Below are 94,672 nucleotides of genomic sequence, written 5' to 3'. Positions count from 1 at the left end.
TGGCGAAACTACTCCTCGCTTAACCAAACGTCTCAGCAAAATCCTAGCGACTTGGTCTGGCTTCATACCTCCAAGAGTGGTGAACTCGACCTCTGGCTTATGAGGGTCACCTAGATCACCATAAACCCGAACCACACCACCAACTTCATGGTACTCAGACTCATAGAGCTTCCCTTCGACCTCAACAGAAACAAAACCAGACATAACAAACTCCAAACTAACTATAGGTAATTAATGATCTATTTAAGCTGCTTTATATAAGAAGTAAATGCAGAAGATTCATCATAACTGCCACCTAAACGATCAAGTGGTTTTAAGTTCTCTCTAGTGAGAAACACTCTGGCAAAGAGAATGATTTGTGTGGCTTTACTGACTAAAGAGTCAACCTCTCTAACCCACTTCGCCCATTTCTCTAAATCTTGATAACTGAGCTGATTTATATCGGCATCTCTCAATTGATTGAGATTGCTTTCAAGCTGAATAACCACCAACTCTCTGATGTCGTTCTCATCATACAAAGCCTCTAAGCCAGCAATTTCAGCAACAGGACGTTCAACATAATGAGGCCTTTCAAGGGTTACATTTTGAGCAGCCTCAATAGCTTCAACCTCTTGCACAGTAGCTTTCACGGTAATTATAAGTTGATTACTCCGTGTCTTGATCATGCTAGACAAGGCTTTAGATATGGTAGGAAATTTATTCTGTTTAAACGGGCTAAGTTTAGAATTAGCCCAATTGGCACCTTTTTCCTGAGCCTTTAGTTCCGAAACCTGTTGTTGAACAGAATCAATATCAAACTCTCTTAATGTGGCACGGTTTTCAGATTCAGTAACAAAACGGTCGAAGCGTTTCGATAGAGTGTTGAATTCAACACCGAAGTAACTGGCACCACATAACTGGCCGATGTTAGTGGTATAGCCATCTTCAGTTGAGACAATATAGCCTTTGTTATGAGGCGAATGACAAGTTGATAAACCACAACGAATTTTTTCAGTAAAAGTATAATTACCTAGAATCTCCTTTAATTTATGGTCTGATGGATCGAGGTTTTCCTCAAAACCAGCTAAGTCTTGAATATCTCCCCATGAATCAACACGGATTAAGCCTTTCTCGGTATTTAGTGTAATCATCGCTTAAGAATGTGACTCCATTTGTTAATTATCACCAATTCCATATTAGCAGCTCACGGGATGCTTTTTTATTGTGATTTCCACCTACCGTGTAATTGATATTTAAAGGCTTATTTGAGAGGCCTTTAAAGACCTTTTTAATAGTGTCGTGGTCGTTGATGCTGATGAGCATTTTGCCTTGGATAGTTTGGGCCAGTTCTGCCATGGTTTCGTATTGTTCTAAACCAAAGTCTTGACCGTAACCTGCGGTTTCATAGTACGGTGGATCCAGATAGAACAGTGTGCCTGGTCGATCATATTTCTGAATGCAGCGCTGCCAGTCTAGGTTCTCGACGTTGGTTCTGGCCAGGCGAAGGTGAGCGGCGCTCAGATCCTCCTCGATGCGGAGTAGATTGAGCCGTGGCGGACTGGTAGTGGCGGTGCCATAGCTCTGGCCGTCGACCTTGCCACCGAAGGCAAGCTTTTGCAGATAGTAGAACCTGGCTGCACGCTGGATATCGGTGAGCGTTTCGGGTGTTTTGGCTTTTTCCCATTCAAACAGTTGTCTGCTGGATAAGGCCCACTTGAACTGCCGGACGAATTCTTCAAGGTGGTGCTGAACAACCCGGTAAAGGTTGGTCAGCTCACCATTGATGTCATTAAGCACTTCGACTTTGGATGGTTCCTTTTTGTAAAAGAGCGCTGCGCCACCAGCAAAGACTTCGACGTAGCATTGATGTTCCGGAAACAGGGGCAGGATGTCTTTTGCGAGTCGGGTTTTACCGCCCATCCACGGGATAATTGGTTTGGCCATGTTTTTCCTCTATTGGTCTGGCACTCGCTGGTGCTGGATTAAGAGGCTCAATGGCCTTCAGGTTGTTGAGTGTCTTACATCGCGGACACTTGATTTCGATTTGTACGTATTCAGCTTTAGCCAGTAACCGGCTGCAGCCACCACATCTAACTTCTTTCATGTGAGCCTCTATCTGTTTGTGCTAGGCTGGCCCGGCTGCGTCGACGCGGCGGGATGGCCTTGGTTGGCTCACAGGGTATGTGCCTGTGGGTTGACGGCTCGGCAGTGTTGGCGCACTGCCGAGTCGCTGTCTCTTCCTTTACTTCAGTATTTGGTCTAGCGATTTGTATTGGCCATCTTCAAAATGAAAACGGCCAAAGAAGCGAACCAGACCATAGAACCCAACAGCTTCTATAGCTGCTGGCAATTGTAATGACCAATGCAGCCGCTTGACATCTCGCAGCATGGCTTTAAAAAAGCCTCGGTCAGCTGAGAGACGATCCTTATCACCACCACCACGTTGGTAGTTAAAATCGTGATGACGGCAACTCGCCTCGAAGAACCAGCCAAATAACAGCTTAGCAACTGGTTCGGGTAGCCAGTCAGGGCCACAGCCATTTCCAAAACTGATTTTTTGTTCCGGTGTCAGGTCTGACCAGGATATTTTTGATTGCTTAGGCATTAGCTGTAATCCACAACAATCGCGTCAATATCAGCTTGAATCACATCCGGCTGCTGCTCATCTTCGTGCTGTGTTTGAAGTGCATAGAGCAAGTCTTCATAGTCCTGCTTTTTTCCAATAGCTGGGCCAGCCACACTTTTATAATTGGACGCATTGCTAATGATTCGTCCGACTAGGGTTGCTTTATCAACGCTGGCTCTCTCTGCAACAATGAAGTCAATCAGTGGCGTCGGCGCGGCATTGTCCGACTGCCAAGCTATTGCTTCTGGCTCTTGCGTTGGGAAGCTAGCAATTTCTTCAGCCGTATAAAGACTCGTGACTGGAGCCATGGCTAGTTTGAATTTCTGAACAATCTCAGAATGCTTATTAGCAAGCCGATCATCGATTATTAGTTTTGAATCTATGACAGATTGAATTTCTGACTCATCAATTTCAGTCATGCCAGACTTAATTAAATGATCTTGTGAGCCATCGGATTCAAATGCAAAGACATTATTATTTTCGTCTTTAAAATATTTCATTATCTAAGCTCCCACCAAACATCAAATCCCGAAAGAACTCCAGCTCCGGCTTGATATGTGCTACCGTTCGGAATAATCAAATTAACGTATTGTTCATCAGAATCACCTGCGATAGTGCAGATAACTTCACCGTCAACAAGGAAATTACGAGGCCCACTGCCAGCGCTTAGAACTATCGCCAGTTGAATAGATCTACCAGTAGTGTTTGTATAAGTAACACCCTCTGAACGACTGACAAAAACGTCTTGCCAGACCTGCCCCTCGCCAATAGCCATCGTTTTGATTTTGGCATCAAGCTTGTCGGGGCTGATAATACTCTCAGTCGTATCGGTTCCCGTATTCCATGTCGTCTGATCCTGAATAGGCGTACCGGCAATCGGGTCAATATCAACAAACATCACGGTGGCTGATTTAGCCAGACCGACGACCACCTTTTCGGATGGCGCAGTTGCAGTAATTTCCCCCTCCGTACTGCCAGACAGATAATACTTGTCACCCACCGTCAGGCCGGAGAACAGCGCCGAACGACCAAACGCTTCGACCAGGCTGTTGGTGACATCCGCAAAGCCGACCATCTTCTGTTTGTCGGTACCGTCGGCAATGGCACGGTCATAGCGGCTGTTGGCAGTGTCCCAGTACACGGCATCGCCATCGGCTACTGATGGACCAAAGGTGACATCTTCCAGCCGTACAACGTGGTTGGTGGCTGAGACCAGCTTGACGATGGCTTTCTGCAGCAGGTTTAAATCACCATCATCAGGTGTGAGGCCTGCATTAGTGATGACGTTGCGTAGTGACTCGCCCATTTTGTAGAACCAATGCGCGCCGGGCCATGTCGCTGGTGTACCGGATGTAGGATCACCATTTGTTGGATAACCAACTGACGGTACTGCTGGGGCATCAGGAGGTGATGCTGAAGCATCCGCTTCATAATTACGTGGTTCCATTATTATCCTCCGTAGGAAAAAATGAGTGTGGTGTGATCGGGTTTTAATCTATGGAGTGTGCATTCGAGGCGCTTATTGCCCCATGATGCTAATGGCTCATCGACGCGGCCATTCACTCTCCAATAGCTAATCGTTTCTTCAGGCGCATTGACCTGCCATGCAAACTGCCAAGACTGCCCATAAAGCGGTTTATTGACTCGGTCTGCGACTGTCCAGCGCGAAAACTCGGTGATAGTGACTTGATAGCCAATCGATTCTGCAATGGCTATAAAATACGGGATGCTTTGCCCCCCTTTATTGGTCACTTTGGCGTATAGGCTAGCCAGTCGCTGCTGAAGGGTTTGCACGTCATCTACGCACGGATCGGGCAGCGCGTAAGCGGCTTCCCACTCATTAAGCATTTCATAGGTGGTACGCGGGTCTGCTTCGTCTAACAGGTCATCTTCACGGGCGTGAAGGATGGCAAGCTCTTCAGCGGTTGATTCGAACAAGCCGATAAAGTCAGGATCGTGTTGCAGATCGTCCCAAAGCAGGCCGCGAGGCATTAAGGCCATCAGCATAGTGAGGTATTGCTGGGTTTTTATTGCCATGTGATATCACCTGGCACGAGAATTTGGCCTAGCGTTAGCGTGACGTCTTCTGTCGGGCTAACTAAAACATGATCGGTCTCACCAGCAGCGATACTAATCGCTTCTCGGATATGGCTGACTTTGATAGTGCCTTTGCCATTACCATCTTCTGGAATCGCTTCTCGCGAAAGTAAGTCGGCTATTTCGGATTCAACGGCTGCTTTGACAACCGTGGTATTCGGTGTCAACGCGATAGTTAAATCTAAAGCGACAGGGATGGGGGCAACAACATAGATCCCGGCTGTAACAGGGTGCTGTTCAAAAATATAGTCATACACCGCTTCCACTTCAGTCGCATCAGGGATGATGCTGTCATCGTTATCTCTCACGAAACGAACGGTGACAGTGCCTTCACCCATCTCACCCGGATATTGCCATGCACGGGTAACACCTGGCACTTGTTTTGACCATCTAATGTAGTCATGTGCCGCGCCACCTTGAGCCGGTTGCTGGATGTTTTCGATATGACGTTGACGCCAACTTTCAAGCTGCTCGATGTCGGTACCATTGTTAATACCGTCTGCGTCAACGATGGCTTGGCCATTAATACCGGCAAGGGTATCGACAAAGGTTAAGGCAACGCCAGCGATGGCATTGGCTTCAGCGCCTGGCAAAACGGCTGTGACTGAAATAACGGCTTCACCACCGACAATAGTGACTTCATCATCGACTGTGTATTCAACCGCATCAGCACGTTTTAGAGTTTTACCGGCTTCGATAACAGCGCCATTGGTGCCGGTGACTTCACATTGGCCGATCGCGTATTCGAATGGGTTTCGCTCGGTGCCTTCAATTGATGCGAGACGACCAAAGTGCGCTTCATCGGCGCTATCAGGCAATAACTGCTTCGCTTTATAGGCTTGATAGCCATACATCTCATGCATGCCACCCGCCATGACCGTGGCAAAGATATTAAACGGTGAACGGCGCAGACGTGGCTGACCATCGGTTCTGCTATCAATATTCGCCGTTAAACGGGCATGTAATTCTGCCAATGAAGGACGTTTAAACGCCATTGAAAGCCTCCCAGGCATAATTGAAATTTAAAAGCTGGCCGTCTGCTGTTTCGATGTCGATATCTAAGGCTAACCATTCAGCGCGTGGGTAACTGGCTGTGACTTGCACGGAATCAACCACTTCATCATCAATGAGATGCTGCAAGGCTTCATCGGCATAGTCTTCAGCGGCTTTTCGCACAGGCTCGGTTTGCTTTTCACGTTGTAACAACCAAAGCCGTGAGCCGATCAAGTCACCAGAAACAGACGCCAAGGCATCGCCCCACCAGCCACGTTTATCATTGGTGCCATCGGGGATGACGTCATCTGAGTCGGCTTGTCTGTCAGTGAAAAGCGCCACGATGACGGCTGTTTCCAGTATCGCGACGTAGGTAATTTTTAATGGATCGGTTTCCAGCACAAAGCGTGGACGACCATTTTTATTCACCATTTTGATAACAAAATCCATCATGGTGTCATACTCTGATTAGGGTTACTGGTGGTGCCGCCACTATCGCCATTATGATTGTGGCCGTTATAAGTAGAACGCATGCTCGCCATGGTCAGACCATCGCTATCGACGTGATCGATAATGTCGCCGGTGACGTTCAGTTGGCCTTCGATACGAAAAACCGGCACTTTGGCCGTGATTTGTGTGTTGGCAATCAACTCCATCAGGCCACCCTGCTTGAGGTGAACGAGTTGTCCTTGACTATCGTAGAGTGCAACTTCGCCCGGCTTGAGACTGACTTGACGATAGCGCTTATCATCCATCTTGATGCAAACATAGCCATTGGTTTTACCGCCAATAGCCGCGACGACACCTTTTGCTCCGGGTAGTGGCACGGATGTTATGCCGTAATCTTGAATGCGAGGCACCTCAATCACCTCACCAGATAAGGTTTCGATCTGCACCATTTGAATCGGTGGTGCGTCATTGACTTTAAGCAAGGCACCGACACGTAGCATTTGTTGCAGGCCACGTTTTAATGGTGACAGTAATTTCTGTAAGCGACGCATTACCAGACACCGCCTTCATCGTTTGGCTCTGGCAGGGCTTGTAGTTCAAACGCTTCAGGCAAACCAAGGATCAGCTCAGCGCGCAGCCCTTTATCATCAACTATATAGGTGATGCCTACGATCAATAGGTCACGATTGACATTCAGGTAGTGGTCTTTCACTGCGATAAGGCAATTGGGTTCGATCAATTCATCGTCTAAATACCAGCTCAGCATCGTGTAATTAAATGTCTGAGCTTTCGCTGCAGAAATATTTCTATGCCATGTGGCTCTGGCTTTGCAGCCAGCGGCATCTAAGGCATCTTCAGCTAGAATAATTTTAGGTCGATGACGAGTAACGGCTTTATCTGCCACGGTAGCTGACACCGATACCGTATCTATCCAGGCACTGCTGGTTTGGCCTTTAACCGTGTAGTGACTAAAGCGTTCGCGTGATGAGCGTTTACGACTACCGGCTTTAATGTTGACACCGGTTTCTAAACTGCCTTTCAGGCGTCGGGTTCCGGAACGTGTGATTTTTAGGCCACCCAAACCATCAGACACTAGCAGTACTGCTCTGATTTTAGCGACGGTATCGAGCACTTCAAAGGTGCTTTCACCTTCATCTGATTTCATTGTGGCAAACGGTTTGCTGGTATCAACCGTTGAGGACACCGGAATACCGTATGGCTCACAGAGTACTGACGCACCCTCTAATTGGTTACGACCAGCCCACTGAAACGATGGCGCGCTACAATCAACCAGGTCACCGGTTGCATCACGCCCTGCTACTTGAATGCCATTAGTGCTGTCATCATAGCTATGATCAACTTCATCAATATAGCCAGTGATGACCGTGTGATCATCAATCGTCACCTTGCAGGAATCGCCATCGTTAATAGGGCGTGGCGCGCTGTTTTCAGACCATTTATCAGTCAGCTTGAGATTAAACTCATTCGCAATTTGAACAATTGAACGATTGATCCGAACCTCTTCCCAGCCATACCAGTCCAGACCATTCACTTTCAAGGCGACATCATGCATCCAACACCTCCAAAGTCTGACCACCGGGTACAAATCCGGGGTGACCGATGTTATTGCGAGAGACGATATCGGTTGCACGATCAGCGTCTTGGTAGAGCTGATGCGCAATCACTAATGAGGGCAATGTCGCTTGTGGTGTATAGCGACGAACTTGCTTGAGGTTGGCGGCACGTTCTGTCAGGTCTTGAACCATGGAAGCCCGTAAATCTTGCAGTGCGATATAGGTCTCATCGTCTGCCGCTTGCATTTGCTCATCTAATACCTCAGACAGTTCATCACGTGCGGCAATCGCATCTTGAGCCGAGTCATAATCACGGGTACTAGCCACTCTGGCCGCTTCAATTTGTGATGATTGTTGTACCAGGTTAATGATTGCCTGCTGATTTGAGGCTTGCTGAACACGACTTGGCGTGGTGGTTGGCACGGCGGCTGATTCGCTACCAAAGCTGAACAGTTTACGAAACTGAGTCATGGCAGAAAGACTGCCGACACTGCCAATCACCTGCCCCGCTAAGGCATCGGGCAAACCAACAAAATCGGCAATGGTGGCATCGATAACACCTAATCCGGAAAAGCGTGACTCGATATCGGATAAGACGGTTTTCGCCTGTTCTTTCACCCAACCTGGAAAGCCGGTAACGCTGTATGCCGATGTAAATTGTTGCTTCACTACAGCTTGTGCGTTTTTGGCCGCTGCATTGACGCGTTGTTGCGTGTCAACTTTTGATGTTGGCTTGGCGCGTGACTCAGCTTTGTAAAAAGTCAGAGTAAATCGGGCAATACCACCTTCTTTATTGGTTTCACGCAAACTGCTGGGGCCAGCCTGCACACGGACACGTCCGAGGTAACGATGAACTAAGGTGCCAGAGCCTTTTTTGTTTAAAGCCTCAATCAGTTTGTCACGCTGCTGCCTGTAATCTTCACCCACTACAAAAGCAGGAAAGGAGTACACAGCATCTTTGCCGCCTAAGTCTTCGGCATAGGCATCATCTTTAAAGGGATAATCATGCAACTGGACACGGCGACCAAATTCGAGCGTATGGTCATCAACATAAAACTCAACGCCACGGAATGAGGATTGTTGAAGTTGCTCGCGCCATGTCAATACTTGTTCGGCCATTACAGATTCCCCACTGTAGGGCCAGTATCGACATTAATATCCATGTCATCGCTTTGGATATTTTTGACCTGGACACGCTTATCGGTGACTTCAATTTGCAGTTGGCTGCGTTTTTCCGCACTTAATGCGGCCTGAGCATTATCATTACCAAACAAAGCCAAGGCTTTAGCAATCGAACGGCCTAATGCGTCAGCAAACTCAGTGCCTTCTAATGCATTATCATAAATAACCTTACCGGCTCCGTAACCTGCCAAACCAGCAGCGCCAACTGCTAAACCAGCAGTACCCATCGCTCCGGCACCCATCGCTGCTATTGTTTTCATATTTGGCGCTGCTCTAAGCATTTGCCTACGATTAGGTTTTTTTACTTTTGGTTTCTTTTTTGGATCCATACCCGTTGGATCCATGCCGCCGCGCATATTGACAACATAAACAGGCGTTACCCCATCCATCCCGCCTAGTGCACCACCCATGGCGGATTTAGCTTTGCTGCCTTTAACAAAGTCGGAGATACCCTTGCCACCTTTATAGAGTTTCCTCGCTAGGATAGCTGTGCCACCGACTGCAACCAGACCTGCTGCACCTTTGATGAGCATATCCAGTGTTTCTTTATCAATGTCATTGATCGTGTCCGCCAATGATTGAATGTAGGTAGTCAGGTTTGAGTCAGCAAATTGTTGCCAGGCAGTGTAGAGGTTTCGCATAGCGCCTGCGGCATCATTTGCTGCTCTGGTCGAGTCTTCTAATGTGGTGGTGCCATCAGCGTGGACATTCATGAATTTATCTAAGCTTTCCAGCCCACCAGTGCGCTGGAACTCGGCAGTGGAAGAATTGAATGCACGCATGGCTTCTGCATCAAACACGGTGCTTAACAGTGTTTTTTTGCCTTGTGTTTTTTTGATAATGTCGACCATGATTTCATTGATTGGTCGCAACACTTCTTCGCCACGACTTAAAGCTTCAGCATCAAATATTTTGATGCCGCCGCTTTTGAGCATGTCTATTTTCTTAGCATCACTCAGTGTCCGCATTAAGGCTTCAAAAGCCGTCGCTGCCATCTCTGATGAGCCGGTACCCTGACGGATAACCTGCAATGCCGCACCCATCTCACGAATAGCAGGAATACCTTGCCGCCCCATCGAGGTGTAAGCGGTGACAACACGAGGGCCTAATGCCGCAATATTTTGCAAGGTGAACGCGCCTTCTTTACCTTGCACATTGAGTGTGTCGAGTGCCGTAAGCACGTCTTTTTCCAAGACGATGCCCATTTTCTGGAACTCACCTAGCACTTCACCAATCGATGTGCCTTCTGCACCGGTTGCCTGGATGGCTAAACCAATGTTGCGGATATTGGCTTCAGCAAAGTCCAGGTCACCGGTTTTCTCGACAATAGATTCAATCGCGCTGGTGATTTGACTTGGGTCAACTCTGATGTCGGGTGATTGTGCCGTTTCATAGATTTTCTTTTTCAGTTCATCGATTGCTTCAGCACCGATATTGGCTTGAATGCCTAGCCGAGTGAAGCGACGCTCAAGCGAGACTAAAAACTTGGCTGTTCCGGCACCAGCGGCACCGGTCAATAGTGCGGTGTAACGATTGCCTAACTTATCAAGCCCGTTACCAAAGCTGCTGACACTTCTACGCAACACGCCCATTTGACGTTGGCCTGTTTTGCTAAAGCGTTTCCAACGGTCTTCATTAACACGCATCTGGCGGCCGAAGTTACCTCCGGCGTTGATGTTGATGCTGGTTGTTAAGTCGTTTTGGCTCATCGTTTCATTAGCTGCGTATAAAAGAGTCTTAAAGGTCTATTTAATGTGTAGTTAAGAGGCGTCTGGCTGTACTGGCTGAACTTAATCGTCTGCCAGTTCAGGTTCTCCGCCAGACGCATCATGCTTCCCCCGCTGCATGACAGACTCCAGCACTGCCTGGTCTAATCGTTCTGCATGAAACTGAAGCAGCTCAAAATCTTCACGGTGAAATTTACGCAGGTCATCAATATCAACAATGCCGTCATAATCACCAATAGATTCAATCTGCTTCGCCAAGGTATGAAGCCCCATCAATGTCGGACTGACAGCAAACACATAGCCATCATCTGATGCCGTGACACGTTCAGACGCTAGCCCCGCATCAATGATGTCTCCAGGGGTTAACTCTCGCAGCAAGACTGTAGTGTGGGTTTTATCGCCCATTTTGACGCCGTGTTCGAGTGAAATTGTTATCGTGGCCATGCGTTTATACCTTCTCCGCCATATCGCCTGACATCTCGACATCCGCACTGGTCATGCCATGCTCAATCACATTCACAGTGAAGGCGTTACGCATTAAATAACGTTGGCCGGTATCAGTGATAAACGTGACGGTTTTGTTTTTCCACTTATTCACCTCTGTCACGTCAACCGTTGACGTGAGCAGGATTTTAAACTTCAGGTTCGGTGGTGAATCTGATTCGGTGAAATAGGTTTTGCCACCATGGCTCGACGGTTCTCTTGAAACACCACCCGGATCTAACGTGGCTTCGTTTTCTGACTCAATAACACCGCCGTCAATTCTGACTTTTACTTTTCCTGTGACTTGTTCGCTCATTGCTTACTCCTAAATTTAACGACGATATTCAGTGTGCACAGCCGTGACACGTAGGTTATTGATGAGTTTTGGTGAGTCATACATATCCAGACGGTCTGGATCGTCATCATGAATTTCAGCGATGATTGTGGCTTTATAACCTTCATAATCCTGGCACCAGCCGCGATCCATAAAGACGGTATACAAGGCTAAAAACTCATCTTCCATGGCATTAGGCGTCACCACCGCCTGACCGGCTGGAATATCAAAATCATCATCCGCCAGCTTGTGACGCGGGAATTTTTGAGACACCATTGCCCGTTGCTCAAAGCGGATGCGTTCTAATGTTTCTGCCGTGTTGATGTTGAGATAACTGTCATCAGCAAAGCCGGACGCATTGGTTTGATACATACTGATTTGACGTTCAATTCGTACCAATCCACCACGATCAACACTGTAAGTAGCAATACCATCGAACAGCAGCTGATTACGCTCGGTACCATCCCAACGCAGTTCTTTTTTCGGTGGCTTAATACCAGGCAATGCCAGCGTTCTTAGCTGACGTGCCGGGTCAATTTGCAAGGAAGCGGCAGCGACAACACAATTGACGCCAGCCCATAGATAAGGCGGAGTCGGTGAGTCATTGGTACCCATGCAGGTGACGTGTGGGCCATTTCGTCCACTGCCAAAAGTCCCGGTTTCTGAGTGGGTGCCTTTAAACGCAGTAAATGCCCGAAAGCCGATGGCACGCATTGGCCCCCAGCGACTTTCTGCTTCGGCTTCTAGCACCACTAAGTTGGCTGTATCGGTATAAGGCACTGCAAGCCAGTTGTACCATTCATCACCAATAGCAGTGAACACATCAGTAAGATCAGGATTACCGGTACCGCCAGACATGGCCACAAAGGTGAGGCCGACACCATCAGGCAAGGCTTCATCGTAGAAATTGAGTCGCATATCAATATCGTTGCCGGTTTCACCTTTCCACTTACAAGTGATATCGACCTCAGTCGACTCTGCACCATTAACTTCGGCTGTTACCGGTAAGGTCGTCTCTGCCGTAATGGCTGCAACGATAGCGCTGGCAATATCTTCATCCGTGTCAGCAGCGTCAACACCAATGAGTAAGCGATAGCCTGCGATGTAAAGAAAGACTGTGCCTCCTCGCGTGGCCGGGCCAGTAACGGTGATTGACCCGGTTGCTTGTTCACCGCCTGATGCATCATCTAAAGCCAAGAACCACTTTTCAGTAAACTGATCGGCATTGATTTGTGCCTTGCCCATTTCAGCCAACATAGAGCCTCGACCAAAATACGCTTCCAATTCTTCAGGGCTATTGGCACGAACTGCTTGCCCCGCTGGAATCGTGCCGGTTGACAGTCGCTGACCGATAACCAGCATTTTAAAATCAATATTGGCATTACCTGCCAACCGATTACTGAACTCAATGGCTGTAAACGGTAGACGTAATTTTTCAGGAATCGTATCAAAAGAAATAGCCATGCTTATGCATCCTTATCAGTTGAATCTGTGGGTTTGGCAGCAACGGCTTTTTTGGCATCCGTTTTAGCCTTGGCCAACGCTTTTTTAATGTCGGCGTCACTGGTTAGCTCAATCGCATCACCGTCTTTTATCCGCTTCAGGTAATACACTTCACGTGGCACGTATTCACCGTGCTGATTTAACAGACCGCCGCGTAGCTTTCGCACATTGACAGCCTGCTTGGCGGGTTTGATAAAAATTCGGTCTGGCATGGTTTATTGCTCCAATGTTATGTGGTCAATAGCGTCGGGTTCGTCGTCGCCGTCGACCAATGAATGTTCAGCATGAAAGGTGACAAAATCAGCCAACGTTGATGGGTCAAAGTCATTAGGAAATGGCATATTTGGCAACTCAAAAGTGACGGCATACATCGTGGCTTTGAAGCTTTGCTCCAGCTGCATTGAAAACAGATTCCTGACATTCTTCAGCGCCAGTGAACCGACCCCTGCAATCGTCGATTCATGCAGCTTAGGAATCAGTGCCGCTAAAATGTCATAAGCACCAATGGTGGTTGTGTCACCTCGACGCCGGGCGCTGTGGTTACCAACGTGACGGGTGATGACATACACATCAAAACGGCCATTGAGGCTACCGCGTGAGTTGCCTTGACCACCGAGAAACGTGGTGTAAACGCCCGGCGTTCTGTTTGAGGCAACCAACTGTTTCAGTACTGCCAAGTTCAACGCGCTGGGTAACACTTCAGCAGCGCTTAATGTATTGCCAAATAACGCCTGTGCTTTTTCAATGATGTGATCTTCAACGGTGCTAATGCTGTTCATATAAAGCTCTTATCTTTACGGTTAAAGACATTGCCACCGGTGTTGATTTTCACTGTGTTTTGGCTGAGAGGTTTGGCACCTTCTGTACTGATACCAATGCTCAATTCGCCACGGGCGATGCTTTTGAGTGACTTGACTGCTTCGTTGTACCGGTCTTTTACTTCATCGGGCGCTAGATTTTCGTACAAGTAATAGCGTGTAATTTCGCAAGCAATACGCACCAATGACCTTGGCAGCGGGTCAATCGGCAGGCTGTAACGGCCACCCAGATAACCATCAATCATGCTGTCTGAGTCGGCAATGGCTAAATTAATGACGTCCGTGTCCAGCTGACCCGTGTTTTGCTTATCCGTAAGCTGGATCAGTTCATCCTCTCCATATCGGGTGACCAGGTCTTGTTGTGTGCAGTAAGGCATCGTTGAGATATCCGCTTATAGCTCGACAACGCTGAACATCGGATCGGCTTCCAGGATGGCGACCTCTTCTTCGCTCAGCTCGACATCATCACTGCCTGACCAGGCACGACCTAAACGACGAAACCCATCCCGCATCACGGTCACACGGTAGTGTGGTAAAGCGTTCTGTTTGGTGCTTGGTTTAGAATCAGGGTCACTGTCGGTTGTAGTGGTTGTTGTGGTTGTGCTGTTTTTGTCTGAGTCACCGCCACCCCCATTATCATCAGCTTCTGAATTCGTTTTAGACTGAGCCTGCTTTTCGTCCTGAATGACTTTCCAGGCTTCATCACGCTCTTTGGCTGTAATGCTGTCCAGACCATCAAACTTTTTCAGTTCTTCGACGGTAGGCTTTTTGTCGAATGCCTTCTCACGTAGCAGTTGTAGTAAGTTTTCCATCATGCGTTCCTTATCTTGGTTATCAGGGCGGAAAACCGCCCTGATAAAGTTGTCTTAAAGGCTGATTAACTACGCGCCGCCGGTGGAACCGACAGACAGTTGCCAGAAGCCATACACGCCAGTCGCTCGCGCTTCGGCACCAAACTTGTATTCACGCTTATTGAATACATCATCGTTTTCCATATCCGTCTGGCTGACGAAGACAGGCTTCTTACGCATCTGGATAATGAAAGGCTTCACAGCGTTGCGGGTGTGGTGGAGGAACCAGACAGTATCAGACGTTAACCCCGGATTGACTTCAATTTTGGCTGTGCCTTTGTAGGGGTTCGGGCTGTCATCGTCGAGCTTGTCGGCTTCGACCAATTTACGTGCGACAGCTTCCAAAGCCGGTGGCACTTCGAGCAAGTCGGGTACCAGACGCAATGGCATGCCTTCGTCATCGGTGAACTTCATCATTGCAGTACGTGCCGCACCGTAAGACGCCGCTGCAGCCGCTGATGTTGCCGCGCTCAATGCCACTGTCAGTTTGTTCGATACCGAATCTTCATTCACTTCATGATCGGTGTCATAGAAGTACTGACCATCAAGACCTTCATTAATAAAGGCGTTGTTTTTCAGATCGTCCAAGATGATGTCGTGCAGTTCACCCGCTGAGTCACCCGCCATATTGGCTTGGGTGTTGTAGATACCCAAGGTGTCATCTTCGATATCGTTACGATCAACCGCGATGGTCGTTTCCCAATCTTCATTGGTGGCAGTGTATTTACCGGCTTTCAAGGCTTTGACATGCTTTTCACCCACCCATTTACGCATTTTCGGGAAACGTTCTAACCAGGCGTAGTCTTCGGTCTTGGTGCTAGACATGACCTCCATCGCAGTCAGTTGCCAGTTACTGGTTCGGGCTTTGAGTGCGTTATGGAAGACGGTTTTCAGGCCAATAAAAATATCTTGAATAGCCTGTTTGTTAATGATGATGCCGCCAAACGCCAGCATTGGCATTGCATCACCCATCATGGCCGTATTCAATGAGGCAGGGCCGGTCATTAGGCTGGCTGGCAATGACCAGTCAGCCGCCATCGCGGAGGTCATCATTACGAGAGCGCCGACGATGGCCATCGGCAAGAGAATCAGTTTTTTCATGGTGTCATCCTTATTAATTAGCTAAACCAGTGAAGTCTTAGTCGAATTTGACCCAGACGCCGTCAACATCAACGTCGACAATCTTGCCTGCAGCACTACGGGAGCCGGTGTCGTCAGTGTTAGCCACTGTCTGGTCATCGACGATGTAAGCGGTGGCTTCGATATCGGTGCGGTCAATCGAGCCATCGTTTGCAAACAAGAACGTGCCTTTGCGTACATCAATGGCTTTATCACCGGCAGAGCCAGCACCGTTATCAACGTGCTGGTCTGCACGGCCTACGGCTTTCAAACCGGTTGCCGTTGAACCAGCCTCAGCATTGCCAGATGAATCAAGCACAACAATAGAGCCAGCAAAGATGACACTTGATGCCGCCACTGGATGGTTGTGAACTTCACCTAACCGTTGCGGGGTATTACGGTCTTTGGTTAATGCGGCCATTACTTATCTCCTTTGAGTGATTTGGCGTATTCGGCTGGCTCGACACCCAATTGCGTACAAACCGCCAACTGCGCATCAGACAGAACGGGGTTGCCGTCGTCATCGACTTGCTGTGTGGTGGTTTGTTTACCTGTCAGGGCGGCAATGGGGGCGGCTGATTTAAGGTAGGACTTCAGCACATCAACCGGCTGGTCTTTAGCCCACAGCTCCATGGCGGGAGTGAGCTTGCCATCTGCTTTGGCTGCGGCAATCATGGCGTCCTTGTCATTGCCATCCAGGCGCGCTGTCAGAGCAGCAATTTCTTCGCCTTGCTCTTTAATAACAGCCATAGCGGTGTCGGGGGTAGCCGCAGTGGCAGCAGCAACAGCTTCATCAGCGCTATCGGCTTTTTTCTTTAGCTCACCGAGAGCATTGCTAACCGCTGTCAGCGCAGCAAGCCCTGAAGTGTCTTTCAGCTCCAATGTGGTTGCCATGTTGGTAACCTGCTTATTCATAGCAGTCAGAGCTGCAGTCACCGCTGATTCATCGGCATCAGCTGCAAGGCCAAATAATTGGCGTAACAGCTTTAAAGTCTCCTCGTTCATAGAAGCGTCCTCTTGTTTTGGTTGCGGGAGAAGGGAAGCCGCTGCCAATACATCATCCATTCCATCAATGGCTGGGTTATTGGTTAACGCGACATGAAGTAAATCCAAGACATGACCTGTTTTGGGGTCATAGGTGAAAACGGGTGAAATATATTTATATTCTTTGTTGGTGATGAAGCCGTTGGCTTTTGGTGTCCATTCAGGACTAGACAACATGAGACCTTTATCAGGCACCCAACTCAACGCGGCAGGCTTACCCCAACCGGCAGCGGGTGCAGGCTGACCATTTTTAGCAGCCAACAAAGTTTGGTGTTCGTAATCGAAAACGATGTCGTTCTTGCGTGATTGAACGCGATTAATAAGTGCAGCTGCAGAAACATCATCAAGATACCAAGGGCCACTCCCTGCCATCGCACCGCGAGGGGCATCGAACTTGCCAGCAGGAAATAACTGGACGGCACCATCAGTGCCGACCAGTAGTGAGCAGATTGCAAGCGCTACGTTATGCATAGCGACCTTGAGGGAATGATGTCATGGCGAGTCTCCTGTTCGTCGTTTATTTCAAGAACAGGTGCCACTCTACGAATGCGGGGCAAAAAAAATGCCCTGAAACAGTTCAGGGCATTAAATATTTGTTGTTATTGAAGATACCGTCTACGCATAAAAACGGCAACAATCAGAAGTTAAGATGCAACCGCTTGACCTATGCAATTAGCTTCAGCATCCAGCATTGTCCATTTACTACGTACACTTTTTGACGTGACAGCATTATCAATCTTGCGATTTTTTAGAATTAGGAGCAATGCCGTCATATATAGTACCGCCCTTAAAAAGAGTGAACCTCTGACAATGTGATAAAAGACAGTAAGGTGCATTTCTTTTTGGGCTTTTAATATCAGTTTCTTTTGATGCTCTGACTCTGTTTTTAAGAAAGCATCCTCCCAACGCTCTTGATAACGTTTTAACTGAGGACTATTTTTAATATCATTCCGGCCCAAAAATAACGTCAGGATAAAATGCATCGCACTTAACTGATGGGTGTATCTAATCACCCCATTCAAAGTCGTGCGTGTAATGCAATACAATTCATTATCAAAATCAATTTCTCCCGCTTCAGCGGCATTGAATAATTGATCACGTATATCAAAAAGGCGCTGACGAGTAGAGTCGTTCAAATAGCTTCTATACTCAACAAACCAGGCGTACCAAATCCCAATAAATAACGCGATCAGTAATATTGAATCATTCAATTGTGAATCCATCACACATCCTCCGGTCTTGTTTCGCCTCTTGGCGTTAAGTCACTAGATGTTCTCTTACTGTCCACTTCTTTTTCATACATCTCTTTATATGGTTGATAGCGTTCAACCACATTTTTTCTATGTCTTGACTGACCTCTACCATATAAAATCCCGAACACACCAAAGAGACCACCGAGCAAGCCAACTAGATAACTACTCTCTTCAGCTGACTTTTCATCCTTGTTAATTTCAGCGTGGATTTTCGCGTTAATGCCAATATCAGCTTTTGTTGTTTTACCAGCCCATGAAATTGCAACTGGCGATAAAAGATATAGCCCTAAAACCAATGCTGACCCAGCAATAAACCACCTTATAGTTTTTGACCACTCAGCAGCTCGCATTGTTGCGATACTTCCCCGAAGCGATGCATTTTCAACGAGTAAGTCTGTTCTTGATTGATATTTGTCTGCCATCAGGCACAAAAAAACCCGACACCAATCAAACCATCAGCATCAGGGTTACTCCCTATTAGTAGTTATCCATAATAAGGCATATTGTCACAGTTTTACATATCCAAGCAATAGCAACACTATTAAAGACCGCTTAACCCCGTTTAAATTCCCGCACAATCGTTTAATACTTTTATATTCCAATACTGACCGCACATCAACAGTTAAAACAGCTTAGAACGGCACACAGAGATTCAACGTAGTGCATCTTGAAAGTGTTCGTAAAGGGTATCAATTATCATTTGTTCATCGTCTTCTGACACACCCAAGTAGGGCCTGGCGGGAATACCTCGGTCTTCATCACCGAACTGATGGGTCGCGCCCTGGATAAGGTTGGTACCCATTTCCATACTCTGGCTGCTGGTGTTATAGGCTAGCGTGTCACGCATGAATCCTTCTAGCACCAGCACCTTGTCGGCGTTTTTCTTTTTACGTGCCTGATATTTCGGATCGAGTGGCTCCCATGGGTTACTTTCAGGATCGACTTGCTGATCCCATCGATCATGGGTGCTGTTAAGTAAACCTTCACCGATATCGATAAAGGCGGGTTCCAAGTCTTCACCGGCATCGACCAGGGCGCGTAGCCGGGCGGCGATGGCTTTATCCGGGAAGCTATAGTCGATACTGATTGATGCGCCTGCCATTATTCACCTATACTATGTTTATCGGTTGCGATGCTGGCGCGTACGCCCATAGCATCAAAAACCCGCCAACCTGGTGCGTCAGGAAAAGTGGCCCCATCATTCTTCATCCCCATACACCAGATACCCCTTACGCTGACTGTTCAGGTAATTACGGCGTGATGTCGGGATAAACGTCCAGCTTTCCAGTAACCCCTTTCTCACATTGGCCACCGCGACCAGGTACCGGCCTTTACCGATATCGTAGGCTTTGACAATGCGAGAGCGCAGCACCACTTTGCCAGTGCCGTTGTGTTGCTGGAACGATAACCAGACTTCATAAGGATTGGTCAGCAAGTCGTCCAGTAACGGCAGGAACTCAGCACGGGCGGGATCAATATGTTCTGATAATGCCTTGCTGTTGAGCAGAAACGGTAAGCCTCCGGGGGTGTAGAGTTTCTCTTCACCCACTTGTTTTTGCAGCTGCTCATATACTTCTGCTTTTTTATTTAAGCGTGATCCCAACTTCACCGGCGACTTGGTGAAAGGTATCTGTTGTTCTCTGCCAGCTTCAGCCCAGCCTTGTGGTGTGAGCGTTGTCCACTGAGTGCGTGTTTTTGTGTATTGCGCCATCACATCATCAGCCAGCTGCTCACCAAAAGCGGCTCTGCCTGGATTATAGGCGAAGCCCGGATCAACACCTTTGGGTACGCTTACGGTACGAGGCGACGGGCCTCGGACACCGACCACTTTATCTTCCAGTTCTACTGCAGGAGCGTTATCCGGGCCAGTTTTACCGAGCTTATCCATATCGCGTTTGCTGAGTGTTCTGACCCGACACTTGCAACCCCAGCCGTTCTGGGGGTAATGGGTCTGCCAGAATGGGTCGTCGGCATCAAGGATTAATCCGTCCCAGGCTACATGCTCTGGCCGTGGATGCTCGACAGCATCATTGTGTATGTACTGCCAGAATGGTCGAGTGTGTTTGACTTGCTGCATCTGGGCATATCGACCAGCGTTATGGCTTTGATACAGATTGGTCTCGTAGATAACCCGGCTGCGCCAGTTGCGACCACCGTTATAGCCCCAGCCGTGCTTGCTGACTATCTGATCAAAGTCTTTGCGAAAGTCCTTCAGGCTCATGCCTTCAGTAATCACTTTGTCCATTGATGAACGAAAATCGTTAAGCAGGTCTTCTTTCATCGCCCCGGCAATGACAAAGGCACGGGCATGCTGGCCCTCATAGATATCTGTCCAGGATGCCGTCGGCAGGTTCAGCTTGTCACGAAACGCATCAACCGCTTTATTGAAAGGCATGGAGCCGTAATTGATGTTCATTTAGCCAGCTTCATGCAATTTTTGCTTCAGCAGATAACCTTCCAGTTGCCAGATTTTATTTTTGGCATTCTCATAGGCTATCTTCTCACCTATTTCAGCGTCGAAGTTTTCTGGACTAGCGCAAGCTGATTCACCTGTTACAGTAAAGCCATTTTGTAAAGTTAAGCAGCAGACAGTTAATTGGCTTCCTTCAAATACGTGATACTGCTCTGACTTGATTACAGCCTGAAGCATATCTGGAGTTAACCTTGGAGCGTTAAGTTCTTTCTTTTGAATTTCATTTTCTATTTCAGTCATTTTCAGACACCTCATAACGCCCAGCCAGCTCAGCGGTGGCCAGCGCCATTTGAATCACGTCAGCAAGTTCTTCCGGGTCAAGAAAACCGAATGCTTCGACCAGGCGATCCTGAAAGTCTTCTAGCGTGCCACCGTTATCATCCACTTCCTCTAATAAGGATTTAATACGGTTATAAAGGTCGTCTAACGGTGACTGTGCTTGTGTTGCCAGTTGATTCACAACACCATCTAACTCTGTTTCATTATCACCGGCTTTGGCTGCAGCGGTAGCGGCGGCATTCGGGCGTGCAGCATCATTTTGTTCAGGGGTGTTAGTTGGAACCGGTTCATAGCCTTCACCATAGATCTCCGTCAGTTTTTCTTGGTTAAGCCGGTAGCCCATATCGAACAAAAGCTTATCGCGTTCGGCGCGTTCGTTAAGTTCTTCACCTTCCTCAGAGATGAACTTGATACGTGGGCCACGGCGTGGATCGGCACCGGGAATATTGAGTGCAACCATTGGCCAAAGTAGGTCACGGTTTAAGGTGCCAGCAATTTGCCGCACGTCACTGACCAGCAGATCATGACGCACTTCATTATGGATATCACCCAGGTTAGAACCCAGACCGGTATTTTGTGCCGTACTGGTTAAGGTGCCACCGAGAATCGCTTTAGACTGAACCGACTCGCACCAGTTGATCATAAACTGGTATGGGTCGCTGGCTCCCTTGGCGGCCTCTTTAAAATCGACATCCATACCATCGGGCATGATGCCTGCAGCACTGTGGCCGATACCAATGACGGCGCGAAGCAAGGTATTTTTTTCTTCATCACTGGCACCGCTGGGGTAAGTGCCGAGTCGCATTGGTATGCCATAGACTTCCAGAAACTCGGCCAGATCCCGAATGCTGTAGTTTTTAAACAGGTATGGCCATGCGAGGATACGATGCAAACCGCCACGGGCAATGCTGCCAGACTTGGCTTTATGAACATGCGTTACCCAGCCAAACGGCCACAATTCATCACCTCTGCCACCACTGTTACGCAGCAGAATCTTTTTGCGATCATTTTCATCGATGGTAAATAGGCGTGCTGATTGATGCTCTAGCGTTGGTAACAGCGTTTTACCCAGCTTATGCCAACCGAGTTCCAGCATCGAATAGCCTTTGCCAATCGCATCACCGATATCGAAAAGGTGATCTTCGAAGTCTTCCATGTCAAGCAGCCACTCTTTGACCTCTTCGGCAAGCGCTTCTTCTTTTTTATCGGCATTACGCGGTGCGACCACATCCCAATCGACACCCATCAACGCCCGTTTTCGCTTACTCATTTCCGCAAAGACATGGGCATCTTTTTCTTCCATATCTTCAAACAGGTCGGCCTGTTCGACCAGATTGCCTTGTTCAGCTGCTTGCAGAATGCTGGCTAACTTGCGTGGTGTTAAACCACCTGAAGGATGGTTCTCAAACTCTTTACTGATAAAGCCGAGCTTGGATGTTTGCTCTTCACTCAGTGCTTCTCGCACCTGTACTGGCTTACCAGCGGCATCTACGATTTGACTTGTTCTTACTTGTTCCATTGTTACCATCCACCGCCTTTTTGCATCAGGCTGCTGTAGTCGTTGTCGGGGTTGTCGCGTTCGGTTTTGCTGGGGGCTGCTGTCCACTCAATCGGTGAAGCCAAATCAAAGCTGGCAGCATGCGCCATGACCAAACTAATCGCTGCGTCACCGTGTCGGCTTTTGGCAGCATCGGTTTTACCATCGGGCAATTTCGGTACACCTTTAATCACTTGCAGCGCACCGATATCGTCTGCGACATCGGCATCACGCGGGATAAGAATGGTGTCGTCCTCAAACGCAGCTTTGAACTTGGGCATATTATCCAGGTACCAGCTTTGGCTAAGCATCACTTCTTCGACCACATTGACGCCATAGCGGTACTTGGCTTGCTCTGCCAGATACTGACCATTACCACGGGCATCCAGCTTGGCCGCACTGAATCGAGGCAAACGATCACAGATATAAAACAGCACCTGCTCTTGCTGCTTGAACGGCACGTTGTGCAGTTCAACCATAAATGGCACTACGCGCCTGAGCTGCTGACTGATGGTCATCGGTGTCAGCACGGTTAAGTCACCGGAGCGACCAAAATCTTCGCCTAAAACGTGGCGTAAATTGGGATTTAACTGGTCTAAAAGCGGCTTTAAATTAACCTCACACCAGGCCAGCATTTCTGCCTGGCGAAGATGCTCTGGCCACAGGTTGAACTCGGCGGTACCGGAATAGCGCAGCACCGGCACATCATGCATGCGGGACTCACGTAGGGCGCGGCTGATATAGGTGCCACCGCCTTGTTTGGGGACGCAGTCATATTCTTCTTCGGCATCTTCGGTACTGGCAGTATTTTTACGAAGCCCAGCTTTCCATTCGTCTTCGCCTTCTTGTGTCCATTGAATTTTCTGAATTTGGCAGATGCGTTTATAGAGACCCATTTCACACGCATCATCCAGTGTGATTCGATGAACGCTGTAATCTTTTTTTCCAGATCGACTGTCTTCGATGAGTTCATTGAACAGGTTTTCTACGCCATTATGCGTAGAGATGATTCGAATTTTGCTGCCCCACATCGTCAGAGCTAACGCAGCTTTTAAAAGCTCATCAAGTGCATCATGGAATGCCGCCTCATCAATGCAGACATTACCCTGACGACCACGCATATTGCTGGGTCGTGAGCTGAGTGCCTGAATCTTAAAGCCGCTGGCAAAGCGAATAGTGAAGGTGAGAATATCTTTGTCTTCATCTTCAAAGATTTCCTCTTCAATGGCTGAGGCAGCCTTATTGAATGACTTAGCCCACATCGAACAAGCATCAATAAACTCTACGGCCATCTCTTTATTAGAACCAACGTAGTAGCAGTTGGTACCGCCCGCAGCCTTTGACGATGAGGCGGCTAATACTTGATCGGCTGCTTCAGCCCAAGTTAAACCTGTACGTCGTGACTTTTCAGCAAGCTTAAGAATACTGTCATCTGCCATCCAGTTCTTTTGATATGGCAGCAGGACATCATTCGGATCGTAATCTTTGTATATGGCTAAAGCAGCGCCCATCGCTTAACCCAGCCCCAGTATTTCTGTCTTGATTGAATCAATTGCTTTTTGGCTCATGCCTTGGCTGACCATAGACTTTTCAGCTGTCGCTGCAGCTTCGTTAGCGGCTTCGGCTCTGATGGCTTTCTCTCGCTCTTCATTCATATTGGCCGCTGACTCCAGTCGCTGAACAGCGAGTGCCAATTGAGCCAGCATTTTTGGCTCTACAGGGGTATCACCTTCAGCCATATGCATTGCTGAATCAAACGCCATCGTGCGGATGATTTCATTGACTAACTTACCAACCTGGCCTTGCGGTGCAGCGCCCAGCTTGCCGATCCACATGCTGGCCAGTTCGCGTGATTGCTGTAGTTTGGCTCCGACATCTTTCATCTTGACGGCATATCGATTGACCGCAGACTTGCTGACGCGATCATCAGTGCCGAGCTGTTCAAGGATGGCATTGATTTGTGCTGTGGCATCCAGTTGTGAGACTCGCGGATCTCGCAACAGGGTTTGCAGCTGCTCCAGAATATCGGCTGGCAATTGCTCAATGGATGAGGCGCGAGCCATTATTCAGTCGTCTCTACGCTGATGGTGATGGGTGAATAAGAATGTGACATCCCAACACCAAAGAAATAACCAGCGGCAATGATGTAGCAAAAAATAACCACACTCTTTAACACTTCTTTGCCGAAGCTCTTTATATCTTGCTGTAACAGCCAGTTCTTTAATTTTCTAATCATGGTCGCGCTCTCCCAATACCATCAATTCGGCTCCGCCCCAGCGCAACATCGACGCCACGCTGAGTCACCTTGGCAATCAACAATTCACCAACCGTTGTAATCGCCAGCAGACCTTGCTCTTCCAGCCAGCGCAATTCGGTACGAACACGATCAGCAGACACATCATGACCAACACTGGCCAAAATCATTTGCAAGATGTTTTCGTTATGCGAGTAGCCAGGGTCTTGCTCCAATGCCTGCAATAAGGCAAGACGAATAGATTCTGTGAGTATTTGATTAAAGCTCACCGCTTATCTCCTCGTAACAGATAGTCATTGATTAGCGTTAGCTGGGTTGTCATGGCTTTCAAAGAGCCAGTCATTTCGCTGATGTTTTCACTCATTCCATTCATGCGATTGTAGATATTGCTAAGGTCGGTATGCGTTGGTGCACCATTCATTCGCTCTTCAACGATATCCATTCGGCTAACTACTTTAACTATCTGCTGGCTCACTTCTTTAATCTCTGTTTTATTCACGCGATGGCGATTGATTAGCCAGGTGTAAACCCAATTACCTGCAAACAAAAAAGCCAGAAACACATCAAACCAAAACCTGTATGCGGTGTAATCTAATTCCATTTATCGCTCCCGCTTAGCCTTAATGTTTTGACAGTCCACACAGCGCACCGCGTCTGGTCTTGCTTCCAGTCTTTTATTTGGAATCGGCTCACCACAATCCAAGCAATAGCGAATACCGTTTTCTTCATCAGGTTGTTCTGTTTCTCTGCTACTTCGAAGCACCGTCTGAATCGCGATATCCCTGTCTTTTTGTTCGCGCTCCTGGGCGCGGTCGAACACGTCCACCATGCTTATTTACTTTCCTTGTTACGGCTTAAAAGAGTAGATAGATTCTGAAATACGCCCGGAGGTGGCGTTTGTCCGGCTGACACTTGTTTATCATCAGAACGCTTTTTCACTGAGACACCCAGCACAGCAAGCGCGATTGCCCACATACCAGATAGGTTGACCATGGCATTGATAACAGCAGGAGCGTCATTCGGTGAAATAACGATCACAATGCCCAAAGCAGACATTTGTACAAACCATGTCACGGCAATGGTGTAACCGAAGAAAGGTCTCCAGCGACGGACGAATGAATCGCCAGAGGTGTACTCGGTTCGCATGGTGGCGTTGATGGTGGCCAACTGCTTGTTCTCGGCTTCTAGTTCGGCGAGAACGATAACGTTCATTTCTTTTTGCAGTTTTAGTTGAAGCTCTGGATCATGCTTTATTTTGGCTAAGGCTTCATCAGCGTTACCTGCGCCCGTTACTGCATTGGCTGCTTTAACAACCTTATCAGCGACGTTACCAGCCCTATCCCCCATTAAAAGCCGGGTTAGCCCCGGCACGAATTGCGCTAATCCTAAAGCAATGCTAATCGGCTCCATGAGTCACCTCTGTATTGATAAATTGCTGCAACACAAACAGACGGCGCATCCAGCCCATAATGAAGCGTTCTTGTGATGGGTTTTCAACGGCGAGGTCATGATAGAAGTCAGCCCGATAGGCAAGGCTGAGAGTGAGCTTGTTAGTAAGGTAGTCTTCGTTATTAGCGAAACGTCTGATAGCGCCAAGCGTTTCATCACCGATCACACCATCTACTTCCACGCGATAAGCGCATTGAAGGAATTTGATTGCTGTTTTGGGCCGGTGGTTTACTACCGAGTCAAACAAGAAACAACCAATGACTGGTGGCAAATCGCCACAGCCATAGGCTTGCCAGTAGTCACGGAAATAGAGTGCAATGGCATCATCTAATGTCAGCAGTCTGATATTAAGATGGGGGTATTGACGCTTGCTGATGCCGTAGTTGGTTTCGCCACCGGCATCGTTTGGATCATCCACATAGCCGCCTTCAATCTTCAAGACATGATTGACTGCTTTGAGGAAAAGTTCTGGGTAGGTTTTGTTTGTGTCCATGGGTTGCATGATGCTTTCTGGCACAAACAAAAACGCCCTGAATGAGTTCAGGGCGCTGGGGTGTTACTACAATTTAGTTAAGCAGGTTTTAGAAGTCTGGGCAATCTTGAGTTATTTTTTTCAGACTGGCTGGAAGTTATAACCAAGCTGGAAATTTACCTATAAGATTCATTGGACTTGGTCTTTCAGCTGACACCGTTGAACCCAACCGTTTGACATTGCATCCATATCTACTTTTTCAAAACTCTGCCCGGAACGGGCTGCAAATCTCTCAGCTGCCATTCGGTAGCTATTATTTACCCAGTTACTACGCGACTCATACTGCTCATCATTCAATGTACTGGGGCTGCCATAAATGCGATTCGCTGCCAAACTCACCATACCCTGAGCAGTGAAAGCATCACACCATGGCTGGAAGAGTGAGTCATCGGCTGCAAAAACTGATGAAGAAAGTAGTAGCGCATAGATACAAAAAGCGAGTTTTTTCATTTTTAAGTTCCTTTTATCAACAACCGATACAACCGCTACAACTTAGCAGATAGGTTGTTCGCGTTGTAGTGGTTGTTAAACCAAACTATAGGTGTAAGCACCTTTTATTTTCTCAGATTGCCAGTGAATACGGTCAAAGCGATCTAGTCTATCACGGGCGGTTTTATCATCTTTTTTGTGACCGCAGGCGTCCAGTAGCTTGGTTTTATTCAAACTACCTTGCTCCTTCAGCACGGTTTTTACCTTGTCGATAAACGCTCTTTCTTCATCGTTGAGTGTGACTTCGTCGAGATCCAGTTCGGTTAAAAACAGATCTGCCACTTCTATTCTTAGTGCGATATTGGCAATGGCAGCACGTTCTTTTTTAACTTCGAGCAGCCAGCGAATTTCACCTTCGGGCGAGTCCGCTTTGATAAGACGGTACATATTATCGACGCTGTTACGTAGGTTGTTTGATCCTTGATAGTTGCTGCCGTTCTTGGTGGAGTGATGCAACACAATAATGGTGGCACCGGCGTCACGTATCTTTTTCAGCTTGTTGCCGATCCGCATGGCTGTCAGGTCATTATTGATATCACCAAAGTCTCTGAGACTGTCCAGCATCAGCAGCATGTTTTTAAACGCGTTGCCATAGGCTCTGTTTTCAAGCTCATCCAGCAGTTCGAGTGGCTCACCATTGAACTTACTGCGGTGCGAGTAGGTTAGATTCGGGCAGGCTTCGATCAGTTTATGTTCGATGCCACGCTCTTTCAGCACACTGATGGGGTTATCGACATCGATGTACAGCACATTCATCGCGCCTTGCTCACTACCACTGTTGTGTTCAGTGGCATATTTTGCCAGCCCGAAAAGCAACCAGCTTTTACCCATGCCGCCATCGGCATAGATCATAGTGATTTGTTTTTTAGGCAAAAAATTAGGGTATAAAAACTCAACACTATCGTTGAAGTCATCAGTTGTGAGTGGATTGATAAAATCGAACATTAAAAGAGATCCTGTTGTTTGTCATTTTCAAGTTGACGCTGTTTAGCCTGGCGTTTGTAGACAGCGCGTTCAGTAATTTTTTGTGTCCGGGCGACTTCTGCTTTGGTAAAGCCTTGATCAAGCAGACGGCTTGTCTCTGCCAGATCCACTTGGTATAGCCTTGCTTGAAGCTTGGGGATGGCGATTTTCTCATTACGGAAGGTATGCACGAACTGTTTGTATTGATCTGGACTAAGCACTTGCTTTAGGTCACCTTGCCCCGGCACTCGAATAGTGACACCACCGAACTGTTTCACCAGACGCAACAGTCCATCAAGACCGATCACATCGGCTATCTCTCTGGCTACAGGTGGTAAATAATCAGGTAAATTCACTGGCTCGGTACCTTGCTTATGGCAGCGCTACTTGAGTGGCACGTTCAAACGCGACTTTGTCATTAAGGTGATCGACGATGGCATTGAGTAGCGGCACATTACGACGCCACTTGCTGGCATTCGCACGGCCTGCTACCAGCTTCTCGACATAGCTTTCGCTCAGGTTCATGGCATCCAGTAGGTACTCAACGGTTTGCAGCAGGCTGCGTTTTTTCTGTTCCTGATATAACGCGGCAATGATCGCTTCAAACTGCTGACGCTTGTGCACCCACTCCAGACGTTCAATACCAGGACGGCCTGTTGTTGCATGGCCTTTACCACCGGTGACGTGCCAGGCTATGGTTTCAGCGTATTCCCAACTGAGTTGCATATCGGTCAGTAAGGCTTCAATTTTTGCCATATACGGGCTGCGATTGAATGGCTTTCTGCCTGCGCGTTTAGGTGGTTTAATCGCTTTGGCATCACGTAGCAAATTGACTAAATGTTTCAATTCTTTGTCCGTCATCTTGCTGCACGAACGTTCACCGGTATGGTCTCCTTGCCATGTGCGACGAGCTTCTTCGTCCTTAAACAAGCGGCTAGCGCCGATATGAACAAGCTGGATTAGCTTTTGTCTTGAACTCATAGCTGCCCCACGATTTGTAGATAACGGCCAACAAACATTAAAAACGCTGTGCTGGGAGACACTGGTTCAATGGCTTTTTTTAATGGCTCAATATCTTTAATTAACGGCCATTCATCATCGTGTGGTGCCATCAAGTCACGCTGCTCTGTGGCTAACAAGACCAAGTCTGCGTGCTTCACTTCTGCAGGCATCTCAGCGTCTAACCCAAAACGGCCTAACACGGCTTTTTCAACACGCTTCTCTATTTCACGATAATCGGGCAAGAGGTTTTTCAGTGGTCTGGCCACATCACCAACAAACGCCTCTGCGGCATCATGCAGCAGTCCGTGCAAAGCCATTTCAGGCGGTACAATTTCAGACACATAAACCGAATGTTGGGCTACGCTGTAGAACTTATTAGTGTGGCCAGCGAAGCGGCAAATGTTTGATAGGCCATGAGCGGCAACGTAAATGTCGAACTCAGACTCTTCAGGACACATAAAGTTAAAGTATTCACCACTGATAGTGAGTATGTCTGGTCGCATCTCGCTTGCTTCTTTCATGTTCATTATTTGGATTCCTCTAACGATCCCCAGCTCCATGCAATGGAGTTATGGCCACAATGTTTACAGCGGAGGATATGAATGTTTTCCGGTGTAACCTCTTTTGCTGTTTTGTACTTGTGACCAGATATATACCGACCACGACTAAGCGACCGCCAGATGCAACGTGCAAAACAGATTGGGTTCCTTAATTCATCCATATCATCTCCCGGATTTTTCACTGCCTTAACCCCAACGAAGGGGCTAAGTAATCCGTCTCGTGGATCAGTCGGCGTTGCCCGGCGGGGAGAAAGGTTATAAAACCCACCGTCTCAGCTGCAGTCTGTTAGTTTTTTGCTGGCACCACCTGTCTGCTGACGCGCCGTTGGTTAAGCGGATTTAGGCTGAATATCGATGACGCGATACTTCAACTGTCGTTGAACCCCATCACGGGGACTGGTGACGGTTGGTCGCTCACCAACTTTTATGTCTGATACAAACGTGCCACTCCAGATACCAGCCTGAAATGGTCTTGAATCAACAACGACGCCATCTTCATCGATGTCCCACTCCAGAAAGTCCTGGCCCCTGTCTTCGAATACAATCATTTCCATAGAAGACCTCACAGAGCAGCCATATCGAGAGCCAGATTCTGAAACTTGCTCTCGGTGGTCGGGCGGTAATAGAAACGCACATAGGCGCTGGAGCCAGTGATTTGCATCGAATCTTTCAGCGCCTCCATGGCTTGCTTCCATTTGTGATCGTCAATCTCCAGCCGCAGCAGTCCGAGGATTCGGGCAGCACTAAGCTGGCCTTCAGTGTTGGTTTTGAAGGCGTGATCGACCAGGGCTTTGATATTGTCGTTGCTGCCTTCTGACCATTCTTGAATGCATTCATCAATCAGGGATTTAGCTGCTTCAGCACGCTCATCGAAGTGCAACAGCTCGGCCATTTGAATGCGAATCTGGCGTTTACCGTCATAGCTGGTGAGGCTGATATTGCCTTTTTTGCCACCGAGCTTGGCATCGTATTTTTCTGCAACAAGCTCGACGAAGGCATAAACGTCATTCATCGCCTGAGCTTTGAAGGCGACCATCTGCTCTCGCAGCAACTCGGCCTTACCAAACAGTTCTTCGATAAGATCATCACGATCCAGATCGATTTGTTTGATTTTGCTAATGGGTACAAGGTGACCTTGTGCGTTCACCTTGTGTTGCTCTGTATTGATAGCTGTATTCATGGGTTACTCCTGTTTAAGCCACAACTTTCCACTGCACCTGGCAGCCGCTGACTTCTGTGGCGTAGGTTTCGAGACGACGTAGGCCGGTTTTAATGCGGGTTTTTGTGCCGCCCTTAAGTCCACCTGGACTGTCGTTGTAGCCGACGATGGTGATGGTCGGCTTTCTGGCTTCACCGATGTTGATATCGGTAATGGTGAGGCCACGTCGTGCTAGTTCTGCTAAGCAGTGGCGAACGTCTTCTACTTTTTTGCTGATGATGTCGTTACCCAAATTCTTGTTCATGATTAGGCTCCAATTTTGCTGTGTTCACAGCCGCCACGGCAGGCTCTATAAAGTTGAATGCGTGTCGGGTTTGTTGCTGCATACGGGCGGCTTTGGTATTCAATGCATTGGTCGCTGGGGATAGCACCAACCACCGGGCATTGCACACTGCCGGACATAAACTTGCCTTCAATGAGTGCTTGCAGTCGGTCAGTTCTGCCGGGGTATTTACTCTTGATGACCTGGTTAATCACGGTTGGTGAAGGAAAGCCATCATTCTGTCTGAGAACAGCGGCCACCTTGGCTTGTGATGTTTTCTCACATTCGGTTTTGAGTACTTGTTTCCAGTCGCTCATTTGTTGTCATCCTTTTCTTTCTGAATGCGGTTATAAATTTCTTCACGATGAACAGAGACATCTTTTGGGGCTTCAACCCCGATCCGGACTTGATTACCTTTGGTACCAAGCACATTCACGACAACGTCATCACCGATAATCAGGGCTTCGCCCACACGTCTTGTTAAAATCAGCATTACTCACCTTCCTTTAATGAAATGGGTAACTTGCCAAGCAGTGACAAACTAATCTTCACGCCTAAATGAACGCCTTTGAGCACCTCCGGATCGGTTATTTCAATCTCTTCACCGATTTTGATAGAGGCACCTTTTTGATCCACTATCAGCTGCAATTCATCAACTCGTTTCTGGTGCCATGCCATTAATTGTTGAATTACGTCTACTGTCGCTTCATCCATTACTCACCATCCTTTGGCCATACGACCTTGTTTAAATTGGGATCAAAGACTTGTTTAATGCGTTGAATCATCGGCGGCTTTGGACCGGTATTCATCGCGGGTAATAGTTTGTATCGCGCCAGACCACCACCATGGTTGGCTGGGATTATCTCTTTGAGATAATTCGCCTTAGCCAGAAAGGTGATGTAATCCTTGGCAGTGTTCGGTTCGATAGGTGTTTCTTCCGTAGAGGCTGATGCCACCAAATCACGCCAACTGAAATCACTCAGAATTCGCATGGTTCGCCACATCTGTTCACGGCTCTCGCCACCAGTGACGTGGTCACCTTTGCGGTTGACGCGAGGTGCATTCACACCGACATCACGAGTCAGCCTCCAGACAATGGCACCGCCCATGCGCTTGGTGGTGCGTTCCAGATAGCCAGCACCTTCCAGCCCTATCACGTAGGTTCTGGCTGTTCGGCGATTCACTTCATTCAGCTGTTTGTGATCACTGGTGTGTGCTTCCAGGTCAAGTAAAGAAAACACTTTCAATTCACGTATGGCTTGCCAGCAGGCATCTCTACCTGACAGCTTGCCGTTTGCTCTTGTGATATGAACAGGCTGTGTCATTTAACCTTCCTCCTGGGTGCGTCGCCGGTATAGAGGGGACGGTTACCCCAGAGTTTGACGTCGATTTGGTCGGTACCAGCTGAGTAGGCGGCTTGCTGAACTTGGTTGAGATTGACGCAGATTCGACGGGCGACGCCCATGCTTTCACGCTGGATGCGTTCGAGCAGGTCATCAGCAATGGTGATGTCCGGGCAGTAAAGTTGGGACAGTTGTCGTGTGTCTTCCAGATCGGCAGGTTGAGCGCCTTGCCAAGCCAGCATTCGATTGTGGAACCGTTCCCACTTGAGCAGCTTGGTCGGGAGCTTCTCTTCACCGATCAGCAGGATGGCAGCGTTTGATCCTTCATAAATGTCACGCACTACTTCGACGGCTTTCTTTTCGACGATGTGATCCATCTCATCGATGATGAGCGGCAGACCACTCAGCGCCAGCTGCTGACTGATTTGCTCGACCATGTCATAGTTGGTCTTATCTGGCTGGATGCCCATTTCTTTGAGAATGGAAAGGAGCAGCGCTTTTTTTGTCCAGGTGCTTTTGCATTCAACGTAGTAAGCGCGGTATTTATTCGCTGCATAAGCTGCAGCAAACGATTTACCCCAGCCACTCGGGCCAAAGAAAGTGACCATACCTGGTAGATGTGCTGGGCGATTCATCGCTTGTTCCAGCAATCGTGTACAGAGCATGACGTTTTTCAGTGGTGCCGTGGTGACAGAGGCTTCGACTCTGTCTCCCAAGTTGACCACGTTTTGATTTGTTGTCATTATTTACCTCATCACGTTTTACTTACCCGCCTGCCAGCGGGTTTGTTTTTTTATGCCTCGACAGTTTCGTCGAAGCTCTCAAAGTCAGCGCTGAACTCGCTCATAAAGCGGAACTCATCGCCTTTCTGGTACATCGCCCAGAATTTCTGATCAGCTGCTGAGAGTTGACTCCCTTCTCGCAACCGACGGTCTAAATTGACCCAACGCTTGTAGCGCGCTCTGGGGTCATCATTTCTTATGATTTGTGCTGCAGGCTCTTGTGGCTGTTGGAACTCGGCTTGGAATGTAGCCAGATCCTGTTTTTGTTCGTCAGTTAGTTGTGGCTGCGGTATGTGTCGGCCTAGTTCTGGCGCTGGGCGAAGTGGTCTGACCACTTTCGGGTTGGCGACTTCAGGCTGTGGCTGCAAAGGCAGGCGACTTGCCACTTCCATTGCATCCATCGCGACTTCGGCTTTCGCTGCCAGCTTGGTGGCCTTGATAAAGCGAGTGCGATGCTTGTTGAAGCTTCGAGCCGCTTCAGTATCACCAAACCCAGTAGCTTCAATACATTGCGCCTCACCGATATAGCGATTATCTAAGGTGTAGGCATAGACGATTTCATGCAGCGCTTGAGGGTCAAAACGAACGGTAATCTTCTGGCCTGCAAAGTCGAGCAACGCTGGCGCGTGGTAGCGGTTTTTGCCTTGTCCTGTGGCTGATCCGGCATCAAGATTAAATGATCCATCTTTCTGCACTTTGATGGCTTCAGCCATCAGCAGCCACATGCGACGTTGTTCTTGGTTAGCTGTTTTGATAACGGCGGTTTGATAGCTTTCGGTGAAAGCTTGATCAAAACTTTTTGTGCCGTTGCAGATTTCAGTGCGTCGAGCCGGTTTGGCATTCCAAGCAATGATTTCTTGTTCCAGTACTGCTAGGAACGTTTCAATGGGTACCGCTTTTTTGGCGTAGTTTTCTGGCTTGGCCATTGGGTTTGGGCCGGTATAGGCACCTTCAAACTTAGGATGCTTGTCCAGATATTCACCAAGACCACCAACACCAAAGGCACGTTCGACAGGTTTAGCCTGACCGTGTCCTTTGCCGCCAATCACTGATGTCCAGTGCACTTTGATACCGAGCGTAGGGAATAGGCCGAGTGGATCATCTTCTTTTACGGTGAAGCGATAGCGGTTTTTAACGCCACCGGTCATCCATTTATTGGCTGCAGCGCGGGTGTTATCAATAGTGACGTGTTCGGGTATGCCGAACTGATCCACAACATCGCCAAAACTGGCTCGGATTGAGTCGGTGTTTTCTGATTCATCGACGCGGTAAGCCAGTATTTTGCGGCTGTAGACGTCCTGCCAGAACCACGTTTTCATGCGCGTTACATCGCCATTTGGCAATAGAACAAACACGTTGTGTTGGTAGCCATCACCATTGATCCACTCAAGCGCATGTAGCTCTTGGACTGTTCGCTGTTGGGCAGGAAACAGTTTGATCAAACCGGCTTCACCTTCACGTAGATAAACGCGGGTTGCCAGCGGTATGGCTTTGATGCGACGTTCCAGTGTTTTTTTGCTGGGGATTTTCCAGCCTTGTTCGGCTGCAGTACGTTGTAGTCGGTAGTAACAGGCTTCGAACTCTGGCTGCTCCAGGCGAAGGTAATCGGCTTTGTAAAATTCCCAAGCCTCAGTATCCATATCTGCTGTGACCGTTCGGCCAACAAAGCCGGGTACCAGCGCGGCTAACCAGTCTTGACGAGCATAGAATTTCACCCCTTTCTTGCTCTTGGTACCGTGATACCAGCCTTGCATGGTGCGTTCACTAATGTCGTTTTGATCAGCCACCAGTAAGAAGGCATTCTTAAGTGTGGCGCCACCGTTTTCTGTCAGAGCCATGACCTGCAAAAGCAGGTTGAGTTTGTTCTGAGCTGCGTCCTTTTGTTTTTGTGGCTTGTTGTCATAGTGCTGCCATAATGCTTGAGGATCGTAGCTAAATTCAGTGCTTTCCGAGCTGCTCTTAACTGGGGTCGGCAGGTGTTGTTTTATCAACGCGGCCTGAGTTTCTACTGGCAGGCTGGAAAGGTGGTATTCATTTGCTGATCCACCTCTTACTTTTACTTGCCTTGTATTCCAGCCTTGTTTTGAGGCCTGCTGATTAACGCCACGCTTGTACTTTGGAAGACCTGGTTTGTTTGCTAATTCAGTTGCTGTGAACCATTCCCTGTTTTGTTCAGTCATCTTCACCGCCCTCAAAATCTAGACCTGGCTGACTCTGAGAGATAACATTTTCTCTGTGGTATGCCACGCCAGCTAACAGTCGAGTGAGCGCTGAAGTAAGGATATCTACCGACTCACCCTCACGATAAAACTTGATTAGCAAACTCATTGCATCTGCAGAAAGCTGCTGTAGTTCGGCTAAACCTAGTTCATCCACTTTTTTCCCTGTGGGGATTTGAATCATCAGCTTGTTACTTCGGTAACCCAGATATTGGGTGACATAATCCATCTCACAGATATGCTCATATGCCGGGATAAAACTGACTGGCATATCACCAGTAGAGAGCCATTTGTATAAGCGGTCTTCACTGACAGCCATCAGTTCAGCGATAGCTGGAACAGTTAGCCTTTTGAACTGTCTGGCGTACTCTTTATTAAGCCGCAGCGCGTCTTTTATATTGTTCGGCTGGATGCGTTTCCAAGCCACCTTACTTTTTGGAATTCTCATCACAACACCACTTCCAAATTTATTGATTGTTGCGGCAGTACTGCACGGGATAGGCTGGTTCTGCGTTTTAACCAAACAGGAGATAACAAAGTGAAAACAACCAGACCAGCACCCGTCAGTGCCGCGTATTTACACGGGCAGAATGATGGATTCATCATCATTTCATCGACCATGCTTTTATCCGAGCTATCAGCTTTTTTAAAAGCATTGAAAGTTGACAAATCGGACATACGTGAACCGGACAATTCAGAGGAACTTCCACAACTCGCTGAGACTGTTGCTTGGCAAGTTGTTGAAAACGTATTGCCGCCTTCATCCGCGACGCTTTGTAAGCAGATTGGCGATCTGGATCACCAAACCCAGGAGAAACTGGCATTCCGTCTTTATCAACTAAAAAGTTTGATTGCGACGTTGAAGCGCACTCATCCAGCCGATACTTACCTTGTGCCGCCGAACTGGAATCGCCGTTGGTTTGAACTGCTTTGTGGGCGCGTGCTTTTTGCGGATGTAAGTGCTCTTGATGCGGATAGTTATCAACCATGATTAGGCGCTCTCAGCAAGACCGGCTTCTGCCAGACGCGCTTTTGCTTGATCAATTTTGGCTTGGCGATCAGTTTTTACATCAGACTGATAGCGGGGAATATCCGGAAAAACTGCTGCAATATCTTTCTCGATTAGCACGGATATTGATCGTGCAACTCTTAAACTTTCCGCTCGTCTTGCACAAACATTCATTACATGCTGATGAGTGCAACCAATTACTTCACCAGCGACTAACCAAGAAAGACCTTTGGCTTTCAATGCTTGATGTATTTGCTTGTAGTTCATTGTTACAATCCGTAATTAAATATATAAGCGTTTACATAAATGCAAACAAAACATAACACCTGCAAAAATTATGTACACATAAAATAACATTGTCAAGGGCTTGTAATGGAATCATTAGTTTACATTGGCGGCAGAATACTAGAGGAGCGTAAGCGTCTACGCTTAACCCAGCAGGATGTTGCTGACTTTGTTGGAATCACAAGGCAGTCACAAGCCAAATATGAAAAAGGTGAACGTAGCCCTGATGCTATTTATTTAGAAAAAATATTAGGGCTTGGGTTTAATTCGTATTACGTGCTGACGGGGAACGAAACCTTTCCAACTCGATCCCACTTAGATGTTGATGATAATTCATCATCAACACATAGAAATTCAAACGAATCAGAAACTTATGAAAAGCGGGATCGAAAATCTAAAGTGGGGCAAGTCGATCCCACTTCCAACGAAGAAGTGGGATCGAGCATCAAAGACTATTCAGCAGGAACTGGTAGCATTATGGAAACATTCGCCCACATCCCACTGTTTGATGTAAAAGCATCAGCTGGCAACGGTTATGTCATTCACGAGGAAGAGGAAACTGATGCACTTATATTCAAAAAAGAATGGATATATAACGAGCTACACAGCAGCCCAGCTAATTTATATCTGATTTATGTAGAAGGTGAGAGCATGGAGCCTGCATTGCGTCCAGGCGACGTTATACTCGTTGATCACACTGACAACGTTGCTAAACGTGACGGCATCTATGTAATCAGAATGGGTGAGTCATTACTAGTTAAACGGCTACAGCGCCTACCAAGTCAGCGGTTAAAGGTTACCAGTGATAATCCAGCTTATGAGCCTTTTGAGATATCACTGGATTTTGATTTGCAGAACGAGCTTTCGATTATTGGGCGAGTTGTTTGGAGTGGTCGTCGTCACTAATGAGCTTGATCGCAATTCATGTGTCTAAATGTTTACTATATTTAAAATGATCGCGATCCATAATTAATTATTAAATAAGCTTTAAATGTTACTCAAACCCTCATTATTAAAAGCTTCTTCCCATTTAAAACCATTAAATCCCGTTATATCCCGTCTTACTTAATCCATCTGTCCTCATTCATTGGTAGCAGTATTCTAACTGTTCATAGCGATGGAAAACAGGGACGAAAAAAGAGGGTTTTCATGGATGACGGTGCTGATTAAAACGTCGAGAGGAGTAGTGGTTTACTTATTCGGCATACATATCGTAGCGATTTTTACGCTATGGCTGATTGAGATTGATGTGATTTTCAGCAGTCTATTATCGATGCTGATTTGCTTGAGTCTGTTTGTTTATTGTCGTCGTTATCTGGGTGTCATGAGACATAAAAGACTGACTCAATTGCGCCTGGATAAGCAGAATCAGTGCTTTCTCAGTTTCTCAGATAACTCACTGAAAGGACCATATAGTCTAAAAGGCAGTGTTATTTTTAACGTGGCTTTGATTATGTATTTACGTTCAGGCAAGCATCTTTTATCGAAACCAGTTTTTATTCCGAAAGATGCCGTTGATGATAAAGCATGGCGCCACTTACGAGTCAGGCTGCGTGATCCTGACTCCTGGGATTGATAATGGTATCGACTGCTTTTGTTGTCGCTTGTGAGTCGGGGTAGTCCAATGTGTAGTGCAGGCCGCGGCTTTCTTTTCGCATCAATGCAGAGTCAATAATGAGTTCAGCCACATCCGCCAGATTGCGTAGCTCCAGCAGATCAGCACTAATGTGATGTTGACTATAGTAGTCACGAATTTCATTTTGCAGCAGAGCCAACCGCTGTTTGGCCTTATGGAGTCTGCTCGTAGAGCGAACGATACCAACATAATCCCACATAAATCGGCGAAGCTCGTCCCAGTTATGGCTGATGGCTATTGCTTCTTTGGCAGGATAAACCTGACTATCATCCCAGGCGGGCACCTGCGGTGGCGTGCGTAAAGTCTGCTGTTTGATGTCGTCTGCAGCAGCACGGGCAAAAACCAAACATTCCAGTAAGGAATTACTAGCCATGCGGTTAGCGCCATGCAGTCCGGTATTGGCTGTTTCCCCGATCGCATATAAACCGGGGATATCAGTTCTGCCATGCAAATCGGTCATGATGCCGCCACAGGTGTAATGCGCAGCGGGTACAACAGGTACTGCTTCTTGAGTCATATCGATGCCCAACTGCATGCAACGTTTGTATATGGTTGGGAAATGACTCTTGATAAATGCCGCCGGCTTGTGGGAAATATCCAGATATACACAGTCATGGCCTAAACGCTTCATTTCATAGTCAATGGCACGAGCCACTACATCTCTTGGTGCCAGTTCGCCTTGTGGGTGAAAGCGTTCCATGAAACGCTCTCCATTGGCCAGTTGTAATGTTGCTCCTTCACCGCGTAAGGCTTCACTCATCAGGAATGATTTTGCTTTGGGGTGAAATAAGCAGGTGGGATGAAACTGGATAAATTCCATATTCGCGATACGACAACCTGCTCGCCAACCCATTGCAATACCATCACCGGTTGAGACGTCTGGGTTGCTGGTGTAGAGATATACTTTACCTGCACCACCTGTAGCCAATACAGTCACAGGGGCGAGAAATGTGTTTGTTTCGTCCTTCTCAATATCAAGAACATAACAACCCAGCGCACGGTTAGGTTGTTCATCAAGTTGTTTATTGCTGGTAATGAGGTCAATGCCAATATGAAAAGGAAATAAGCTGATATTGGGGTGTGTTTTGGCCTTACCCAATAAAGTCGTTTCAACTTCACGCCCCGTCGCATCAGCAGAGTGGATAATGCGGCGATGGCTATGACCACCTTCTTGAGTCAAATGATATGTTTCAGCGGTAACACCATCACGGGTGAAGGACACGCCTTGTTGAATGAGCCATTCGATATTTTCACGAGCATGTTCCACGGTATAACGCACCGCATTTTCATCACACAAACCCGCGCCGGCCACGAGCGTGTCATCGATATGTGACTGAATAGAATCGGTTTTATCGAGTACGACGGAGATACCACCTTGTGCATAGAGAGAGGCACCTTCATCGAGCTGATCTTTGGAGATCACAGCTACTTTTGCTGTATCGGCCATATGCAATGCCAGAGTGAGTCCGGCGGTGCCACTCCCGATGATTAATATGTCAAAATGATGCGTTGTCGTCATAAGCGCGTATAAGGGTACAATGAATGTGGGATTATTTTGCACTGAATGTGGAACAAAGTTAAATCGACATGGTCAATCAAGCAGTAAATAAAAACAAGCTCTGGCGTGTCGATCAAAGCTGGACAAAAGGATGAATGTGGATCAAGAGCTAGTACGACGCGTACAGGCAGGTGATAAAAAGGCGTTTGACCTGTTGATTATGAAGTATCAGCAGCGGATTATTCATGTGATAACCGGCTTTGTGCATGATCCGGTCGAAGCTATGGATGTCGCTCAAGAAGCATTTATCAAAGCCTACCGCGCGTTGCCGGGGTTTCGTGGTGACAGTGCGTTCTACACGTGGTTGTACCGTATTGCCATCAATACATCCAAAAACTATCTCACTGCCGCATCACGCAGGCCGCCAGTGTCAGATGTGGATGCGATGGATGCAACGATTTACTACGACGCGCCGGAATTGAAGGAATTTGAAACGCCTGAAAGTAGTCTCATGAGTGATGAGCTAAAACAGGCGATACATCTGGCTATTCAAGATTTGCCAGAAGATACAGCAACGGCTATCAAACTGCGGGAGTTTGAAGGTCTGAGCTATGAGGAAATTGCACAGGCAATGGATTGTCCAATTGGTACAGTGCGCTCTCGAATTTTTCGCGCCAGAGAGGCAATAGACAAACAGGTCAAAGCAGTAATGGGTGGAGAGGAACAATGATGACTGCCAAACAACGAGAACTATTATCTGCATTCGTCGATGGCGAATTAAATAAGCAGGAAATTGATGAACTACTGGCGCTGATGGAGACAGACAAAGACGCCAAAACTGAATTTATGCGATACCAGTTATCGAGTGACGTGATTCATGGCTATAAGAGTTATTCAACACCGGTTGATTTAACTCAACGTATCAGTGCCGCGTTAACGGATGAAAAAGCTCACTCTGTCGAAGCAACCGATATGCCAAAAGCCAAGGTGTTTGCCTTGCCAAACTGGTTCTGGAAACAAACTGCAGGACTTGCCGCAGCAGCATCAATTGGTGCCTTAGCGGTTGTCGGTGTTATGAACCAACCGCAAACAAGTTTGTCACCACAATTAGCTGAAATTGATAGTGTGCAACAACAGGGTTTAACGCACTCTGCGACTAATCGCTGGACCGTCGGTGAGCAAGAGGTGGAAGACAGATTGAATAATTATCTCGTGGATCACAATGAATACGCCGGTGCATCAGGACTGTTTTCTTATGCGCGTGTCGTGTCATATGGCGAGGAGTAAACATTGATGCGGTTTTTGCTACATCTGTTTCTGGTCATGAGTGTTGCTTGGTCTGCTAGCATCCAAGCGAATGACAAAGAAGCTGTCCAGATGCTGGAGCGCATGACAGAAGCAGCAAAAAACCTGACCTATGAGGGTGTCTTTGCTTATCAGTCAGGTAAAACTCTACAATCCATCCGTATTTTTCACCGAGCCGATGCCAGAGGTGAAGTGGAACGCTTAATATCCTTAAATGGCGCTGCCCGAGAAGTTATTAGAAGCAACGATATGGTGACCTGTATCAACCCAGAAGGTAAACAGGTTAATGTGAGCCGGCGACCATTGGGAAGAGGATTTCCAAGTGATTTACCTAGACGTCTGAGCTCAGCGACACCCTATTATGAGGTAGGTTTGGGCGACACCGATCGCGTCGCTGGTAGACAAGCACATGAACTGATTATCAAGCCGCTTGATAACTATCGCTATGGCTATCGTCTTTGGGTGGATAGTGAAACAGGCTTGCTACTCAAGTCTGAGTTAAGAAATGACCAGGGTGAAGTACTTGAGACCTTTGCTTTTTCATCAGTATCAACAAGTGTTCATATCCCTGAACATAAACTGAAACCGCAAATGAATGGCGAAGAGATGACTTGGCATCGTTCTGAGCCAGAAACGCCAATGGATATGGCTAAAATGACCAATAATGTGTCGCAATGGCGCATGCAGTGGTTGCCTGAAGGGTTTGCGCTGGTGGCACAGCAAACACGTCTTCGTGCGAGCAACGGCGCTGCTGTTGAGCAGCGCGTTTACAGTGATGGATTAAGTTCGGTGTCTATTTTTATCGAAAAAATTCGCGCTCGACATGACCATCTCAATGGTGGTTCGCACGTTGGTGCAATCAATGCTTACGGTACTATCATGCACGCTCATTTTGTAACTGTTGTTGGGGAAGTTCCGGCTGTAACAGTTGAAAAAATTGGTAATGCCATTACTCACATAGCAGCACAATAATGATCGAACAGAAAGCAACAGTTATTAGTCGTGATATCCATCAGGTTTGGGTGGAAGCTGAACGCCAATCTACCTGCGGTCAATGTCAGGCGAGAAAAGGCTGTGGCACCGGTTTACTGGCAAAACATGTTGGCCAACGATTTTCACGTATTGCTGTTAAAACCAGTCAAGATCTTCGAGTAGGCCAACAGGTGATGGTGACGATTCCAGAGCAGGCTCTGTTGTCGGGGGCCGTCATGATGTATTTACTACCATTACTGCTAATGTTTGTAACTGCGGCACTGGCACGTATTGCAAATAGTGGGGAACTGGTTGAAATCATAGCGGGTCTATCAGGACTAGTAGCCGGCTTTTATTTCGTCAAATCACGACTCAAAAACAAAAATACCGGTGTGCAAGTAAAAACAATAGAGGATTTCAAATGAGACAATACAAAACCTGGTCAGCGTTTATGATGCTGCTCGCTTGGGTAATGTTGAGCTTCAACCTGCAAGCTCGTAACTTGCCTGACTTTACGGATCTGGTTGCAGACAATGGTGATGCCGTCGTCAACATCAGTACCCGTAACAAAAGTGAACAAACTCCCACATCGATGCTGCCACCAGGCCTTGAAATACCAGAAGGCTCAGGTATTGACGATTTCTTCAAAAAATTCTTTGAAGGTCCAAATGGTATGCCGCCTTCACCACGTGAGAGTGAGTCTTTAGGTTCAGGTTTTGTTCTTTCTGATGATGGTTATATATTGACTAATCATCACGTAATCAGAGATGCAGAAGAAATCATCGTACGTTTTAGTGACCGCACCGAAATGGAAGCGGAGCTTTTAGGCAGTGATGAACGCAGCGACGTGGCATTAATCAAAGTGGATGCCACGGGGTTGAAGTCTGTAAAACTGGGTGACTCGAATAAGCTCAAAGTAGGGGAGTGGGTATTAGCCATTGGCTCGCCTTTTGGCTTTGATTACTCAGCTACTGCGGGCATTGTCAGCGCGCTAGGCCGTAGTTTGCCAAGTGATAGCTATGTACCCTTTATCCAGACAGATGTCGCGATTAATCCGGGTAATTCCGGCGGTCCGCTATTCAATTTGAAGGGGGAAGTGATAGGCATTAACTCCCAGATATACAGCCGCACTGGTGGGTTTATGGGCGTTTCATTTGCGATTCCTATTGATACCGTGATGAATGTGGTTGCCCAAATTAAAGACCAAGGCTACGTCAGTCGAGGTTGGTTAGGTGTCGTTATCCAAGACGTGACTCGGGAACTGGCTGAATCGTTTGGTCTGAACAAACCCCGTGGCGCTCTGGTTTCACGTGTAGTGGCTGACAGCCCTGCGGCGGCGGCTGGCTTTAAAGCAGGTGATGTCATTCTTGAGTTTGATGGCAAGGACGTTGAGGCATCATCAGATCTACCGCCAATCGTTGGTCGCACCATGGTGGGTAAAGAGGTCGATGTCAGAATCATGCGTGATAATAAACGTCAAACACTTCAAGTCAGCATCGAAGAGCTACCTGAGGAAGAAGAACTGGCAAGCAATAGTGGCAAACAAGGTCGCTTTGTAGATTCTCGCTTAAGCGTTGAGGTGGCAGATATTAAGCCTGCTCAGCGTGATAAATTAGGACTGGAAACCGGCGGCGTGATTGTCACAAAAGTGGAAAAAGGCCCGGCGATCAATGCAGGCGTTCGGCCTGGTGATGTCATTCTAAGTCTTAACAATGTTGAACTTAATGATGCCCATCAATTCGTTGAGGTAGCGAAAGAGCTACCCGCTGGTAAACCGATTCCTATATTAATTCAACGAAATGGCGAGTCTCAATTCTTGGCGCTAAAAATAGCCAAATAATTACATGTAATAAGTATCTCGTATCATGAAAAAAGCAGCTGATTGCATCGCAACAGCTGCTTTTTTTTTACTTAGGCATTTATTTTTTTTTAGTTTGCACATATCATTAATGAAAATGATTAGCATTTAGATTAATGTGATAGCTGAAAAAATGACTCAAGTAGACAACGTAAAAGCGCGAATTCTGATAATTGAAGATGACAAAATACTGAACAAACAGCTCAGAGTGTTATTGGATGGGGCGGGCTTTGAAGTAACGCAATCCTATGATGGGGATGCCGGTCTGTTAACCGCGGTGAGTGACCAGTTTGACCTTATTTTGCTTGATGTCGCCTTACCGGGAATAGATGGCTACAACGTGCTGAAAGTACTCCGACAGAGTAGGGAGACGCCCGTCATTATGCTCACTGCCCATGGTGCAGAAGAAGAGCGCATTATTGGCTTACGCAATGGCGCGGATGATTATTTATCGAAACCGTTCAACTTAACGGAATTATTGCTTCGAATAGAGGCTATTTTAAGACGGTCATTGAGACAGACCAAGCCTGAGGTTAGCGTGTCTCATATGAACCGCTCAGGCTTGCAACTGGATAAAACCACACAAGAAGTGTATTTCGACGGAAAAAAAATAACCTTTACTCCCCTGCAGTTCAAGTTATTGTGGATTCTGATGCAGCATCCAAGTCAGACATTGAGTAAACCTCAGCTCTACCGTCTTGTGCTGGAAAGAGACTTTAGTCGATATGATCGAAGTCTGGATATGCATATGAGCCGGGTGAGACGCAAACTGGTCGCAGCTGGTATGCCGGCTGATAGACTACAAACGGTACATGGGACCGGTTATATTCTGTTATGAGGCGCCGTTTGCTGTGGAAGCTGAGTGTCATTATTGTCGCTGGCACCGTTTTGCTGTTCTGGTTAATTCATTGGTTAATGATGCAAACCGAACAACATATGAGTTTTATTGATGAAACTTATCAGCAAGAGCTGTTGGATTATGCCCGACAGGCTGAGACTCTCTATCAACGCGGTGATATGGCCGCATTAAACACATGGTTGCTACAAGTACAGGAACAAGAACAGACCTGGGTTGCTCTGGCAAAGTCAGATATTCAACCGCTGGCAGGTAGCTTTTTATCTAAGCAATTTAAGGATGGCTTTCGGCTAGGGAGAAACATTGAATGGAAAATCCACCTGTATTTCAAACAAAATCCGATTATGGATGTGACGTTTGCTGATGGAAATACGCATTTTCTGATCACCTTGCCACAACGTATGCGACCAGGGACATATTGGTTTCAAGCTAGCCTGCTGTTACAAATTGCATTGCCGATGGTATTGATGGCGTTGTTGAGCTTTGTGATTTATCGTCATGTGATGTCGCCATTGCGTCAGCTTGAACGAGCAACGCATCAACTGAGTGATGGTCAATTTGACGTTCATCTGCGCGATAAATTGGGCGATCGCCAAGATGAGATTGCTGTGATCGCTGAGACTTTTGACAAAATGGCGCAGCGTATTGGCAACTTGATCCAGACGCAGCGACATCTAACATCTGATTTGTCGCATGAGCTACGTACACCTTTGACCAGAATTGAGTTGGCATTGAGTTGGGCAGAGCAATCGGGGGTGAATCAACAACCCATTCAGCGCATACGCGAAGACTGTCACCAAATGCGCGACTTGGTGGAAGATACCCTGACACTAGCATGGATTGAAAACGAGCAACCTGATCTACAAAGCGAGGAACTGGACCTCAGTGATTTAATCGACAGTATCGTTGATAATGCGCGGTTTGAATTTCCAGAACATCAGCTTGTTACTGAGTTACCAGAACATTCTCAGCTAAGGCATTGCAGCATTAGGGCATTGGGGCATGCACTAGAAAACATCATCAGAAATGCACTTAGCCATACGCCTAAGGGTGGTCAAGTAACGATTTGTTTATTTAAAGAAGATGCCCATTATCAGATTCAAATTGATGATCAAGGCTCAGGTGTAGCAGACAAACATCTGGAAGATATTTTCAAACCTTTTTTCAGGATAGCGAGATCAAGTCAGCCCTTATATCAAGGTTTCGGCGTGGGACTTTCGCTTGCTAAGCGACAGGTTCAAGCTGTCGGTGGTGTGTTACAGGCTACAAACCTCAACACGGGTGGTTTACGAATGACAATTACCTTACCAGTAGCCTCATTATCCTTGTGTTAATTCACATTTTTATAACAGAAATGTAACAGTTGTAAATTTCTTTTCATTTCAATCGATTGCTCATTAGAATGCGACCTTGTTGTATTTGATAATGATTATTATTACGAGGTTGTTGTGAATAAGAAACTTAACCAAATTAGTCGGCCTACTGTGCTTTCCGTCGCATTACTGTCAGCAATGGCTACGCAGTCTGTTGTTGCCGCAGAGTTAATAGAACTGGACACCTTAGAAGTATCGGGTAATACCATTACACCGGAAACCAATAGTGTTAACGCTGAGCAGATTGAAAAGTTACAAGCTAATGACCTGGAAGACTTGTTCAGCCAATCTCCAGAAGTCACTATCGGTGGCGGTGTTGATATTGCTCAAAAACTGTATGTGCGTGGTGTGGAAGATCAATTGCTGAACATCACTATAGATGGTGCTCAACAAGCAACACGTCTATATCATCACAACGGTCGTATCACCATTGAACCTGAGTTACTAAAACGTGTTGAAGTTAATGCCGGTGCTGGTAATGCCTTATCTGGCCCAGGCGCTTTAGGTGGTTCAGTTAAGTTTGTTACTAAAGATCCTGAAGATATGTTGAAACCAGGCCAACAGTTTGGTGGTTTGCTTAAAGGCACTTTCTCGAGCAACACTGACAGCTTCAAAACTAATACTAGCTTGTTTGGTCGTCTGACAGATGACTGGAGTGCTATGGTTTCCTACACTCAAAACAAGCCTGATGAGTACGAAGATGGCGACGGTAATGAGCAAGCGGGTACCAGTTTCGATCAGGATTATTTGTTTGCGAAGGTTGTTGGTCACCTGACAGACAGTCAGACCATTCGTTTGAGTTATGAAAAGCGAAAAGATGAAGGGGAGAGAACCGCTAGACCTCAATGGATAGTAAGTTCGTTTAATCAATTATTCCCAATGGAATCAGAGCGAGAAACAGTAACGTTAAATTATGAATTGAACCCGGTTGAAAATCAGTATGTAGATCTAAACCTGACAGTATTTAATACCGATTCTGACTTGTTCAACGATGGTCGTTTTGGACCGTATTACGGAAGTGGTGAAAGCCGAGGCTTTGATTTACGTAATACATCCAATATCGGTATGCATAAAGTGACTTATGGTCTCGATTACCGTCATGATGAAACAACAGCCGGCGACCCAACGGATAAAGAGGCAGCTGAAGAGAAGTCAAAAGTGAAAGGGGTATACATTCAGGATGATATTCAATTGACTGATGCCTTGTTGTTAAGTGCGGGGCTACGTTACGACGATTATGAGTTAGAAGATAATAATGATGTCGACTTCGATGAAACTGAGGTGAGTCATAATATTGGTATTAATTACCACTTTACCGATTACTTTAGTGCGTTTGTATCATATGCTGAGGCCTTCAAAGGCCCATTAGCTCAAGATGCTTTCAAACTGGATGGTTGGAGCAAAGATCCTAACCTTAAACCTGAAGATGCTGACAATACCGAGTTTGGTGTGGCTTATGAGTCACCGACTTTATTTGCTTCAGCGAAAGTGTATCAATCTAATATCAATGACTTGATTGGAGACCCATTATTCGGAGCCCGAGTTTATGAAAATGTGGGTGATTTAGAGTCGGATGGTTACATTCTTAGAGTCGGTAACCGTTGGGATAACCTGATGGCGAGTCTGAGCTTTCACCATAACGATGCTGAAGTTGATGGGGAAGATGCTAACGCCTACGAGCATGGTGGTATTGCCAACACAATTGGTGATACTTGGATCGCACAATTTGATTATGAACTTAATCAACAATGGGCCTTTGGTTGGAATGCCCGTTTCGTTAAAGGCGAAGATAATATCGAAACATCGGTAGGGGATATTGATAAAGCCGGTTATGGTGTACATGATTTCTATGCGCAGTGGCTACCATCGACCACAGACGATGTACGTATAACCTTAACAGTGCGGAATGTGTTTGATAAAAATTACTTAGATCATGCCAGTAACGGTGATTTTGAGCACATTGCTGGTTACGAGGGTGTGAAAGGTTTGAACGAACCCGGTCGTGATGTGCGCTTGAGCGTAGCTTGGCAGTTCTAAATGGGCTTTAATTTTCCCTGATTAGAGTTATCTATTGAGTCAGGTACTTCGGTATCTGACTCATTTTTGTATCAAAAAAATGTTTACCATGCTGATGTTATTTATTCGCCGTTTTTCGATTATTTTAGCGCTGACATATCTGTTACTTCCTTTATGCGCTCAAGCTCAAGTTATTACTGATCTGGCTGGAAGGCAGGTCGATTTGCCCGAGAAAATTGACCGTATTCTTTTGGGAGAAAGCCGCTATATTCCTGCCTTAGGTATTTTGCAACCGGATGATCCGTTGCGGCAGATCGTGGGCATGTTACCTGACTTTAAATTGGCTGATCCGGCCGGTTATCAACAATACCAGCAACAATTTCCTCATATTGATGCTATTCCTTTGATTGGGCGGAGTGCGCGAGATAGCTTTAGTGTCGAACAAGCTATTGCGCTTGATGCTGATGTGGCTGTGTTTGGGCTGGAAGGGCATGGGCCGACATCAAAAGATTCACGTTTGATTGAACAGCTTAAACAGGCCGGTGTGACAGTCGTTTTCGTTGATTTCCGCCAAGAGCCAATTAAAAACACACCAACCAGTATCACCATATTGGGGCAGGTTTTAGGGCAAATGGAACGAGCCTCGACATTTAATAAGTTCTATCAACAACAACTGGACGCGATTGAACAACGATTGCAAACGCTTCCTGCCGGCAAGCGGACAAAAGTGTTTTTGCATAGTCGAGTCGGTTTAGGCTCGACCTGTTGTGAGACGATGGTCAACGGTATGATGGGACATTTTATTGATTGGCTGGCGGCAGACAATATTGCTACTGAATATGTACCGGGCACGGCAGGCATTATTAATCGAGAATATTTATTAATTAACCAGCCTGATGTGTATATCGCCACAGCAATAGGGTCAGTTAACACTTTGACTGACAGCCCTCAATTTATCGCGCTTGGCGCAGGTGTGTCACACGAGTTAGCACAACAGAGTTTTCAACATAATTTATCTGCACCCTGGCTGGCCCAGCTTGATGCTGTAAAACAGAAACGTGCCTTTGCGATCTGGCATCATTTTTACAACTCACCATTAAATATTGCTGCGTTACAAGCTTTTGCCAAATGGCTCTACCCAAACGCGTTCAACGATCTGAATCCTGACACTACTTTGGAAGAGATATATCGACGCTTTCAGCCGATTGAGCTTAACGGCACCTATTGGGTAGGGACAAATTAAGATGGCTTCTGATGTTTTACCACAGCATGATTCTGAAAGTACGTCGCTCGCCACAAAGTATCAGCGTTCGATTAGTTGGAAGCTTCTTCTTCTATCATTTTTAGTATTACTCGTTGCTGGCTCATTTGTGTTTGATGTGGCCAGTGGACCCGCCGCGTTATCATGGTTAGAGGTTCTCAATGGGTTGTTTCAGGCTGATGCTGTAGAAGGGGCTGTACGCGTCATCATATGGGATGTTCGTTTACCACAAGCTTTACTAGCGGTGGTTGTGGGCGCGTGCTTGGGTTTAGCAGGTGCTGAAATGCAAACCGTGCTCAATAATCCTTTGGCAAGTCCTTTTACCTTAGGCATCGGTGCGGCGGCAACGTTGGGTGCTTCACTGGTCATTGTGTTTCAATTTAGCCTGTTTGGACTGCCGTCAACCATTATCTTACCGCTTGCTGCTTTTGTGATGTCAGCATTAGCTGCACTGTTAATATTATTTTTATCACGTCATTTCGGCGCGGCAGTGCATACCGTCGTTTTGTTTGGTATTGCCTTGTTATTTGGCCTTAATGCGATCGTCGGCTTATTACAGTTTGTTGCCGATGCTGAAGCGGTTCAGCAAATAGTGTTTTGGACTATGGGCAGTCTGGCAAGAGCGGGTATGGCGGAAGTGACGCTGGTGGCTGCAGTATTACTTTTGGCATTGCCTTTTTCAATGCGCCAAAGCTGGGCTATGACAGCGTTGCTGAGCGGAGAAGAGCAGGCCCATAGTATGGGGATCAAAGTATCGCGCTTACGCTTAATGGTGTTAATGCGCGTCAGTGTCTTAACGGCGGCAGCATTGGCATTTGTGGGTGAAATTGGCTTTATTGGTTTGGTTGCGCCACATATTGCACGGCTATTACTTGGGGAAGATCATCGCTTCTTTTTACCAGGGAGTGCCTTAGCCGGTGCTTTGTTACTGTCCTTATCTTCTATCGCCAGCAAGATGTTGATTCCAGGTGTATTAATTCCGGTTGGAATTATTACAGCGTTAGTGGGAATTCCTCTATTTATTGCCTTGATTATTAAACGAGGCAGAACGCTATGAGTACGCTGCAAGTAGATAATCTGAGTGTGCGTTATGGGAAACATCAGGTGTTAAACCAGCTTAACTTTGGTCCTGTAAAGGCAGGACAACTGATTGGTGTTATCGGCCGTAATGGCGCAGGGAAGTCCACACTATTGAAGGCAATGACCGGCTTGGTTCCGCATCAGGGGAAAGTGAGCCTTAATCAGCAACCACTGGCGTTACTCGGCGATCCGCAGCGCAGCTCACAGTTAGCTTATTTACCCCAGACATTACCACAGCCAAGTACGCTGACGGCATATGAAATGGTGTACAGCAGTTTTCGTGCTGTCGCCGCTAATGTACCCAGAACACAGATTGAAGCATCGCTAGAAGCCGTATTCAAACAGCTGGGTATCCACCACCTGGCTTTACGTCGGTTAGACCAGCTATCGGGTGGTCAACGACAAATGGTTGGCCTTGCTCAAGTGTTAACCCGACAACCTCAGCTATTACTACTCGATGAGCCAACCAGTGCCCTTGATTTGCACTGGCAGCTCAATGTATTACAAACCGTTACGCAAACCTTGAAACAGCGACAACACATCGGCTTGATTGCGATACACGACATTAATCTGGCGCTACGTTTTTGTGATCAACTAATGGTGCTTGCAGACGGCAAGGTTCTGGCCATGGGTAACAGCCGAGAGGTATTAACTTCTGACTTATTGAGGCAAGCCTATGGGGTTGAAGCACGAATTGAAACCTGCTCTCAGGGGCGGCCAATCGTTTTATGTGATAGCGCAGATATGGGAGAACACGCAGCATGGTAGAAAAAAATGCCGTAATCATGACCACACAAGCAGATAGATTTGTGCGTATGCTCTGTAAACATTTTTCACATAAAGTTAATGCGGACTGGGGTGATGAACAGGGCTGGGTTGAATTTGCAATGGGCCGTTGTGAGTTATCTGCAGAGCCACAACAGCTGCTTGTTCGTTGTCATGCTGATAATGAAGCCGATCTGGAAGTGGTCACGGATACGATCAAATCACATTTTGATCGCTTTGCCCAAAAGCAACAGTTAACGCTCAACTGGCGTTAGGTCACATCGCGTTAACCCACCACAAGTTTTTCGTTATGTGCGCTATTGGCTGCATGCTGGTAAGACGTGAAAAAGCGTTGTAACTGACGGTTATCATTTTGCAGCACTGAGTGCACGTTGGGGCCAAACCATTCCAATGAGGCATCAAGCTCGGCATGTTGGCCAATGCTCTCCAGAAAAGCCTGATAATCCAGTGCTCCCTCAAACAAAGGCACCATGCCTTCACGGTTGCCGGCTGCAGCGTATACATTAGCGGGTGCAAAAACATTTAGCATTGCAGCCGAGCTGATATTTTTTAGGTGAATGTGCTGGATATAGGGTTTGAGTTGTTGCCAGGCGATGTGAGGCTGTTCGCCTGCTTCCCACAGGTGCAGAACATCAAAGTTTACCGCCAAGGCTGGGTGGTCGACGGCTTTTAACAGTTGCAAGGTTGCATGGGTGTTATCTGCCAGTGTATTGGGGTGAGTTTCTAATACCAGATTAACCCCGTTTTGAGCGCAACGCTCAGCGAGCAGGTACAAGCGCTCAGCTATAGCGTGATGCTCATCCGGGGTAATAGCTTGGCTAGGTTTATGGCCAGCAAAAGTGCGTATTTTCTTACAACCCCAACGAAAAGCGAGTTCACCTAGTTTATCTACTTTGTCTAATGCCGCTTGTGCTGAACCAGTGACAGATAAGTAGTCACTTATCATCGATACCTTTAGCTGCTGTTCGGCCAGCCAACTCGCATTGAACTGTGGTTGAGCTTCAAGGTTTGTCGCGTGGACACCCCACAATTCAATGCCTTGAAATTGATGACGTTGGGCCCATTGCGCTATATCACTGATTGATAGCAAATGATGACGGAAAGAAATCGTACACAAGGAGAGTTTCATAATAATTCCTTAGGCGTGTGCCAACACCGAGGTGGGCTGGCTGAGTTCAGACCACTGCTCGAAAACCTGTTGAAGTTTGTGTTTAATAGCGAATTCGCGTTGGTCCTGTAGGTCGAGTAAATCGAATACAGCAGTGGCGAGATCTGGATTACCGATCATCGCCAGTTTCATACAGCGATACTGAAGTTGGGTATAGCCATTGACTAAGCTTTCTATCTCGTCACACCAGTTTTCGAATTCATCTTCATTCAGAGATAAGGCTTCCCAGAAATAGGCAAAGGCATGCTCAAAGGCATATTTACGAATCGCCATCACCGGAATTTCGCGTAGTGCCGTATCAAGTTCTGATAACGCGAAGCGATCATCATCGAGATGTGATGTCACAATTTGACGCAGGGCATCAGTAAACGGATTTTGTGTCAGCTTCATACTTTGTGCAAAGTAGGCTTTGACGGTGTCTTCGCTGGTATGATGAATGTCGATGGCATCAAAATAATAGCCGCCACCCACAGTGGGCTGGTTAATGGCATTAAGAATTCGATTTTTTGGCAACGGGCCTTCCCAACGAAAATCCGGATCCCACATAAACCAAATATCTGGGTCATCGGTAGTTTCCAGCATCACAAAGTGTGGAAAGGGATTTTGATTGAATTTGTTTTCGCGTTCCGGCAGGTGATACATATCCAGCATCACCATAATATTGCGCTCGGCAGGTTTGGTTTCGACCATTTCGACAAGCGTTGCGATATTGTGCTGCTTGCTTTGCTGATCGTCATACCAGGGCTTAATTTCTACGCCGTAGAGTAATTGATACCAGCTTTTGAAATTGTCATGTTGGGTGTGCTCAGAGTGATAGGACAAGACCTTTTGTTCACTAACACTAAAGTCTGCATCCCAGACACCAAAATAAAACGGCCGGTGATCAACGCCCGGTGTTTTTTTAATCACTTCACAGACACAACTGACAAAGCAATGCACTTTAATCATCAGACGGCCTCCTGCTGTAAAGACAGGAGAAACTCGGCCAGACTGTCGACGCTGACAAAGGCTTCACCGGATAAGGCATCATCAGGAATGTTGTAGCCTTTTTTCAGTTCCAGATTGAGAAGCAACTGCAAAAACTGCACAGAGTCTAAATAGAGATCCTGATTTAAACGTGCATTGGCATGAAACTGATCCATATGAGGCAGTTGCATATCGTCTTTCATGATGAGGTAAAGGTCGTCGATAACGTGTTGTTTATTCATGCTGACTGGCTGACCTTTTGCATTAAATCAATTTGCTCTTGAGCTAAAAGGCGGCGATTCACTTTGCCATTCGCCAGTTTGTTGATGACTTCAACTTGTTCGATATCGACTGGGAGTTGGTACGGCGAGAGTTTTTGAGCACACCAGTCACGCAGGATTTGTTGACTGATCGTTTTATCAGCAACGAACTTGAGACACACACGCTCACCAGCAAACTGATCGGGCTTCTTAAATACGACTGCATCGGTGATTTCTGGGTAAGTGAGTAAGACATCCTCAACTTCTTGCGGATAAACATTAATGCCCGCTACGTTAATGGTGTCATCCAGTCGCGACATAAAGTGTAAAACGCCCTGATTATCAAAATAGCCCAAGTCTTGGGTAGCAACTTGCTTCTGACCTGTGCTCACGACAATTTCAGAAGGCGTGTCGCTATTGCCGCTAGCTTTAACGGTTAAATGACCAAGCGGTTGTCCCATGCCATTAGCAGATTGCGTATTCAAGTTGACCGCAATACAACCGGCTTCCGAGCAACCATACTGTTGAAACAGAAACTGTGTTTTTTGGCTGAGCTCTTTAAATTGAGGGGCGGGCAATACCGATCCAGAAGTCATCACAGCATATAAAGACTCATTAGCCGGCAGCAATTTAGTCAGCACATTGAGCATGGTGGGGGAAGAGTAAAGCAAAGCATTGGGCGTTTGGCGTAATTTACGCAGCACGTATTTGGGGTTAAGTTCCGTCAGCACCAATGGTTGTTGACCACGTTTGAAGGTGGATAAAACGCCACAAAGCAGACCATATGAATGAGTGATAGGACAGGTAACAACCGGCGTCATATCTTTAGCCTGTTGCAGAGCCGCATTGTAATGTTTAATTTCTTCATCAATGTCTTCCCAGCTTCGCTCTATCCGCTTGGGTTCCCCTGTGGAGCCAGAGCTGAACTGGACCAGACCTGCTGGTACCGTGCCGCTGGTTGGGTGCAAAATTTCAATATGGTCGATATCGTCATAAATCAAAATATGACTTTCTGCGTTGGATGCCGCACGTCGTGCAGCTTCCAAAGGCATTGTGGGGTGTAACGGAACAACCGAGCCGCCACGTTCACGCAGGTACAAAACCAGCGCTGTTGTTTGCGCTGTATTGGACAGACAAATAGCCAGTCGGCGCCCACGGCAATGGCGGATTTCAGGTTTTGCATCAAATTGGCGATAAAATTCGCCAAACTGTTGATTGTCATAAAATTCGTCGTTTACATACATCATGGATGGGGTGCTCTTTTAAACGGAGTAAAAAGGATTTTTGACCACGTGATGGCATTCTGCTGTTTGCGGATAACGCAATTTTCGTGTGATCAAGGACTCGGTTCGGAATTGTTTTTGCTGCATGCCAATACGCGCTGCTCGAGTGACATTACGAGGGTGCGTCTCGGCATATTGTTCGAGGCTGGTTTGTAATAGGCGCCAGAACTGACGTTCGTTAAAGCGATAGTGCTCGCTAAGCAAGTGTGCGAGTTCTGATAAGTTGTAGATATACATAGTGTCGACAAACAGCTCGCGTAAGGCGTCGACATTCTGCATCCAATAAAAGGTATCGGGGCTGTCATCTGCATAACACGAGTCCAGAGACAGGAAGTCGGGCTTAAGTTCCGGCTGTGCTAAAAAGTCTTCAACAAACTCAACGCTTTCATGAAAGTCTCGCGCAGCCAGCCTTTGTGGCCAGCCATCTTGATGCAATAAAATCAGGTTTTGTGCATGCGCTTCGATGGCAACGCCGTGCTCAACTAACAAGTGCCAAACAGGTAATACGCTGGTATCAAATAATTGTTTCAACCAGACTTGCAGACTGTATTCTTGTATCCAGTCATGAATAAACGGTTTGCCGTCCTGCTCGGTCAAAAGTAAAGCATTGAACGGTATTGCGGTTTCGTGTGGCTGTGCATGTTTATCGATACTGTCACGCCAGATCACGGCGAGTTGTCCTGCTAAATCATTCTGTTCCGGTTCGACCAGTATGCCGGCATATTCTTCAAGAATAACTAAAGGCTGCTGCTGGCTAAGGTAGGGATCGTTATCAACAATCTGTTTTAACCAGTGAGAAATAACAGGAGCACTACAGACTGAGTGTGGTTCCAGCGTCCGTAGCGCCGAGGTGTTCACCATATTTAATGGGAGCTTGATATGGGCTTTAACCGGGTTGGAGACATTCATCAAACTTCGTACTGACTGTGTCGCCTGATAACTATCTCCTGCTGCGGCTAAATACAATACGGTACCGTCTTGCAACCAGTTATTTAGCATGTCTGCTTTAAGTGTCAGCCATTGCCATGGATGAATGGGTAATAAGGCATAATCATGCCAGTTGCCATCCAATAATCGAAGGCGCTCATTCAGCAGCGCCCAACTTGTCTGGCCAATTTCTTTGATCCAAAACTGAGATTCGCCACATGGCAGATTCATCTTCACTATCTGTCTATCCACTGCGAGCCAATGCAGTTGAAAGCTATGACCTGCTTCAGGGCCATACAATCGGTGATCTGCGATACTGAAACCGGTTCGTGCTTTAAAGCAGGGATGATAGAGATGGCCCTCATCAAGCAATTGCTCAAGCTGTTGACTCGATAAATGACGACGCGTAGTTGCCCGATGCAAGTGCATGGCATTCCAGTCACTCAGCGTAATGGTTTGCTGTAGTTCCTGTTGTAACCTTTGAATAGCATCGGGATTGCTGTCACAGGCAGTAAGCAATAAACCAAGTGAAAGCCCGCTTGCTATCAAAGTATTTTTTTCTACTCGGATGCGGTCAAACCCTGCTTGCTTGCCATAGAGCGTATAGTTCTGGCCTTGTATCGTCAGATTAAAGCGCATGCGATCACCATTGCTGGTGGCATGCTGGCTGAACTCAAGCTGGCCTTCAAACAATAATGCTTCAAGGAGTTGTTTGAGAACACGACTTTCAGCGGAAGAGATAGGCTCAGACTTGGGCAAAGCGAGTGCTGTTTGCATCGGTTCCTTCCTCGATAACGGGGTATTGGGCTAAAAAAGGATTACGAACTTGCGTATAAACAGCCTGTTCCATCTCGGCAGTCAGTTCGTCAACATCGTGTACACGGGTCAGTAAGTTGGATTTGCAGGGCAAAAATTCGGCATTAAGAAAGCGGTGGATTAGTCGGGCACCTGCGCCATCTAATTGTTGTTGTAAGGAACGCAGCCGTTGGCGTGACTCCTCTAATAACACTGTTTCAGCAATCAATCCGTCAGCGGCAAAACGGTGAATGACCCCAGCTAACTGATTGAGAATGAGGTAGTAACCAAAACGATCCTGAATCATGGTTTCGTCATAGAATAATTCTTCTGTCTCTTTTGCCATCGGCTCCAAGTCCAGAATATGTTGACGATAACTTTCAGCGAGATAAAAACCTTGATTATCACGGTAGAAATAACGACGTGGGTAACCGGACGATACGTCAAGCACGCTATTTTGTTGATGGGCTTCTAATGCAATGCCATGCAGGTCAAAGAGGCGAATTAACGGTTCGATGGCATTTTGCCAATACAGTGAAAACCAATCACGGCATACGGCTTTACTATTTCGACCTTCGCTTAAGGCAAGCCCTTCAATTAAGCGTCTCAATGCCGAGACTGAACTGAAAACAGGGTCTTGCATTAACGCTGCTATGCTATAAATTCCCTCGTCTTGACCTTCTGGAAAGGGGTTTGATCTAATCACGGTTTCAAAGCCGCTTTCCTCTAGCCCGGCTAGATTGAGGGTGATATAGGCCGGATCAGTAATAATGTGGAAGCCTGGAAATTGTTTGCAAAACTGGCTGTTAGCCAATAGTTTGGCAGCCACTACCCCAGCTTTAAGTTCATGCTTTTGGTTCAAACGCTGTGAGTTGGTTATTTTGACCGGTAGTGACACCTTTAGCATCCATGGCAACTTGGGCTGATACAACGTCCTCACTGAAGAGGTAGGCGTAAATACTGGCCCTGCAGGCCCTATTTTTCGTAACTTTCCTTGCAAAACGGCCGATTGAATATGATTATCATGTTCGAGTTTATCGGCCTGAAGCGGGTGTAATGGCAGTGCGACTTCATCAGCTTTCAGCATGAACTCTTCACCCCTATCACCGATAATGTCCTGCATCATTTGCAAGGCTGTTTGTGACGTAACGGAATCTTGTTCTATTAGTGTTTCAGAGGCGGCATACCAAACCAGCTTAAAGTTACCTTGTAGCTCAGGGCTGTAGAGTGGTTGTTGCCATTCATGCATACCCTGACGACTTTTAGGTGTGGGGTGCGACCAGTGCCCATAAAGTAAAGACTGTTCAGTATCGATAAAGCGACTGCTGGATAGGAAAGCATCTTGCCAACGTGAATCAAGAAAAAGACTCATTAGTTGATAGCTACTGACCAATCTGGCTAGCAGTTCTATTTCTTGCGACGCGTTGCTGACATTTGAGTTGTCGTTAGTGCGATGATAAATTTCTCGCACTAACATAACGAGCAGGCTGAACATGGGAATTGGCCGCCAGCTTGAATCGTCGTTTTGTTGCCACACTTGTAAAAAATGATGATGCCCGGTTAAAGAATAAAAACTGACATCAATCACTACCGCACAGCGTTGTGATGTTAGTTTCAGCTCAACCAGCCACTCCCCATGCATTAGACCTTGCAGACGATGATCGTGTTGCCATTGTTTAGCTGCATGCCAATGCCCATTATCAAACTCATTTAGAAAGCAATTGAGGAAGGCTTGGTAACTGGCAATTTCTGCGATGTGTGTAGCTTGATTCATAAAACAACATCCTGTTGACGGGTGAAGCAAAGCTTCGGGCCAAATTGATGTTGCCGATCTTAATTGCTAATAATTCTCATTAGCAATTGAATTTACAATTGTTACATAATTGTTTGAGCCAGTTCTCAGTTTTTGTTTTTGCTTGGTCTGAATCGCCAAAATAAGTAGGCTGCCAGCAAAAAAGTAAGCCATTCAGCAATCGGCAGCGCGAGAATAAAGTCTGGCTGTGGCAATAACCATGAGAACAGTAGTAACAGCCCGACGGGAAGGACAAAACTACGTGAGAGCGCAATAAACATGGATGGTATCGGCTTTTGCATGGCTGTCAGGTAAATCGACAAGGTGACATTCACGCCATTAATTAAGAACAGCGGCCAGATAAGGCGAATGAACTCACTTGATAAAAGACGAGTAGATATCGAGGCTTCGTTTAGAAACAGGCTTATCAGACTTTGTGGCCAAATTAATAGGGTTAACGTGAGCCCAAAACCTACCAACATCACCATAGTAATACCGACAGAAACAAACTGTGTGATGCGCTTGTATTGGCCTGCGCCGTGATTATGGCTGACAAGCAAATGTAGGGCATCTGCGAAGCCGTAATACAACATCAGACTGACGAAGATAAGGTAGTTGATAACAGCGAATGCAGCGACGCCCTCGACATCGAGCGTGGTGACCAGCAGCCAGTTCAATACCAAAATGACTAAACCGCCAGAAATTTCATTAGTAAACTCTGACAAACCATTAAATGAGATTTGCTTAAGTTCTACCCAGCCTTGACGAGGCCAGCAGAAAAATAGCTGGCGATGATCTCTGAAAAAGAACTTCGACAAAATCACTAGCTGAATCGATTGAGCAATAGCGGTGGCCCAGGCTGCACCGACTAAGCCCATATCAAAACCGATAATAAAGATGGCATCTAGCACAATATTCATCATCGCGCCGCTTACCAAAGCGGTTGTTGCCAGTCGTTGTCCATTATCGAGTCTGAGGAAGTAATACAGCACCATCGTGAAGATCTGTATTACTAGCACAGCACTGATGATCCGAAAGTAAGGTAATATCAATCCCATCAAACTATCTGGTGTGCCAAGCCAGCTTAAAATGGTGCTATCAAATAACCACGACAGCGCCAGAAATAAAAGTCCAACAAATACAACGGCAACTAAGCATTTACTGAATACAGCAGATGCTTCAAAAGACTTGCTTTGACCTAGGAAGTGACCACCTCGAACAGCGCCACCTATTGCTAGCATTAACGCTAAGCCAAAGATGAGCGTTAAATAGGGTATAAGTAGGTTTATCGCGGCCAAACCGTCAGCACTGACAAAGTGACCAACAAACATACCATCGACCAAACTCGCGGTTGTAATTGCCACTAAACCGAGAATAGAAGGTAAGGCATATTTTAGAAATGTGATAAACACCGGCCCATCTATAATTGGGTTATCAGTTTGCTTGTGAGACATAGAGTGAACTCAGTGTGGGGAGAAGAAAGCCGTTAATGCTAATCATTCTTATTTGCCAGAGCAAGCGAATGATCGTAGTAGAGTAATAAAACGGTGTCTTGCTTAGTTATTCAATGGGATTGATTATCGTTTTGTATCAGTTAAATGCGTATAATACCCGGTCATTTGCTGAATGCGTGACACACAGGCCAATTTCTGCTTTTAGCAGTCAAGCTATAGATTTTGTAAATGGGGTAAAAACGCCGGAGCTAATGCGCGGTGTCACCAACAAAAATGTAACTAAATGAATAATATACGTAACTTTTCAATTATTGCTCACATCGACCACGGGAAATCGACGATTGCGGATCGTTTTATCCAAGTCTGCGGTGGTTTGACGGATCGTGAGATGTCTCAACAGGTGCTCGATTCAATGGATCTTGAGCGCGAGCGAGGCATCACTATCAAGGCACAAAGTGTGTCGCTGGAATACAAAGCCCGTGATGGTGAAACCTATCAGTTAAATTTCATTGATACCCCAGGACATGTCGACTTTTCTTATGAAGTGTCACGCTCACTCGCTGCATGTGAAGGCGCATTGTTAGTGGTTGATGCTGCGCAAGGTGTCGAAGCGCAAAGTGTAGCGAATTGTTACACCGCGATAGATTTGGGCTTAGAAGTGTTACCGGTTTTGAATAAAATCGATTTACCTTCGGCCGAACCAGAAATTGTGGCGCAGGAAATTGAAGATATTATCGGTGTTGACGCCATGGATGCTGTGCGCTGCAGTGCTAAAACGGGGCTCGGCATTGAGGATGTTTTAGAAGAGCTGGTGGCTCGCATACCGGCACCCAAAGGTGATCCTGATGCGCCGCTGAAAGCGCTCATCATTGACTCATGGTTTGATAGCTATGTTGGGGTTATTTCACTGGTCCGTATTGTTGACGGCTCACTGAAACATAAAGATAAGATTAAGGTCATGTCCACTGGCCAAGAATATCAGGTGGACCAGGTCGGTACCTTTACCCCTAAGCGCACACCATGCAACGTGCTTGATTGTGGCGATGTCGGCTATGTTATTTCTGGAGTGAAAGAGATCGATGGTGCACCGGTGGGTGACACCTTGACGCATGCGCACCATGGCGCAGAAACAATGTTGCCGGGCTTTAAAGAAGTAACTCCTCAAGTTTACGCCGGCATTTTCCCCGTTAGCAGTGATGATTATGAGTCTTTCCGTGATGCGTTGTCGAAGCTGCGTTTGAATGATGCCTCATTGTTTTATGAACCAGAAACGTCACAAGCGTTAGGCTTTGGTTTTCGTTGTGGTTTCCTCGGTTTACTTCACATGGAAATCATTCAAGAACGCCTCGAACGTGAATATGACCTGGATCTGATTACCACGGCACCGACCGTGGTGTTTGAAGTGTTGAAAAAGAATAATGAGGTTGCTCGCGTTGAAAATCCTGCTTCTCTGCCGGATATCGGCACCATAGAAGAAATTCGTGAACCCATTGTGGCAGCAGATATTTTAGTGCCTCAAGAGCATCTCGGAGCGGTGATTACGCTATGTGTTGAGAAGCGTGGTGTGCAAAAAAACATGCAATACATGGGTAAGCAAGTTGCACTGACTTATGAACTACCGATGAATGAAGTGGTCATTGATTTCTTTGATCGGGTTAAATCGGTGAGCCGAGGTTATGCATCGTTGGATTATCACTTTATACGTTTCCAACCTGCTGACTTGGTAAAACTGGATATCTTAATCAATGGTGAGCGGGTTGATGCCCTATCATTAATTGTGCATAAAGATACCAGTGTCAGCCGTGGTCGTTTATTGGTTGAGAAAATGAAAGAGCTGATCCCACGGCAGATGTTCGACGTTGCGATTCAGGCTGCCATTGGTGGTCATGTGATTGCTCGCTCAACCGTTAAAGCGATGCGTAAGAATGTATTGGCTAAATGTTACGGCGGTGACGTCTCTCGTAAGCGTAAGCTTTTGGAAAAACAGAAAGCCGGTAAAAAACGCATGAAGTCTGTTGGTAAGGTGGATGTGCCGCAGGAAGCATTTCTGGCAGTGTTACAACTGTCCAAAAATTCATAGAAGGAGCAATGCCGAGTGAGTTTTCCAGCATTAATGGTGTTATTGGTCGCCGTAACAGGTTTTATCTGGCTGATAGATAAGATATTTTGGGCCCCTCAGCGGGATAAGGATATAAAAGAGCCTGTGGTTGTGGAATACGCACGTTCGTTTTTCCCCATCATTTTGCTGGTTCTGGTTATTCGTTCATTTATTGCTGAACCGTTCAGAATTCCCTCATCATCCATGGTGCCGACGCTACATATCGGTGACTTTATTTTAGTCAATAAGTTTTCTTATGGCATCCGTTTGCCCGTTATTCATACCAAAATTTTGAATACTGGTGAGCCGGAGCGTGGCGATGTCATGGTGTTTCGCTATCCCAAAAAAGAGGCGAATAAAGATAAACCCGATGTAGATTATATTAAACGCGTTGTTGGTTTACCTGGCGATAAAGTGGGCTATTTTAATAAAACCATTTATATTAATGGTGAACCCGTTGGGCAGGAGCGTCGCGATAAAACAGCTGAGTTAAGAACTATTTCAGCACCTGGCTCTGAATTACGCTTTGAACATTTAGGTGAAGACGGCCATATGGTGCTAGTGGAACCTGATAAACGCTTAGTTGAGGGTGAAACAGTGGTACCAGAAGGTCATTACTTTGTTATGGGGGATAACCGTGATAATAGTAATGACAGTCGTTATTGGGGAACGGTGCCAGAGCAAAACCTTGTGGGTAAAGCGTTCTTTATTTGGATGAGTTGGGACTGGAATGCGGGCGGCATAATCTGGAATAGACTTGGACGGTCAATTGACTAAGGAGATGGGTATGCAAAAACAACGTGGAATGACGTTAATTGGCTGGGTCATTGTTTTAGCCCTGATTGGCTTTTTTGCCACCATTGCAATCCGCTTAGTGCCAATGTACCAAGAGTACTATGGCGTATTACAAATTATGAACGATATGAAGATTGAGCTTCGAAATAACAAGCTGACGAAAAATGAAGCGCAAACCTTACTGATGAGACGGTTTAATATTGGTTACATAGAAAGCGTGAAAAAAGAAAATATAGAAATATCGCGCGGTAAAAACACCTCATATGTCACCAAAATAGTGATTGATTACGAGGTTAGAAAACCGTTTATGGCACACATCGATTTAATCGGACATTTTCATAAAGAAGTGGATATAGAGTCTAAAAAACTATGATAACCCAGCGGCAAAAAGCCCTGTGTAAGCAGCTTGAAATTACATTTAAAAAAACGGATTTACTGCTACAAGCATTGACTCACCGCAGCGCCGATCCAAAGAATAACGAACGTTTAGAATACCTTGGCGATGCGATTTTAAGTTTTGTGATCGCTGAGGAATTATTTAATCGCTTCCCTCAGGTCAAGGAAGGCAAACTAAGTCGTCTACGTGCGTCTTTAGTCAAAGGCGAGACGTTGGCTGAACTGGCTCGAGAACTGAAATTGGGTGATGTACTGATTTTAGGACCCGGTGAGTTAAAAAGTGGTGGTTTTCGCCGCGAATCAATTTTAGCTGATGCGGTAGAAGCCATATTAGGTGCTTTGTATCTCGACGGCGGTCTAGAATCGGTGAAAGCATTGATCTTAAGGCTCTATCAAGAACGGCTAGACAATATTGATGTAACGGAAACGGTTAAAGACCCAAAAACACGCTTACAAGAACTATTACAAAGCCGAAAACAACCTCTGCCTATTTACAGTGTCAAAGAAGTTAAAACGGATAAGAAGCACCCTGCATTTGAAGCTTCCTGCCAAGTGACGTTGCTCGATAAAGTGGTCGTAGCGCAGGGTAGCAGCCACCGTAAGGCGGAGAAAAAAGCCGCTGAGCGAGCCCTGACATTAATTGAAGAAACATTATGAGTGAAACACCATTTCGTTCTGGCTATGTGGCGATTATTGGTCGCCCTAACGTAGGCAAATCGACCCTAATTAACCGGATTTTAGGTCAAAAGCTTTGTATTACGTCGCGTCGACCACAAACGACCCGTCATCGTATTCTTGGTATCAAGACCAATGACAGCGGTCAGTTCATCTATGTCGATACGCCGGGTATGCATAGCGATAACAAAAAAGCCATGAACCGATACATGAATCGGGCGGCGGCATCATCAATTGAAGATGTGGATGTGATTTTGTTTGTCGTTGAAGGTCTGAAGTGGACCGATGAGGATAAGCGAGTCTTAAAGCGCCTGCAGCAAGATGCACGCTGTCCGGTCATTTTGGTATTAAACAAAGCAGATAAATTAGACGATAAAGCAGCGTTACTCCCTCAGATTCAAGAGTTAGCGGCACAGTTTGACTTTGCAGCTGTTGTGCCCGTGTCTGCGCGTAAAGGTATGAATACGGACCTGCTTGAGCAAGAAATCGCCAAGCTGATGCCTGAAGGCGAGATGATTTTTGATGAAGATCAACTGACTGACCGCAGCTCGCGGTTTCTTGCCAGCGAAATCGTGCGCGAAAAACTGTTTCGTTATCTGGGACAGGAGTTACCGTACTCGCTGACAGTAGAAGTCGAGCAGTTTGAAGAAGAAGAGGGCATGTATCGCATTGGTACAGTGGTCTACGTTGAGCGCAGCGGTCAGAAATCCATTGTGATTGGTAAAAAAGGCGAGCAACTCAAACTGATTGGTCAAGATGCCCGCATGGAGATGGAACAGTTATTTGGCTGTAAAGTCTTTTTACAAATCTGGGTGAAGGTACGTGAAGGCTGGTCTGATAACGAGCGTATGCTAAAAAATCTCGGTTATAACGACGACCTGTAAAGCTGACTAGTGTGGAACTGACTTCCGCTTTTGTTTTGCATCATCGTCCTTTTCGTGAAACCAGTTTATTGGTTGATGCGCTGACCCGTGACCATGGTCGTGTTAGCTTGGTTGCCAGAGGTATGCGTCAACAAAAAAAACGTCAGAGTCATGTGCTACAGCTGTTTCAGCCATTATGGATAAGTTGGTATGGATACAGTGAATTACATACTTTAGGCCAAGCCGAGGCATCAGAGTCGGCATTTCGTCTGATAGGAAAAGCGAGTTTGTGCGGCTTGTACCTGAATGAGTTGCTCGTCAGATTATTGCCTATTCAAGAGTCAGAACCCGTCATTTATGACGCTTACTATCAAGCCTTGCAAAGCTTGCAGCAGAACGAAAACGAACAAGTTGTTTTACGACTATTTGAGAAACGTCTGTTAGCCGAGCTTGGCTATGGTCTTGTGTTAAGACATGAAGCTGGAAGTCTGACACCGATAGAAGATAATGGCTTGTATCGATACCTGCCAGATAGCGGTCCTCAAAGACAGCTTAACGCTGGTAAAGAACCATCTGTTTCTGGACGTAGTCTACGACAATTGGATGAAGAAGATGGGTTTGATGAAACCAGTCTTAAAGAAATTAAAATAATGATGCGGACAGTGATAAATTATTATCTGGGTGGTAAGCCATTACATAGCCGTCAATTGTTCGCTGGACTCAATCAATCAAAATAACAACGTAGGTAACTTGGTTACATGTCAATTTTTCTTGGTGTAAACATCGATCATATCGCGACGCTCAGACAGGCAAGGGGTACGCGCTATCCTGATCCTATCCAGGCAGCTATAGAGGCTGAACAGGCTGGTGCAGATAGCATTACGCTGCATCTACGCGAAGACAGACGCCATATCCAAGAGCGTGATGTGGCGATGCTAACCGACATCTTGCAGACCAAGATGAATCTGGAAATGGCCGTGACCGAAGAAATGCTGGCTATTGCAGAAAAATATCAGCCTGAGGATTGCTGTTTGGTCCCTGAAAAGCGTGAAGAGTTGACCACCGAAGGTGGCCTTGATGTCGCCGGTCAATTAGAACGTATGAAGCAGGCCTGCCAGCGCTTGGCTGATGCCAATATCAAAGTCTCTTTATTTATTGATCCTGATTTACGCCAGATTGATGCTGCGATTGCCTGTGGTGTACCGATTGTTGAATTACATACAGGCCGTTATGCGGAAGCAGAAACAGATGCGGAAGCAGCGCGCGAGCTCGCAATCATAAGCGAAGCAGCGGAGCAAGCACATGCGCGAGGTTTGCAAGTCAATGCAGGGCATGGCTTGCATTATCACAACACAGCGCCAATTGCTGCGATTCCACAACTGGTAGAACTCAATATTGGTCATGCCATCATTGCACGTTCATTATTTACCGGTTTGAAGGAGGCGGTAAGAGAGATGAAACAACTTATGCAGGACGCACGACGACTATGATTATCGGGATCGGCACCGACCTTGTGCATATTCCGCGTATGCAGACCTTACTTGAAAAACATGGCGACAAGATTGCTGCCCGTATTTTGAGTGAGCGTGAGTTCGCTGAATTCAAATTGCAACTGAAACCTGCTGCTTATTTAGCAAAACGCTTTGCCGCAAAAGAGGCGGCAGCAAAAGCGATGGGCACAGGGTTTCGTGATGGTTTGAGCTTACGCCATATCGTGGTGAGTAATAATGAACTGGGTAAACCGGAATTAAGCTTTGAAGAAACCGGTCTTACCTTGAAAGATGAATTGAAAATCGGCCGAAGTCTACTCAGTCTGAGTGACGATCATGAGTACGCCAGTGCTTATGTGATATTAATGGAAGCAATGTCATGAATGCCTTTCCGACCATCGAATCTTTTATTGGCAATACCCCACTGGTGCGTTTACAGCGTCTTCCGGGGCAGACCAGTAATGTCATTTTGGTCAAATTAGAAGGTAACAATCCGGCTGGTTCTGTCAAAGACAGACCAGTAGCCAGCATGATTCGTGAGGCACAACGTCGAGGTGATATCGAAGTAGGCGACACGTTGATCGAAGCAACCAGTGGTAACACCGGCATTGCATTGGCGATGGTTGCGGCGATCTTGGGCTACAACATGATTCTCATTATGCCCGAAAACAGTAGTCAGGAGCGGCGGTCAACGATGCGTGCTTATGGCGCAACGATTATTTTAACTGACGGTATGGAAAGCGCCCGCGATCTGGCTTTGCAAATGCAACAAGAAGGCAAAGGGAAAGTCCTCAACCAATTTGCTAACTTTGATAACCCCTTAGCGCACTATGAAGGAACAGGACCTGAGATCTGGCGTGACACGAAAGGGAAAGTGACACACTTTGTTAGTTCCATGGGTACAACCGGTACGATCATGGGGGTCTCGCGTTTTCTGAAAGAACAGAATTCAGCAATCCAGATTGTTGGGGTTCAACCTTCAGAGGGTGCCAGCATTCCCGGTATTCGTCGTTGGCCAGAAGCCTATCTGCCCAGTATTTTTGAGGCCGACAGGGTCGATATGACGCTGGATGTAACCCAACAAGAAGCAGAAGAGACCATGCGTCAGCTTGCCAGCCAAGAAGGTATTTTTGCGGGTGTATCGTCGGGTGGCGCCTTGGCGGCGGCGTTAAAGGTGTCTGCACAAGTGGAAAATGCGGTGATTGTGAGCATTGTGTGTGATCGTGGTGATCGTTATCTTTCGACAGGTGTGTTTCCGGCAGCCTAATGAAAAGACTGACGGCGTGGTCAGCATTACTGTTTTGCCTGTTCTTTTGGCAACTGTCGGCTCAGGCTATTGAGCAGATAGACATTCGTATTGATCAATGGGCAACTGAACAACTTGCCGCCGAAGGTTTTGATTTAGCGTTGGGGCTAACGCCCAGTGGTATACAACTCAACGCTACAGCGAAGACCTTGCGACTGCCCGCTCCGATAAATATTATCAAAGATGTGCAACTTAGCTGTGACAAAACACAATGGCTAGCAAGCCAGATGCGCTGTGAGTCGGGGCAGTTAGGTTTCAATCATGCTCAACTCGGGCAGCAAACGCTGAGCTTCTCGTTGACAGCGCTTCCTGATGCATCGCATTACATATTTGATGTCAGTGGATTAAAACTGGCTGGAAGTGATATATCGCTGGCCGCAACAATAACGGCATCAGACTGGAATGTGCGTGTTGATGCGACTGGACTACATCTTGAAAAAATTGCGCCTTGGTTGCCGCTATGGCTGGATGAAACACAGCTAGCAACCCTTTCAAACTGGGATTATCACGGTCAACTCGATATCAAAGCCACGCTTCACGGTATGGATAGCCATGTTCAGCAACTTACAGCGAGTTGGACCCTAACAGAGTTAAATTTCAGCAATGACAGCGGCACACAGGTTGCTGAGTTATTAACAGGGCAGGGCGATGTCAGTGGTGAAAAGACCAATAATGGCTGGCAGTGGCAATCTGCCATCCACCTTGATGGTGGGCAAAGTTATGTTGAACCGGTGTTTATCGACTTTCAAACCAATCCAACTAAGTTAACCACAACGGGTTATATATCATCTGATTTGGCTGTGTTGGATCTGCCTGATATGACGATAGAACAGTCTGGCTTATTGACGGCAGATCTGCAGTTAGCAATGCGCAATAAAACGCTGTCAAAACTCAATATAACCCTACAACAAGCTGATTTTGAATCTTTTTATGCGGTTTGGTTACAGCCTTTTACGCTGGGAACAGCTGTCGACAAATTAACGCCAAGCGGTAAGCTTGCTGCCACGTTTGAGTTGCAAGATGAGCAATACCTGTTCGATATTTCCATGGATAACGTCAGTATTGATGATCAAAACCAACGATTTCAAATTGAGGCTGTAAATGGTCATTTAGGCTGGAGTTCTTCTGAACAGCCGGCAAGCAGTGATATTCAGTGGCAAAACGCTCAGGTTTATGCGATTGATTTAGGGCAAGCAGCCATCAAAGCACAGAGTAAAAATAATGGACTAAAGCTCACTGAACAAGTCAGCCTGCCTATCTTGGACGGACGTTTGCTGATTAACGCCTTTAGCCTCAAACAACGGTCAGATCAGCATATCGACTGGACTTTTGATGGGCTGTTAACTCCGATTTCGATGGAGAGATTAAGCGATGCTTTGCAGTGGCCGAGGTTGCATGGGAAATTATCAGGCGTGATTCCTAATGTCAGCTATAAACAGCAGCAACTCAAAATTGACGGTGCACTGCAAATGAAAGTGTTTGATGGCACCACCGTTATCCGTGACTTACGAATGACTACGCCGTTAGGGGCATTACCCCAGCTTTATGCCAATATCGATATTACGGATCTGGATCTGGAATTATTAACCCGTACCTTTGATGTGGGACGAATTACCGGCAAGTTAACGGGGTATGTACACGAACTACGCTTATCGAATTGGCAGCCGGTTCAATTCAAAGCCCGATTAGCTACCCCAGAAAACAATCCGGGTAAACGTCGTATCAGTCAGAAAGCGGTTGATAATTTGACGCAAATTGGTGGTGGTGCCGGCCTCATATCACGTAGTTTTTTACGTTTTTTTGATGATTTTTCCTACCAAAAATTAGGCCTAAGTTGCACATTAACAAACGATACCTGTGATATGGCTGGTATCGAAGAAGCTGAACAAGGTTATTATATTGTCAAAGGTGGCGGCGGATTGCCGCCATGGATAAATGTGGTGGGATATACTCGCCGCGTAGATTGGTCTGAACTGATAGAACGTTTAAAAGCGGTGCAAGACAGTTCAGGGCCGGTGATTCAATAAAAAGGGGATAAACAGATGCGCTTATTTAAATGGCTGACAGGGACGGTATCAGGGCTGATGCTTGTATCATGCGTCACAATTAATATTTATTTCCCGGCAGCCGCCGCTGAAAAAGCAGCTGATAGAATTATTGAAGATGTGTGGGGACCGGAAACACAACCCCAACAAGTGCCTGATGAAGAAGAACAAAATCAATCTTTCATTCTGCCGCATAAAGATATTGCAGCGAGTTTGTTCAATTGGTTAATCCCGCAGGCACAAGCGGCGCAAGCAAACATTAATATCAATTCACCGGCCATCAACGCACTACAAGCACAGATGAAAGCGCGTCACGATAATCTCAAACCTTATTACGATAATGGCGCTATTGGGCTGACTAACAATGGCTTGATTACCATACATGATGCCAAAGCGATTTCATTAAAAGACCGTAATAAAGTGAATGGCTTGGTGGCAGAAGAAAATAAAGACCGTAAAGCTTTATATGCTGAAATTGCACGCGCCAATGGCCACCCTGAATGGCAGGATGATATCCAAGATACCTTTGCTAAACGCTGGATAAGCAATGCGGCAAAAGGCTGGTGGTATCAGCAAGGTGGTAGCTGGAAACAGAAATAAATTCCTGTAATTCATTATAATATTAGAGTCCGGTGGTGCTTTGGCATGACTGGACTTTTTATTTTTCAGATAAGAGATTGGTTGTTTAATGGCAAGACGTAGACGCAGGCAGAAGTTACCGCAAGAAGCTATCACAGCAGAGATTGAATCATTATCACACGATGGCCGAGGTATCGCCCGAGTAGAGGGTAAAACGGTCTTTGTTGACGGTGCTTTGGCTGGAGAAACGGCATCGTTTCAGTACACCCGTTTGCACAAGAAGTTTGATGAAGCGAAAGCATTAGAGATCAGCAATCCGTCTGCCCAGCGAGTAGATGCTAAGTGCCAACATTTTGGTGTTTGTGGTGGCTGTAGCTTGATGCATATGGCTCCAGAAGCACAATTAGAATTAAAGCAGGGAACATTGGCTGAACACTTTACGCACTTTGGTAATTTAGAACCGCTAACCTGGTTGCCGCCATTGACCGGGCCTTTATGGGGCTATCGTCGTAAAGCACGCCTGGGCGTTAAGTACGTCACTAAAAAAGAGCAGGTATTAGTCGGTTTTCGCGAAAAAGCATCGCCTTTTATTGCCCAGCTATCACAATGCGATGTTCTCGATCCCCGCGTTGGTTTACGTCTTACTGAGCTGGGTGAAATGATCGCGGGCCTCGATGCCTATAACCGCATTGCCCAGATTGAAGTCGCCATGGATGATTCTAATGTGGCTTTGGTCTTTCGTAACCTCGATCCGCTTTCAGAGGGTGATAAGCAAGCATTGATTGCCTATGGTCAAGAGCAGGACTTATGGATTTATGAACAACCGGGCGGCCCTGATACGGTTGCAGCGTTATGGCCGGAAAAACCGCAGCTATCGTATGCCCCTGAAGCCGGTTTGACCCTCAACTTTGATCCGAGTGACTTTACTCAGGTGAATGCTGGAATCAATGAAAAGATGATTCAACGTGCTTTAGATTTACTCGATATCCAACCTGAAGATCGTATTCTGGATCTTTTTTGTGGCTTAGGTAACTTCACTTTGCCATTAGCAAAACGGGTGACGGAAGTCGTTGGTGTTGAAGGCGATCTGGCTTTGGTAAAACATGCTCAGAATAATGCCTTATTGAATCAACTGACGAATGCCGAGTTTGAACAAGCAGACCTGACTCAAACTGAATTAAAAGACTACCCATGGGCACAGAAGGGGTTTAATAAGATCTTGCTAGATCCTCCACGCAGTGGCGCGTTTGAAGTACTACATCAACTGGCTGACTTAGGTGCTGAGCGTCTGGTTTATGTGTCTTGTAACCCAGCGACATTGGCTCGTGACGCCGGTGAACTGGTCAATAAGCATGGCTATACCATGGAAGCGGCAGGCATTATGGATATGTTTCCGCATACCAATCATGTTGAATCAATCGCGGTCTTTACCAAAAACAATGGCTGATGGCTGAACAGGCCCTACTTAAGGAGCAACTTAATATCACGGCGATCGCTGAGCTAAGCGAGCGTATTATTGAGGTGTACCCTGAGTTTGATGGGCAGGCGTTTGCGGAAAAAGCATCAACTGGTTTGACACAACTGGAGCTCAAAGCTCGCGTTAGTCATATTATCGATGCTTTAGCCGCTTTTTTACCACAAGACTTTTGTCAAACGGCGCGTATTATCGAGCAACTTGCTGACAATTGGAATCAGCAAAGCGCTGAGCGTAACTGGACAAATTATGCCGCTTGGCCGGTTATTGATTATGTCAGCGTGTATGGTTTAGCTCACCCGCAACGCGCTTTTTCTATACTGGAAAAACTTACGCCTTTATTCACTGCAGAGTTTGCGATTAGACCCTTTGTAGAGCAGCATTTTGATTTAAGCTATCAGCAAATGCTGTGTTGGGCCGAACATGAGCACGAACATGTAAGACGGCTTGCTTCAGAAGGCTTACGGCCTCGATTACCCTGGGCTGCACATATTTCTACCCTACGGGCTGATCCAAGCCCTTTATGGCCATTACTGAATAAATTGAAGGCAGATCCAAGCCTTTATGTACGCCGTTCCGTTGCTAATAACCTGAATGATATTAGTAAAGATCATCCGGAACAGGTGTTAGCTGTTTGCAACAATTGGCAGCAAGATCACAATAAAGACACTGACTGGGTAATACGCCATGGTCTTCGGACCCTGGTCAAATCAGGTGTTAAAGCCGTTTATCCTTTATTGGGATTTACTGAGCATCCCCAACTCTCTGATATCAATCTGACATTGGCCGTAACTAAGTTGGCTGTGGGACAGTCGTTAGAGTTCAAATTAGATTTGGCATCGGAGCAATTCCAACACGTTGTTATTGATTATCGCATTGGCTTTGCCAGAGCAACGGGACAGCAGGGCTATAAGGTGTTTAAGTGGAAAAATATCAAGTTTGAGCCGCATCAGCCAATGCAGCTGAAAAAAACACACTCGTTCAAGCCTATCTCAACTCGACGTTATTACCCGGGCACACATACCATTGAGGTTTTGCTTAATGGCAGCATTGTGGCCCGGGCAACGTTTGAGTTGACGACAGGTTAAAGCCTCACCTTAAGACATCACGAGACCGTAACCGACCAAGACAAGAAAGGCCAGTGATAATACACAGATAAGCTCTGCAAAGTGATCATTAAAGAATTTTTCGAATTTGTTGCCCATGTTGCACCTCCAGTGAGTGAGTGAAAGCGGATTAATCAGTTCAGTTTGATTATCACGTTTGTCTCGGTGGTGAGCATTGACTTAGATCAAGAACAACTATTTCTGTTGCATTTATAAGCTTATTCCCATAAAAAAAGCCAGTCAAGTGACTGGCTTTTCTATTGGGATTCAACTGTTTATTTAAGCGTTGTATAGGCCAAAAGCAACCAGTGACAACCAAAAGAAAGTGAAGCCCAGAATAATGTGTGGAAACTTTTCCACTAGCATTGCATCGATTTTTTTCAACATGTCTTTTTACTCGTAGTTCAGTAGGTTAAACAGTTATTAATATTATTATTCGGCGCTAAAGATAGCAGTAAAATGACATTTATGCCAGCTTATCGTCAGCCACATGATAATGCGGGTCTTCCATCACATTAACTTCAATCAAGTCAGCCGCGTTATCTAATAACTGTTTGCACTCCTCAGTTAAATGTCGCAGATGTAATGTTTTCCCGGCCTTAATATATCGCTCAGCTAAGGCATCAATAGCCTCGATTGCGGAATGGTCATAAACCCGAGAGTTTTTGAAGTCGAGAATAATGTCGTCAGAATCATCACTTTTAGGATCAAATAACTCACTGAAGTTACGTACTGAGCTAAAAAACAACGGTCCATTCAACTCATGCACGATAGACCCTTTTTCATTGCGATAACTTCTGATGTGAATGTGTTTGGCATGTTGCCAGGCAAAAACCAATGCAGACAAAACAATACCTGAAATAACGGCTATCGCCAGATCAGTAAACACAGTAATCACGGCAACGGAAATACCGATGATGGTATCTGGCAGAGGGATGCGACCAATCAAACGGAAACTAGCCCACTCAAAGGTACCCAATACCACCATAAACATCACGCCAGTTAATGCTGCAATCGGAATGATTTCAATCAATGGTGAGGCAAACAGAATAAAGCAGAGCAGGAACAAGGCCGCTGAAATACCTGATAGACGGCCACGGCCACCTGAATTGATATTGATCATGCTCTGACCAATCATGGCGCAACCACCCATACCGCCGAAAAAGCCGGTAACCGTGTTAGCAACACCTTGACCCACACATTCTTTATTAGGACGACCTGTGGTTTCAGTGATTTCATCGATCAAAGTTAATGTCAGTAACGATTCGATCAAACCAATAAAGGCTAGAACAAAAGCATACGGCGCGATAATCAGCAAGGTTTCTAAGTTGAACGGCACCATCGGAATACTGAACTCAGGCAGGCCACCAGCAATAGACGCGACATCGCCCACCGCACTGATATCGAGGTTCAGGCCAATCGCTAATAATGTCACAACGATAATAGCGGCTAATGAAGAAGGAACTGCTTTTGTCAGTTTAGGCAGGAAGTGGCTGATAAACATGGTTAATGCCACCAAACCCAGCATCCACCACAATGGCTCGCCGGTCATCCATTGTTCTTCACCATTTTCCCCGGTGATTTTGAATGATTTTAACTGAGCGAGGAATATGACGAGTGCTAAACCATTCACAAACCCCAGCATCACCGGTAGCGGCACAATACGAATGAACTTACCGAGATGAAATACCCCGGCTAGTATTTGAATGATCCCCATCAGTACGACGGTGGCAAATAGGTATTCCACGCCATGTTGAGCCACCAACGCCACCATGACGACAGCCAGAGCACCCGTTGCACCTGAAATCATACCTGGCCGGCCGCCGATTGCCGCGGTGATAAGACCAACCAGAAAAGCGGCATATAGACCAACTAAGGGATCAACACCCGCAACAAAGGCGAAGGCGACGGCTTCTGGCACCAGTGCTAAAGCCACAGTCAGGCCCGATAGCACGTCATTTTTGATATTTTGAGGACGTTTTAATAACAGGTTAAACATGGAATACCTTTTTCCAACTAAAGACGACAGGCGCCGTTAACAGCACCCGTATTATCGTTCACTACGTTATGAGTTTGATACGGAACAGAGCGCAGTCTGGTCTTGCGCCAGATCCGCGAAATAGGAGGCGATTATCCACGAAAAGCCTTAGTAAGTCCAGAAGTTAAACAGAATAACCTTGTAATAACAATGACTTATTTTCAATGTTTAGCTGCCGCTTGAGAATTGAAAATTCCACTTGTTTAATTATTAAAAGTTCTCTATATTTTCTCTTCTCACTATTTTCTCTAAAAGGGAAAGGATTATGCTGACTGAACGTGAACAAAACACATTGGATTTTATTCGTCATTACGTTGATGAACATGGACGTTCACCGTTGGTATCAGAAATTGCTGAAGGCTTGGGCATCCGTTCGCAAGGAACGACACATCGTTATATTCAGGCATTGGTTGATGCTGGATTATTGGAGCGTCATGTAGGCCGCACCCGTGGATTACGTTTAACCGAACAACCTGAGGATATCGCTGCTGATCCAGTCACTTTGCCAGTGATGGGTAAGATTGCTGCGGGTCGCTTGGTGGAAGCGGTTGCCGATGAATCAGAAATTGATCTCAGTGATATGTTTACCGGTAAGGGACGGTTCGTACTTAAGGTGAACGGTGACTCGATGATCGATAAAGCCATCATGTCGGGCGATTACGTCGTCGTGCAATCACAGTCAACCGCGCGGCATGGCGATATTGTGGTCGCGCTGGTCGATGGCTTTGATGCAACCTTAAAAACCTTATTACTGAACGATGATGGCACAGTGACATTAATGCCAGCTAATAGTCATTACGAGGCAGTGACTTTACCCGCTGATCGGGTGCGGGTGCAGGGCATAGTTGTCGGTCAGTTAAGAACCTATCCCTAGGTCGTGACTTCCGAACAAGCTGAGCAGTGGCCAAGGATGATTGCCTTGGTGGATATGGATTGTTTTTTTGCTCAGATAGAACAGCTTGATAATCCGCAATGGAAAAACAAACCGGTCGCGGTGACCAATGGTCAACTTGGTTCGACGATTATCACTTCGTCGTATCAGGCGCGAGCATTTGGTATTCATACCGGGATGCGTCTGAAGCAGGCGAGGCAATTATGTCCTGCTTTGATTCAGGCACCCTCAAGACCGCAACGCTATGCTCAGGTGTCGCGTCAAATCATGTCGTCACTGCTGGCTATTACGCCTGATATTGAAGTGTATAGCGTCGATGAAGCCTTTCTCGACTTGAGCCGTTGTCAGCAACTCTACTTTGGTGCAAGCGACATTGGACAGCGTATTAAACGCAGAGTCTTTTCTGTCTCAGGTTTGCGTTGTTCAGTGGGCATTAGCGGTGATCGCACTACCGCTAAATTTGCTGCAAAAAAAGATAAACCTGATGGCATGCGTGTTATTCATCCAGCATTGGCAGAGCAAACGTTGGCCCCTGAACTGGTGACAGCACTCAGTGGTATCAATAAAGGTATTGCGAGCTTTTTAGCACGTTACGGCATTATTTGTTGTGGTGATATGAAACGAGTGCCGATGAGCGTTTTAGCGAAACGGTTCGGTCACTTGGGGCGACGGATCTGGCTGATGGCGCAAGGAAAAGATCCTGAGCCGTTAAGCTATAACGTTAAGCCCCCCAAAACGATTGGTCATGGCAAGGTCATGCCGCCACAAACCCGAGATAAAAACGTAGTGTTGATCTATTTCCAACATATGTCTGAAAAAGTGGCCGCGCGTATGCGCTGTTTTCATTATCAGGCGGAATGTTTTTTTATCGCCGCTAAAACAGATCAAGGCTGGCTGAAAACCAAAACGCATGCTGGTTTTTATACGGATGACGGTAGGGTGATTTATCAGCTATGCCAGCAGTTTTTACAACTTTACTGGTCTGGACAAGGTGTCTGGCAGGTTCAAGTCACGGCATTGGCACCGCAACAGGGAAAGCAACTAGATTTATTTACTGAGGACAATCAGCAACGACAGCAAGTTAATACGGCTATGGATAACGTCAATCATCGTTATGGTGAGTTTACCTTGGCACCAGCAAGACTGCTCGACAAGTCAGCGATGCCTAATGTTATCGCGCCTGCCTGGAAGCCAGGCCCTGGCTCTCCCCGTGACTATTTTTTATAAAGCCAAATACTAAGAAAGCAAGGTATGTTTGATTTCTGACTACCGTGCTTTTAACCAAGGGCTATGATAGGTTTGAAAACAATAAATCAGGCAGAGCCTGGGATGTGTCATTGATTGCTGATAGGTTAAAAATGTCTGATCAAAAAAGCGACGTTGGGTCACGATTAAACTACTCAGAGGTGAGCGGTGAGTAAGTCGAATATTATCAAAGAAGGTATTAATTGTTGGCAGCAGGTGCATGCTGACAGGGTCGCTCTCCTTATTGATGGTGAAAATTATTTCGGTGCATTTCACAGTGCCGTGCAAAAGGCACGTCATACGGTGTATATCCTGTCTTGGGATATTGATAGTCGTATGCGGCTTATCAGAAAGGAAGACAGCCCTAGTGATTTCCCCGAGGAATTAGGCGCTTTTATCCGCCACGTCTTAAAACAAAACCCGGAACTTGATATCTATATTCTCAACTGGGACTGGGCGATGGTCTATACCATGGAGCGTGAATGGCTGCCCATGTATAAACCGGCTTGGAAGTCGCAATCCAGATTACATTTCAAACTGGATGGTGAATGTCCTCTAGGCGCGTCACAGCATCAAAAAGTGGTTGTGATTGACGATGAGATTGCTTTTTCAGGGGGCTTTGATTTAGGTAAACATCGCTGGGATACATCAAACCATGAAGCCAGTGATAAAAGACGCTTAGACCCCGATAATCAACCTTACCCTCCGTTCCATGATGTGCAAATGCTGGTGAGTGGTCAGGCAGCCAAAACCTTAGCTGAACTTGTGAGAGAGCGTTGGTTACGCGCGACAGGTGAGCAACTCACACCACCTCAGGCAAAAACAGATTCAGCGTGGCCGGAACAGGTGGATAGTTGGTTTGAGAATGTCGACGTGGCGATTGCACGTACTTTTCCGAAATATGAAACACAGCCCGAAGTCAGAGAAGTTGAACAGCTTTATATTGATGCGATTAAAGCAGCTGAGAAGCTTATCTACATCGAAAACCAATATTTCACATCGTGGAAAGTAGCAGATTTATTAGTAGAGTCATTACAGCAGCGAGAAGGGCCTGACGTTGTTTTGGTGTTACCACTGATGACCGGTGGCTGGTTGGAGCAAGTCACCATGGATGTGCTTCGGCACCGTGTTGTTTGTCGCCTGCAAGAGGCTGATGCACATAACAGGCTTCGTATCTGTTATCCGCATCATGAGGCTTTGGGCCAGAGTCATATCAGCGTACACGCCAAAGTGATGGTGGTTGATGACAAGCTACTTCGCGTCGGTTCGGCTAATCTGAGTAACCGCTCAATGGGCTTCGATAGTGAATGTGATTTGGCGATAGAAGCCAAAGATGAACAGCAACGTGAGCAGGTCAGCCGGTTTCGTGAACGTTTATTATCCGAACATTTTGATTTGAGCGAAGACGATTTACGGCAAACCCTGTCTCAAGATGGTTCTCTAATCAAGATGATTGATGCACGACAAGACGGTAACCGTACGCTCAGGTTATTAGATTGTCAGGTGCCAGAACTCGCTGAGCAGATGTTGCCCTCATCGGCAGTGGTCGATCCGGAACGACCATTACAACCAGAACAGATGACACAAATGTTCCTGCCAATAGAGGAGCCTAAATCAACAAGCAAGCAATGGTGGAAAATTATTGGGTTGTTACTGGTGGTCATCGCGTTGACTGTGGTTTGGCGCTTTACACCGTTAAGTGAATGGTTAAGCCCTGACACGCTGGCGGCAGCCGCTGAGGGCATCAAGTCCCACCCGTTAACACCATTATTAGTTATCACTGTGTTCAGTTTGGCTGGTTTATTAGCGTTTCCCGTTACGTTATTGATAGTGACAACGGCACTTGCATTTGGCCCCATGTGGGGGGCGGTGTATTCCATGATAGGCTCAATAGTAAGTGCCTTATTAGCGTATGGCCTAGGCCATAAACTGGGAAGAAAAACAGTACAAAAACTAGCAGGATCAAGTATTAATCGTTTGAGCCGCCGTTTAGCTCATCATGGCGTGTTAGCGGTGATCACCGTTCGCATTATCCCTGTCGCCCCGTTTACAGTGATTAACTTAGTGGCCGGTGCTTCACATATCAAAACCAAAGATTTCATTTTGGGCACATTACTGGGGATGTTGCCGGGCATTCTGGGCTTGACTGTTTTTGCCGATTCTTTGATAAAAACCATACAGCAGCCGGAACCCAGTCAAATCGCTATATTTGCTGTCATTATTGCTGTTATCACTCTGGTGATGGTGGGACTTAAAAACCTTCTCAATAAAAAGCAGGAAGAAGAGGAAGAGTAAGTCTTAGATGCAACTCAAGCTGGCCAGTTATAACATTCATGCCTGCATTGGAACGGATGGTCAGTTTGACCCATTTCGTATCGCGGCGGTTATTAATGAATTAGGTGCCGATGTGATTGCTTTGCAGGAAGTGGAACATCACTTGGTCAACGACATTGATTTGCTTGATTTCCTCGCACAGCAAACCGGGATGATAGCTTTAGCTGGGCCGACCATGCTGCGTGAAAGTAGGCATTACGGTAACGCCATTTTGACCCGACTAACACCTGAGTCACATCAATTGCTTGATTTGAGTCTGGAGGATAATGAACCGCGTGGTGTTATACAGCTCAGTTTGAACATCGATGATCACCGCTTATTAGTGTATGCCACTCATCTTGGTCTTAAACCGGTTGAACGTCGTTTTCAGGTACAAAAAATCTTATCTTTGTTTGAGACTAAAACAGCAGATACCACTGTTTTAATGGGCGATCTGAATGAATGGTTTCTGTGGGGCAGACCATTACGCTGGTTGAAGGCTTATTTTGATATCACACCGGCTATAAACAGTTTCCCCTCTTTCTGGCCCTTTTTTGCGCTGGACAGGGTATGGGTAACCCCCCGTCACCACTTACTTAATGTCTCAGCACACAAAACGGCGTTAGCTAAAAAAGCGTCAGATCACTTACCCGTTACGGCCGATATTACGTTCTGACGAAGTGTGTTTTCTCGTCAAATCTGTAAAGCACATAGAGCTATTACGCGGTCAGATTATGGTCGAGAGCCCAACCTGCATCGGATTATGAAGTTCGTCGACGCTCAAAAGATAGGGGCAGAGCTAACATTGATTCGGCGAAACCTGTGGTGATATCACGGTGGCTGAGACCATGATTCAGCGAACGATGAATACTGAAATATGCTCGTGCTCTGCCAGATGGCTGGCATTGGCATGAAAAGAATAATCCATGAAGCCCGGAACATGCGATGCCATGACGATAAGGTCAGCACCAACTTCATCATCGACCTTTTCCAGCACCCGATCCGGTTCTGTCACTGGACCATTGCAAGTGACGGCTTTCGACTTTATCAGGTAGCCATACTCCTGTCTTTATTGTCCTTGGACACATAATTCCTGAAACCACTTCCAACAATAAAAGGTAAAACACCGACGCTGTTTCGGTATATTTGATGACAGGAGGAGGGGCAGCAGGTACATGTACAACAGTTTGCAAGGTTCAATCGCGCTACTGTAGAGTTGAACTGTGATCACAGCTGCTTATTCAGCGAGTGTGTACTCAACCATCATTCATAAATAGATGAGGCTCGATAAATGACTTTACTTACCCACAGCCCCCCTGTTCGGGAAAAATCAAACTCACCCTCATCACTAAAAAAATGGGTCCATGTCCCTTTTTTGACTCTTATGCTTATCACATCTGGCTCCGCTTTTGCTGCTAGCGAGGCAGAACTTAAAGCACGTATTCAACAGCTAGAAGCTGAATTAAAATCGGTCAATGCTGAATTAGAAAGTATTCAAACCGAAAATAAAGACTTGGTGGAAACCAATGCCAAGCTCACCGATGCTGACGCGCCAATTAAGATTGGCAATTGGACTGTGGGCGGGGCTATGCGTGCCATGTACACAGTAGGTGATTACACTGCCAACGATAGCGGTGCGCCCGGTCGAGCCTGGGAAGATGATGGTAACGTTGGTTTGGATACCTTGCGTGTAAACTTGGATTACAGCAACGGACCTTACTCAGCGAAAATCGAGTACCGTTGGTACGATGGCTATAATTTCTTACATACTGGTTGGGTAGGTTACAGCCCTGACGATAACAGTCAGATTCAGCTGGGTGTCAATCGCGTGCCTTTCGGTCCCGGCGCCTATGGTCTCTCACAGGCCTGGTTGTTCGACCAACACTATTACCTTGGCCTCTCGGATGATATGGATCTGGGGATTAAATACAGTACACAACGCGGTAAATGGGCGTGGGATGTGGGCTATTACTCCAGTGACGAAGGCCATTATGCCGGTGCCAGTCGTGATAGCGCCCGCTATTCCTATGATGTCGTCGATGAGTCTGGTGGGGGGTATGAAGAACGTAATCAAATCAATGTTCGGGGTATTTATTCATTTAACGGCAATGAAGACAGCTCAACTGACCTGGGTTTCTCGCTTCAAGCAGGTGAACTCAAAAGTCGCGGGGTGCAATCCGACGGTCACCACTACGCCGCCTCGGTGCATATGGTCAATCAATGGGGCAACCTTAAGTTAGCGACACAACTGACACGCTACGAATTCGATGTCGACGTTGACCAGGCACTTGGTACAGATGATCTGGTGCAATTTGGTGCCTATGATTTCCCAAGTACAGCGGCTGCCGAAGGGTGGATACCTGCCGTTTCGCTTAGCTATTACCAACCTACCGATAATATTTCTTGGCTGGACTACGTGCTGCCTTATCTGGAATACAGTTCCATTGTCAAAGATAAGAGCGGATTCAACGACAGTGAAATGATTGTTGCCGGTGTGGCGCTGGCTCGCGGTGGTTGGTACATCTACAACGAAGTTGGCTTTTCCAATGGCAACGAGTTTGTCGGTGGTGATGCAGCCTTCGGCGATCGCCTCGGAGCCAACGCCGACGACGATTGGCAGACCCGCTTTTTGATCAATTTTGGCTATTATTTCTAAGCCTAAATGTCTTAATCAGCACCGCCAACAGGCGGGGCTGGATTGTTATAGTGTGCGAACATTCATACAAAAACTCTTTAATAAAAGGATAGCAACGTGAGTAATCAATCCGATAACTCCGCTGAACCGCAATCAGCAGGTGTACCCGCACCCAATGGCGCAGCTAATTTGATCGATACCGATTATCAGATTGGACAAGATAACTACCGAGCGAAACATCTGGGAATCAGCATTGATCTCCATGGCGTTGTTTTTATCGTTTCAGCAATTGTTGTGTTGGCTTTTGTCCTTCTGTCACTGGCCCTACCCGAACAATCCACTAGGATCTTTGAGGCCAGTAAAAATTGGATCAATACCAACATGACATGGTTTTTCCTGTTGTCAGCCAACATATTCGTCGTCTTGTGCCTGGGGTTAATTGTTTCACCATTGGGTCGCATCCGCATCGGCGGTGCTGAAGCTAAGCCAGACTTTTCTCGGCTTTCCTGGTTTTCTATGCTGTTTGCAGCCGGTATGGGGATTGGATTAGTTTTCTATGGTGTATCGGAGCCGCTGTCTCACTATAACAGCGCTGTTGGCGGTATTAACGTGGGTGCTGATGGTGTGAGAACTGATTGGGCACCACTTGGTGGCGCAGCCGGCGACCCTGAGGCTGCACGGCAACTGGGTATGGCTGCTACTATTTTTCACTGGGGTCTGCATCCTTGGGCTATCTATGCCATTGTGGCACTGTCACTGGCGATTTTTTCATTCAATAAAGGCTTACCGCTCACGGTCCGTTCTATTTTCTATCCGATCTTGGGAGAGAGAGTATGGGGCTGGCCTGGTCACTTTATCGATATTCTGGCAGTGTTTGCCACACTCTTTGGTCTGGCAACCTCACTGGGGCTTGGTGCGCAACAAGCGGCTTCGGGATTAGATCATTTATTTGGCGTAGGCGATGGAAACGTCGTGCTGGTTCTACTCATCGCGGTCATCACCTCAATCGCCGTTATCTCAATTGTGGCCGGTGTCGACAAAGGGGTAAAACGGCTATCAGAAATTAATATGGTGCTGGCATTTGCACTGCTCATGTTTGTGGTTTTTGTTGGTCCTACCTTGCTCATTGTTTCAAACTTTTTTTCTAATCTAAATAGCTATTTCACTGAACTCCCTGCATTGTCGAATCCCTTTGGTCGCGAAGACGCAAACTTCAGCCAAGGCTGGACGACATTCTACTGGGCATGGTGGATCAGCTGGTCGCCTTTTGTGGGTATGTTTATTGCCCGGGTGAGTCGTGGTCGAACGGTACGTGACTTTTTAATCTCGGTGCTGTTGATTCCATCTGTCGTCTCGACTTTCTGGATGACCGCATTTGGCACCAACGCGATAGCGCAACTGCAATCTGGTTTCGATGGTGTTGTGTCAGCAGAGCTGCCGCTAAAACTTTTTGTGATGCTAGAACAGCTTCCTGTCGCAGAGATCACGTCGTTTATCGGCATAATCCTGGTTATTGTGTTCTTTATCACCTCTTCAGACTCCGGCTCATTGGTTATTGATACTATTACTGCCGGTGGCAAAATAGATGCGCCTAAACCTCAGCGTGTATTCTGGGGCGTTATCGAAGGGGCTATCGCTGTTGCTTTGCTGCTGGGTGGTGGACTCGCTGCATTGCAAGCGGCATCCGTCTCTGCCGGGCTTCCTTTCACAATCGTGCTACTGGTGGGGTGTTATGCCATTGTTCGCGGGTTAATGTCTGAGCCCAGATAGCCCGACCAATTTAATCCCATAACTGGCCGATGGCTGTTGTGGGAGAATAATGCCTGGCCACCTGAGCTAAAAACAGCTCAGCTGTGGCCATGGCATCTACTTTTGCATGGTGAGCAGAATAGGACGGCAAACCATATCGCCGGCGACTATCATCGAGTCGAATTGACACAGGCTGTAACCCCAACGTTTTTTTCAACCGGTGTTTCCAACCGCTGCGTTGCCAACGAGCTTCGATTGCCATCGTATCAATCAATGGGAACAAACAATGCTCCCCCCACAATTTGCGGCATGCCAAGTCCAAAAAAGGCCGCTCTATCTGCTGGTAATGCACAACCACGATACAACCACTCAATCGCCCTAGCAGCTCATCTAACACCTTTTCCAACGGCGGTGCAGTGTCTACCTGAGAATGAGTAATACGATGAAAGGCAATAGACTCTTCAGACAAGACACAGTTTGGCTTCACCACCTGATAATGACCATCTGATGGTCTAATACCTCGCAAGGTAAAAGGGACTAGACCGAAGCTGACAATTTCGTTGTACCTTGGGTCTAATCCAGTCGTTTCAAAATCCAGCGCTACAAACGGTACTTCCGACAGGGGCATGTCGGGATCTGTCAGCGGCATTTGATAAAAGCGTTGTAGTGTCGGGTTTACAGAAGCCTTCGCCTGCTGCGTTTGATAATGCTGCCACTCATCAATCACACTTTGTTGCGATCGTTTTTTGAACATCCTTTATGCCTAGTATGGGTAACGATAGCGAAGAAAATTCTGTGCATTATTAACCACTTGGAAGGCCTCTTTTAGATTGTGACGCTCTGTTGCGTCAATATTTTCTGGTTCGATAGCATTGTCAATTGCCTGATCATTCTGAAGTTCAAGCGCTTGATGACGCATACGCACTAAAGCAATAAACTCCAGCGCGTACTGCAGTTTATCGACTTGGCCAGCAGGCAAAATATTTGCCTTCTCAATATCCCGCAAACGGTCAAGACTGTTCTGGGCTTGCGAGCCAACCGCCAAGGCATGCACACGAATCACATCTGTTATAGGCGCCAAACCGCGACCCTTGATATTAATTACCTTGTGCTGACGACCATCGGTTTCCATCACAAAGGTACGAAAGAAACCCAAAGGTGGCCTTCGGTTCAAGGTATTACGCGCCATGGCACCCAAAAAACGAGGGTTATGTCGCGCTTTGCTTGCAATCATATCTTGCAGATTTTCCACTAAATATTCTTCGCCATACACAGCATCCAGATCGAAAAAAATACAGCTGTGTAAAAGCCGTTGAGGATCGGGATCGGCAATCCACTCATCGAAATAGCGTCGCCATTGCGAGAGGGGCTGCCGCCAATCATCATTGGTGGCCATAATGCCGCCTTTACAGTATTCATAGCCACAGGCATCCAAACCATCGCTGACCTTTTGCGCCAACATCTTAAAGTATTCATCGTGCTGCTGCGGATCGAAACTATCATGCAATACAAGCGCATTATCCTGATCCGTTATTACCGATTGCTCGTGACGAGCCAGCGAACCATGCACCATAAAGCAATAAGGTATCGGCGCTGGCCCTAACTCATCTTCAGCCAGTTCGATCAAACGTCGCATCAGGCTGCGTCCGATACTCGACATAGCGTCGCCAACCATCTTTGCGGTAGAGCCGGCCTCTACCAGGCGTATAAAAGCAGCGCGTATTTCTGGAACCAACCGTGACAAATCACGCACAGTGCTCCGGCTAAAAATATTACTGGCTAAATACAGGCTGCTGTTGGTTTCGTAACGAACGATATCAGACAGATGTATGACACCAACCGGACGTCGTCGATGCAGTACCGGCAACCGCTGAATATGATTACGCAACATCGTCAACATGGCTTCGTTGACAGACTCATCAGACTGAAGCGTAATTAAACGACCATCACTTAGTTGACCTATCGGCCTATCCGTTGTGACTCCGGCAGCAATAACCTGGGACCTTAAATCTTCATCAGTGACCATACCTTTCAGCCGCCAGAGTCCCCCCTCATCACCACTAAAGACTTCGTCACTATCTTGATCATCGGCGGGCTCAATTAAGAGTACTGAAGAAACCGCATTCTCAGTCATCAGGCGAGCGGTCTCCTGAATCGACACTGTGGTTTCCACCATCAGGGGTAAACGACTGATTAACTTTCGTACCCGTGTCGTCATCAAGTCATTTTCACGCAGGCTTCCGTCTACCGTGCTTTTCAAGCGCGAACCAGACAGCTCCACAAAATCAGCAAAGCTATCATCGTCACAGAGACGATCAAAAATAGTATCAGGGATTTGATAAAGCAGCGTATCTTCTATGGCCTTAACCGGAAATCGGATCTTGCGTTGACGCAAAAGACCAAATTGACCAAAGATATCCCCTTCTTCCAAACGGTTATAGAGCTCACCATTGTAGTGATAGATCTCGACAGCGCCGCTGCGAATATATGAGAGTGCGTGGATAGTCTGCCCTTGCTCAAGGATCATCGAGTCTGCCTTAAAATAGGTAATCTCAACATTGCCCACAACATCATCTAACAACTCGTCCAGTAACGTATCAAATGGAGGATGTTGACTCAGGTGATCGCGTATTTCTCTAAGTTCTGCTTCCATGAAAGTCTCTAATGAACGATGGTAATGGTCGATTACCCACAGCGGTTTGTAAACGATGAGTAGTAGTCAAGTTAAACTGGTTATCACGTAGTAAGCAAACCAAAACCTTTACGCTGCGGCGTTTGGCGATAGACTGCCATTCTCTTGATGGGGCATGACATAGCTATAATAGATGATCATATAGCTAATCAAACCATGCTTGCCTCAACAAAACAACGAGAACCTCTTTCAGCAACCCATTTCTGTCTTTAAACTTCTAAAGAAGCTTTCCTTTGAGGCTGTTGTCCCAACAATTTCCACATCTGCTCAGGCTTTGTTTGATTAGATAGCGCCATAGTAAATGATGATATTTAAGGTTGGGAAGCCCCTTAATAATCATTAACCCTATGGTCAAAAAGCATGACTTTTGCTTTTATCCATTTTCTATATGATTTTCAGTATGAAACCAAAAGCGATCAGTGCAAGCGCTATGTCCGTGCTGAAGGTAGCCGGTATGACGATTTGTTTGGTTATCATCAGGAATAGAACAATGATAGTGCGTTAATTCAACATGAAAAACATATGCACTTTTTGCGTATTGTGCAGCAAGGTTAATTTTCGTGAATGAATTCGAGCTATCAGTTATAAATTCGTGTTATCTTCACAACATAGCAAATTAGCGGGAACATAAAGATGACAAAAAGTTTAACTATCATGGGCTTAGTTTCAGTTCTCAGCCTGGCTGGTTCGGCATGGGCTGGCAGCAGTGACATGGATAAGCTGCAGTGTGGTGCGAAAGCGATTGAATTAGGAATGAGTGCTGACGATATCAAAATGACATGTGGCCAAAATTGGGAGCCATCGTATATCAGCAGGCATACCCGTCCTGCAGTTGGTACCAATGACACCGCTGAACAGAGTAATGATCAATTCGAAAAATGGATGTACCGTACAACAGGTAATGATGACACGCATGTGATACTCAAAAATGATGAAGTCATTCGGATTTTTACGATGGTGCAACAATAACCTCACGTTACTTTCAGTTTAAATTAAGTTAGATATGGCATGTTGACCAACAGATTTATAGCTGGAATAAAGCATGCTTAACAAACTCTCTTGTGGCCTAACAATAACGATTGTCTGTGCTCTCGGCCTGACCTTTGGCACGATCACCTTGGCCGATCAAAAAGCCGACACGGCAAGACAACTTCAACAACGTGGCGATATCTTGCCGTTGGAACAGATCATTGATCTGGCTGTTGCCGTGAAACAAGGTCAAATTCTTGAGACAGATTTGGAGCGTGATGACGGCCGCTATGTCTATGAACTTGAAATTCTTGATAGCCGCGGACAAGTGTGGGAAATAGAACTGGATGCTCAGACAGGTGAGCTTCTTGAGCTTGAAAACGAGGATTAAACGTGCGGATATTGCTGGTTGAAGATGATCCGGTTCTTGGTCCTAACTTACAATCAGCATTGAATAAATCAGGCTTTGCCACGGATCTGTCTGAAGATGGCATTGATGGTGAAGCAATGGGGGACATTGAACCCTATGATCTTATCGTGCTTGATTTAGGCCTACCCGGGCAATCAGGGCTTGAGGTACTTAAAAACTGGCGACAGAGAGAGAATGCGACGCCCGTTATTATTCTCACAGCGCGAGATGCGTGGGAGGATAAAGTCTTGGGCTTTAAGGCGGGAGCCGATGATTATCTGGCCAAGCCTTTCCAAACAGAAGAGTTGCTAGTCCGTATCAATGCTGTTTTGAGGCGAAGCTCAGGCCTGAGTCCGGGCACGTTGAATTCAGATGGATTGATATTAGATGAGTCTAAACAAAGCGTCACCCTCAAGTCCGGTGAAAATCTTGCTTTAACCGGCACGGAGTTTAAATTACTGCGCTATTTCATGTTGCATCGTGGAAAGTTACTTTCTAAAACCACATTGACCGAACATGTCTATCAATTGGATAGCGATAAAGACAGTAATGTGATGGAAGTGTATGTGAATCGTCTAAGACAAAAACTGGGTCCCGATCTTATCCATACACGTCGAGGTCAGGGGTATGTATTTGGTAACGATTCGGCATGACTTCCATCCGCAGTCGTCTCTCTATTGGTCTGACGATATTGCTTGCCGTGTTATTGCTTGGTCAATGGTTATGGTTAACTTTCACAGTAAAAGAACTGGTTGAAAAGCAGGTCATTAAACATCTTCAGGAAGAAACTGAGAGTTTGTTAGCGAATCTAAATATCGACAAAACAGGCCAGTTACAGATTAGTGATGCTCAGCTCAGTAGCAATTACCAACGGGCTTTTTCCGGGCTTTATTTCGTCGTTGAAACAAAACAAAAAACGCTGTATTCACGATCCTTGTGGGACTTCAACCTTGTTAGTCAACGGGTGGGTACCGGGGTCAAAGATATTAGTTATATAGAAGGGCCACGTCAGCAACCCTTACTCGCTGTATCAGCAGGTTACTTCAAACAGGGCCAACAATTTACCATTACCGTCGCTGAAAATATCGATTGGATGTTAGCGGAAAAACGACTTCTTGTACGTAATTTTAGCTTGGTATCAGCAGTAGGCGTCTTACTATTATTGTTGTTTCAGGCGGGAATGATAAGACAGGTACTTCGCCCTCTGAGTCATGCACAACGTCAATTAAAAAAATTGGCAATAGGTGATATTGATAAAGTTGATGAACGCGCTCCAGATGAAATTCGCCCTTTATTGTCGGAGTTGAACCGGTTAACCAATAGCATGATCATCAAAACTCGCCGATCACGTCAATCGCTGGGTAACCTCGCCCACCGTTTAAAAACACAGCTCACATTATTAAATCAAATTGCAGACAAAGACAGTGTTAAACAAGATCCTCAAACGCGACAAATGATTTATCAACAAACTGAAGCGATACGACAGGTTATCGATCGTGAACTCAAGCGAGCACGTGTATCTGGCTTTACCTTACCTGGAAAAGGGGTGAATCTAGCCGAAATGCTGGAGCAACTCAGTGACACGTTGAATTTGATATACCAGGATAAACGATTAGCGATTCACTGGCATGTTGATACCAATGTTCGTTTTAACGGTGATCGTGAGGATATACAGGAACTATTAGGCAACTTGCTGGATAACGCGTGTAAATGGTGCCAGCATCAGGTTGATGTGAGTGCCAGTATGGAAGAGGGTTTAAAAATTGTTATTGACGATGATGGGCCGGGCTGTGAAGTTGACGATTTATCTCGTTTAACCCAACGTGGATTTCGTGCTGATGAATCTAAACCGGGTAGTGGTCTTGGCCTTGCTATCGTCTTTGATATTGTGGAAAGTTATGATGGCAAGCTACTTTTCAAGGATTCTGATAAAGGGGGACTGCAGGTGACAGTGCACCTGCAGTCTTCACTTCCTGATTAGAACCAGTCTTTTTCAATTTTACCCACTTCACCAGTTTTGGCATCGATATAAACTTCCCATTCATTGCCATCCGCATCAACGATTTCAAACTCGTAATCCCAGCCTTTTTTGAAGTCACGATCTTCAAGATCAGCATCCTCGATCACACCTGGTTTGGCTTCTAAAGCTTTAGCTGATGCTTCTTCCAGTGAAATCAACCCCAGTCCTTCAGATAAGGTTTTCATTTCACGGATGTCATCATCAGCATTTGCAATGCTTACCGCAGCAGTTAATGCAAATGCACCACTCAACGTCATAGCTGTAAATGTTTTCATTTCATTCTCCTTGGTTGTTGAACGCTTTACATAGTAGATTCTGAAACTTAAACCAAGCTGAATCTTCATGAAAAATAACTATTTGCAATTAGTTAGCTAGCTAACTATAATGAGCCTATGTTGCAAGTTAAAGAATTACCGGACGCTGAAGTACTGAAAAAATTCACTAAGCGTTACCCGGATGCCAATATTGAGCAGGTGCTGCAGTTTTTAACCTTTCTGCGGGTCGCCTCTGATCTGTCTAATAGTTTGGATCAGTTTCTTGGCAGTTATGATTTGTTGCAGGGACGTTGGTGGGTATTATTGTTGTTGATGCGTGAAGATGATTTTAGTTCTGTACCATCAACATTGGCCAAGCAGGCAGGTGTCAGTCGTGCAACGATGACTGGTTTGGTGAATGGTTTGCAACGTGATGGTTTAGTCTCCCGCGTCACCGATAGCCATGATAGACGTCAAAGTCGCGTCAGGGTGACAGCAAAAGGGCAGAGTAAATTAGATGAGGTTATGCCAGATTATTATCAACGGCTTAATAAGCTAATGTCAGTCTTTGATAAAGAACAGGGCGAGCATTTTATGACCTTATTACTTGCACTGAAAAGTCAACGCCATATTTTTGAGTAACACTTTTTTATCTTAATAGTTAGCTTCCTAATTAAATCAGGAGAAAAAAATGAAAAAATTATTGATAGCAACAACAGCAGCACTTGCACTGAGTGGGGCTGCATTCGCCCAAAGTCCAGAGCAGGTCGTCGCTGATGCGAATAAGCAATGGGACCAAGCCTTGAATCAAGGCAATATAGACAAACTAGTCAGTTTTTACACTGAGTCTGCGACCGTCTCTCCCGGAAATGGTGCTGTGTTAAGCGGGCATGAGGATATTCGCTCTTTGTTTGGTGGTTTTATCGAAAATGGTGTTCATAATCATCAGATCAAAACTGTGGACGTAATGGCTGCTGATCAACAAATTACCCAGATTGGTCATTGGCAAGCAGAAGGTGTCAATGCAGAAGGGCAGGCCATAAGTTTTGGTGGCGTTCTGGTCACAGTACTTAAGCAGAATGCAGCAGGAGAATGGGAATTACAGTCTCACGTGTGGAACGCCGCTCCCTGATCCATTTTAGTGCAGCTATCACAGGGAGGTGATAGCAGATTTTGAAGGTTTAAACAAACTTGATTTGCATTGGTGCAAGGCTGGTTTATTTTGGTGCGTAAATAAGTAAGTGGTGCACCAATTAAGGGCTCTCCGGAAAGTACATTTCCAATAATATCAATACCTTAAGAACTGGCACGGTCATTGCCATAGTCTTAAAATAGTTATTACCGGAGAGATCCATGAAAGAAAAATTAGTCCTTATTGGTAATGGGATGGCCGGGGTCAGAACACTTGAAGAACTACTCAAGTTAGCACCCGAAAAATACGACATTACTGTTTTTGGTGAAGAGCCTTACGGCAACTACAACCGTATTATGTTATCCCCTGTTTTGGCAGGCGAAAAAACCATTGATGAAATCATGATTAATGATATGCAATGGTACGAAGACAATAACATTACACTGCATGCAGGTAAGAAAATTACCAAGATTGATCGTGTTAATCGTCAGGTGCTTGCAGATGATGGCACTGTTGAAGAATATGATCGACTCTTGCTGGCAACCGGTTCTCGACCTTTTATGCTGCCGGTTCCGGGGGCAGACTTACCGGGTGTCATTAGTTTCCGAGATATCAAAGACGTCGATGAGATGTTGTCGACATCCAAAACCCACAAGAAAGCGGTCGTTATCGGTGGTGGTCTGTTGGGACTGGAAGCTGCAAATGGTCTGATGCTGCAAGGTATGGACGTTACCGTCGTCCATATCAGTGGCGTGTTGATGAACCAGCAGTTGGATGAGACTGCTTCTGACTTGATGTTGGAAGAGTTAAAAGGCAAAGGTCTGAACTTCTTAATGAATCATGCCACGGAATCAATCAGTGGTGATGGTCGCGTTGAGAAATTACACTTTAAAGATGGCAGTGACATTGATGCCGATCTGGTGGTAATGGCAGTAGGTATTCGTCCCAATGTTGAACTGGCAGACTCTGCCGGTATTCACTGTGACCGCGGCATTGTGGTAGATGACACCATGCAGACATTCGACCCGACTATCTATTCCGTCGGTGAGTGTGTGCAGCATCGTAATCAGACCTTTGGTTTAGTGGCGCCATTGTTTGAGCAAGCTAAAGTCTGTGCCAACCACCTGGCGAAAATGGGGATTGCCCGTTACATCAGCTCGGTTACATCAACTAAATTAAAAGTTACCGGTATTGATCTGTTTTCAGCAGGTGACTTTAATGGCGATGAAGAGACTGAAGACTTAGTATTCAAAGATGCCGCCCGCCACGTCTACAAAAAGCTGGTGATTAAGAATGACCGCTTAATTGGTGTTGTTCTGTATGGCGATACTGTTGACGGTACGTGGTACTTCCAGTTAATGCGTGATGCAACTGATGTTTCTGATATCCGCGAAAACATGCTGTTTGGCCAACATCACTTGGGCGACTCTGGTCACGGCGCTGCAAACTCAACAGATAACTTGCCTGATGATGCCGAAATTTGTGGTTGTAATGGTGTTTGCAAAGGCGATATCACTAAAGCCATCGCCGAACATAGCCTGTTCACTCTGGATGAAGTTAAAGCACATACAAAAGCGTCAGCGTCGTGCGGCTCTTGTACCGGTCTGGTAGAACAAATTCTGGCTTCGTCACTGGGGACAGATTTCAACGATACACCAAGCAAAAAAGCCATGTGTGGTTGTACTGATTTGTCTCATGATGAAGTCAAAAACGCCATTAAAGCGCAGGACCTGAAAAACATTCCTCAGTTGATGGAAGCGTTAGAGTGGAAAAATGCTGATGGCTGTCATTCTTGTCGTCCAGCGTTGAACTATTACATGTTAAGCAGCTGGCCTAATGAGTATGTCGATGATCCACAATCCCGTTTCATTAACGAACGTGTACATGCCAACATTCAAAAAGATGGTACGTACTCTGTGGTGCCAAGAATCTGGGGTGGGGTAACGAACCCGGGTGAACTGCGTGCCATTGCGGATATTTCAGAAAAGTATGATGTGCCCACCGTGAAAATTACCGGTGGCCAGCGTATTGATTTGTTGGGCGTGAAAAAAGACGACTTGCCGAAAATGTGGGCAGATCTAAGTGACGCCGGTTTTGTGTCTGGTCATGCTTATGGTAAATCACTGCGTACCGTCAAAACCTGTGTCGGTAGTGAGTGGTGTCGTTTTGGTACTCAAGACTCTACCGGCCTGGGTATTAAACTGGAAAAAATGACCTGGGGTAGTTGGACACCACATAAATTCAAGATCGCAGTATCAGGTTGTCCGCGTAACTGTGCCGAAGCCACCATTAAAGATATTGGTGTGGTGTGTGTCGATTCAGGTTACGAGCTTCATGTCGGTGGGAACGGTGGTATCAAAGTACGTGCGACTGACTTCTTGTGCAAAGTGGCAACAGAAGAAGAAGCGATGGAATACACCGCAGCTTATATGCAGCTCTATCGTGAAGAAGGCCATTATCTGGAACGGACGGCACCATGGATTGAACGTGTCGGATTAAATCACGTTCAGGCCTTAGTGGTGGATGATGCAGAAAATCGTAAGCGTCTCGCTGAGCGTTTCTATAAATCGCAAGAAAATTCCCAGAATGATCCTTGGGCAGAACATGCGGCCAAGTACAAAGAAAACTACATTCCAATTAAACAAGTAAGCTAGAGGTGAGCATGAGCTGGACCGAAGTTGGCCCACTGGCCGATATTCCAAATAAAGGATCACGCGTACTGGAGACCCCAGATGGTGACGTTGCCGTTTTCAGAACTGCAGGCGATGAAGTGTTTGCATTATTCGACCGTTGTCCACATAAACACGGCCCGCTATCACAGGGTATCGTTTATGATAAACGTGTTGCCTGTCCCCTACATAACTGGGTCATTGATATGGAAAGCGGTGAAGCGACAGGACCGGACGAAGGCTGTACGCGCACCTTTGACACTAAAGTCGAAGACGGCGTGGTTTTCATTTCGCTATAACTAAAGAGTCATCTGTTTTGGGTAAAGAACAAACTATTCAGACTACCTGTCCTTATTGCGGCGTTGGCTGCGGTGTGCTGGCCACACCGCAAGCTGATGGCACAGTGAGCATTGAGGGCGATAGCAATCATCCGGCTAACCTTGGACGTTTATGTTCAAAGGGATCAGCTTTAGGTGAAACGGTCGACCACGGTAATAGACTGTTACACCCCAAAATTGATGGCAAGCGTGTGCCTTGGGATGAAGCACTCAACACAGTAAGCCGAAAGTTTAACGATATCATTGCAAAACATGGGCCTAACGCCATTGGCTTTTATGTTTCAGGTCAGATTCTGACTGAAGACTATTACACCGCGAATAAGCTCATGAAAGGCTTTATCGGTAGTGCCAATATTGATACGAACTCACGCTTATGTATGTCATCTGCTGTGGCGGGCTACAAACGCGCCTTTGGTAGCGACTCAGTGCCATGCAGTTATGAAGATCTGGAGCAAGCTGATTTATTAGTGATTACTGGTTCGAACCTTGCCTGGTGTCACCCTGTTATTTTCCA

The 94,672-nt window shown here is 46.4% G+C and carries 110 protein-coding genes and 1 pseudogene (1 of these 111 cut by a window edge); 43 read left to right on the top strand and 68 right to left on the bottom strand.

Annotated features, from left to right (window positions below; genetic code table 11):
* The 53 genes from MDMS009_RS06345 to MDMS009_RS06095 all read right to left on the bottom strand — a co-directional run.
* Nucleotides 1–204, bottom strand: a 204-nt coding sequence (locus MDMS009_RS06345; RefSeq protein ID WP_008290359.1) for a hypothetical protein, incomplete at its 3' end; no start/stop codon positions are given.
* A gap of 35 nt (nucleotides 205–239) precedes the next feature.
* The gene (locus MDMS009_RS06340; protein WP_008290170.1) at nucleotides 240–1,130 is read right to left on the bottom strand and encodes a hypothetical protein; all 891 of its coding nucleotides are present in this window, start codon (nucleotides 1,128–1,130) and stop codon (nucleotides 240–242) included.
* Nucleotides 1,131–1,161: 31 nt separating this feature from the next.
* Nucleotides 1,162–1,923: a DNA adenine methylase gene (locus tag MDMS009_RS06335; RefSeq protein WP_008290345.1), complete on the bottom strand. Its 762-nt coding sequence runs from the start codon at nucleotides 1,921–1,923 to the stop codon at nucleotides 1,162–1,164.
* Nucleotides 1,889–2,083 (bottom strand): Com family DNA-binding transcriptional regulator, encoded by a 195-nt coding sequence (locus MDMS009_RS16720; RefSeq protein ID WP_081443579.1) that lies wholly within the window; start codon nucleotides 2,081–2,083, stop codon nucleotides 1,889–1,891. Before MDMS009_RS16720 ends, MDMS009_RS06335 begins: the two co-directional genes overlap by 35 nt.
* Before the next feature lie 138 nt (nucleotides 2,084–2,221).
* Nucleotides 2,222–2,584 (bottom strand): hypothetical protein, encoded by a 363-nt coding sequence (locus MDMS009_RS06330; RefSeq protein WP_008290144.1) that lies wholly within the window; start codon nucleotides 2,582–2,584, stop codon nucleotides 2,222–2,224.
* A complete protein-coding gene (locus tag MDMS009_RS06325; RefSeq protein ID WP_008290664.1) occupies nucleotides 2,584–3,105 on the bottom strand; it encodes a hypothetical protein in 522 nt (173 codons plus the stop codon). The genes MDMS009_RS06330 and MDMS009_RS06325 overlap by 1 nt, the downstream gene beginning before the upstream one ends.
* On the bottom strand, nucleotides 3,105–4,052 hold the full coding sequence (locus MDMS009_RS15795) for a hypothetical protein (RefSeq protein WP_008290149.1): 948 nt from the start codon (nucleotides 4,050–4,052) through the stop codon (nucleotides 3,105–3,107). Before MDMS009_RS15795 ends, MDMS009_RS06325 begins: the two co-directional genes overlap by 1 nt.
* Before the next feature lie 2 nt (nucleotides 4,053–4,054).
* Complete coding sequence (locus MDMS009_RS06315) at nucleotides 4,055–4,642, bottom strand: YmfQ family protein (RefSeq protein WP_008290129.1); 588 nt, start codon at nucleotides 4,640–4,642, stop codon at nucleotides 4,055–4,057.
* Nucleotides 4,633–5,697 (bottom strand): baseplate J/gp47 family protein, encoded by a 1,065-nt coding sequence (locus tag MDMS009_RS06310; protein WP_008290140.1) that lies wholly within the window; start codon nucleotides 5,695–5,697, stop codon nucleotides 4,633–4,635. The genes MDMS009_RS06315 and MDMS009_RS06310 overlap by 10 nt, the downstream gene beginning before the upstream one ends.
* Entirely contained in the window at nucleotides 5,687–6,148 is a 462-nt protein-coding gene (locus MDMS009_RS06305) for a phage GP46 family protein (protein ID WP_008290120.1), read from the bottom strand. Before MDMS009_RS06305 ends, MDMS009_RS06310 begins: the two co-directional genes overlap by 11 nt.
* Nucleotides 6,145–6,696: a phage baseplate assembly protein V gene (locus MDMS009_RS06300; protein WP_008290167.1), complete on the bottom strand. Its 552-nt coding sequence runs from the start codon at nucleotides 6,694–6,696 to the stop codon at nucleotides 6,145–6,147. The genes MDMS009_RS06305 and MDMS009_RS06300 overlap by 4 nt, the downstream gene beginning before the upstream one ends.
* The gene (locus MDMS009_RS06295) at nucleotides 6,696–7,718 is read right to left on the bottom strand and encodes a phage baseplate assembly protein (RefSeq protein ID WP_008290121.1); all 1,023 of its coding nucleotides are present in this window, start codon (nucleotides 7,716–7,718) and stop codon (nucleotides 6,696–6,698) included. The genes MDMS009_RS06300 and MDMS009_RS06295 overlap by 1 nt, the downstream gene beginning before the upstream one ends.
* Complete coding sequence (locus MDMS009_RS06290) at nucleotides 7,711–8,838, bottom strand: DNA circularization protein (protein WP_008290153.1); 1,128 nt, start codon at nucleotides 8,836–8,838, stop codon at nucleotides 7,711–7,713. Before MDMS009_RS06290 ends, MDMS009_RS06295 begins: the two co-directional genes overlap by 8 nt.
* On the bottom strand, nucleotides 8,838–10,610 hold the full coding sequence (locus MDMS009_RS06285; protein ID WP_008290161.1) for a phage tail tape measure protein: 1,773 nt from the start codon (nucleotides 10,608–10,610) through the stop codon (nucleotides 8,838–8,840). Before MDMS009_RS06285 ends, MDMS009_RS06290 begins: the two co-directional genes overlap by 1 nt.
* An 81-nt stretch (nucleotides 10,611–10,691) precedes the next feature.
* Nucleotides 10,692–11,072, bottom strand: coding sequence for a phage tail assembly protein (locus tag MDMS009_RS06280; RefSeq protein ID WP_043887794.1), 381 nt, complete (start codon nucleotides 11,070–11,072; stop codon nucleotides 10,692–10,694).
* Nucleotides 11,073–11,076: 4 nt separating this feature from the next.
* The gene (locus MDMS009_RS06275) at nucleotides 11,077–11,427 is read right to left on the bottom strand and encodes a phage tail tube protein (protein ID WP_008290154.1); all 351 of its coding nucleotides are present in this window, start codon (nucleotides 11,425–11,427) and stop codon (nucleotides 11,077–11,079) included.
* A gap of 15 nt (nucleotides 11,428–11,442) precedes the next feature.
* On the bottom strand, nucleotides 11,443–12,909 hold the full coding sequence (locus tag MDMS009_RS06270; protein ID WP_008290164.1) for a phage tail sheath subtilisin-like domain-containing protein: 1,467 nt from the start codon (nucleotides 12,907–12,909) through the stop codon (nucleotides 11,443–11,445).
* A gap of 2 nt (nucleotides 12,910–12,911) precedes the next feature.
* Nucleotides 12,912–13,160: a DUF2635 domain-containing protein gene (locus MDMS009_RS06265; RefSeq protein ID WP_008290139.1), complete on the bottom strand. Its 249-nt coding sequence runs from the start codon at nucleotides 13,158–13,160 to the stop codon at nucleotides 12,912–12,914.
* Nucleotides 13,161–13,163: 3 nt separating this feature from the next.
* The gene (locus MDMS009_RS06260; RefSeq protein ID WP_008290165.1) at nucleotides 13,164–13,727 is read right to left on the bottom strand and encodes a phage protein Gp37; all 564 of its coding nucleotides are present in this window, start codon (nucleotides 13,725–13,727) and stop codon (nucleotides 13,164–13,166) included.
* Nucleotides 13,724–14,143, bottom strand: a complete 420-nt coding sequence (locus tag MDMS009_RS06255) for a gp436 family protein (RefSeq protein WP_008290132.1) — start codon at nucleotides 14,141–14,143, stop codon at nucleotides 13,724–13,726. Before MDMS009_RS06255 ends, MDMS009_RS06260 begins: the two co-directional genes overlap by 4 nt.
* A gap of 15 nt (nucleotides 14,144–14,158) precedes the next feature.
* A complete protein-coding gene (locus tag MDMS009_RS06250) occupies nucleotides 14,159–14,581 on the bottom strand; it encodes a hypothetical protein (protein WP_008290141.1) in 423 nt (140 codons plus the stop codon).
* A gap of 66 nt (nucleotides 14,582–14,647) precedes the next feature.
* Complete coding sequence (locus MDMS009_RS06245) at nucleotides 14,648–15,718, bottom strand: Mu-like prophage major head subunit gpT family protein (RefSeq protein ID WP_008290173.1); 1,071 nt, start codon at nucleotides 15,716–15,718, stop codon at nucleotides 14,648–14,650.
* A gap of 37 nt (nucleotides 15,719–15,755) precedes the next feature.
* Nucleotides 15,756–16,157, bottom strand: a complete 402-nt coding sequence (locus MDMS009_RS06240) for a hypothetical protein (protein ID WP_008290156.1) — start codon at nucleotides 16,155–16,157, stop codon at nucleotides 15,756–15,758.
* Entirely contained in the window at nucleotides 16,157–17,251 is a 1,095-nt protein-coding gene (locus tag MDMS009_RS06235; RefSeq protein WP_008290138.1) for a phage protease, read from the bottom strand. The genes MDMS009_RS06240 and MDMS009_RS06235 overlap by 1 nt, the downstream gene beginning before the upstream one ends.
* Nucleotides 17,252–17,424: 173 nt before the next feature.
* Nucleotides 17,425–18,003 carry a hypothetical protein gene (locus MDMS009_RS06230; protein WP_008290118.1) on the bottom strand — a complete coding sequence of 193 codons (579 nt, stop codon included), beginning with the start codon at nucleotides 18,001–18,003 and terminating at the stop codon, nucleotides 17,425–17,427.
* A complete protein-coding gene (locus tag MDMS009_RS06225; RefSeq protein ID WP_154646946.1) occupies nucleotides 18,003–18,455 on the bottom strand; it encodes a hypothetical protein in 453 nt (150 codons plus the stop codon). The genes MDMS009_RS06230 and MDMS009_RS06225 overlap by 1 nt, the downstream gene beginning before the upstream one ends.
* A 230-nt stretch (nucleotides 18,456–18,685) precedes the next feature.
* The gene (locus MDMS009_RS06220) at nucleotides 18,686–19,135 is read right to left on the bottom strand and encodes a phage virion morphogenesis protein (RefSeq protein WP_008290150.1); all 450 of its coding nucleotides are present in this window, start codon (nucleotides 19,133–19,135) and stop codon (nucleotides 18,686–18,688) included.
* 96 nt (nucleotides 19,136–19,231) lie between these two features.
* Nucleotides 19,232–20,449, bottom strand: coding sequence for a PBECR2 nuclease fold domain-containing protein (locus tag MDMS009_RS06215; protein WP_008290145.1), 1,218 nt, complete (start codon nucleotides 20,447–20,449; stop codon nucleotides 19,232–19,234).
* A complete protein-coding gene (locus MDMS009_RS06210) occupies nucleotides 20,450–20,746 on the bottom strand; it encodes a Gp49 family protein (RefSeq protein ID WP_008290712.1) in 297 nt (98 codons plus the stop codon).
* Nucleotides 20,739–22,304, bottom strand: coding sequence for a DUF935 domain-containing protein (locus tag MDMS009_RS06205; RefSeq protein ID WP_008290130.1), 1,566 nt, complete (start codon nucleotides 22,302–22,304; stop codon nucleotides 20,739–20,741). Before MDMS009_RS06205 ends, MDMS009_RS06210 begins: the two co-directional genes overlap by 8 nt.
* A gap of 2 nt (nucleotides 22,305–22,306) precedes the next feature.
* A complete protein-coding gene (locus MDMS009_RS06200) occupies nucleotides 22,307–23,833 on the bottom strand; it encodes a terminase large subunit domain-containing protein (RefSeq protein WP_008290169.1) in 1,527 nt (508 codons plus the stop codon).
* Nucleotides 23,834–23,836: 3 nt separating this feature from the next.
* Entirely contained in the window at nucleotides 23,837–24,385 is a 549-nt protein-coding gene (locus MDMS009_RS06195; protein WP_008290117.1) for a DUF3486 family protein, read from the bottom strand.
* Entirely contained in the window at nucleotides 24,385–24,558 is a 174-nt protein-coding gene (locus MDMS009_RS16240; protein ID WP_008290347.1) for a hypothetical protein, read from the bottom strand. The genes MDMS009_RS06195 and MDMS009_RS16240 overlap by 1 nt, the downstream gene beginning before the upstream one ends.
* The gene (locus tag MDMS009_RS06190) at nucleotides 24,555–24,845 is read right to left on the bottom strand and encodes a VpaChn25_0724 family phage protein (RefSeq protein ID WP_008290323.1); all 291 of its coding nucleotides are present in this window, start codon (nucleotides 24,843–24,845) and stop codon (nucleotides 24,555–24,557) included. Before MDMS009_RS06190 ends, MDMS009_RS16240 begins: the two co-directional genes overlap by 4 nt.
* Nucleotides 24,842–25,177, bottom strand: a complete 336-nt coding sequence (locus MDMS009_RS06185) for a DUF2730 family protein (protein WP_008290353.1) — start codon at nucleotides 25,175–25,177, stop codon at nucleotides 24,842–24,844. Before MDMS009_RS06185 ends, MDMS009_RS06190 begins: the two co-directional genes overlap by 4 nt.
* Complete coding sequence (locus tag MDMS009_RS06180; protein WP_081443580.1) at nucleotides 25,178–25,405, bottom strand: TraR/DksA family transcriptional regulator; 228 nt, start codon at nucleotides 25,403–25,405, stop codon at nucleotides 25,178–25,180.
* A 2-nt stretch (nucleotides 25,406–25,407) separates the two neighbouring features.
* Nucleotides 25,408–25,986 carry a 3TM-type holin gene (locus MDMS009_RS06175; RefSeq protein WP_008290135.1) on the bottom strand — a complete coding sequence of 193 codons (579 nt, stop codon included), beginning with the start codon at nucleotides 25,984–25,986 and terminating at the stop codon, nucleotides 25,408–25,410.
* Entirely contained in the window at nucleotides 25,973–26,518 is a 546-nt protein-coding gene (locus MDMS009_RS06170) for a glycoside hydrolase family 108 protein (RefSeq protein ID WP_008290134.1), read from the bottom strand. The genes MDMS009_RS06175 and MDMS009_RS06170 overlap by 14 nt, the downstream gene beginning before the upstream one ends.
* Before the next feature lie 168 nt (nucleotides 26,519–26,686).
* On the bottom strand, nucleotides 26,687–27,007 hold the full coding sequence (locus MDMS009_RS06165; protein ID WP_043887798.1) for a hypothetical protein: 321 nt from the start codon (nucleotides 27,005–27,007) through the stop codon (nucleotides 26,687–26,689).
* A 75-nt stretch (nucleotides 27,008–27,082) separates the two neighbouring features.
* Entirely contained in the window at nucleotides 27,083–27,991 is a 909-nt protein-coding gene (locus MDMS009_RS06160; protein WP_008290124.1) for an AAA family ATPase, read from the bottom strand.
* The gene (locus tag MDMS009_RS06155) at nucleotides 27,991–28,365 is read right to left on the bottom strand and encodes a hypothetical protein (protein ID WP_008290342.1); all 375 of its coding nucleotides are present in this window, start codon (nucleotides 28,363–28,365) and stop codon (nucleotides 27,991–27,993) included. The genes MDMS009_RS06160 and MDMS009_RS06155 overlap by 1 nt, the downstream gene beginning before the upstream one ends.
* Before the next feature lie 16 nt (nucleotides 28,366–28,381).
* On the bottom strand, nucleotides 28,382–28,990 hold the full coding sequence (locus MDMS009_RS06150) for a regulatory protein GemA (RefSeq protein ID WP_008290338.1): 609 nt from the start codon (nucleotides 28,988–28,990) through the stop codon (nucleotides 28,382–28,384).
* Nucleotides 28,987–29,538: an HD domain-containing protein gene (locus tag MDMS009_RS06145; protein ID WP_237700449.1), complete on the bottom strand. Its 552-nt coding sequence runs from the start codon at nucleotides 29,536–29,538 to the stop codon at nucleotides 28,987–28,989. The genes MDMS009_RS06150 and MDMS009_RS06145 overlap by 4 nt, the downstream gene beginning before the upstream one ends.
* Before the next feature lie 362 nt (nucleotides 29,539–29,900).
* Complete coding sequence (locus tag MDMS009_RS06140; RefSeq protein WP_008290122.1) at nucleotides 29,901–30,125, bottom strand: hypothetical protein; 225 nt, start codon at nucleotides 30,123–30,125, stop codon at nucleotides 29,901–29,903.
* Between the two features lie 8 nt (nucleotides 30,126–30,133).
* Entirely contained in the window at nucleotides 30,134–30,751 is a 618-nt protein-coding gene (locus tag MDMS009_RS06135; RefSeq protein ID WP_008290166.1) for a DUF3164 family protein, read from the bottom strand.
* 13 nt (nucleotides 30,752–30,764) lie between these two features.
* A complete protein-coding gene (locus tag MDMS009_RS06130; RefSeq protein WP_008290127.1) occupies nucleotides 30,765–31,034 on the bottom strand; it encodes a hypothetical protein in 270 nt (89 codons plus the stop codon).
* Between the two features lie 2 nt (nucleotides 31,035–31,036).
* Entirely contained in the window at nucleotides 31,037–31,369 is a 333-nt protein-coding gene (locus tag MDMS009_RS06125) for a hypothetical protein (RefSeq protein ID WP_043887799.1), read from the bottom strand.
* Nucleotides 31,366–31,545, bottom strand: coding sequence for a carbon storage regulator CsrA (csrA, locus tag MDMS009_RS06120; RefSeq protein ID WP_043887800.1), 180 nt, complete (start codon nucleotides 31,543–31,545; stop codon nucleotides 31,366–31,368). Before csrA ends, MDMS009_RS06125 begins: the two co-directional genes overlap by 4 nt.
* Nucleotides 31,545–31,766, bottom strand: coding sequence for a hypothetical protein (locus MDMS009_RS06115; RefSeq protein WP_008290147.1), 222 nt, complete (start codon nucleotides 31,764–31,766; stop codon nucleotides 31,545–31,547). The genes csrA and MDMS009_RS06115 overlap by 1 nt, the downstream gene beginning before the upstream one ends.
* Complete coding sequence (locus tag MDMS009_RS06110; RefSeq protein WP_008290358.1) at nucleotides 31,766–32,377, bottom strand: hypothetical protein; 612 nt, start codon at nucleotides 32,375–32,377, stop codon at nucleotides 31,766–31,768. Before MDMS009_RS06110 ends, MDMS009_RS06115 begins: the two co-directional genes overlap by 1 nt.
* The gene (locus MDMS009_RS06105; protein WP_008290142.1) at nucleotides 32,374–33,138 is read right to left on the bottom strand and encodes an AAA family ATPase; all 765 of its coding nucleotides are present in this window, start codon (nucleotides 33,136–33,138) and stop codon (nucleotides 32,374–32,376) included. Before MDMS009_RS06105 ends, MDMS009_RS06110 begins: the two co-directional genes overlap by 4 nt.
* A gap of 50 nt (nucleotides 33,139–33,188) precedes the next feature.
* Nucleotides 33,189–35,357 (bottom strand): transposase domain-containing protein, encoded by a 2,169-nt coding sequence (locus MDMS009_RS06100; protein WP_008290354.1) that lies wholly within the window; start codon nucleotides 35,355–35,357, stop codon nucleotides 33,189–33,191.
* Nucleotides 35,350–35,919 (bottom strand): hypothetical protein, encoded by a 570-nt coding sequence (locus tag MDMS009_RS06095; RefSeq protein WP_008290339.1) that lies wholly within the window; start codon nucleotides 35,917–35,919, stop codon nucleotides 35,350–35,352. The genes MDMS009_RS06100 and MDMS009_RS06095 overlap by 8 nt, the downstream gene beginning before the upstream one ends.
* A 15-nt stretch (nucleotides 35,920–35,934) precedes the next feature.
* Here MDMS009_RS06095 and MDMS009_RS06090 point away from each other — a divergent pair, with 15 nt between their 5' ends.
* Nucleotides 35,935–36,387: a hypothetical protein gene (locus tag MDMS009_RS06090; protein ID WP_008290335.1), complete on the top strand. Its 453-nt coding sequence runs from the start codon at nucleotides 35,935–35,937 to the stop codon at nucleotides 36,385–36,387.
* On the opposite strand, the gene MDMS009_RS06085 is transcribed toward MDMS009_RS06090, so the two are convergent.
* Nucleotides 36,388–36,672 carry a hypothetical protein gene (locus MDMS009_RS06085; RefSeq protein WP_043887910.1) on the bottom strand — a complete coding sequence of 95 codons (285 nt, stop codon included), beginning with the start codon at nucleotides 36,670–36,672 and terminating at the stop codon, nucleotides 36,388–36,390. It lies immediately after the preceding gene.
* Between the two features lie 105 nt (nucleotides 36,673–36,777).
* Here MDMS009_RS06085 and MDMS009_RS15790 point away from each other — a divergent pair, with 105 nt between their 5' ends.
* The gene (locus MDMS009_RS15790; protein WP_008290350.1) at nucleotides 36,778–37,596 is read left to right on the top strand and encodes an XRE family transcriptional regulator; all 819 of its coding nucleotides are present in this window, start codon (nucleotides 36,778–36,780) and stop codon (nucleotides 37,594–37,596) included.
* Between the two features lie 211 nt (nucleotides 37,597–37,807).
* Nucleotides 37,808–38,266, top strand: a complete 459-nt coding sequence (locus MDMS009_RS06075) for a protein YgfX (protein WP_008290777.1) — start codon at nucleotides 37,808–37,810, stop codon at nucleotides 38,264–38,266.
* Here MDMS009_RS06075 and nadB read toward each other — a convergent pair.
* Nucleotides 38,235–39,845: an L-aspartate oxidase gene (nadB, locus tag MDMS009_RS06070; protein WP_043887991.1), complete on the bottom strand. Its 1,611-nt coding sequence runs from the start codon at nucleotides 39,843–39,845 to the stop codon at nucleotides 38,235–38,237. The two genes, MDMS009_RS06075 and nadB, sit on opposite strands and share 32 nt — an antisense overlap.
* A 130-nt stretch (nucleotides 39,846–39,975) precedes the next feature.
* Here nadB and rpoE point away from each other — a divergent pair, with 130 nt between their 5' ends.
* The 12 genes from rpoE to MDMS009_RS06010 all read left to right on the top strand — a co-directional run bounded on the left by rpoE (nucleotide 39,976) and on the right by MDMS009_RS06010 (nucleotide 51,585).
* The gene (gene rpoE, locus MDMS009_RS06065; RefSeq protein ID WP_008290782.1) at nucleotides 39,976–40,554 is read left to right on the top strand and encodes an RNA polymerase sigma factor RpoE; all 579 of its coding nucleotides are present in this window, start codon (nucleotides 39,976–39,978) and stop codon (nucleotides 40,552–40,554) included.
* Nucleotides 40,551–41,111, top strand: a complete 561-nt coding sequence (locus MDMS009_RS06060) for a sigma-E factor negative regulatory protein (protein ID WP_008290767.1) — start codon at nucleotides 40,551–40,553, stop codon at nucleotides 41,109–41,111. Before rpoE ends, MDMS009_RS06060 begins: the two co-directional genes overlap by 4 nt.
* Nucleotides 41,112–41,117: 6 nt before the next feature.
* The gene (locus tag MDMS009_RS06055; protein ID WP_008290748.1) at nucleotides 41,118–42,101 is read left to right on the top strand and encodes a MucB/RseB C-terminal domain-containing protein; all 984 of its coding nucleotides are present in this window, start codon (nucleotides 41,118–41,120) and stop codon (nucleotides 42,099–42,101) included.
* Nucleotides 42,101–42,526 carry a SoxR reducing system RseC family protein gene (locus MDMS009_RS06050; protein WP_008290794.1) on the top strand — a complete coding sequence of 142 codons (426 nt, stop codon included), beginning with the start codon at nucleotides 42,101–42,103 and terminating at the stop codon, nucleotides 42,524–42,526. Before MDMS009_RS06055 ends, MDMS009_RS06050 begins: the two co-directional genes overlap by 1 nt.
* Nucleotides 42,523–43,941, top strand: coding sequence for a DegQ family serine endoprotease (locus tag MDMS009_RS06045; RefSeq protein WP_008290747.1), 1,419 nt, complete (start codon nucleotides 42,523–42,525; stop codon nucleotides 43,939–43,941). The genes MDMS009_RS06050 and MDMS009_RS06045 overlap by 4 nt, the downstream gene beginning before the upstream one ends.
* A 151-nt stretch (nucleotides 43,942–44,092) precedes the next feature.
* Entirely contained in the window at nucleotides 44,093–44,797 is a 705-nt protein-coding gene (locus MDMS009_RS06040; protein WP_008290746.1) for a response regulator transcription factor, read from the top strand.
* Nucleotides 44,794–46,149, top strand: coding sequence for a sensor histidine kinase (locus MDMS009_RS06035; RefSeq protein ID WP_008290809.1), 1,356 nt, complete (start codon nucleotides 44,794–44,796; stop codon nucleotides 46,147–46,149). The genes MDMS009_RS06040 and MDMS009_RS06035 overlap by 4 nt, the downstream gene beginning before the upstream one ends.
* Nucleotides 46,150–46,263: 114 nt before the next feature.
* The gene (locus MDMS009_RS06030; RefSeq protein WP_008290801.1) at nucleotides 46,264–48,225 is read left to right on the top strand and encodes a TonB-dependent receptor domain-containing protein; all 1,962 of its coding nucleotides are present in this window, start codon (nucleotides 46,264–46,266) and stop codon (nucleotides 48,223–48,225) included.
* Between the two features lie 88 nt (nucleotides 48,226–48,313).
* Nucleotides 48,314–49,447, top strand: a complete 1,134-nt coding sequence (locus MDMS009_RS06025; RefSeq protein WP_154646985.1) for an ABC transporter substrate-binding protein — start codon at nucleotides 48,314–48,316, stop codon at nucleotides 49,445–49,447.
* A gap of 1 nt (nucleotide 49,448) precedes the next feature.
* The gene (locus MDMS009_RS06020; RefSeq protein ID WP_008290757.1) at nucleotides 49,449–50,522 is read left to right on the top strand and encodes a FecCD family ABC transporter permease; all 1,074 of its coding nucleotides are present in this window, start codon (nucleotides 49,449–49,451) and stop codon (nucleotides 50,520–50,522) included.
* Nucleotides 50,519–51,313 (top strand): ABC transporter ATP-binding protein, encoded by a 795-nt coding sequence (locus MDMS009_RS06015; RefSeq protein ID WP_008290792.1) that lies wholly within the window; start codon nucleotides 50,519–50,521, stop codon nucleotides 51,311–51,313. Before MDMS009_RS06020 ends, MDMS009_RS06015 begins: the two co-directional genes overlap by 4 nt.
* Entirely contained in the window at nucleotides 51,307–51,585 is a 279-nt protein-coding gene (locus MDMS009_RS06010) for a DUF2218 domain-containing protein (RefSeq protein ID WP_008290797.1), read from the top strand. The genes MDMS009_RS06015 and MDMS009_RS06010 overlap by 7 nt, the downstream gene beginning before the upstream one ends.
* A gap of 11 nt (nucleotides 51,586–51,596) precedes the next feature.
* Here MDMS009_RS06010 and MDMS009_RS06005 read toward each other — a convergent pair whose 3' ends face one another.
* From MDMS009_RS06005 to MDMS009_RS05975, 7 genes are all read right to left on the bottom strand, one after another.
* Entirely contained in the window at nucleotides 51,597–52,460 is an 864-nt protein-coding gene (locus tag MDMS009_RS06005; protein WP_008290779.1) for a sugar phosphate isomerase/epimerase family protein, read from the bottom strand.
* A 9-nt stretch (nucleotides 52,461–52,469) separates the two neighbouring features.
* Nucleotides 52,470–53,447 (bottom strand): DUF6005 family protein, encoded by a 978-nt coding sequence (locus tag MDMS009_RS06000; RefSeq protein ID WP_008290775.1) that lies wholly within the window; start codon nucleotides 53,445–53,447, stop codon nucleotides 52,470–52,472.
* Nucleotides 53,447–53,707 carry an acyl carrier protein gene (locus tag MDMS009_RS05995; RefSeq protein ID WP_008290796.1) on the bottom strand — a complete coding sequence of 87 codons (261 nt, stop codon included), beginning with the start codon at nucleotides 53,705–53,707 and terminating at the stop codon, nucleotides 53,447–53,449. The genes MDMS009_RS06000 and MDMS009_RS05995 overlap by 1 nt, the downstream gene beginning before the upstream one ends.
* Nucleotides 53,704–54,972, bottom strand: coding sequence for an AMP-binding protein (locus MDMS009_RS05990; protein WP_008290766.1), 1,269 nt, complete (start codon nucleotides 54,970–54,972; stop codon nucleotides 53,704–53,706). Before MDMS009_RS05990 ends, MDMS009_RS05995 begins: the two co-directional genes overlap by 4 nt.
* Nucleotides 54,973–54,987: 15 nt before the next feature.
* Nucleotides 54,988–56,712, bottom strand: a complete 1,725-nt coding sequence (locus MDMS009_RS05985; protein WP_043887986.1) for an IucA/IucC family protein — start codon at nucleotides 56,710–56,712, stop codon at nucleotides 54,988–54,990.
* Nucleotides 56,681–58,504 carry an IucA/IucC family protein gene (locus tag MDMS009_RS05980; protein WP_008290799.1) on the bottom strand — a complete coding sequence of 608 codons (1,824 nt, stop codon included), beginning with the start codon at nucleotides 58,502–58,504 and terminating at the stop codon, nucleotides 56,681–56,683. Before MDMS009_RS05980 ends, MDMS009_RS05985 begins: the two co-directional genes overlap by 32 nt.
* 125 nt (nucleotides 58,505–58,629) lie before the next feature.
* Nucleotides 58,630–59,976: an MATE family efflux transporter gene (locus MDMS009_RS05975; protein WP_008290791.1), complete on the bottom strand. Its 1,347-nt coding sequence runs from the start codon at nucleotides 59,974–59,976 to the stop codon at nucleotides 58,630–58,632.
* A gap of 283 nt (nucleotides 59,977–60,259) precedes the next feature.
* Between MDMS009_RS05975 and lepA the strand changes: the two genes are divergently transcribed.
* From lepA to MDMS009_RS05910, 13 genes are all read left to right on the top strand, one after another.
* Nucleotides 60,260–62,056 carry a translation elongation factor 4 gene (gene lepA, locus MDMS009_RS05970; RefSeq protein WP_008290754.1) on the top strand — a complete coding sequence of 599 codons (1,797 nt, stop codon included), beginning with the start codon at nucleotides 60,260–60,262 and terminating at the stop codon, nucleotides 62,054–62,056.
* 15 nt (nucleotides 62,057–62,071) lie between these two features.
* Nucleotides 62,072–62,851 (top strand): signal peptidase I, encoded by a 780-nt coding sequence (gene lepB / locus MDMS009_RS05965; protein WP_202811608.1) that lies wholly within the window; start codon nucleotides 62,072–62,074, stop codon nucleotides 62,849–62,851.
* Between the two features lie 10 nt (nucleotides 62,852–62,861).
* Nucleotides 62,862–63,242, top strand: coding sequence for a DUF4845 domain-containing protein (locus tag MDMS009_RS05960; protein ID WP_036315530.1), 381 nt, complete (start codon nucleotides 62,862–62,864; stop codon nucleotides 63,240–63,242).
* Nucleotides 63,239–63,922 carry a ribonuclease III gene (gene rnc, locus MDMS009_RS05955; protein WP_008290751.1) on the top strand — a complete coding sequence of 228 codons (684 nt, stop codon included), beginning with the start codon at nucleotides 63,239–63,241 and terminating at the stop codon, nucleotides 63,920–63,922. Before MDMS009_RS05960 ends, rnc begins: the two co-directional genes overlap by 4 nt.
* Complete coding sequence (gene era, locus MDMS009_RS05950) at nucleotides 63,919–64,824, top strand: GTPase Era (protein WP_008290783.1); 906 nt, start codon at nucleotides 63,919–63,921, stop codon at nucleotides 64,822–64,824. The genes rnc and era overlap by 4 nt, the downstream gene beginning before the upstream one ends.
* Before the next feature lie 11 nt (nucleotides 64,825–64,835).
* Complete coding sequence (gene recO / locus MDMS009_RS05945; RefSeq protein ID WP_008290764.1) at nucleotides 64,836–65,540, top strand: DNA repair protein RecO; 705 nt, start codon at nucleotides 64,836–64,838, stop codon at nucleotides 65,538–65,540.
* 21 nt (nucleotides 65,541–65,561) lie between these two features.
* Nucleotides 65,562–66,293, top strand: a complete 732-nt coding sequence (gene pdxJ / locus MDMS009_RS05940) for a pyridoxine 5'-phosphate synthase (protein ID WP_008290789.1) — start codon at nucleotides 65,562–65,564, stop codon at nucleotides 66,291–66,293.
* On the top strand, nucleotides 66,290–66,676 hold the full coding sequence (acpS, locus tag MDMS009_RS05935) for a holo-ACP synthase (RefSeq protein ID WP_008290772.1): 387 nt from the start codon (nucleotides 66,290–66,292) through the stop codon (nucleotides 66,674–66,676). Before pdxJ ends, acpS begins: the two co-directional genes overlap by 4 nt.
* Complete coding sequence (gene cysM, locus MDMS009_RS05930; RefSeq protein ID WP_008290760.1) at nucleotides 66,673–67,560, top strand: cysteine synthase CysM; 888 nt, start codon at nucleotides 66,673–66,675, stop codon at nucleotides 67,558–67,560. The genes acpS and cysM overlap by 4 nt, the downstream gene beginning before the upstream one ends.
* Complete coding sequence (locus tag MDMS009_RS05925) at nucleotides 67,560–69,626, top strand: translocation/assembly module TamB domain-containing protein (RefSeq protein WP_008290806.1); 2,067 nt, start codon at nucleotides 67,560–67,562, stop codon at nucleotides 69,624–69,626. Before cysM ends, MDMS009_RS05925 begins: the two co-directional genes overlap by 1 nt.
* Nucleotides 69,627–69,641: 15 nt before the next feature.
* On the top strand, nucleotides 69,642–70,244 hold the full coding sequence (locus tag MDMS009_RS05920) for a YdbL family protein (RefSeq protein ID WP_008290778.1): 603 nt from the start codon (nucleotides 69,642–69,644) through the stop codon (nucleotides 70,242–70,244).
* 88 nt (nucleotides 70,245–70,332) lie between these two features.
* On the top strand, nucleotides 70,333–71,670 hold the full coding sequence (gene rlmD, locus MDMS009_RS05915; RefSeq protein WP_008290787.1) for a 23S rRNA (uracil(1939)-C(5))-methyltransferase RlmD: 1,338 nt from the start codon (nucleotides 70,333–70,335) through the stop codon (nucleotides 71,668–71,670).
* Complete coding sequence (locus tag MDMS009_RS05910) at nucleotides 71,670–72,785, top strand: hypothetical protein (RefSeq protein WP_008290742.1); 1,116 nt, start codon at nucleotides 71,670–71,672, stop codon at nucleotides 72,783–72,785. Before rlmD ends, MDMS009_RS05910 begins: the two co-directional genes overlap by 1 nt.
* 484 nt (nucleotides 72,786–73,269) lie before the next feature.
* On the opposite strand, the gene MDMS009_RS05905 is transcribed toward MDMS009_RS05910, so the two are convergent.
* Complete coding sequence (locus MDMS009_RS05905; RefSeq protein ID WP_008290800.1) at nucleotides 73,270–74,802, bottom strand: SulP family inorganic anion transporter; 1,533 nt, start codon at nucleotides 74,800–74,802, stop codon at nucleotides 73,270–73,272.
* A 304-nt stretch (nucleotides 74,803–75,106) separates the two neighbouring features.
* On the opposite strand from MDMS009_RS05905, the gene lexA reads away from it, so the two are divergent.
* The 4 genes from lexA (at nucleotide 75,107) to MDMS009_RS05885 (ending at nucleotide 79,967) form a co-directional block, all read left to right on the top strand.
* A complete protein-coding gene (lexA, locus tag MDMS009_RS05900; protein WP_008290771.1) occupies nucleotides 75,107–75,715 on the top strand; it encodes a transcriptional repressor LexA in 609 nt (202 codons plus the stop codon).
* Nucleotides 75,716–75,718: 3 nt separating this feature from the next.
* A complete protein-coding gene (locus tag MDMS009_RS05895; protein WP_237700486.1) occupies nucleotides 75,719–76,960 on the top strand; it encodes a DNA polymerase Y family protein in 1,242 nt (413 codons plus the stop codon).
* A 186-nt stretch (nucleotides 76,961–77,146) separates the two neighbouring features.
* Nucleotides 77,147–79,273, top strand: a complete 2,127-nt coding sequence (locus tag MDMS009_RS05890) for a VTT domain-containing protein (RefSeq protein WP_008290749.1) — start codon at nucleotides 77,147–77,149, stop codon at nucleotides 79,271–79,273.
* A gap of 7 nt (nucleotides 79,274–79,280) precedes the next feature.
* Nucleotides 79,281–79,967 (top strand): endonuclease/exonuclease/phosphatase family protein, encoded by a 687-nt coding sequence (locus MDMS009_RS05885; protein WP_008290810.1) that lies wholly within the window; start codon nucleotides 79,281–79,283, stop codon nucleotides 79,965–79,967.
* Between the two features lie 177 nt (nucleotides 79,968–80,144).
* On the opposite strand, the gene MDMS009_RS16050 is transcribed toward MDMS009_RS05885, so the two are convergent.
* Nucleotides 80,145–80,306: a universal stress protein gene (locus MDMS009_RS16050; RefSeq protein ID WP_008290807.1), complete on the bottom strand. Its 162-nt coding sequence runs from the start codon at nucleotides 80,304–80,306 to the stop codon at nucleotides 80,145–80,147.
* A 369-nt stretch (nucleotides 80,307–80,675) separates the two neighbouring features.
* Between MDMS009_RS16050 and MDMS009_RS05875 the strand changes: the two genes are divergently transcribed.
* Nucleotides 80,676–81,947: a coiled-coil domain-containing protein gene (locus MDMS009_RS05875; protein ID WP_008290795.1), complete on the top strand. Its 1,272-nt coding sequence runs from the start codon at nucleotides 80,676–80,678 to the stop codon at nucleotides 81,945–81,947.
* Nucleotides 81,948–82,043: 96 nt separating this feature from the next.
* Nucleotides 82,044–83,696 (top strand): BCCT family transporter, encoded by a 1,653-nt coding sequence (locus MDMS009_RS05870; protein ID WP_008290780.1) that lies wholly within the window; start codon nucleotides 82,044–82,046, stop codon nucleotides 83,694–83,696.
* Between the two features lie 10 nt (nucleotides 83,697–83,706).
* Here MDMS009_RS05870 and MDMS009_RS05865 read toward each other — a convergent pair whose 3' ends face one another.
* From MDMS009_RS05865 to MDMS009_RS16715, 3 genes and pseudogenes are all read right to left on the bottom strand, one after another.
* Nucleotides 83,707–84,429 carry a 3'-5' exonuclease gene (locus MDMS009_RS05865; protein ID WP_008290802.1) on the bottom strand — a complete coding sequence of 241 codons (723 nt, stop codon included), beginning with the start codon at nucleotides 84,427–84,429 and terminating at the stop codon, nucleotides 83,707–83,709.
* 9 nt (nucleotides 84,430–84,438) lie between these two features.
* Nucleotides 84,439–86,328 (bottom strand): DUF294 nucleotidyltransferase-like domain-containing protein, encoded by a 1,890-nt coding sequence (locus MDMS009_RS05860; protein ID WP_008290805.1) that lies wholly within the window; start codon nucleotides 86,326–86,328, stop codon nucleotides 84,439–84,441.
* Between the two features lie 108 nt (nucleotides 86,329–86,436).
* A pseudogene (locus tag MDMS009_RS16715) lies at nucleotides 86,437–86,680 on the bottom strand (integrase core domain-containing protein); the annotation flags it as partial.
* Between the two features lie 320 nt (nucleotides 86,681–87,000).
* Here MDMS009_RS16715 and MDMS009_RS05855 point away from each other — a divergent pair.
* The 4 genes from MDMS009_RS05855 to MDMS009_RS05840 all read left to right on the top strand — a co-directional run bounded on the left by MDMS009_RS05855 (nucleotide 87,001) and on the right by MDMS009_RS05840 (nucleotide 89,726).
* Nucleotides 87,001–87,336, top strand: a complete 336-nt coding sequence (locus MDMS009_RS05855) for a DUF2845 domain-containing protein (RefSeq protein WP_008290753.1) — start codon at nucleotides 87,001–87,003, stop codon at nucleotides 87,334–87,336.
* Nucleotides 87,337–87,409: 73 nt separating this feature from the next.
* A complete protein-coding gene (locus MDMS009_RS05850; protein ID WP_008290808.1) occupies nucleotides 87,410–87,727 on the top strand; it encodes a PepSY domain-containing protein in 318 nt (105 codons plus the stop codon).
* Nucleotides 87,728–87,729: 2 nt separating this feature from the next.
* Nucleotides 87,730–88,398, top strand: coding sequence for a response regulator transcription factor (locus MDMS009_RS05845; protein WP_043887982.1), 669 nt, complete (start codon nucleotides 87,730–87,732; stop codon nucleotides 88,396–88,398).
* Nucleotides 88,395–89,726, top strand: a complete 1,332-nt coding sequence (locus tag MDMS009_RS05840; protein WP_008290752.1) for an ATP-binding protein — start codon at nucleotides 88,395–88,397, stop codon at nucleotides 89,724–89,726. The genes MDMS009_RS05845 and MDMS009_RS05840 overlap by 4 nt, the downstream gene beginning before the upstream one ends.
* Here the strand turns inward: MDMS009_RS05840 and MDMS009_RS05835 are convergent.
* Complete coding sequence (locus MDMS009_RS05835) at nucleotides 89,723–90,040, bottom strand: PepSY domain-containing protein (RefSeq protein WP_008290804.1); 318 nt, start codon at nucleotides 90,038–90,040, stop codon at nucleotides 89,723–89,725. The two genes, MDMS009_RS05840 and MDMS009_RS05835, sit on opposite strands and share 4 nt — an antisense overlap.
* A gap of 117 nt (nucleotides 90,041–90,157) precedes the next feature.
* Between MDMS009_RS05835 and MDMS009_RS05830 the strand changes: the two genes are divergently transcribed.
* The 5 genes from MDMS009_RS05830 to MDMS009_RS05810 all read left to right on the top strand — a co-directional run.
* Nucleotides 90,158–90,661 (top strand): MarR family winged helix-turn-helix transcriptional regulator, encoded by a 504-nt coding sequence (locus MDMS009_RS05830; protein ID WP_008290785.1) that lies wholly within the window; start codon nucleotides 90,158–90,160, stop codon nucleotides 90,659–90,661.
* Between the two features lie 49 nt (nucleotides 90,662–90,710).
* Nucleotides 90,711–91,151 (top strand): YybH family protein, encoded by a 441-nt coding sequence (locus MDMS009_RS05825; protein WP_008290781.1) that lies wholly within the window; start codon nucleotides 90,711–90,713, stop codon nucleotides 91,149–91,151.
* A gap of 221 nt (nucleotides 91,152–91,372) precedes the next feature.
* Nucleotides 91,373–93,805: a nitrite reductase large subunit NirB gene (nirB, locus tag MDMS009_RS05820; RefSeq protein WP_008290745.1), complete on the top strand. Its 2,433-nt coding sequence runs from the start codon at nucleotides 91,373–91,375 to the stop codon at nucleotides 93,803–93,805.
* A gap of 8 nt (nucleotides 93,806–93,813) precedes the next feature.
* Entirely contained in the window at nucleotides 93,814–94,119 is a 306-nt protein-coding gene (gene nirD, locus MDMS009_RS05815; protein WP_008290763.1) for a nitrite reductase small subunit NirD, read from the top strand.
* A 17-nt stretch (nucleotides 94,120–94,136) separates the two neighbouring features.
* On the top strand, nucleotides 94,137–94,672 hold the 5' portion of the coding sequence (locus MDMS009_RS05810; RefSeq protein ID WP_008290773.1) for a nitrate reductase. 2,113 nt of this gene lie beyond the right edge of the window; the window shows 536 of its 2,649 coding nt (coding positions 1–536); its start codon is at nucleotides 94,137–94,139; its stop codon lies beyond the right edge, outside the window.

This window comes from Methylophaga thiooxydans DMS010 (assembly GCF_000156355.1).
Lineage (GTDB): Bacteria > Pseudomonadota > Gammaproteobacteria > Nitrosococcales > Methylophagaceae > Methylophaga > Methylophaga thiooxydans.
The sequence above is the reverse complement of the archived record's forward strand: the minus strand, read 5'-3'. Positions and strand labels throughout refer to the sequence as shown.

What these genes read in the sequence shown, in the direction of transcription:
- MDMS009_RS06340 (WP_008290170.1), bottom strand. Translation starts at nt 1,130, where the DNA reads ATGATTACACTAAATACCGAGAAAGGCTTAATCCGTGTTGATTCATGG.
- MDMS009_RS06335 (WP_008290345.1), bottom strand. Translation starts at nt 1,923, where the DNA reads ATGGCCAAACCAATTATCCCGTGGATGGGCGGTAAAACCCGACTCGCA.
- MDMS009_RS16720 (WP_081443579.1), bottom strand. Translation starts at nt 2,083, where the DNA reads ATGAAAGAAGTTAGATGTGGTGGCTGCAGCCGGTTACTGGCTAAAGCT.
- MDMS009_RS06330 (WP_008290144.1), bottom strand. Translation starts at nt 2,584, where the DNA reads ATGCCTAAGCAATCAAAAATATCCTGGTCAGACCTGACACCGGAACAA.
- MDMS009_RS06325 (WP_008290664.1), bottom strand. Translation starts at nt 3,105, where the DNA reads ATGAAATATTTTAAAGACGAAAATAATAATGTCTTTGCATTTGAATCC.
- MDMS009_RS15795 (WP_008290149.1), bottom strand. Translation starts at nt 4,052, where the DNA reads ATGGAACCACGTAATTATGAAGCGGATGCTTCAGCATCACCTCCTGAT.
- MDMS009_RS06315 (WP_008290129.1), bottom strand. Translation starts at nt 4,642, where the DNA reads ATGGCAATAAAAACCCAGCAATACCTCACTATGCTGATGGCCTTAATG.
- MDMS009_RS06310 (WP_008290140.1), bottom strand. Translation starts at nt 5,697, where the DNA reads ATGGCGTTTAAACGTCCTTCATTGGCAGAATTACATGCCCGTTTAACG.
- MDMS009_RS06305 (WP_008290120.1), bottom strand. Translation starts at nt 6,148, where the DNA reads ATGATGGATTTTGTTATCAAAATGGTGAATAAAAATGGTCGTCCACGC.
- MDMS009_RS06300 (WP_008290167.1), bottom strand. Translation starts at nt 6,696, where the DNA reads ATGCGTCGCTTACAGAAATTACTGTCACCATTAAAACGTGGCCTGCAA.
- MDMS009_RS06295 (WP_008290121.1), bottom strand. Translation starts at nt 7,718, where the DNA reads ATGCATGATGTCGCCTTGAAAGTGAATGGTCTGGACTGGTATGGCTGG.
- MDMS009_RS06290 (WP_008290153.1), bottom strand. Translation starts at nt 8,838, where the DNA reads ATGGCCGAACAAGTATTGACATGGCGCGAGCAACTTCAACAATCCTCA.
- MDMS009_RS06285 (WP_008290161.1), bottom strand. Translation starts at nt 10,610, where the DNA reads ATGAGCCAAAACGACTTAACAACCAGCATCAACATCAACGCCGGAGGT.
- MDMS009_RS06280 (WP_043887794.1), bottom strand. Translation starts at nt 11,072, where the DNA reads ATGGCCACGATAACAATTTCACTCGAACACGGCGTCAAAATGGGCGAT.
- MDMS009_RS06275 (WP_008290154.1), bottom strand. Translation starts at nt 11,427, where the DNA reads ATGAGCGAACAAGTCACAGGAAAAGTAAAAGTCAGAATTGACGGCGGT.
- MDMS009_RS06270 (WP_008290164.1), bottom strand. Translation starts at nt 12,909, where the DNA reads ATGGCTATTTCTTTTGATACGATTCCTGAAAAATTACGTCTACCGTTT.
- MDMS009_RS06265 (WP_008290139.1), bottom strand. Translation starts at nt 13,160, where the DNA reads ATGCCAGACCGAATTTTTATCAAACCCGCCAAGCAGGCTGTCAATGTG.
- MDMS009_RS06260 (WP_008290165.1), bottom strand. Translation starts at nt 13,727, where the DNA reads ATGAACAGCATTAGCACCGTTGAAGATCACATCATTGAAAAAGCACAG.
- MDMS009_RS06255 (WP_008290132.1), bottom strand. Translation starts at nt 14,143, where the DNA reads ATGCCTTACTGCACACAACAAGACCTGGTCACCCGATATGGAGAGGAT.
- MDMS009_RS06250 (WP_008290141.1), bottom strand. Translation starts at nt 14,581, where the DNA reads ATGATGGAAAACTTACTACAACTGCTACGTGAGAAGGCATTCGACAAA.
- MDMS009_RS06245 (WP_008290173.1), bottom strand. Translation starts at nt 15,718, where the DNA reads ATGAAAAAACTGATTCTCTTGCCGATGGCCATCGTCGGCGCTCTCGTA.
- MDMS009_RS06240 (WP_008290156.1), bottom strand. Translation starts at nt 16,157, where the DNA reads ATGGCCGCATTAACCAAAGACCGTAATACCCCGCAACGGTTAGGTGAA.
- MDMS009_RS06235 (WP_008290138.1), bottom strand. Translation starts at nt 17,251, where the DNA reads ATGCATAACGTAGCGCTTGCAATCTGCTCACTACTGGTCGGCACTGAT.
- MDMS009_RS06230 (WP_008290118.1), bottom strand. Translation starts at nt 18,003, where the DNA reads ATGGATTCACAATTGAATGATTCAATATTACTGATCGCGTTATTTATT.
- MDMS009_RS06225 (WP_154646946.1), bottom strand. Translation starts at nt 18,455, where the DNA reads ATGGCAGACAAATATCAATCAAGAACAGACTTACTCGTTGAAAATGCA.
- MDMS009_RS06220 (WP_008290150.1), bottom strand. Translation starts at nt 19,135, where the DNA reads ATGGCAGGCGCATCAATCAGTATCGACTATAGCTTCCCGGATAAAGCC.
- MDMS009_RS06215 (WP_008290145.1), bottom strand. Translation starts at nt 20,449, where the DNA reads ATGAACATCAATTACGGCTCCATGCCTTTCAATAAAGCGGTTGATGCG.
- MDMS009_RS06210 (WP_008290712.1), bottom strand. Translation starts at nt 20,746, where the DNA reads ATGACTGAAATAGAAAATGAAATTCAAAAGAAAGAACTTAACGCTCCA.
- MDMS009_RS06205 (WP_008290130.1), bottom strand. Translation starts at nt 22,304, where the DNA reads ATGGAACAAGTAAGAACAAGTCAAATCGTAGATGCCGCTGGTAAGCCA.
- MDMS009_RS06200 (WP_008290169.1), bottom strand. Translation starts at nt 23,833, where the DNA reads ATGGGCGCTGCTTTAGCCATATACAAAGATTACGATCCGAATGATGTC.
- MDMS009_RS06195 (WP_008290117.1), bottom strand. Translation starts at nt 24,385, where the DNA reads ATGGCTCGCGCCTCATCCATTGAGCAATTGCCAGCCGATATTCTGGAG.
- MDMS009_RS16240 (WP_008290347.1), bottom strand. Translation starts at nt 24,558, where the DNA reads ATGATTAGAAAATTAAAGAACTGGCTGTTACAGCAAGATATAAAGAGC.
- MDMS009_RS06185 (WP_008290353.1), bottom strand. Translation starts at nt 25,177, where the DNA reads ATGGAATTAGATTACACCGCATACAGGTTTTGGTTTGATGTGTTTCTG.
- MDMS009_RS06180 (WP_081443580.1), bottom strand. Translation starts at nt 25,405, where the DNA reads ATGGTGGACGTGTTCGACCGCGCCCAGGAGCGCGAACAAAAAGACAGG.
- MDMS009_RS06175 (WP_008290135.1), bottom strand. Translation starts at nt 25,986, where the DNA reads ATGGAGCCGATTAGCATTGCTTTAGGATTAGCGCAATTCGTGCCGGGG.
- MDMS009_RS06170 (WP_008290134.1), bottom strand. Translation starts at nt 26,518, where the DNA reads ATGGACACAAACAAAACCTACCCAGAACTTTTCCTCAAAGCAGTCAAT.
- MDMS009_RS06165 (WP_043887798.1), bottom strand. Translation starts at nt 27,007, where the DNA reads ATGAAAAAACTCGCTTTTTGTATCTATGCGCTACTACTTTCTTCATCA.
- MDMS009_RS06160 (WP_008290124.1), bottom strand. Translation starts at nt 27,991, where the DNA reads ATGTTCGATTTTATCAATCCACTCACAACTGATGACTTCAACGATAGT.
- MDMS009_RS06150 (WP_008290338.1), bottom strand. Translation starts at nt 28,990, where the DNA reads ATGAGTTCAAGACAAAAGCTAATCCAGCTTGTTCATATCGGCGCTAGC.
- MDMS009_RS06145 (WP_237700449.1), bottom strand. Translation starts at nt 29,538, where the DNA reads ATGAACATGAAAGAAGCAAGCGAGATGCGACCAGACATACTCACTATC.
- MDMS009_RS06140 (WP_008290122.1), bottom strand. Translation starts at nt 30,125, where the DNA reads ATGGAAATGATTGTATTCGAAGACAGGGGCCAGGACTTTCTGGAGTGG.
- MDMS009_RS06135 (WP_008290166.1), bottom strand. Translation starts at nt 30,751, where the DNA reads ATGAATACAGCTATCAATACAGAGCAACACAAGGTGAACGCACAAGGT.
- MDMS009_RS06130 (WP_008290127.1), bottom strand. Translation starts at nt 31,034, where the DNA reads ATGAACAAGAATTTGGGTAACGACATCATCAGCAAAAAAGTAGAAGAC.
- MDMS009_RS06125 (WP_043887799.1), bottom strand. Translation starts at nt 31,369, where the DNA reads ATGAGCGACTGGAAACAAGTACTCAAAACCGAATGTGAGAAAACATCA.
- csrA (WP_043887800.1), bottom strand. Translation starts at nt 31,545, where the DNA reads ATGCTGATTTTAACAAGACGTGTGGGCGAAGCCCTGATTATCGGTGAT.
- MDMS009_RS06115 (WP_008290147.1), bottom strand. Translation starts at nt 31,766, where the DNA reads ATGGATGAAGCGACAGTAGACGTAATTCAACAATTAATGGCATGGCAC.
- MDMS009_RS06110 (WP_008290358.1), bottom strand. Translation starts at nt 32,377, where the DNA reads ATGACACAGCCTGTTCATATCACAAGAGCAAACGGCAAGCTGTCAGGT.
- MDMS009_RS06105 (WP_008290142.1), bottom strand. Translation starts at nt 33,138, where the DNA reads ATGACAACAAATCAAAACGTGGTCAACTTGGGAGACAGAGTCGAAGCC.
- MDMS009_RS06100 (WP_008290354.1), bottom strand. Translation starts at nt 35,357, where the DNA reads ATGACTGAACAAAACAGGGAATGGTTCACAGCAACTGAATTAGCAAAC.
- MDMS009_RS06085 (WP_043887910.1), bottom strand. Translation starts at nt 36,672, where the DNA reads ATGAACTACAAGCAAATACATCAAGCATTGAAAGCCAAAGGTCTTTCT.
- MDMS009_RS15790 (WP_008290350.1), top strand. Translation starts at nt 36,778, where the DNA reads ATGGAATCATTAGTTTACATTGGCGGCAGAATACTAGAGGAGCGTAAG.
- MDMS009_RS06075 (WP_008290777.1), top strand. Translation starts at nt 37,808, where the DNA reads ATGGAAAACAGGGACGAAAAAAGAGGGTTTTCATGGATGACGGTGCTG.
- nadB (WP_043887991.1), bottom strand. Translation starts at nt 39,845, where the DNA reads ATGACGACAACGCATCATTTTGACATATTAATCATCGGGAGTGGCACC.
- rpoE (WP_008290782.1), top strand. Translation starts at nt 39,976, where the DNA reads ATGAATGTGGATCAAGAGCTAGTACGACGCGTACAGGCAGGTGATAAA.
- MDMS009_RS06060 (WP_008290767.1), top strand. Translation starts at nt 40,551, where the DNA reads ATGATGACTGCCAAACAACGAGAACTATTATCTGCATTCGTCGATGGC.
- MDMS009_RS06055 (WP_008290748.1), top strand. Translation starts at nt 41,118, where the DNA reads ATGCGGTTTTTGCTACATCTGTTTCTGGTCATGAGTGTTGCTTGGTCT.
- MDMS009_RS06050 (WP_008290794.1), top strand. Translation starts at nt 42,101, where the DNA reads ATGATCGAACAGAAAGCAACAGTTATTAGTCGTGATATCCATCAGGTT.
- MDMS009_RS06045 (WP_008290747.1), top strand. Translation starts at nt 42,523, where the DNA reads ATGAGACAATACAAAACCTGGTCAGCGTTTATGATGCTGCTCGCTTGG.
- MDMS009_RS06040 (WP_008290746.1), top strand. Translation starts at nt 44,093, where the DNA reads ATGACTCAAGTAGACAACGTAAAAGCGCGAATTCTGATAATTGAAGAT.
- MDMS009_RS06035 (WP_008290809.1), top strand. Translation starts at nt 44,794, where the DNA reads ATGAGGCGCCGTTTGCTGTGGAAGCTGAGTGTCATTATTGTCGCTGGC.
- MDMS009_RS06025 (WP_154646985.1), top strand. Translation starts at nt 48,314, where the DNA reads ATGCTGATGTTATTTATTCGCCGTTTTTCGATTATTTTAGCGCTGACA.
- MDMS009_RS06020 (WP_008290757.1), top strand. Translation starts at nt 49,449, where the DNA reads ATGGCTTCTGATGTTTTACCACAGCATGATTCTGAAAGTACGTCGCTC.
- MDMS009_RS06015 (WP_008290792.1), top strand. Translation starts at nt 50,519, where the DNA reads ATGAGTACGCTGCAAGTAGATAATCTGAGTGTGCGTTATGGGAAACAT.
- MDMS009_RS06010 (WP_008290797.1), top strand. Translation starts at nt 51,307, where the DNA reads ATGGTAGAAAAAAATGCCGTAATCATGACCACACAAGCAGATAGATTT.
- MDMS009_RS06005 (WP_008290779.1), bottom strand. Translation starts at nt 52,460, where the DNA reads ATGAAACTCTCCTTGTGTACGATTTCTTTCCGTCATCATTTGCTATCA.
- MDMS009_RS06000 (WP_008290775.1), bottom strand. Translation starts at nt 53,447, where the DNA reads ATGATTAAAGTGCATTGCTTTGTCAGTTGTGTCTGTGAAGTGATTAAA.
- MDMS009_RS05995 (WP_008290796.1), bottom strand. Translation starts at nt 53,707, where the DNA reads ATGAATAAACAACACGTTATCGACGACCTTTACCTCATCATGAAAGAC.
- MDMS009_RS05990 (WP_008290766.1), bottom strand. Translation starts at nt 54,972, where the DNA reads ATGATGTATGTAAACGACGAATTTTATGACAATCAACAGTTTGGCGAA.
- MDMS009_RS05985 (WP_043887986.1), bottom strand. Translation starts at nt 56,712, where the DNA reads ATGCAAACAGCACTCGCTTTGCCCAAGTCTGAGCCTATCTCTTCCGCT.
- MDMS009_RS05980 (WP_008290799.1), bottom strand. Translation starts at nt 58,504, where the DNA reads ATGAATCAAGCTACACACATCGCAGAAATTGCCAGTTACCAAGCCTTC.
- MDMS009_RS05975 (WP_008290791.1), bottom strand. Translation starts at nt 59,976, where the DNA reads ATGTCTCACAAGCAAACTGATAACCCAATTATAGATGGGCCGGTGTTT.
- lepA (WP_008290754.1), top strand. Translation starts at nt 60,260, where the DNA reads ATGAATAATATACGTAACTTTTCAATTATTGCTCACATCGACCACGGG.
- MDMS009_RS05960 (WP_036315530.1), top strand. Translation starts at nt 62,862, where the DNA reads ATGCAAAAACAACGTGGAATGACGTTAATTGGCTGGGTCATTGTTTTA.
- rnc (WP_008290751.1), top strand. Translation starts at nt 63,239, where the DNA reads ATGATAACCCAGCGGCAAAAAGCCCTGTGTAAGCAGCTTGAAATTACA.
- era (WP_008290783.1), top strand. Translation starts at nt 63,919, where the DNA reads ATGAGTGAAACACCATTTCGTTCTGGCTATGTGGCGATTATTGGTCGC.
- pdxJ (WP_008290789.1), top strand. Translation starts at nt 65,562, where the DNA reads ATGTCAATTTTTCTTGGTGTAAACATCGATCATATCGCGACGCTCAGA.
- acpS (WP_008290772.1), top strand. Translation starts at nt 66,290, where the DNA reads ATGATTATCGGGATCGGCACCGACCTTGTGCATATTCCGCGTATGCAG.
- cysM (WP_008290760.1), top strand. Translation starts at nt 66,673, where the DNA reads ATGAATGCCTTTCCGACCATCGAATCTTTTATTGGCAATACCCCACTG.
- MDMS009_RS05925 (WP_008290806.1), top strand. Translation starts at nt 67,560, where the DNA reads ATGAAAAGACTGACGGCGTGGTCAGCATTACTGTTTTGCCTGTTCTTT.
- MDMS009_RS05920 (WP_008290778.1), top strand. Translation starts at nt 69,642, where the DNA reads ATGCGCTTATTTAAATGGCTGACAGGGACGGTATCAGGGCTGATGCTT.
- rlmD (WP_008290787.1), top strand. Translation starts at nt 70,333, where the DNA reads ATGGCAAGACGTAGACGCAGGCAGAAGTTACCGCAAGAAGCTATCACA.
- MDMS009_RS05910 (WP_008290742.1), top strand. Translation starts at nt 71,670, where the DNA reads ATGGCTGAACAGGCCCTACTTAAGGAGCAACTTAATATCACGGCGATC.
- MDMS009_RS05905 (WP_008290800.1), bottom strand. Translation starts at nt 74,802, where the DNA reads ATGTTTAACCTGTTATTAAAACGTCCTCAAAATATCAAAAATGACGTG.
- lexA (WP_008290771.1), top strand. Translation starts at nt 75,107, where the DNA reads ATGCTGACTGAACGTGAACAAAACACATTGGATTTTATTCGTCATTAC.
- MDMS009_RS05885 (WP_008290810.1), top strand. Translation starts at nt 79,281, where the DNA reads ATGCAACTCAAGCTGGCCAGTTATAACATTCATGCCTGCATTGGAACG.
- MDMS009_RS05875 (WP_008290795.1), top strand. Translation starts at nt 80,676, where the DNA reads ATGCTTATCACATCTGGCTCCGCTTTTGCTGCTAGCGAGGCAGAACTT.
- MDMS009_RS05865 (WP_008290802.1), bottom strand. Translation starts at nt 84,429, where the DNA reads ATGTTCAAAAAACGATCGCAACAAAGTGTGATTGATGAGTGGCAGCAT.
- MDMS009_RS05860 (WP_008290805.1), bottom strand. Translation starts at nt 86,328, where the DNA reads ATGGAAGCAGAACTTAGAGAAATACGCGATCACCTGAGTCAACATCCT.
- MDMS009_RS05855 (WP_008290753.1), top strand. Translation starts at nt 87,001, where the DNA reads ATGACAAAAAGTTTAACTATCATGGGCTTAGTTTCAGTTCTCAGCCTG.
- MDMS009_RS05850 (WP_008290808.1), top strand. Translation starts at nt 87,410, where the DNA reads ATGCTTAACAAACTCTCTTGTGGCCTAACAATAACGATTGTCTGTGCT.
- MDMS009_RS05840 (WP_008290752.1), top strand. Translation starts at nt 88,395, where the DNA reads ATGACTTCCATCCGCAGTCGTCTCTCTATTGGTCTGACGATATTGCTT.
- MDMS009_RS05835 (WP_008290804.1), bottom strand. Translation starts at nt 90,040, where the DNA reads ATGAAAACATTTACAGCTATGACGTTGAGTGGTGCATTTGCATTAACT.
- MDMS009_RS05830 (WP_008290785.1), top strand. Translation starts at nt 90,158, where the DNA reads ATGTTGCAAGTTAAAGAATTACCGGACGCTGAAGTACTGAAAAAATTC.
- MDMS009_RS05825 (WP_008290781.1), top strand. Translation starts at nt 90,711, where the DNA reads ATGAAAAAATTATTGATAGCAACAACAGCAGCACTTGCACTGAGTGGG.
- nirB (WP_008290745.1), top strand. Translation starts at nt 91,373, where the DNA reads ATGAAAGAAAAATTAGTCCTTATTGGTAATGGGATGGCCGGGGTCAGA.
- nirD (WP_008290763.1), top strand. Translation starts at nt 93,814, where the DNA reads ATGAGCTGGACCGAAGTTGGCCCACTGGCCGATATTCCAAATAAAGGA.